The sequence below is a fragment of the Blastococcus sp. SYSU D00813 genome, from assembly GCF_054050735.1.
In genome coordinates this window covers 1-111,450 of the sequence record NZ_JBJGZX010000004.1, presented here as the reverse complement: position 1 = coordinate 111,450, position 111,450 = coordinate 1, and the positions used below count along the sequence as shown (strand labels likewise).

Genomic DNA, 111,450 nt, shown 5'->3' with positions numbered 1-111,450 from the left:
ACGTCGGTCCCGCGCAGGCGCAGCCGGGCGGCCAGGTCCTCCAGCGCCGAGGCCAGTCCGGCCCGCTCCAGGTTCGGCGGGTGGATCTCCACCAGCAGCGACCGCAGCGACCGCGCGGAGCCGCGCAGCGCGGCCGCCGCCTCCGCCAGGACGCCGGCGACGTCGGCCGGCGAGCACCGGCCCGAGGTCGCGCGCACCTGGTCGGCCGCGCCGGCCACCAGCAGCGCGGCCGCCGAGACGTCCTGCACGATCCCGTCGTGCAGGCTGCCGGCGATGCGCCGCCGCTCCTCGCCGGACGCGTCCAGCGCCCGCGCCTGCAGCGCCTCCCGCTCGCGCTGCTCGGCGCGCAGCCGGGCCACCATCCGCCGGACGAGCGGGACCTGGACGGCCAGCAGGGCCAGCAGCACCGTCAGCGTGATGGGGGCGAACCGCAGCCAGATGTCGGACTGCCGGGCCGTCGCGGCCGAGTAGGTGGCGTGCGTCTCCAGGAGCAGCGCCTGCCCGCCGGGGGTGTGGATGCGCCGGTAGATCTCCAGGGTCTCGCCGGCCGACCGGTCGAACCGGTTCTCGGGGCGGCTGAAGTCGGTGCGCTCGGCGCGGGTGACGCCGTCCTGCAGCGTCCGGCGGTGGTCCGAGCTCAGCTCGAACTCCCCGCCGATCAGGCCCGGGTCGTCGGAGTACACGATCCGGTCGTCCGGCGCCCAGATCTTGACGTGCCGGACGTCGGCCGAGGCCAGCCGGTCGACGTCGATCGCCTCGTCGAGCGCGGCGACGGCCGCCGGGTCGTCGTCGAGCAGCCCCTCCTGGAGGTTCGGCACCACCAGCAGCGTCGCCAGCAGGTCCGTCGCGCGACGGGCGTCGGCGATGGCCTCGGCGGTGGCCGCCTGCCGGCCCGCCCACACCGCGCCCGCGACGAGGAGGGCCACGGCGAGCAGGTTCGCGAGCACGAACCGGCCGACCACGTGCCGCGCCGTGGGGTCCCCGGACCCTCCGCGGGCAGTCGTCCGCCCCTCGACGAGGCTCGTCCAGCCCGGGTCGGCAGCGTCCGACGGCGGCCGCACCAGCCGGGCCCCCGGAGCCGATCCCATGCCGCCTCCACCTGCGCCCCGCGTCCCCGTCGCCACCCCGTCCCGGTCCTCGCGGCCGGGGGGTGGGTCAGGTGGTTGTGCCACCTGGCCGCCCCGCGCGCAAGAGGCCGACGCACGGCGACGCCGCAGGAGGGGCGGTCACCGGTAGCGGACCGGGCTCTCGTCGACGTGCGGTGACGGGGGGCCGCCGGGTCCCGCGGCCGGTGCCGGGTGCCCGTTCTGCCCCAGCTCGGCCGCCGCCGCGGCGCTCCAGGCGGTGCCGCCGGCGGCGACGGCCCGGACCCGGTCGGGCAGTTCCTCGGGGTTCTCCTCCTTGAGGAGGTACCCGGCGGCACCCAGGGCCCGCGCCTCGCGGACCGTCGCCGGCGTGAGGGCGCCGGTGAGGATGACGACCCGCGTCTGCGGGCGGGCGGCCAGCAGGACGTTCGTCGCCTCGAGACCGTCCATGACCGGCATCTTCACGTCCATCAGGACGACGTCCGGCTCGGTGCGCTCGGCGGCCTCCAGCACCTCGCACCCGTCGGTGCACTCCGCGACGACCTCGATGTCGGACGACATCGAGAACAGGTCCACGAGCGCCATGCGGATCAGCTTGTGGTCGTCGGCGATGAGGACCCTGATCGCCATCGGTGCTCCCTCCTCCCGGTCGGCCGTGCCGGCCCCGCACCCGCTGCCCTGTCCACGATGACCGCTGCGGCGGCGCACGGCGGCCCGGGGACGGGGGGATCCGCCCTCCCCAATAGACGGGATGGCCCGCGGGTCGCGCAATCGGACGACAGTCGTACGCCCCTCGCCCGTCCGGCGGGCTGCCCGTCCGGCGGGCTCAGCGCGGCACCCGCAGCCGGACCGTCGTCCCTTGACCGGGGGCCGTGGAGAGCTCGAGCGTGGCCCCGGCCGCCTCGGCCACGTCGCCGAGCACGCGCAGGCCGAAGGAGCCGTTGCCGTCGGCCGACGCCGTCCCCAGGTCGAAGCCGTCCCCGTCGTCGCTGATCTCCATCGTGATGTGCCCGTCCCGCTGGCTCACCGCCACGACCGCGTTCCCCGCGCCGGCGTGCTTCACGACGTTCTGCAGCGACTCCTGCGCCACGCGGAACAGCAGTCCGGCCGTCTCGGGCGGCGGGTCCAGACCCGGCGGCAGCTCCACCCGTGTCCGCACGCCGCGCGACTCGACGCGGGCGGCGAGGTCCTGGAGCGCGGCCGCCAGGCCGGCGTCGGCCAGGTGGGGCGGGTAGATCTCGATCATGAGGGTCCGCAGCGACGTGACCGACGACCGGACGGCGCCCGTGGCGGCGCCGAGGTCGGCGAGGAGCTCCTCGTCGTCGGGCCGGCGGTCGGTCCCCGCGGCGATCCGGTCCAGTGCCCGCGACATGATCAGCGGCGCGGCGGAGAGGTCCTGCACCACGCCGTCGTGCAGGTCGCCGGCGATCCGCCGGCGTTCGCGCGCCGAGGCCTCCACCGCCCGGGCCGAGGACCGCAGCCGCTCGGTGTCCCCGGCCCGCACCGCCCGGATCATCCGGTGCGCCAGCGGCACCTGGAGCGCGAGCAGGACCAGCAGCGCCGCCGCCGTGATCGGGGCGAAGTGCAGCAGGATGTCGCGCTGGCGCTCGGTGACCTCGTCGTAGCGGAAGTACGCCTCGAGGAGCAGCCGCTCACCCGACTGCGCGGCGACGGTCCGGTAGACCTCCAGCAGCTGCCCGTCGGCGCGCTCGAACTCGTTCTCGTCGTCACCGAGGTCGGTGAACTCGGCGCTCATGTGCCCGTCGCGCATCGTCTCGACCTGGTACTCCCCGGCCGGGAAGGAGCGGCCCACCAGCCGCTCCTCGTCGGAGTAGACGATCTCCTCGTCGGCGTTCCAGATCTTCACGCGGACGACGGCGGCGTCGCGCAGCTCGCCCTCGACCACCGCGTCCAGCCGGTCGATGGCCCGCTGGTCCCCGGCGAGGAAGGCGTCGTCCAGAGCGGGCTGCACCAGCAGCGTCGCGATGAGGTCGGTGGTGGTGCGGGCGTCGGCCAGCGCCTGGTTGCGGGCGGCCACGTGGCTGGCCCACACGCTGCCGGCGAGCAGGAGGACGCAGGCGACGACGTTCGCCACGGCGAACCGGGTGAGCACGCGCCGGACGGTGGGCAGGGACCTCCGCGGCGAGTCCGTCCCCGGCCCGACGAGGCGGGTCCAGGCCGTCGACCCTCCCGCCGACGGCTGATCCGGCCCTGCGCTCCGTTGCGCGGTCACGGTGTCCCTCCCGGAACGTCGCTGCCGCGGCCGATCGGCCCCGGTCGTCGATCCGGCTCCAGGCACTCGTGCGGATCACCAGCATCGTCGGTGAGCCCGCGTGATCGCGGGAATCCCCGAAGCAGGGGGTGTGAGCAGGCAAGACGCGACAGGCGGTGCCACGGGGCAGCGGCGCGCGGGGGTGGAGCCGACGAGGGGACTCGAACCCCTAACCGCCCGATTACAAGTCGGGTGCGCTACCAGTTGCGCCACGCCGGCGGAACGCGGGGACGGGTCCCCGGGCACGAGGATAGGGACGGCGCCCGCGCCGCCGGCGGGCGCGGGGTCGGCGGTCAGGCGGCGTCGGTGCCCGCGGTGCCCGCGCGCAGGTAGCGCGCGGGGTCGGTGGCCGACAGCGGCCCCGCGGCCAGCCAGCGGGCGAAGCCGGCCGGGTCGCGCCGCTCCAGCTCGTCGAGGACCGCCTCGCGCCGGCGGACGATCGCCTGGCGGGCGCGCGGGTCCAGCCGCGACGACAGCGCCGCCGACGTCATCGTCCACTCGCGCCCGAGAGCATCGAGCGGCAGCTCGCTCAGCGGGGCGGCGGTCGCGGGACCACCGGCCACGTTGCCGGTGACGACGGCCGGCCGGGCGATCGGCGTGGTGGCCGTGGGCGGAGCCGGGCGGGCGGCCGCCGGGGGGACCGCCGGCCGGGTCACCGGCGGCGCGGCCGGGACCTGCCTGCCCGGGCGGGTGCGCGCCATCCAGACCGCGAGGCCGACCACGCCGCCCACCGCGCCGACCAGCGTGGTGACCAGGGCGCCGGCGATCGCCGCGACCCCCGAGAGCACGAGCAGCCCCAGCACGGTCCAGCCCGCGGTCTGCCAGGTGGCGTCCAGGGTGGTGCGCAGGTCGTCGTCCGAGGCCTCGCGGGCGATGCCGGCGGCCAGCGCCCCGGCCACGACGGCGCCCAGCCCGACGGCCAGCAGGCCGGCCGGGCGCAGGGAGAGGCCGCCGACCAGGGCGAGCCCGCCGACGACGACGAGCCCCACGCAGGCGAGGCAGCGGACGAGCAGACCGCGAGACGACACGGGAACGGCCTCCGGGACGGACGAACAGGTGGGTGCAGCGGTACCACCGGGGTCCGCACGCGGCGGCCCACTACCCACGTGTCGCCGGGTCGCACACCGCGCGGACGGCGTGTCGTCCCGCGGTGTGTCGTCCCAGGGACCTCACAGCCCCCGTCCAGCGCGGCCCGAGGCAGCGCGCCGACCGTGGTCCCCGGAGCAGCGGACGGCTGCGCCGGAGGAGGAGATCCAGATGGACGAGCAGGACCCCCGGGACGCGACCGGGCACGGCGGGCAGCACCCCCTCGGCGGCCGGGCGCCGCAGGGGCAGGTCCCCCCGGCGTGGAGCCCTCCGGCTCCCCCGCCCCCGCCGACGCCGACCTGGTACGGCGCGGCCCACCCGGGCGGGCCGGTCCCGGCCCAGCCGGTGCACCCCACCGCGCCCCCGCCCGCCCCGCTCCGGGCGGCGCCCGCGCGCCGGGCCGGCCGGCTGCGGCTGGGCGTGGCGATGCTCGCCGCCGGGGCCCTCGTCGGCGGCGGTGCCGGGGCCGGCGTGGTCGCGCTGGCCGAGGACGGGAACGGCGGCGGGAGCACGCCCGTCGCCGCGCAGGCGGTCACGATCACCGACCCGGAGAACGCCACCGCCGTCACGGCGGCCGCGGCCAAGGCCACACCGAGCGTCGTCACCGTGTACGTGAGCAGCGGGTCGTCCAGCGGCAGCGGGTCGGGCGTCGTCCTGACCTCGGACGGCTACGTCGTCACCAACAACCACGTGGTGACCCTCGACAGCAGCACCGACACCGCGACCGTCCAGGTCCGCACGTCCGACGGCACGCTGTACGACGCCACCGTCGTCGGCACCGACCCGACCTCGGACCTGGCCGTGCTGAGGCTGGACGGCGCGAGCGACCTGACCCCGGCCGAGTTCGCCGACTCCGACGAGGTGCAGGTCGGCGACCTCGCCGTCGCCATCGGCGCGCCGCTGGGGCTGTCGGACACGGTGACCGACGGGATCGTCAGCGCGACCGACCGCGCCGTGGCCACCGGCTCCACGCAGGACGACGCCACCGTCATCGACGCGCTGCAGACCGACGCCGCGATCAACCCCGGCAACTCCGGCGGCGCGCTGGTCGACGCGGCCGGCCAGGTGATCGGCATCAACACCGCGATCGCGACGGTGGCCTCCGGGGCGCCGGGGCAGTCGGGCCAGAGCGGCAACATCGGCGTCGGGTTCGCGATCCCGAGCAACACCGCGCAGCGGATCGCGGAGGAGATCATCGCCGACGGCACCGCCGACACCACCTACCTCGGGGTCAGCGCACGGACCGACGGCAGCGAGGAGGTCGGCACCGGCGCCCAGGTGGTCTCGGTGCAGCCCGGCTCCCCCGCCGCCGCGGCGGGCCTGGCCGCCGGCGACGTGGTCACCGCCGTCGGGGACCGCCCGATCACCACCTCGACCGAGCTGACCGCGGCCGTCCGCGGCCACGCGCCCGGCGAGCAGGTGACGCTGACCGTGGAGCGCGACGGGCAGACCACCACGGTCGACGTGACGCTGGGCACCGCCACCGGCTGAGGACGGACCCCCTCGCCCCCCGCCGCTCGCGGGCTCGCGGCGGGACCCGGCGAGGGGGCCATAGGCTCGATCCGTGCCGGCACCCCGCCCGTCCGCGCCCCTCGCGGGCTCACTCGACGACCCGCAGCGGGCGCGGGACCTGGCCCGGATGAAGCGCCTGGCCACCGGGCTGTTCCTGGCCGCCGCCGTCGTCTTCCTGGCCTGCGTGCTCATCGGGGAGGACGGCGGCGCCTGGGTCGGCTACGTGCGGGCCACCGCCGAGGCCTCGATGGTGGGGGCGCTGGCCGACTGGTTCGCCGTCACCGCCCTGTTCCGGCACCCGCTGCGGCTGCCGATCCCGCACACGGCGATCATCCCGCGCAAGAAGGACCAGATCGGCGCGAGCCTGGGCACCTTCGTGCAGGAGAACTTCCTGACCCGGGCGGTGGTCGAGGAGAAGCTGGCCACCGTCGACGTCCCGGGCCGGCTGGGCGCCTTCCTCGCCGCCCCCGGGCGGGCCGAGCGGCTCTCCGGGGACGCCGCCGCGGCGCTGTCCGGCGTGACCGACCTGCTCCGCGACGAGGACGTGCAGCCCGCCGTCGCGGCGCTGGTCGACCGCAAGCTGCACGAGACGCCGGCCTCCCCGGTGCTGGCCCGGGTGCTGGAGCTGGTGGTCGACGGCGACCGGCACCAGGAGGTGCTCTCGGCGGCGCTGCGGTACATGGCCCGCTTCCTGGAGGAGAACCGCGTCGTCTTCCGCGCCCAGCTCGGGGACGCCTCGCCGGCGTGGGTGCCCGACTGGGTCGACGACCGGGTGTTCAACCGGGCCTTCACCGGGGTGCAGCAGTTCCTGGAGGAGGTCGGCGACGACCGGCACCACGAGCTGCGCCGGGTCTACGACGCCCGGCTGCGGGCCTACGTCCAGGCGCTGCGCACCGACCCGGCCACCCAGGCACGGGTCGAGGAGTTCAAGAAGGACCTGCTGGAGCACCCGGCCATCCGCACCTGGTCGGGGTCGCTGTGGACCAACGCCAAGAACTCGTTCCTCGCGGCCGCGGCCGACCCGGACTCCGAGCTGCGGGCCCGGGTCACCGCGCTGATCCGGGACGCCGCCCGCCTGCTGCAGACCGACCCGACCGCGCGCGAGCTGGTGCAGCGGCAGAGCCGGCGGGCGGCCGGCTACCTGGTCGAGCGCTTCTCCGGCGACCTGGCCGACGTCGTGGGCAGCACGGTCGCCCGCTGGGACACCGAGGAGACCAGCCGGCGCATCGAGCTCCAGGTGGGCCGGGACCTGCAGTTCATCCGGATCAACGGCACCGTCGTCGGCGGCCTGGCCGGGCTGGTCATCTACACCCTCGCCCAGCTCATCGGCTGAGCCGGAGCCCCGGGGCGCGCAGCGACGGCACGGGGACTCGTCCGACGTGCCGGCACCTGCCACGCTGTGGTCGTGACCGAGTCCAGATACCGCCTCCCCGAGGACGAGTTCCACGCCGGTGCCCGGGTGCCGGTGGAGGAACAGGTCGAGGTGCAGTCGGAGCCGGTGCCGCCACCCGCCGAGTGGCGCGGCGACGCGATGCCGTGGGCCGACGGCGGCTCCGGGGACGCCGACGGCGACTGACCGCGCCCTGGCTGGGCCGCGTCAGCGCCGGGCGGCGCCCGCCGCGTACAGCGCGATGCCGGCGGCGACGCTGACGTTGAGCGACTCGGTGTCGCGGGCGATCGGGATGCGGACGACGACGTCGCAGCGCTCGCGCACCAGCCGGGACAGCCCGGTGCCCTCGGCACCGACCACGAGCGCCACCGGGTCGGCGAAGCCGTCGAAGTCGTGCAGGTCGACGTCGCCGTCGCCGGCCAGGCCCACGGTCTGCAGCCCGGCGTCCTGGTAGGAGGCCAGCGCCCGGGCGAGGTTGACCGCGCGGGCCACGGGCAGCCGCGCGGCGGCGCCGGCGCTGGTGCGCCAGGCGGAGGCCGTCATCCCGACCGAGCGCCGCTGCGGCACGACGACCCCGTGCGCGTCGAACGCCGCGGCCGACCGGACGACGGCGCCGAGGTTGCGCGGGTCGGTGACGCCGTCCATCGCCACGACCAGCGGCGGCCGGCCGGAGTCGCGGGCGAGGTCGAGCAGGTCGTCGGGGTGGGCGTACTCGTAGGGCGGCACCTGCAGGCCGATCCCCTGGTGGAGCGCGCCGCCGGACATCCGGTCGAACTCGGCCTTGCCGACCTCGAGCAGCGGCAGCCCGCGGTCGGCGGCCAGCGTCAGCGCCTCGGTGATCCGCTCGTCGGTGCGCCCGGCGTCGGTGACCACGTACAGCGCCGTCGCGGGGATCTCCGCGCGCAGGGCCTCCACGACCGGGTTGCGGCCCAGCAGCAGCTCCGGCGTCTCCTCTGCCCGCTGGCGGCTGCGGTCGCGCTCGGCCCGGCGGCGGGCGTCGGCCTGCGCCTTGCGCTGCGCCGGGTGGCCCTTGCGCATCTCGGCCGGCGGGGTGGCCCCGCGGCCGGCCAGCGAGCGGCGGTTCTTGCCGCCGGTGCCGGCGGTCGCGGTCTTCTTGCCGGCGCCGCTGCTGCGGCCGCGGCGCTGACTGTTGCCGGCCATCAGCGGCTCAGCTCCCATCGGGGTCCGGCCGGGGTGTCCTCGACCTGCACACCGAGGGCGGTGAGCTGGTCGCGCACCGCGTCGGCGGTGGCGAAGTCCTTGCGGGCGCGGGCGGCCTGCCGCTGCTCGAGCGCCAGCCGCACGAGGCCGTCGGTGACCTCGGCCAGCCGGTCGTCGGCGCCGCCGGCCGCCGCCCAGTGCGGGTCGAGCGGGTCCAGCCCGAGGACGGCGAGCATCCCGCGCACGGCGGCCAGCGCCCCGGCCGCCGCCTCGTCGTCCCCCCGGTCCAGGGCGCCGTTGCCGTCGCGGACGGTGTCGTGCACGACCCCCATCGCGGCCGAGGTGCGCAGGTCGTCGTCCATGGCGGCGTCGAAGGCCGCCGGGCGCCCGGCCGGCCCGACGTCCCCCACGCGCTCGACGGCCCGCCGCACGAAGGACTCGACCCGCCGGTAGGCGACGCCGGCCTCCTGCAGGGCGGCGTCGGTGAACTCGATGGTCGACCGGTAGTGCGGGGTCACCAGGTAGTAGCGCAGCTCGACCGGCCGCACCCGCGTGACGACCTCGTCGACCAGGGCGGTGTTGCCCATCGACTTGCTCATCTTCTCGCCGCCGAGGGTCACCCAGCCGTTGTGCACCCAGTAGCGGGCGAAGCCGTCACCGGCGGCGCGGGACTGCGCCTGCTCGTTCTCGTGGTGCGGGAAGCGCAGGTCCAGCCCGCCGCCGTGGATGTCGAACTCGGCGCCGAGGTAGCGCCCGGCCATCGCCGAGCACTCCAGGTGCCAGCCGGGCCGGCCGCGGCCCCAGGGGGTCGGCCAGGACGCCGTCTCCGGCTCCCCCGGCTTCGAGCCCTTCCACAGCGCGAAGTCGCGCGGGTCGCGCTTGCGGTCGTCGGTGTCGGTGTCGGCCGCCGGCTGCAGGTCGTCGACGCGCTGTCCGGTCAGGGCGCCGTAGTCGGCGAAGGAGCGGACGTCGAAGTAGACGTCGCCGTCGACCGCGTAGGCGTGCCCGCGCTCGATCAGCCGCTCCATGAGCTCGACCATCTCCGGCACGTGGCCGGTCGCCCGCGGCTCGTAGGTGGGCGGCAGCACGCCGAGGACGTCGTAGGCGCGGGTGCAGGCCAGCTCGTTCTCGTAGGCCCAGGCCCACCACGGCACGCCGTGGGCCTCGGCCTTGGCGAGGATCTTGTCGTCGATGTCGGTGACGTTCCGGACCAGCGTCACGCGGTGCCCGGTGGCGGTCAGCCAGCGGCGCAGGACGTCGAAGTTCAGCGCGGCGCGGACGTGCCCGACGTGGGGCGGCCCCTGCACGGTGAGCCCGCAGACGTACATCGAGACCTCACCCGCGCGCAGGGGCTCGAAGTCTCGGACCGCGCGGGCGGCGGTGTCGTGCAGGCGCAGGCTCACCGCGCGGATTCTACGGAGCCCGGCGCGCCGGTCACCCGCACCACCAGCGCCGTGGCCACCGCCGCCCGGCCCTCGCCGCGCCCGACCAGCCCCAGCCCGTCGGTCGTGGTCGCCGTGACGCTCACCGGGGCGCCCAGCGCCGCCGACAGCACGGCCTGCGCCTCGGCCCGGCGCGAGCCGAGCTTCGGGGTGGGGGCGATCAGCTGCACCGACGCGTTGCCCACCGCCCAGCCGGCCGCCGCCAGCACCTCGCGCACGTGCTCCAGCACGGCCGCGCCGCGCGCACCGGCCCAGCGGGGGTCGTCGGTGCCCAGCAGGCCGCCGATGTCGCCGAGTCCTGCCGCGGCGAGGACCGCGTCGGTCAGCGCGTGGGCCACGACGTCGCCGTCGGAGTGCCCGGCGCAGCCGTCGGCGCCCGGCCACGGCAGCCCGGCCAGCCAGCACTCGCGTCCCGGCTCGACCGGGTGCACGTCGACGCCCGTGCCCACCCGCGGCAGCTCGGGGAGGCTCACCGGCCGACCTGCAGCTCGGCGAGCGCGAGGTCGTGGGCCACGGTCACCTTGGCCGCCCGCTCGTCCCCGGCGACGGTGCCCACGGGGACGCCGGCCGCCCGGACCACGGCGGCGTCGTCGGTGAGCTCGGCGCCCTCGGGCAGCGCCGCGTAGGCGGCGGCGAGCGCGGCGCGGTCGAACCCCTGCGGGGTCTGCACCCGGCGCAGCGCGGCGCGGTCGGGAGCCGCGGTGACGGTGCCCTCGGCGTCCACCACGACCGTGGTGTCGACGACCGGGAGCACCGGGACGACGGCCGGGGCCCCGGCGGCCAGCGCCGCGAGCACCCGGGCGACGACGTCGGGCGGGGTCAGGGGGCGGGCCGCGTCGTGCACGAGGACGGCGTCGGCACCCGGGTCGGCCGCGCCCAGGGCCGCCCGCACCGACGCGGTGCGGGTGGCGCCGCCGTCGACCAGCCGGGTCACGGCGGGCAGGACACCCGCGAAGGCCGCGCGCTCCGCGGCGGGGACGGCGACGACGACCTCGTCCACGCCGCCGTCGAGCAGGGTCGCGACCGCCCAGGCCACGAGCGGCCGGCCGCCGAGCGGGACCAGCGCCTTCGGGCGGTCGGCCCCCAGACGCAGACCACTCCCGGCCGCTGCGACGATGCCGACAGCGTGCACGGGAGTGGTCCGGGAGTACTACGGGCTGAGCGCGGGGCTGGCGCTCAGCTGGCGAGGACCTCGTCGAGGAGCACCTCGGCCTTGTCCTCGTTGGTGCCCTCGGCCAGGGCCAGCTCGCTGACGAGGATCTGGCGGGCCTTGGACAGCATGCGCTTCTCGCCCGCGGACAGGCCGCGGTCCTTGTCGCGCCGCCACAGGTCGCGCACGACCTCGGCGACCTTGTTCACGTCGCCGGAGGCCAGCTTCTCGAGGTTGGCCTTGTACCGGCGGGACCAGTTGGTCGGCTCCTCGGTGTGCGGCGCGCGCAGCACCTCGAAGACGCGGTTCAGCCCGTCCTGGCCGACGACGTCACGGACGCCGACGATCTCTGCGTTGTCGGCCGGGACGCGCACGGTCAGGTCACCCTGGGCGACCTTGAGCACGAGGTAGGCCTTCTCTTCGCCCTTGATGACGCGAGTCTCGATCGCCTCGATCAGAGCGGCACCGTGGTGCGGGTAGACGACGGTCTCGCCGACAGTGAAGCCCATGTGGATGTGACCCCTTTCGCTGTCCACAGCCTACCACGGCAGACTGCCCCCGGGGACGGCTCGCGATCGGCAAAGCCGCAGGTCAGGAGCCACATGGAGTACCCGGGAGGGGTTGACAGAGGCATGGTCGGTGTGCCTGCGGGGCCTGCCCGGAGGGTCCCGTCGGCCCGGGCGCTGGTGCTCGCGACGCACCCCGGCCCGGCCGTCGCGGTGACGACCGTGGCCACCCTGCTGGCCGTCGCCGCGGGGGTGCCGGCGGGGCGGGTGGTGCTGGTGTGCCTCGCCGTCCTCGCAGGTCAGGCGTCCATCGGGTGGAGCAACGACTGGCTCGACGCCGACCGCGACCGGGCCGTCGCACGGGCCGACAAGCCGGTCGTGCAGGGCGCCGTGGACCCCGCTCTGCTGCGCTCGGCGGCGCTGGCGAGCGTCGTCCTGGCCGTCGTCCTGTCGCTGCTGCTGGGCGTCGCGCCCGGCCTGCTGCTGCTGGCGCTCGTGGCGAGCGGGTGGGCCTACAACGCCGGCCTGAAGCGCACGGCGGCCTCCGCCGTGCCCTACGTGACCGGCTTCGGGCTGCTGCCGGCCGGCGTCGTCGCCGCGGCACCGGGCACGCCGGCGGCGCCCTGGTGGCTGGTCGCCGCGGGCGGCGCGCTCGGGGCCGCGGCCCATCTCGCCAACGTCGCCCCCGACATCGAGGAGGACCTCGCCACCGGCGTGCGGGGACTGCCGCACCGGATCGGCGCGGCCGCCTCGGCGGTGACCGGCGCGGTGCTGCTGTTCGGCGCCTCGCTGGTGCTCGTGCTCGCCCCCGAGGGGCCGCCGACGGCGGCCGGGTGGGCCGCGCTGGCCCTCGCCGTGCCCGCCGTCGCCGTGGCGGCGCTGTCCGGGACGGCACGCTTCCGCCGGCTCGCCTTCCCGGCGGTGATGCTGCTGACGGTGCTGGACGTCGTCCTGCTGCTGCTGGGCGGCGCCGCGCTCACCTGACCGGGCGGTCGGCGGCGAGGACCAGCGCGCCGCTGGGGCAGGCCCGGACCGCCTCCTCCACGGCGGCCCGGTCGTCCTCCGCCGGCCGGCGCACCTGCAGCACGCCGTCGTCGTCGAGCTCGAAGACGTCCGGTGCGACCACCTCGCACACCCCGCTGGCCAGGCACCGGTCCCGGTCGACCAGGACGCGTCTCACCTCGCTCCCCTCAGCGTGGCCGGCAGCCGCTTGAGCCCGTTGACGAAGGACGACTGCAGCCGGGCCGGCGGGCCGGTGACCTCGAGGTCGGGCAGGTGGTCGAAGATCGCCCGGAACGCCACCCGGATCTCCCGGCGGGCCAGGTGCGCGCCGAGGCAGAAGTGCGGGCCCTTCGAGCCGAAGCCGACGTGCGGGTTGGGGTCGCGGGACAGGTCGAAGCGGTGCGGCTCGGCGAAGACGGCGGGGTCGCGGTTGGCCGCGGCGTAGAAGAGCAGGAACTTGGTACCCGCCGGGAAGCGCTCGCCGGAGAGCTCGACCTCCTGGGTGGCGGTCCGGCGCATCCAGGTGATCGGGCTGGTCCACCGCACGATCTCCTCGACCGCGGTCCGGTCCAGCCCCGGGTCGGCGGCCCACCGGTCCCGCTGCGCGGGGTGATCGGACAACGCCAGCACGCCCTGGGAGATGGCGTTGCGGGTGGTCTCGTTGCCGGCGACCAGCAGCAGGATGAAGAAGCTGGCGATCTCCTGGTCGGTCAGCCGCTCGCCGTCGACCTCGGCGTTGACCAGAGCGGTCGTGAGGTCGTCGGCCGGCCGGCTGCGGCGCTCGACGGCCATCCGGGTCATCAGCCCGGCCAGCAGCTCCCCTGCGGTGAGGAACGCGGCGACGGCGTGCTCCTCGCTCTCGATGAGCTCGGGGTCGCCACCGGAGAGGATCACGTTCGACTGCTGGAGCACCATCGCCCGGTCGCCGTCCGGCACGCCCATCAGGTCGCAGATGACCCGCAGCGGGATGGGGGCGGCCAGGTCGGCGACGACGTCGATCCTGCCGTCGCCGGCCTCGGCGGTGCGGCGGGCCCGGGTCACGACGTCCTCGGCCACCGCCTGCACCGAGCCGACCAGGCCCTCCAGGATCCGCGGGGTGAAGGCCTTGGCCACGATCCGCCGGATCTTGGCGTGCCTCGGGTCGTCCATGCTGATCAGCGAGCCGTAGAACTCGTTGAGGTCCGGCGGCATGTCCTGGATCGACACGGCGCCCGCGCCGGAGGAGAACAGGTCGGGGCGGCAGCTGATCGCCTCGACGTCGGCGTAGCGGGTCACCGCGTGGTAGCCCGGCCCGACCGGCAGGTAGGGGATCACCGGCTCGGCGAAGAAGGCGAAGGGCGCCTCGGCGCGCAGCAGGTCCAGGACCGCGTGCTTCTCCTCCGGCGGCCGGGCCCAGAACTCCCGGTCGGAGAGGTCGATGGCCTCGAGCCCGGGCGGGGGGCCGGGCGGGACGACGGTGCTGGACAACGGGCCTCCCGGGGTCGGTGCGCGGGCCGCTCCACCGTGGCGCGCGTCACACCGGCGGTCAAGCCACTCGGCACCGGCGGGTCCGGCGCGGGGCCGGGCGGGGTGCCCGGCCCCGCCCCGGCTCAGCGGCGGCCGCCGCCGTTCCCGTTCCCGCCGTTGCCGTTCCCGCCGTTGCCGCCGGCGTTGCCGTTCCCGCCGGCGTTGCCGTTGCCGTTGCCGTTCCCGTGGCCGGCGTTGGCGCCGCTGCCGGTGCTGCCGGCCGTGGTGCCGCTGTCGGCGGTCGGCGCGGGGGCCGGCGCCGGGGCCGGCGCGTCGTCGGTGCCGTCCTCGACCGGCCCGTCGACCGGCACGGCGGGGGGCTGCTCGGCCGAGTCGTCGTCGGCCGGCAGCGAACCGAGGGCGAGCGACCGGCAGTAGCTCTCCACGGGCCCGTTCGGCTTGCCCACGCGGGCGAAGCAGCTCACGACCTCGCCGCGGACGAGGCCCGCGTGGCTGCCGGCGCTCACCCACTCGCCGAAGGAGTGCCACTCGCCGGCCTCGGGGCCCGTCGCCCACTCGCTCGGCTCGACCGGCGCGTCACCGCCCTCCCCGTCGGTGGCGTCCCCCGCGGTCGCGTCCCCGGCGCCGGCGTCGTCGCCGGTGCCCGTGCCGCCGTCGGTGGAGGTGCCGTCGGTGGAGCTGCCGTCGGTGGAGGTCCCGTCGGTCGAGCCGTCCGTGCTGCCGCCGGTCGAGCCGTCCGTGCCGCCGTCGCCGGCCACGGCGTCGCTGTCGCCGGTCGTGACGACGGCGGTGTCCTCCCCCGTCCCGGGCAGGACGTCGGTGGCGGTGGCGACGCCGGTCAGGGCCACGGCGACGGCGCCGCCCGCGACGGCCGCCTTCGCGACGGTGCCGGCGGCGGCGAACTTGACGGCGAGCGTGCTGAGGATCATGCGGGGTCTCTTCCGTGAGCTGCGTGCGGGTCGACCGACCGTCGTCCGGGACGGATCGGTGAGCAGACCGGTCGCCAGCAGCTCGGCCAGGGCCGCGTTCGGCCGCCCGGGGGCGGTGGCCTCGGCCCGCACCGCGTCGGTGAACGCGGTCAGGGCGGCGGCACCCGCGGGTCCGGGACGGCCGGCGAGGGCGGCCTCGAAGGCCTCCTCGGCGGCTCGGGCGTCGGCTGGCGTGGTCATCTCGCTCCCGTCATCGCCGGACGGACCCGCAGGGGTGCGCGGACGGCCCCCGGGTCACCCGTCGGGGTGGGGCCGGCCGGCGCCAGCTCCTCCCGCAGCCGGCGCAGTCCGCGCCGCTGCAGCGCCTTGACCGACCCCACGGACCGGCCCATGACCTCGGCGACCTGCTCCACGGTGAGGTCGGCGAGCACCCGCAGGAGCAGCACCGACCGCTGGTCGGCCGGCAGCCCGGCGCACAGCTCGTGCACCCGCTCGGTCCCCAGCCGCAGCAGCGCGTCGTCCTCCACGTCGCCGCCCGCGGCGTCGGGCACGAGCTCGTCCCCGCCCTCGGCCAGCTGCGGCCGGCGGCCGCGCCGCCGCCAGTCGTCGGCCAGCCGGCGGTGGGCGATGGTGAACACCCACGACCGCAGGCCCTGCTCGTCGCCCTCGAAGCCGTCCAGCCCGCGGAAGACGGCGAGGAAGGTCTCGCTCGCCAGGTCGTCGGGCTCCAGCGCGCCGTGCAGCCGCAGGTAGCCGGTCACCGCGGGGGCCAGGTCGCGGTAGAGCACCTCGAAGGCCCACGCCGCGCCCGTCCGGGCCGCGGCGAGCACGTCGTCGAAGGCCGGGCCCACGCCGGTCTGCCTCGCCATCGCACCTCCCGCCGTCCTCCCCGTGGCGGGGATGGCATCGGCAGGTGCGGCGCGGGACTGGACCGCTGTCGCCCGGTCGGGCGGTCGGCGTCAGAGCGGGCGGGTGCCCCGGTCGTGCTCCTGCTCGACGACGAGCGGCAGGTCCTTCAGCCGGTCCAGCCCCTGCAGCGGACGGCGCATCCGCTGGTTGCCGGCCAGCCGCCCGCGGTTGCGCTCGAGGAAGGCCCAGTAGCCGGCGGTGTAGGGGCAGGCGTCCTCGCCGAGCCGCTTGCGCGGGTCGTAGCGGCAGCCGCCGCAGTAGTCGCTCATCCGGTCGATGTAGGCCCCGCCCGCGGCGTAGGGCTTGGTCGCGAGCACCCCGCCGTCGGCGTGCTGGCTCATCCCGACGACGTTGCTGACCATCACCCAGTCGTAGCCGTCGACGAAGGACCGGTGGAACCAGTCGGTCATCTCCAGCGGGTCGATGCCGCGCTGGAGCGCGTAGTTGCCCAGCACCATCAGCCGCGGGATGTGGTGGACCCAGCCGTCCCGGCGCAGGTCGGTGAGGACGTCGGACATGCAGGCCGCCTCCACGGCGTCGCCGTCGAGCTCGGCGAGCCAGTCCGGCACCCGCTCGGTGGCCGCCAGCGCGTTGCTGTGGCGGTAGTCGCGGCCCAGGTACCAGTAGAGGTGCCAGACGTAGTCCCGCCAGCCCATGACCTGCCGGACGAAGCCCTCGACGCTGTTGAGCGGCAGCGGGTCGCCCACCGCGGCGCGGTCGCGGGCGGTGCGCTCGGCGGCGGTGACGACCTCCAGCGGGTCGAGCAGGCCGAGGTTGAGCGCCGGCGACAGCAGCGAGTGGGCCAGCCACCGGTCACCGGCCAGCATCGCGTCCTCGTGCGGGCCGAAGGCGCCCAGCCGGTTCTCGAGGAAGTCGTCGAGCCGGTACAGCGCCTCCGCCCGGGTGACCGGGAACAGCCGCGGGCCGTCGTCCCCCACGAACGAGACCAGCCCCTCGGCCTCCCACCGGTCGAGGTCGGCCCGGACCTCGGCGTCGATCTCGTCCTCCTCCGGCCACCACGGCTCCGGGACGCCGACCCGGCCGTCGGCCGGCGGGGGCTCGCGGTTCTCGGCGTCGAGGTTCCACCGCCCGCCCACCGGCTCGGCGCCGTTCATCAGGACGTCGTGCCGGCGGCGCGAGTCCCGGTAGAAGTCCTCCATCAGCAGCCGGCCGCGCCGTCCGCCCGCCCCGCCGCCCCCGCGACCCCGGCCGCCGGCCCACGCGGCGAACTCCGCCTGGGTCGCGACGAAGCCACGGGCGGCGAGCACCTGCAGGCCGGGACGGCGCAGCACGTAGTCGCGGCTGCTCCAGGTGGTGGGCGCGCACACCGACAGCGGCTCGCCGACCCGGTCGAGCGCCTCGGCGTAGGTGGTGACCCGGTGCAGCTCGGCCTGCTCGCCCAGCTCGGCCGCGCGGTGCCGCAGCGCCGACAGCACCAGGTGCGCCTTCTGCCGGTGGAAGCGGCGCCGGGCGAACACCGCCCGGGACTCGATCAGCAGCACCGGCTGGTCGGGCGCGTCGAGGAAGTGCGGGCCCAGTTGGTCGGCGAAGCACCACCGGCGTGTGGCGGGCGCGCGCACGGGGAAGTCAGCGAGCGCAGGGTCCACGTCGTCCCGGAGACCCACGGCCTCACCTCCCGGCGGTCATCGTGGGTCGACCGTTAGGCTCGGCGCGACTCGAGCCACCGAACTCGCGGTGGCCGGCACGTGTTCGCTGGAGGTCGTCGGCTGTGAACCGCGCACTGCGCGCCGCCACCATGGGGGTGCTCCTGCTGACCCCCGTCGCACTGACCGCCTGCAGCGCCGGACAGGTCAACCAGACCGCCTCGCAGGACCGCGACAAGGTCGGCCCGTCCGCCCAGATCGGCGACCTGGAGCTGCGTCAGGTCCAGCTCGCGAACCCCTGCGAGGCCGGTGACGAGGAGGCGACGGCCTACGAGTCGGGGGACGACCCCGAGCTCGTGCTGTCGATCGTCAACGGCAGCCGCGAGGAGGACACCCTCACCGGCGTCTCGGGCGACGTCTTCGACGGCGTCTACGTCGACGAGCTGCCGGGCGAGACCTCGCCCACCCCCACCGCGGCGCCCACGACGTCGGCCGCCCCGTCCGCCTCCGCCGAGCCGGAGGCGGGCACGACGGAGACGCCGGGTACCACCGACACCCCCACCACGACCGAGACCCCGAGCGGCTCGGAGGCCCCGGAGACCGGCGCGGCCCCGACCTCGGCGGCCCCCACCACCTCCGCGGCCCCCTCGGCGAGCACCAGCGTCGACATCCCGCTGCCGGCCGGCGCGGTGACCACCATCGGCCTGCGGCAGTACGACGCCGAGCAGCCCTGCGAGCCCGAGGTCGACGCGGACACCACCCGCCTCTTCCTCGCCGACCTCGACGTCGACGCCCCGCTGACCGCCAGCCAGACGGTCACCGTCACGCTGACGTTCCAGAACGCCGGCGAGGTGACGGTCCAGGCGCTGGTCGCCGGCCCGGGCGGCGAGCTGCCCCGTGGCGAGGCCTTCGACTTCCACGAGGAAGAGGGCGCCGACGGCGGCGACGAGCAGGACACCGAGGCCGAGTAGCGGCGCTCCCCGGGATCGTCGTACCCCGCGGCTAGCGTCGGGGCGTGCCTCCCGCCGCCAAGACAGCCCGTCCCGCCCACCGCTGCACCGAGTGCGGCTTCGCCTCGGCGAAGTGGGTCGGGCGCTGCCCCGAGTGCCAGGCCTGGGGGACGCTGCAGGAGGTCGGCGCCGTCCCCTCCGGGGGCCTGCGCGCCGTCCTCGCGGGGGCGGTGACGGCGCCGGCGCGGCCGATCGCCCAGGTCGAGCTGACCGGCGCCCGCGCGGTGCCGACCGGCATCGCCGAGTTCGACCGCGTGCTGGGCGGCGGGCTGGTCCCCGGCGCCGTGCTGCTGGTGGCGGGCGAGCCCGGCGTCGGCAAGTCCACGCTCCTGCTGGAGGTCGCCCACCGCGTCGCCGCCGCCAACGGCCCGGCGCTCGTCGTCTCCGGCGAGGAGTCGGCCGGGCAGGTGCGGCTGCGCGCCGAGCGGATCGGCGCCCTGCACGACCGGCTCTACCTGGCGGCCGAGACCGAGCTGTCGGCGGTGCTGGCGCACGTCGAGCAGGTCCAGCCCACGCTGCTGGTCCTCGACAGCGTGCAGACCGTGCGCTCCCCCGCCGTCGACGGCACCGACGGCGGTTCCACCCAGGTCCGCGCCGTCGCCAGCGCGCTGACCGCGGTGGCCAAGAGCCGCGGCATGACCACCATCCTCGTCGGCCACGTGACCAAGGACGGCGCGATCGCCGGGCCGCGCACGCTCGAGCACCTGGTCGACGTCGTCGTCTCCTTCGACGGCGAGCGGCACTCCACCCTGCGGCTGGTCCGCGCCACCAAGAACCGGTTCGGCCCCGCCGACGAGATCGGCTGCTTCGAGATCGGCGACGCCGGCGTGGTCGGGGTGCCGGACCCCTCACACCTGTTCGTCTCCCGCCGGGCCGCGCCGGTCCCCGGCAGTTGCGTCACGGTGACCATGGAGGGCAGCCGGCCGCTGCTGGCCGAGGTGCAGGCGCTGGTCGCGCCGAGCGCCGGTGGGTCGCCGCGGCGGGCGGTGAGCGGTCTGGACCCCCAGCGGGTGGCGATGGTGAACGCCGTCCTGGAGCGCCGGGGCGGGGTGCGGCTGGCCCAGGCGGACGTCTTCGCCGCCTCGGTCGGCGGCGTCAAGATCGCCGAGCCCGCCGCCGACCTGGCCCTCGCGCTGGCGATCGCGTCGGCGACGGCGGACACCCCGCTGCCGGCCGGGCTGGTGGCGGTGGGCGAGGTGGGGCTCTCCGGGGAGATCCGCCGCGTGGGCGGCACCGGCCGGCGGCTGGCCGAGGCGGCCCGCCAGGGCTACCGGGTGGCGCTCGTGCCCGAGGACGCGGGGCCGGCACCCAAGGGCATGCGGCTGATCGAGGTGCCCGACCTCGGGACGGCGCTCACCCGGCTGGGCTGATCACCCTGCGAGCCACACCAGTACCGTTGCCTCCCACGTAGACTCAGGCCCCGCCCCACGTCGACCGTCAGGAGCGCTCGTGCCCCCCGCTGTGGACTCCGAGGTCGCCCTGCGCGAGCTCCTCGGCCGCATCGCTCCCGGGACGGCGCTGCGCGACGGCCTGGAGCGGATCCTGGCCGGTCGCACCGGCGCGCTGATCGTGCTCGGGTACGACCGGGTGGTCGAGTCCATCTGCACCGGCGGGTTCGCGCTCGACGTCGCGCTCTCGGCCACCCGCCTGCGCGAGCTGGCCAAGATGGACGGCGCGGTGATCGTCTCCTACGACGGTCTGCGGATCGTCCGGGCCGGCGTCCACCTCATGCCCGACCCGACCGTGCCCACGGAGGAGTCCGGCACCCGGCACCGCACCGCGGAGCGGGTGGCGATCCAGACCGGCTTCCCGGTGATCTCGGTCAGCCAGTCGATGCACATCATCAGCGTCTACGTGGCCGGCCGCCGGTACACCCTCGAGCACCCGACGACGATCCTCGCCCGCGCCAACCAGGCCCTGGCCGCCCTCGAGCGGTACAAGCTGCGCCTCGACGAGGTCGCCAGCACGCTGTCGGCGCTGGAGATCGAGGACCTGGTCACGATCCGCGACGCGATGAGCGTGAGCCAGCGGCTGGAGATGGTCCGCCGCATCGCCGACGAGATCGAGGGCTTCGTCGTCGAGCTGGGCACCGACGGGCGCCTGCTGGCCCTCCAGCTCGACGAGATGCTGGCCGGGGTCGAGGAGGACCGCGGGCTGCTGGTGCGCGACTACCTGCCCGCCACGGGTCGCCGGGCGCGCAGCACCGAGCAGGTGCTCACCGACCTGCGGGCCCTGTCGGCCACCGAGCTGCTCGACCTCTCCGCGGTGGCGCGCTGCTACGGCCTGCCCACCTCTGCCGACGCGCTCGACTCCCCGGTCAGCCCGCGCGGCTACCGCCTGCTGGCCCGGGTGCCGCGCCTGCCGGCGGGCATCATCGACCGGCTGGTCGACCACTTCGGCGGGCTGCAGAAGCTGCTGGCCGCCACCATCGAGGACCTGCTGGCCGTCGAGGGCGTCGGCGAGGCCCGCGCCCGCGGCATCCGCGAGGGCCTGTCCCGGCTGGCCGAGACCTCGATCCTCGACCGCTACAGCTGAGCGCCGCCCGGCGCGCTCAGGTGAGCGTCAGCGGCGTGTCGGGGCTCGGCTTCGTCTCCAGCCGGCCGCGCAGCACGTACTGACCCGGCGGCACCGTCGTCCGGCCGACCGTGCAGCTCGGCTCGCTGGACAGCCCGCTCCAGACCAGCGGGAAGGCCACCTGCTCGCCGGGCGCCAGCGTCCGGACGTCGTCGCTGGCCTCGGGCTGGCAGTCGTTGCTGCCCCACAGGCGCGCGCCCGCGGTGTCGAGCAGGACGATCTCCTGGAGCTCCTTGTCCAGCACCCGCACGCACGGCACCGGCGACACGTTGGTGACCACGAGCTCGAGCGTCGGGCCGCTGCCGGCCGGAGCGCTGCCGGGGCCGCGCACGTCGACGGCGATCATGTCGTCGGTGCACGGGCTTCCGGGCTCCGGGCCGGCAGGCGGTGCCGGGGCGACGGTCGGGCCGGCCGGGACGGTGGGGGTCTGCACGCTCGCCAGGGAGGGGACCACCCGCTCGAGGGCCGGCGTGCCCGCCGCCGTCGTCGGGGCCGCCGAGGTGCCGGCGGCCTGCGTCTCCCCGCCCGCGGCGTCGTCGCCACCGCCGCCGAGCAGCGACATCCCGAGCCACGTGCCGCCGCCGAGGACGGCGAGCACCAGGCCGAGCACCAGGGCCCGGCGCCGCCAGTAGACGGCGGCGGGGAGGGGGCCGACCGGGTGCAGCACGGCGAGAACCGTAGTGCGGCGACGGCCGCGGGACGGGTCCGGCGCGCCGGGTCCGGCGGACGGCACACTGGACCCCCGTGGACAGCCCCGCACCGCCGCCGCTCGCGCCCCCCGGGAGCACGGGCCCGGCTCTCGGCGAGGTGCTCGTCGACTGGTTCGCCGGCGCCGCGCGCGACCTGCCCTGGCGCCGGCCGGACACCGATCCGTGGGCCGTCCTGATCAGCGAGGTGATGCTGCAGCAGACCCCGGTGGCCCGGGTCGAGCCGGTCTGGCGCGAGTGGATGGCCCGCTGGCCCGCTCCCGCGGACCTCGCCGCCGCCTCCCCCGCCGAGGTCATCCGCGCCTGGGGCAAGCTCGGCTACCCGCGGCGCGCGCTGCGGCTGCGCGAGACCGCCGTCGCCCTGACCGAGCGCCACGGGGGCACGGTGCCGGCCGACGTCGCCGCGCTGGAGGCCCTGCCGGGGGTCGGCACCTACACGGCGCGGGCGGTGGCCTGCTTCGGGCACGGGCGACCGCAGCCGGTCGTGGACACCAACGTGCGGCGGGTCGTGGCGCGGCTGGTGCACGGCCGGGCCGAGGCCCTGCCCGCGCGGGTCTCCGACCTGGCCGACGTCGCCGCGCTCGCCCCCGCCGACCCCGCCCGCGCGGTCCGGTTCTCGGTGGCGGCGATGGAGCTCGGGGCGCTGGTGTGCGTGGCGCGCACCCCGCGCTGCGAGGCGTGCCCGGTGCGGCTGGCCTGCGCGTGGCGGCTCGCCGGCAGCCCGCCGGCCGAGGGACCGCCGCGGCGGGTGCAGCGCTTCGCCGGCACCGACCGCCAGGTGCGCGGCCGGCTGCTCGACGTGCTGCGCGCCGCCCACGGCCCGGTGCCGGCGCCCGAGCTCGACGCGGCCTGGGACGACGCCGTCCAGCGCAGCCGGTGCCTGGACTCGCTGCTCGCCGACGGGCTGGTCGAGCAGACCCCCGACGGCCGCTTCACCCTCCCCACCTGAGCGACGAGGGGCGGGGACGACGGAGGGCCGCCCCCGCGTGTGCGGGGACGGCCCTGTCGTCGTGCTGGAGGCGCCTACTCGGCCGCGGTGGCCGCCGGGCCCTCCTCCTCGCCGTCAGCGCCCGAGAGGGCCACCGGCGGGGTGTCGGGCAGGTCGATCGGCTTGGCCTCGCCGCGGAAGGTGAACTTCTGCGCCGGGCCCTCGGCGTCGTCGACGTCCACCACGATGATCTGACCCGCGGTCAGCTCGCCGTAGAGGATCTTCTCCGACAGCGCGTCCTCGATCTCGCGCTGGATGGTCCGGCGCAGCGGCCGGGCACCCAGCACCGGGTCGAAGCCCCGGGCGGCCAGCAGCTTCTTCGCCGCCGGGGTGATCTCCAGCGACATGTCCTTGTTCGCCAGCTGGCCCTCGACGCGGGCGACCATGAGGTCGACGATCTCGATGATCTCGTTCTCGGTCAGCTGGTGGAACACGACGATGTCGTCGATGCGGTTGAGGAACTCCGGCCGGAAGTGCTGCTTGAGCTCCTCGTTGACCTTGAGCTTCATCCGGTCGTAGTTGCTCTGGTCGTCGTTCCCGGCCTGGAAGCCGAGACCGACCGCCTTGGAGATGTCCCGCGTCCCGAGGTTGGTGGTGAGGATCAGGATCGTGTTCTTGAAGTCCACGATCCGGCCCTGACCGTCGGTGAGCCGGCCGTCCTCCAGCACCTGCAGGAGCGTGTTGAACACGTCCGCGTGCGCCTTCTCGATCTCGTCGAAGAGGACCACCGAGAACGGCTTGCGCCGCACCTTCTCGGTCAGCTGGCCGCCCTCGTCGTAACCGACGTAGCCGGGAGGGGCACCGACGAGGCGGGAGACCGTGAAGCGGTCGTGGAACTCGCCCATGTCGATCTGGATGAGGGCGTCGTCCTCACCGAACAGGAAGTTGGCCAGCGCCTTGGCCAGCTCGGTCTTACCGACACCCGAGGGGCCGGCGAAGATGAACGAGCCACCGGGGCGACGCGGGTCCTTGAGGCCCGCGCGGGTGCGCCGGATCGCCTGGCTGACGCTCTTGATGGCCTCTTCCTGGCCGATGATCCGCTTGTGGAGCTCGTCCTCCATGCGCAGCAGCCGGGAGGTCTCCTCCTCGGTCAGCTTGAACACCGGGATGCCGGTCCAGTTGGCGAGGACCTCGGCGATCTGCTCGTCGTCGACCTCGGCGACGACGTCCATGTCGCCGGCCTTCCACTGCTTCTCGCGCTCGGCCTTCTCGGCGAGGAGGTTCTTCTCCTTGTCGCGCAGCGACGCCGCCTTCTCGAAGTCCTGGGCGTCGATCGCCGACTCCTTCTCGCGGCGGATGGCCGCGATCCGGTCGTCGAACTCGCGCAGGTCCGGCGGGGCGGTCATCCGCTTGATCCGCATCCGGGCGCCGGCCTCGTCGATCAGGTCGATCGCCTTGTCGGGCAGGAAGCGGTCGGAGATGTACCGGTCGGCCAGCGTCGCGGCGGCGACGAGGGCGCCGTCGGTGATGCTGATCCGGTGGTGCGCCTCGTAGCGGTCGCGCAGCCCCTTGAGGATCTCGATGGTGTGCTGCAGCGTCGGCTCGCCCACCTGGATGGGCTGGAAGCGGCGCTCGAGCGCGGCGTCCTTCTCCAGGTGCTTGCGGTACTCGTCGAGCGTGGTGGCGCCGATGGTCTGCAGCTCACCACGGGCCAGCATCGGCTTGAGGATGCTGGCGGCGTCGATCGCGCCCTCCGCGGCACCGGCCCCGACGAGGGTGTGGATCTCGTCGATGAACAGGATGATGTCGCCGCGGGTGCGGATCTCCTTGAGGACCTTCTTCAGCCGCTCCTCGAAGTCACCGCGGTAGCGGGAACCGGCGACGAGCGCGCCGAGGTCCAGCGTGTAGAGCTGCTTGTCCTTGAGCGTCTCGGGGACCTCGCCCTTGACGATCGCCTGGGCCAGGCCCTCGACGACGGCGGTCTTGCCGACGCCGGGCTCGCCGATGAGGACGGGGTTGTTCTTCGTGCGGCGCGACAGCACCTGCATGACCCGCTCGATCTCCTTGGCGCGCCCGATGACCGGGTCGAGCTTGGAGTCGCGGGCGGCCTGGGTGAGGTTCCGGCCGAACTGGTCGAGGACCAGCGAGGTCGACGGCGTGCCCTCGGCGGGCCCGCCGGCCGCGGCCGGCTCCTTGCCCTGGTAGCCGGAGAGCAGCTGGATGACCTGCTGGCGGACGCGGTTGAGGTCGGCGCCCAGCTTCACGAGGACCTGGGCGGCGACGCCTTCGCCCTCGCGGATCAGGCCGAGCAGGATGTGCTCGGTGCCGATGTAGTTGTGGCCGAGCTGCAGCGCCTCGCGCAGGGACAGCTCGAGCACCTTCTTGGCCCGCGGGGTGAAGGGGATGTGGCCGGAGGGGGCCTGCTGGCCCTGGCCGATGATCTCCTCCACCTGCTGGCGGACACCCTCCAGCGAGATGCCGAGGGACTCGAGAGCCTTGGCGGCGACGCCCTCACCCTCGTGGATCAGGCCCAGGAGGATGTGCTCGGTGCCGATGTAGTTGTGGTTGAGCATCCGGGCCTCTTCCTGGGCCAGGACGACCACGCGGCGGGCTCGGTCGGTGAACCGTTCGAACATCTGCTGCTTCTCCTTCGACCGGCTGGTCCGGCACTGCCCTCCCCGTCTGTGGGGAGGAGCACCCGACGTCCGTCGGCGCGCGGGGGCACCGGTCTTTCCACTGTAGTCGCGGACTCCGACTCCCCGTCGGCACACGGCCGGGGTTGGGGAGGAGGAGCTGCCCGGTCCAACTGATGCTGGCGGGGCGGTGTTCCACTCCCGTTACGCCGTGAGCGGACGGCGGCGCCGCCCCCCGTCGGCCCGCCGGCCTCCACCCCGGCCGGGTGCCGCGTCCGCTGCGGCTGAGGGGCGCCGGAACGGATCGACCCGCGGGTGGGGACGCTGCGCGCCCCCGCCACGCGGGTCGAGGTCCGACTACGTCGGGGTGCTGCGGAGCTGCCTCAGTGCGCGGCCTCGTAGGCGTCGACGACGCTGGCCGGGATGCGGCCGCGGTCGCTGACGGCGTGGCCGTTCTTCCGCGCCCAGTCACGGATGGCGCCCGCCTGCTCGCGGTCCATCCGGCCACCGCCCCCGGTGGCCCGCGAGCGGCCCGCGCCGGACGCCCGGCCGCCGCCGCGGCTCACCTTGCGCGCCGCCTGCACGTAGCGCGAGAACGCGTCACGCATCTCCGCGGCGTTCTTCTCCGACAGGTCGATCTCGTACGTGGTGCCGTCCAGGGCGAACGAGATCGTCTCGTCGGCGGGGACGTCGTCGTTCTCGAGATCGTCGGTCTTGATGACCTGGACCTTCTGCGCCATTTACCGTTTCCTAGCCTCTCTATTCCCAGCCCCGTGACCGGATGGGTGCGTCACCGACGGCGACGACACCATCACACCACAACTCCCGACCATTCGGTGCCGATTTCGGGATATTTCGGCGGAATGGGTGAGAGCGCTGAGACGTCGGGTTCTCGGAAATGGCTCAGGAAGACAGCGGGCGCACCAGTGGGAAGAGGATGGTCTCCCGGATCCCCAATCCGGTGAGCGTCATCATCAGCCGGTCCATGCCCATGCCGACGCCGCCGGTCGGCGGCATCCCGTACTCCAGCGCCTCGAGGAAGTCCTCGTCCAGGACCATGGCCTCGGGGTCGCCGGCGGCAGCCAGCAGCGCCTGCTGGGTGAAGCGCTCGCGCTGGACGACGGGGTCGACGAGCTCGGAGTAGCCGGTGCCCCGCTCGATGCCGCCGATGTAGAGGTCCCACTTCTCGGCCAGGCCGGGGTCCGAGCGGTGCGCCCGGGTCAGCGGCGAGGTGTCGACCGGGTAGTCCTTGACGAACGTCGGGGCCTGCAGGTCGTGCTGCACCAGCGCCTCGAACAGCTCCTCGACGACCTTGCCCGGCAGCCAGTTCGGGTCGACCCCGACGTCGTGCCGCTCGGCCAGCGCGCGCAGGTGCTCCACCGGCGTCTCCGGGGTGACCTCCTCGCCCACGGCCGCGGACACGACGTCGTAGAGGCGCACCTGCGCCCACTCGCCGGAGAGGTCGATCTCCGTGCCGTCGTGGTGGCGCGCGACGTGGTCGCCGAACAGCGCCGCGCAGCACTCCTGGACCAGCTCGCGGGTGACGGTGGCCACGTCGTCGTAATCGGTGTAGGCCGCGTAGAACTCCAGCATCGCGAACTCCGGCGAGTGCGAGCTGTCGGCGCCCTCGTTGCGGAAGTTGCGGTTGATCTCGAACACGCGGTCCAGCCCGCCGACGATGCAGCGCTTGAGGAACAACTCCGGCGCGATGCGCAGGTACAGATCGAGGTCGAACGCGTTCATGTGCGTGCGGAAGGGCCGCGCCGCGGCGCCGCCGTGCACGGTCTGCAGCATCGGCGTCTCGACCTCGAGGAAACCGCGGGAGGTGAGGCCGGCGCGCAGCGTCGCGTTCACCGTGGCGCGCTGGCGGACCGTCCGGCGGGCCTCGTCGCGCACGATGAGGTCGACGTAGCGCCGGCGGACCCGCAGCTCCTCGCTCATCGGCTTGTGCGCCACGGGCAGCGGCCGCAGCGCCTTCGCCGTCAGCCGCCAGGAGTCGGCGAACACCGAGAGCTCGCCACGGCGCGACGTCCCCACCTCACCGGTGACCAGCACGTGGTCGCCGAGGTCGACGTCGGCCTTCCAGGCGGAGAGGGCCTCCTCGCCGACCCGGTCGCGGGAGAGCATCACCTGCAGCTCGGCGTCGCCCTCGCGCAGCGTCGCGAAGCACAGCTTGCCGGTGTTGCGGGAGAAGATCACCCGGCCGGCGACGCTGACGGTCTCCCCGGTCATGGTGTCCGGAGGCAGGTCCGGGTGGTCGGCGCGGACCGCGGACAGGGTCGTGGTCCGCCGGGCGTCGACGGGGTAGGGGTCGACGCCGCCGTCGCGCAGCCGGTCGAGCTTGGCCCGCCGGACCCGCATCTGCTCCGGGAGCTCGTCGTCGGACGGACCAGGCGGTTCCTCGCTCACGGAGGGTCAGCCTACGGGGAGGCCGGACGGCGCCCGGGCGGGGAACGGTGCGCCGACTGCTGCCGCTCGAAGGCCAGCCGCAGCCCGTGGACTGTCAGGTCGGGTTCGCGCTCGGAGACCGTCCGGCAGCTGTCGACGACCAGCGGCGCCAGCCCGCCCGTCGCCACGACGACCGGCGGCCGGCCGAACTGCTCGACCAGCTCGGCGGAGATGCGCCCCACCAGGCCGTCGACGAGCCCGGCGAACCCGAGCACGATGCCCGACTGCAGCGCCGCGACCGTGTTCTTGCCGATCGCCTGGGGCGGCACGGTCAGCTCGACCGAGCGCAGCTGCGCCGCCCGGCTGGCCAGCGCGTCCAGGCTCACCTCGAGCCCGGGGGCCAGCGCGCCGCCGAGGAACTGCCCGCCGGGGCCGACGGCGTCGACGTTGGTCGAGGTGCCGAAGTCGACGACGACGACGGGGCGCCCGCGGCCGTCGGCGTCCCGGCCGTACAGCTCGTGCGCGGCCAGCGCCGTCACCACCCGGTCGGCCCCGACCTCGCGCGGGTTGTCCACGTGCAGCGGGACGCCGGTGCGCACCCCGGGGCCGATGAGCACGACCGGCACCTCGAGGGAGTCCAGCAGCTGCCGCAGCGCCGGCAGCAGTGCCGGGACCGCGGAGCACGCCGCCACCCCGGTGACCTCCGTGTCGCGCAGCAGGCCGCGCCAGAGCATCCGGATCTCGTCGGCGGTCGCGTGCGCCTGCGTGGTGACCCGCCAGCCGCGGACGCACCGGTCGCCGTCGAAGACGGCGAGCACGGTGTGGCTGTTGCCGACGTCCACGGTGAGCAGCAACGCTCAGCCCTCCCGCAGGTCCAGGGCCAGGTCGAGGATCGGCGAGGAGTGCGTCAGCGCCCCCACCGACAGGTAGTCCACGCCGGTCTCGGCGACCTCGCGCGCGACGGCGAGGGTGAGCCCGCCGGTGGCCTCGAGCTCGGCCCGGTCGCCGACGGCGGCGACGACCTCGCGCAGCTGCGCCGGCGTCATGTTGTCCAGCAGGAGGAACTGCGCCCCCGCCTCGACCGCCTCCACCGCCTGTGCGGGGGTGTCGGCCTCCACCTGCACGGGCACGCGCGGGGCCCGCTCGCGGACGGCCGCCACGGCCGCGGCCACCGAACCCGCCGCGGCGACGTGGTTGTCCTTGACCATGGCGACGTCGTACAGGCCCATGCGCTTGTTCGACCCACCGCCGCAGCGGACCGCGTACTTCTCCAGCGGCCGCAGGCCCGGCGTCGTCTTGCGCGTGTCGAGCACCGTGGCGCCGGTGCCCTCGACCGCGTCGGCCCACGCCCGGGTGGCCGTGGCGATGCCGCTGGCCCGGCTGGCGATGTTGAGCGCGCTGCGCTCGGCGGCCAGCAGCGCGCGCACCGGCCCGCGGACGGTCAGCAGCACGTCGCCGCGGGACACCCGGTCGCCGTCGGCGGCGCCGGCGGTGAGCGTGGCGCCGGGCGCCAGGCGGGTGAACACCCGCGCGGCGATCGGCAGCCCGGCGACGACGCCGTCGGCGCGGGCGACCAGGTCGGCGGTGCCCAGCTGAGCCGGGGGCACGGTGGCGGCGCTGGTCACGTCGTAGGAGACGGCGAGGTCGGGCGCGCCGGGCAGCACCGCGCCGCCGGTGAGGTCCTCGGCGAGGGTGCGCTCGACCAGGGCGTCGACCCAGGCCTCCTCCAGCCCGGTGCCCGCCAGCGAGCGGGGGTCGCCCGGGGTCACCACGGGACCACCACCGGCGTCCCCACCGGACGGCGGGTCAGCTGCAGCTCGCCGGCGCTGTCCAGCCGCACGTCGAGGTGCACCCGCCAGGCGTCGGAGGCCTCCGGGTGGTCCTCGCGCCAGTGGCAGCCGCGGGTCTCCTCCCGGGCCGCCGCGGCCACGGTGAGCGCGCCGGCGACGGTGAGCAGGTCGGTGGCCTCCCAGCTCGGCACGCCGGGCGCGGCACCTGCCCCGTCGGACAGCGCAGCGGCCAGCCCGCCCAGGGTGGCCAGCGCGCCGGCCAGGCCCTCGCCGCTGCGCAGCGCCGCGACGGAGGCCGACATCGTGCCGGTGACGCGCTGCCGGCCCGCCGGGTCGAGCAGCCCGGACAGCGCGGGGGCGCCGGCCAGCGGGGCGGCGGGCAGCGGCAGCGAGCGGGCCAGCTCGGCGCCGATCCGCGCGGCGAAGACCAGCCCCTCGAGCAGTGAGTTGGAGGCCAGCCGGTTGGCGCCGTGGACGCCGGTGCACGCCACCTCGCCGCAGGCGTACAGGCCCGGCACCGTCGTCCGCCCCGCCAGGTCGGTGACCAGGCCCCCGGACGCGTAGTGCGCCGCCGGGGTGACCGGCACGAGGTCGGTGACGGGGTCGATGCCGGCCTGCCGGCAGCGGGCCACGATGGTCGGGAAGCGCTCGGGCAGGGAGGGGATCGACCGGGCGTCGAGCCAGACGTGGGGCACGCCGTCGCGCAGCTGCACCCGGGTGATCGCCTTGGCGACGACGTCCCGCGGCGCGAGCTCGGCGAGCGGGTGCACGCCCACCATGAAGCGCTCCCCCGCGCCGTCGCGCAGCACCGCGCCCTCGCCCCGCAGCGCCTCGCTGACCAGCGGCTGCTGGCCGCGGACGTCCGGGCCGAGGTACAGCGACGTCGGGTGGAACTGGACGAACTCCAGGTCGGTGGCCACCGCGCCGGCGCGCAGGCCCAGGGCCACCCCGTCACCGGTGGAGACCGGCGGGTTCGTGGTGGCGGCGTAGACCTGCCCCATCCCGCCGGTGGCCAGCACGACGGCCCGGGCGCGGACGGCGCCCACTCCGTCGGCGCTGCCCTCGCCGAGCACGTGCAGCGTGACGCCCGCGGCGCGGCCCTGGGCGTCGCGCAGCAGGTCGAGCACCATCGCGTGCTCGACCAGCGTGACGCCGGGGTCGGCCCGCACCGCCTCGTGCAGCGCACGCTGCACCTCCCACCCGGTGGCGTCGCCGCCGGCGTGCACGATGCGGTCGGCCGAGTGCCCGCCCTCGCGGGTGAGCAGCAGCCGGCCGGAGGGGTCGCGGTCGAACGCGGCGCCCCAGCCGATCAGCTGGGCCAGCCGCTCGGGCCCCTCGGTGACCAGGACCCGGACGGCGTCCGGCTCGCACAGCCCCCCGCCGGCCACCTCGGTGTCGGCGGCGTGGGCCTCGGCGCTGTCCGCGGGGTCCAGGACGGCGGCGATCCCGCCCTGGGCCCACCGGGTCGACCCGTCGTCCACCCGGACCTTGGTGACGACGGCGACCGACAGGCCGGCCGCGCGCGCGTGCAGCGCGACGCAGAGCCCGGCGATGCCGGAGCCGACGACGCAGACGTCGGCGGTCAGCTCCCAGCCCGGGTCGGGCGCGGCCAGCCGCAGGGGCAGCCCGACGAGGGTGCCGCTCGCGGGGGCCAGGCTCACCTGACCGGGACGCCCAGGTCGCTGCGCTTCTGGTCGGTCGCGCCGGGCACCGGGGCCGACGGGTCGCCGCCGAGGTCGACGATGCGGTTGGCCGCGTCGACGTGCACGACCTTGGGGATGTAGCTCTTGGCCTCGGTCTCGTCCATCAGGCCGTAGCTGATCATGATCACCATGTCGCCGGGGTGCACGAGGTGCGCGGCGGCGCCGTTGATGCCGATGACGCCGCTGCCGCGCTCGCCCGGGATCACGTAGGTCTCCAGCCGGGCGCCGTTGGTGATGTCGACGATGGCGACCTGCTCGCCCGGGATGAGGTCCGCGGCGTCGAGGAGGTCCTCGTCGATGGTCACCGAGCCGACGTAGTGCAGGTCGGCCTGGGTCACCGTCGCCCGGTGGATCTTGGACTTGAGCATCGTGCGCATCATCGGGGGCCTCCGAGGGTGACCGGGACGTTGTCGAGCAGTCGGGTGCTGCCGGCGCGGGCGGCCAGCAGCAGGCGGGCGGGGCCGGCGGCGGGTGCCGGGCCGAGGTCGGGGTCGGTGAGCTCGAGGTAGTCGGGCACGAGCCCGGGCGCGGTGGTGAGCACCTCGCGGGCGGCGGCGAGCACGGCGTCGGCGCCGCGCGGCCCGGCCTCCGCCCCGGCGCGCAGCGCCCGGTGCACCGTGGCCGCCGTGCCCCGCTGTCCCGGGGTCAGGTAGCGGTTGCGCGAGGACAGTGCCAGCCCGTCGTCCTCCCGGACGGTCGGCACGCCGACGACCTCGACGCCCAGCGCCAGCTCCCGCGCCATGGCGCGGATCAGGGTGAGCTGCTGGTAGTCCTTCTCGCCGAACAGGGCCACGTCGGGCCGCACCAGGCCGAACAGCTTGGCGACGACGGTCAGGACGCCGGCGAAGTGGCCGGGCCGCACCGCGCCCTCGAGCACGGACCCGACCGGGCCGGGCTGGACGGTGACGCCCAGCGAGCCGGGCGGGTAGACGTCGTCGACCTGCGGGTGGAAGACGACGTCGGCGCCCTCCTCGGCCAGCGCGGCGAGGTCGGCGTCCCAGGTGCGCGGGTAGCGGTCGAAGTCCTCACCGGGCCCGAACTGCGTCGGGTTGACGAACACCGAGACGACGACGCTGCCGGCGCGCTCGCGGGCGGCGCGGACCAGCGTGCGGTGCCCCTCGTGCACGGCGCCCATGGTCGGCACCAGGGCGACCGGTCCGGGCAGCGCCGCGCGCAGGCGGGTGAGGTCCCCCGCCGTCTCCGCGACGGCGGGGCCGGGGCCGGCGGTCACCGGGAGCCGGCCGGGTCCGCGGCCTCGTACAGCAGGTCCAGCAGCGGGGCGCCCTCGTGCCGCTTGAGCCGGCCCGCGGCCAGGGCGCGCTCGGTCGTGCGCTGGGCCATCGCGACGTAGGCGGCCACCGACTCCGGCGCCCGGTCGGTGAGCGTCGCCAGGTGGTCGGCCACGGTGCCGACGTCGCCCCGGCTGACCGGCCCGGTCAGCCCGCGGTCGCCGCGGCGCAGCCCGTTGTCCAGCGCGGCCGTCAGCAGCGGGGCCAGGACGCGGGCGGGCTCGGCGACGCCGGCGGTGCGCAGCAGGTCGGCGGCCTCGGCGACCAGCGTGACCAGGTGGTTGGCGCCGGTCACGAGGGCGGCGTGGTACAGCCGCCGGTCGTCCTCGGCCACGAAGAACGGCTCGCCGCCCATCTCCAGGACCAGCGTCTCGGCGACGGCGCGGTACTCGGGCGCGCTGGTGACGCCGAACGGGGCGCCGGCCAGCCGGTCGGCGTCCTCGGGCGCGCCGGTGAAGGTCATGGCCGGGTGCAGCGCCAGCGGCAGCACGCCGGCGCGGGCGGCGGGCTCGAGGACGGCGAGCCCGTGGGCGCCGGAGGTGTGGAAGGTCAGCTGGCCGGCGCGCCAGCCGCCGGTCCCGGCCAGGCCGGAGACCAGCCCGGCGAGGGTGTCGTCGGGGACGGCGAGGACCACGAGGTCGGCCGCGGCGACGACCTCGTCGGTCGGCAGCAGCGGGACGCCGGGCAGCAGGCGGGCGGCGCGCTCGGCGGAGGCGGCGGAGAGGCCGGCGGCGGCGACCACGTCGTGGCCGGCGGCGGAGAGGGCGGCGCCCAGGACGGCGCCGACTCGGCCGGCGCCGACGACGCCCACGCGGAGGCGGGCGGGTGCGTCGGCGGCCGCGGGCAGACCCGCGGCGCGGGGGGTCCTGCGGGCAGCAGGCATGGAGCACTCCTCGTTCCAGTCCCGGGGCGGGTACCGGACGTCGGTCGGTCTCCCCCGTTGGAGACCGGCGGGGTGGTGCGGTGGTGCGGTCGTGCCGGCGGCGCGCTCCCCGCTGCGACCAGCTGTGTCACGCGGGTGTCGTGCCGATGGCGAGTGTGTGACCGGTCGGGGCGCTCTGCAACGCCGGGGGGCTGTGGGGTCGGTCACGGGGACCGGCGGGCGGGGTCGCCGGCGTCGCGCCTACCGTGACGCCCCACCGACGGAGCGAGGCAGGGAGCACATGGGCGAGTTCGACGGACGCACCGCACTGGTCACCGGCGGGAGCCGGGGCATCGGGCTGGCGATCGCGCAGAGCCTGGTCCGCCGCGGCGCGCGCGTGGTGGTCACCGCGCGCCGGCCGGAGGCGCTGACCGAGGCGGTCGCCGCGCTCGGCGGCCCGGACGTGGCCGTGGGGGTCGCGGGCAACGCCGGCGACGCCACGCACCGCGCCGAGGCCGTGCGCACCGCCGTCGACACCTTCGGCAGCCTGGACCTGCTGGTCGGCAACGTCGGGATCAACCCGGTGTTCGGGCCGGCGGTCGACCTCGACCTCGACGCCTTCCGCAAGATCCTCGACACCAACGTCGTGTCGACGCTGGGCCTGGTGCAGGAGGCCTGGCGGGCGTGGATGGCCGAGCACGGCGGCTCGATCCTGGTCGTCGCGTCGGTCGGCGGGCTCAAGGCCTCCCCCGGCATCGCCGGCTACGGCGTCAGCAAGGCCGCGCTCGTCAACCTGGTCACCCAGCTGTCGGTCGAGCTCGCCCCCCGCGTGCGGGTGAACGCGGTCGCGCCCGCGGTGGTGAAGACCCGCTTCGCCGGCGCGCTGTACGAGGGCCGCGAGGAGGAGGCGGCCGGCGCCTACCCGCTCGGCCGTCTCGGTGAGCCCGAGGACGTCGGCGAGGCCGCGGCCTACCTGCTCGGCGACGGCGCGGGCTGGGTCACCGGCCAGACCCTCGTGCTCGACGGCGGCGCGCTCGCCCGCGGCCCGGCCTAGGAGCCCTCCGGCCCCGTCGCAGGGGCCCGCCGCGAGCGTGCGAGCGGTGGGGGCGACGGGGTCCTTCCCCTAGTGGCGGCCGAGCACCCGCGCGAGGACGTCGTCGTCCTCGTCGTCGTCGCGGTAGCGGTGCCGCCGCCGTCCGCCCGCGCGGGCGCCGCTGCCGCTCTCGGCGAGGATCTGCGCCAGCCGGGCCTCGCCCGGCGTCGGGACGCCCGGCGCCTGCACCGTCAGCGGAGCCGGGACGGGGGCGGGCGGCTCGGGGGCCGGCTCGGGCGGCGGGGGCGCCGGCGGCCGCGGCCACGCGTCGAGCCGCGGCGCCGGCTCGGCGGGGGCCGAGCGGTCCCGCGTCGGGGACAGGGGCCGCTCCACCGTCAGCTGCTCGGCGGTGCCCGGGTCGTCGGTGTGCCGGCGGCGGCGCGGGGCCTCGGCCGCGACGGGCAGCGCCGGGTCGGTCCGGGGCTCGGCCGCCTGCTGGGCCCGGATCCCCTGCAGGGCGTCGTACCCGCGGGTCACCGGGGCAGCAGGAGCGGCCGGCGGCGCGGCCGGGGCCCAGCGCTCCGGCGCCGGGGTCTCGAGGCGGACGGCGGGCCAGCCGCCGGTGAGCTCCCGCGCAGGCTCGTCGGACCAGCTCACGGCCTCGATGGAGCGGGTGCCCGGCCCCTCGACGGGACCGGCCGGGCCGCGGGAGGACTGGGTCCGCATGACGACCCGCTCGAGGAACATCTCGCTGGACAGCTGCTCGGTCAGCTCGGTGCGCAGCCGGCCGAGCTCCGCGCGCAGCTCGCCCAGCTGACCGAGGTCGGTCCGGACGGAGGAGAGCCGGGCCACCTCCTCGCGCAGCCCGCCGGGTCCGGAGACGTCGTCGCGCAGCGCGCCCAGCGCCGCCACGTCCTGCCGCAGCGCGGCGAGCGCGGCCACGTCCTGCCGCAGCGCCCCCAGCGCGGCGACCTCCTGCCGCACGCCGGCGAGGGCGGCCACGTCCTGGCGCAGTCCCGCGAGGGCGGCGACCTCTGCCCGCAGGCCCGTCAGCGCGGCGACGTCCTGGCGGATCGCGCCCAGCGCCGCGACGTCCTGGCGGATCGCGCCCAGCGCGGCCACCTCGCGCCGCAGCGCCGCGAGCTCGGCCCGCATCGCGTCGTCGGCCTCGCGGCGCAGCCGGCTCTCGGTCTCCCGCTCCCGCCGGCCGGCGGTCTCGGGCTCGGTCGCGGGGCGCGGCTCGGCCGCGGGACGGCGGCGCCCGGCGGCCAGCATCGCGAGGACGAACGCCCAGGCGCCGCCGACGACGGCCAGCCGCAGCAGGCGGGGGTCGTCGGTGAGGAAGACGACGACGGTCGCGGCCACGGCGAGCACCGCGCCGACGGCCAGTCCGGCGGTCCGCCAGCGGGGTGCGGTGGCGGAGTCGTCTCGCTCGTCCGGTCCCCCGCGCATGGACTCCAGCGTAACGGCGCGACGGCCTGCACTCACGCTCCGAACAACACCCGTGACACAGACGTCACGGGCCCCGGCGGGGATCCCGCCGGGGCCCGTGGAGCCGGCCCCTCGACAGGGCCGGGAACGCTACTGCGCGAGCGCGCCGTCGGAGCTGAAGACCAGCCCGATCGAGACCTCGCCCTGCTGGATCGCGGTCTTGCTCAGCGGACCGCCGGCGTCGAGCGGCACGAAGGAGGCGAACTCGAGGCCGTAGGTGTCCTCCAGGCCGAGCTGGCAGAACGGCCGGGTCGGGCACTCCTCCGGCCCGCCCAGGACGAGCGAGCCGTCGCCGCAGGCGTCGGCGAGCTCCGACAGCGTGCTGACGCCGAGCTGGTCGGCGAACTCCTGCGTCACGGCGAACGCGTTCTGGTCGACCGCCTCGGACGGCTCGCCGAAGACCAGGCCGGCCTGGTCGGCCAGCGGCCGGGCGGCGCTGGCGGTCTCCTGCGCGTCGTTGGTGGCCACCGGGGTGGCGTCGGGGCCGTTGAACTCGGCGTTGAGCGCCTCGGTGACGGTGGCCAGGTACTCGGGGAAGACCTGGATCTCGGTGCCGGACCGGAGCGCGGGCAGGTAGAGCTCGCGGTTGCCGACCGTGCGCACCTCGGTGTCGAAGCCGGCGGCCTCCAGCGTGCGGGCGTAGATCGTCGCCAGGATCTCCGACTCGCTGAAGTCGGTCGCGCCGATGACGATGCTGCCGCTGCCCTGCTCCAGGCCCTCGGTCACGCCGTTGGCCTCGACCCACTCGTCGGCGACCTCGTCGACGGTGCGGCGCTCGAGGTCGACCCCGGCGTTCATCTCGATGAGCTCCTCGGTCGTGAGCGCCGCGGAGACGGCGTCCAGGGCCGGGATCAGAGCCGGCTGCGCGGAGGCGGTCGCCGCGTTGACCGCGGGCACGACGTTGTCGGCCAGCTGCAGCTGCTGGTCGTCCTCGAGCACGACCAGCTGGTCGCCGGGGACGGGGGCGCACGCGTCGCCGCTGGCCGCGCTGCCGCTCGACTCGCCGCCGCCCCCGGTGCCCGAGGAGCCGGAGTCGCCGCAGGCCGCGGTGCCCAGCACCGCCGCGAGAGCCAGGGGGATGAGGACCCGGGTGCGCCTCGTCATAGCCGCCCGCCTTCTGTGTCCCGTGCGGCCACCGGGGCCGCCACGCGTGTCTGGCGGGAGGTCTCCCGCACCGCCATGCAACCCCGCGCCGGGCGGCGGTTCCAACCGCCCGACGGATGTGTTGTGCCCTTGTTATCGAGTGTCCGGGCTCACAGCGGCATGCCGCTGGCGGTCGGCTCCGGCGTCCCCGGGCGGACGACGTCGCGCCGCACGTGCCGGAACGGGAGCCGGCGCTGCCCCGGCGTCAGCGCCCAGGACAGGACGACGAGGACCAGCTCGGTGAGCAGCGCGAGGGCCGCGACGAGGATCGCCCCGGCGATCATCACGCCGTAGTCGCGCTGGCCGAAGCCGAGGTTGATGATCCGGCCGAGGCCGCCGCCGCCGACCAGCGCGGCCAGCGTGGCCGTGGCCACCACCTGCACCGCCGCCGTCCGGATGCCGGTGAGCACCAGCGGGGCGGCGAGCGGCGCCTCGACCCGTCTGAGCACCTGCCCGCGCGACATGCCCATGGCCTGGGCGGCCTCGCGGACGTCGGCGTCCACCCCGCGGAAGCCGACGAAGGTGTTGGTCAGGATCGGCGGGATCGCGAAGACGGCCAGCGCGATCGCCGTCGAGCGGTTGCCGAAGCCGATCGGGGTGACGGCGAAGACCGTCAGCAGGGCCAGCGTGGGGATCGCCCGGCTGACGTTGGACAGGACGACGACCGCCCCGGAACCGCGGCGGGCACGGCCGAGCACGGTGCCGAGCGGCAGGGCCACCGCCATGGCGCCGGCCACCGCCGCCCCGGAGACCCACAGGTGCTCCCCGAGCAGGTCGAGGATGCCGTCGCGCCGCGTCCAGTTGAACGGGTCGTTGAGGTAGACGAACGCGCGGTCGAGGTCGCTCACGCCGCCTCCTCGCCGGCGCTCGTCGGCAGCGTCCGCGGCGCTGCTCCGCCTCCCCGTGGCCTCGCCAGCCCGCTCACGTGCGTGCCGCCCGGGCCCACGGGGTCAGCAGGCGTTCCAGGCCGGCGAGCAGCAGGTCCGCCACCAGGGCCAGGAGCACGCAGCCCACCGCCCCGGTGACGATCTCCGCGCGGTACTGGTTGTGCGCGAGCCCGCCGGTGATGAGCTGGCCGAGCCCGCCGTGACCGACCAGGACGCCGACGGTGGTGAGGGCGACGGTCGACACGGTCGCCACCCGCAGGCCGGCCATGAAGGTCGGGAGGGCCAGCGGCAGGTCCACGCGCACGAACAGCTGCGCCGGGCTCAGCCCCATCCCCCGGGCGGCCTCGCGGACGTCGTCGGGCACGTTCTGCAGCCCGGCGAGGAAGCTGCGCACCAGGATCACCAGGGAGTAGGCGGTCAGCCCCACGAGGACCGTGGTCGCCGACAGCCCGGTGAGGGGCAGGACCAGCGCGAACAGGGCCAGCGACGGGATCGTGTAGACGATCGTCGAGAAGGCGAGCACGGGGCCGGCCAGCCACCGGCTGCGGCGGGCCAGCAGCGCCAGGGGGAGCGCGATCAGCGCCCCGAGCACCACGGCCGCGACGGTCAGCCAGACGTGCTCGCGCAGGTGGCCCATGATGGTGTCCCAGTTGCGCGAGACGAACGACGGGTCGAACCACGGGTTCGGCGCCTCGTCCACCGCGAGCGAGAGGTCGCTCGACGCGCCCAGCAGAGGGCGCACCGACAGGAGGGCCACCCCGTGGACGCTACTGCCGCACCCGCCCGCCCCGCTGCCCCCGCCTCGGTCGAGCCCGGGGACGGCTCCCCCGACCCGGCTCCCGAGATCCGGCTGGAGGGCGTCAGCAAGGTCTACGCCGACGGCACCGTCGGGGTCGCCGAGCTCGACCTCACCCTGGCCGCCGGGGAGCTCACGGTGCTCGTCGGGCCCTCGGGCTGCGGCAAGACGACGACCATGAAGATGATCAACCGGATCATCGAGCCGACCACCGGCCGGATCGTGCTCGGCGGCGAGGACGTGACCCGCGTCGACCCCGACCGGCTGCGCCGGCGGATCGGGTACGTCATCCAGAACGTCGGGCTCTTCCCGCACCAGACGGTGCGCGCGAACGTCGCCACGGTCCCGCGGCTGCTCGGCTGGGACCGCCGCCGCACCCGCGCCCGCGTCGACGAGCTGCTGGCCACGGTCGGGCTGGACCCGGCGGTGCACGGCGACCGCTACCCCGCCCAGCTCTCCGGCGGGCAGCGCCAGCGGGCCGGGGTCGCCCGGGCGCTGGCCGCCGACCCGGGCGTCCTGCTGATGGACGAGCCGTTCTCCGCGGTCGACCCGGTCGTCCGCGAGCGGCTGCAGGACGAGTTCCTCCGGCTGCAGGCGGCGGTGCGCAAGACGATCGTGTTCGTCACCCACGACATCGAGGAGGCCGTGCGGCTCGGCGACCGCATCGCGGTCATGAGCTCCGGCGGGCACGTCGAGCAGTTCGCCCCGCCCGCGGAGCTGCTCGGCCGGCCCGCCAACGACTACGTGGCCGACTTCGTCGGCGCCGACCGCGGGCTCAAGCGGCTGGCGGTCACGCCCGTCGACCCCGCCGACCTGGCCCGGCCGCCGGTGGTGCGGCCGGAGACGCCGCTGGCGGAGGCGGCCGCGGCGCTGGGCGGCGCACCGGGGGCGGTCGTCGTGGACGCCGGCGGCCGGCCGCGGGGATGGCTGCCGGCCGGCCGCGCCGGCGGGGCGGGCACGGCAGGGGCGGCGATGCAGCCGGCCGCCGAGCCGGTCCCGGTGACGGCCACGCTCAAGACCGGCCTGTCGGTGCTGCTGCGCTCGGACGCCGACGCGGTGCCGGTCGTCGACGGCGACGGGGGCTACGTCGGCGTCCTCACCGCCGGCACGGTGCACACGACGCTCCGCCGGTCGGTGACCGCCGGCTAGGCGCGCACGGAGCCCGGGTCGTCGTCCTCCGACGGCGGCACGCGGCACACGTGCTCCAGCCACAGCGCGGCCCCGGTGAGCGCCGCCGAGGCGAGGACGCCGATCACACCGGTCACCGTGTCGTCGCCGGCGGCGTCCAGCCGGTCCAGGGCGGGGACGACGTGCAGCAGCACCCCGGCCCACACGCCGACGAAGACCGCGCCCACGTACGCGCTGGCCTGGGCGAGGACGGCGACCCGCGCCACCAGCATCGGCTCCAGCGGCCGGACGCCGCCAGGCGCCGGGGCGGCGCCGGCGGCGGCCGAGGGCCGGCCCCCGCGGGCGGTGCGGCGGGCGTCGCGCAGGGCGCCGAGCCGGGAGCCCAGCGCGCGGGCGGCCATCGCCTCGGCGACGGCGAGCAGGGCCAGCGGCACCGGCAGCCACCAGCGCAGCGGCGGCAGGTCCCCGTAGGCCGACCGCACCACCAGCCAGGTGGCCACGGCCAGCCCGACGGCGGCGACGACGAGGTCGCGTCGGCTGACCGGCGTCACGGCCGGTCCCCCCAGCGCACCACGGCGTCGACGTCCTCCCGCGGCAGCGCGGCGAGCAGGCCGGTCACCGGCCCGTGGCCGGGCAGCACGGCGTCGGGGTCGACCTCCGCCCACGGCACCAGCACGAACGCCCGCTCGTGCGCGCGCGGGTGCGGCAGGGTGAGCACCGGGTCGTCGGAGACCACCGGCGTGCCGTCGTCGGCGACCACGGCGACGACGTCGACGTCCAGGGTGCGGGCGCCCCAGCGCACCTCCCGGGTGCGGCCGGCGGCCTGCTCGAGCTCGTGGGCCCGGGCCAGCCAGCCGACGGCGTCCCGCGGCCCCTCGACCAGCGCGACCGCGTTCAGGTACGGCGGCTGCTCCACCGGGCCCCACGGCGGGGTCTCGTAGAGCGCGGAGGCGGCGAGCAGCCCGTCGGCGGCGAGGCCGTCGAGCGCCTCGCGCAGGGTCGCGGCGCGGTCCCCGAGGTTGGCGCCCAGCGACAGCACCGCACGGGTCCGGAGAGGCGGCGTCGTCATTCGTCCTTCGGCCCGGTCGCGGGACCCACGGCGAGCTCGCGAGCCGTGGGGAGGACCGGGTCCTTCGTCCGCCGGATGGCCACCGTCACGTCGTCGAAGGGGACGCCCAGCTCCGCGTCGGGCTTGTGCACGGTGATCTCGACGGCGTCGACCAGCGGGTCGGCCAGGCAGGCGTCGGCCATCCGCTGGGCGAGGGTCTCGAGCAGGTCGACCGGCTCGCCGGTGAGGATGCCGTGCAGGCCCTGGGCCAGCTCGGCGTAGTTCACCGTGCGGTCGAGGTCGTCGCCGGCCGCGGCCGCCCGGGTGTCGAGCTCGAGGACGACGTCGACGGAGAAGGTCTGCCCCTTCTCCCGCTCCCAGTCGTAGACGCCGTGGTTGGCGTGGGCGGTGATGCCGCGGACGGTGATGCGGTCAGGCACGTCGGCTCTCCTGTCGGGCGCGCTGGACGGCGGCGACGGTGCGCACCGCGTCCACCGAGGCCGCGGCGTCGTGCACGCGCACGCCCCAGGCCCCGGCCTCGGCGGCGAGCACGGTGGTGGCCAGGGTCGCGGCGTCGCGCTGCTCGGCGGGGCGCACGGTCCCGTCTGCGGCGGCCAGCTCGCGGCCCAGGAAGGTCTTGCGGGAGGCGCCGACCAGCACCGGCAGGCCGAGGGCCACGACCCGGTCCAGCCCGGCGAGCACCCGCCAGTTGTGCTCGGCCCGCTTGGCGAAGCCCAGTCCCGGGTCGAGCACCAGCTGCGCGGGGTCCACGCCGGCGGCCACGACGTCCTCGACGCGGGCGGTCAGCTCGGCGCAGACCTCGGTGACGACGTCGCCGTAGCGCGCGGCGGCGTACATCTCGCGGCTGTGGCCGCGCCAGTGCATGAGCACCCAGGGGACGCCGGCCTCGGCGACGAGCTCGGCCATGTTCTTGTCGGCCAGCCCGCCGCTGACGTCGTTCACCAGCGTGGCGCCCGCCCCGATGGCGGCCTCGGCGACCTCCGCGCGGGTGGTGTCGACGCTCACCCGGACCCCGGCGGCCGCCAGCTCGCGGACGACGGGGACCACCCGCCGGCACTCCTCGTCGGCGTCCACCCGGTCGGCGCCGGGGCGGGTGGACTCCCCGCCGACGTCGACGTAGTCGGCACCGGCCGCGTGCATGGCCAGGCCGTGCGCGATCGCGGTCGGTGCGTCGGCGAAGCAGCCGCCGTCGGAGAACGAGTCGGGGGTGACGTTCAGGACGCCCATGACCACGCAGCGCCCGGGCTGCGGGAGCCGGATGCGCTCGTTCACTTCCCCAGCACGAGGCTCATCGCCTCGGCGCGGGTCGCGGCGCTGTCGCGGAACATCCCGCGCACCGCCGAGGTGACCGTGGACGAGCCGGGCTTGCGGATGCCCCGCATGCCCATGCACAGGTGCTCGGCCTCGATCACGACGATGACGCCGCGCGGCTTGAGGACGTCGTTCAGCGCGTCGGCGATCTGCCGGGTCATCCGCTCCTGCACCTGCGGCCGGCGGGCGTAGACGTCGACCAGCCGCGCGAGCTTGGACAGCCCGGTCACCCGGCCGTCCTCGTTCGGGATGTACCCGACGTGTGCCACGCCGTGGAAGGGGACCAGGTGGTGCTCGCAGGTCGAGTACATCGGGATGTCCTTGACCAGGACCAGCTCGTCGTGGTCCTCGTCGAACACCGTGGCGAGCACCTCGGCCGGGTCCTGCCACAGCCCGGCGAAGGTCTCCGCGTAGGCGCGGGCCACCCGGCCGGGGGTGTTCTGCAGGCCCGGCCGGTCAGGGTCCTCCCCCACCGCGACGAGCAGCTCGCGGACCGCGGCCTCGGCCCGCGCGTGGTCGACTCTCCCGGGGACGGGGCGTACCTCGTCCTCGGGCTCCTCGGGGATCTCGCTCATGGCTGCTCCTCGGCGGCGGTCGGTGGCTGCGACCTGGGGGTCAGGGCCCGATCACCGTTGCACGGGCGCACCGACGTCGCCCACCGGGCTGGACCCGCCGGAGACGTGGCCGTTGCCGTTCGCCCCGTTGCCGCCCGCCATCGCCGCCCGCTCGGCGGGGGTGAGGACCGGCGGCTGGTCGGACGGCGTCCGCTTGCCGAAGCCGTTGTAGGGCGCCAGCGAGGGCCGCTTGTGGACCGGCGCGCAGATGCGGGCCATGTCCTCCTTGGAGAGGGTCTCCTTCTCGATCAGCTCGAGGACGAGCTGGTCGAGCACGGCCCGGTGCTCCACGAGGATCTCCCACGCCTCGTCGTGCGCGGCCTCGATGAGCGCGCGCACCTCGGCGTCGATGTCGGCGGCGACGGCCTCGGAGTAGTCCGGCCGCGAGCCCATGTCCCGACCGAGGAACGGCTCGGAGTCGGTGCTGCCGTACTTCACCGCACCGAGCTTGGCGCTCATGCCGTACTGGGTGACCATCGCCCGCGCCATCGAGGTGGCCTTCTCGATGTCGTTGCCGGCGCCGGTGGTCGGCTCGTGGAAGACCAGCTCCTCGGCCGCGCGCCCGCCGAGGGCGTAGGCGAGGGTGTCGATCATCTCCGACCGGGTCTGGGTGTACTTGTCCTCGGTCGGCAGCACGAGCGTGTGCCCCAGCGAGCGGCCGCGCGGCAGGATCGTCACCTTGTGCACCGGGTCCAGGTTGGGCAGTGCGTGCGCCACCAGGGCGTGGCCGCCCTCGTGGTAGGCGGTGACCTTCTTCTCCTTCTCGCTCATCGCCCGCGTCTTGCGCTCGGGGCCGGCGATGACCCGGTCGATCGCCTCCTCCAGCACCGCGTCGGTGATGACGGTGCCGTTGTGCCGGGCGGTGAGCAGCGCGCCCTCGTTGAGCACGTTGGACAGGTCGGCGCCGGTGAAGCCCGGCGTCCGGCGGGCCAGCGTCTCCAGGTCGACGTCGGGGGCGAGCGGCTTGCCCTTGGCGTGGACGGCGAGGATCGCCTTGCGGCCCTCGAGGTCGGGCCGGTCGACGGCGATCTGGCGGTCGAAGCGGCCCGGGCGCAGCAGCGCCGGGTCGAGGATGTCCGGCCGGTTGGTGGCGGCGATCATGATCACACCGCCCTTGACGTCGAAGCCGTCCATCTCGACGAGCATCTGGTTGAGCGTCTGCTCGCGCTCGTCGTGCCCGCCGCCCATGCCGGCGCCGCGGTGGCGGCCGACCGCGTCGATCTCGTCGACGAAGATGATCGCCGGCGCGTTCTGCTTGGCCTGCTCGAACAGGTCGCGCACGCGGCTGGCGCCGACGCCGACGAACATCTCGACGAAGTCCGAGCCGGAGATCGAGAAGAACGGCACGCCCGCCTCGCCGGCGACGGCGCGGGCGAGCAGGGTCTTGCCGGTGCCGGGCGGGCCGAACAGCAGCACGCCCTTGGGGATCTTGGCGCCGACGGCCTGGAACTTCACGGGGTTGGCGAGGAAGTCCTTGATCTCCTGGAGCTCCTCGATGGCCTCGTCGGCGCCGGCGACGTCGGCGAACGTCGTCTTCGGGGTGTCCTTGGTGATCTGCTTGGCCTTGGACTTGCCGAAGGCCATGACGCCGCGGCCGCCGCCCTGCATGGAGTTGAACAGCCAGAACAGCAGGAGCAGGAGGATCACGAACGGCAGGAAGCTGATGAGGACGCTGACGAAGACGTTCTCCTGCGTGACGTTCGTGTCGAACTCGACGCCGTCACCGCTCTGGCCGCCCTCGCCGTCCTGCCCGGACACGAGGTCGAAGACGTCGTCGGAGGCACCCACCGGGAAGGACGCGGTGATGCGGTCACTGCCCTCGACCGGGTTCGTCAGCTCGAGGTCGAGCGTCTGTTCCTTGTCGTTGATCGTGACCTTCTCGACGTTGCCGTCCTCGATCTGCTGGAGGGCGGTGGCCGTGGACACGTCCTGGTACTCGTCGCCGCCGCTGAACAGGGTGGAGAAGCCCACCGCCAGCAGGATGACGAGGACGACCCAGAACCACACGGAGCGGAAGATCTTCTTGCGTTCCATACACCGATGCCGGGCGGCCCTGACGGGCCTGACCCGTCGACCCTCCTGATCGTCCGGGGGACGCGTCCCGCGCCCCGGGTGGGCACCCGCGCGCCGGTGCAGCGTCGTTGCGATCGAAGGTACACCGGGGCCCCTGTACGGGACCTGTGCGAAGACTGCGGTCCACCCGTGTGGACGACGCCGTCTCGGTCACGCCGTGGTGACGGGTCGAGCGGCGCCGGGGACGGCACGGAGCAGGGGTGGCCCGGCCGCGGGGCCCCGACGGTCCCCGGCCGGGACACGGGCAGCGGCTCAGCCCGGGGCGGGACGGCACCTGGCCGCGGTGTCGGCCGGAGGCCGACGGATCACGTCGAGTACACCTCGGGCTTCAGCGTCGCGATGTAGGGCAGGTCCCGGTAGCGCTCGGCGTAGTCCAGCCCGTAGCCGATGACGAACTCGTTGGGGATGTCGAAGCCGATGTACTTCACCGGCACCTCGACCTTGACCGCGTCGGGCTTGCGCAGCAGCGCGCACACCTCGAGCGAGGCGGGCCCGCGGCCGCCGAGGTTCTTCAGCAGCCAGGACAGCGTCAGCCCCGAGTCGATGATGTCCTCGAGCACCAGCACGTGCTTGTCGCTGATGTCGCGGTCGAGGTCCTTGAGGATGCGGACGACGCCCGAGGAGCTGGTGGCGCTGCCGTAGGAGGAGACGGCCATGAACTCCATCTGGGTGGGCAGCTGCAGGGCCCGCGCGAAGTCGCTCATGAACAGGACGGCGCCCTTGAGGACGCCGACCAGGAGCACCTCCCTGCCGGCGTAGTCGCGGGCGACCTCCTCGGCCAGCTCGGTGATCTTGGCCTGGATCTGCTCCTCGCTGAGCAGGACGTGGTCGATGTCCGGGCCGTACCCGTGGTCGGGACCGAGTCCCCCGGAGGTGCTGGCGGGGTCCGTCACGGGTGGGGCTCCTCGAGGGGTGCGGGGCCGCGGTCGGAGCCGCGGCCCGAGGGCGGCTGCAGGACCAGCCTGCCAGACGTCCGGACGACGCCCGCGCCACCGGGTAGGTCCACCCGGCCCTGGCCGCGCCAGGCGGTGACCAGCGTCTCCACCGCGCGCAGGTGCACCGCCTGCAGGTCCGGGACGCCGCCCGCGCGCAGCCAGCCGCGGAGCACCCGCCGGCGGACGGCGGCCGGCAGCGGCGCCAGGGGACGGGCGGGCAGGCCGCCGTCCCCGGCCTCGGCGGCCAGGCGGGCGAGCTCGGCGGCCGCGAGCCCGTCGAGGGCGTCGAGGTCCTCGCGGAGCAGGCCGGCGGTGCGGGCCAGCGCGGGGGCCACCCCGCCGCCGAGGACCTCCTCCAGCAGCGGGAGCACCTCGGCGCGCAGCCGCACCCGCGTGTAGGCCGGGTCGCTGTTCCAGGGGTCGTCCCACACCGGCAGGCCCTGGTCGGCGCAGGCCTGCCGGGCCGTGGCGCGCCGGACGCCGAGCAGCGGCCGCCACCAGAGCACGCCGTCGTCCTCCCGCTCGGCCACCATGCCCGCGACCGAGCGCGGGCCCGAGCCGCGGCCGAGGCCGAGCAGCACGGTCTCGGCCTGGTCGTCGAGGGTGTGGCCGAGCGCGACGCGGGCGCCGTGCTCCCGGGCCGCGGCGGTCAGGGCCGCGTACCGGGCCTCCCGGGCGGCGCCCTCGGGCCCGCCGGCGCCGCCGACGTCGACGGCGAGGACGAGCACCGGGTCCAGGCCGAGGTCGCGCAGCAGCGCCGCCGTCCGCTCCGCCCGCTGCGCCGAACCGGGCTGCAGTCCGTGGTCGACGGTCACCCCGCCGACGCGGACGCCGGCGTCGCGGGCCTCGAAGGCGAGCGCCGCGGCCAGCGCCACCGAGTCCGCTCCCCCGCTGCAGGCGGCCAGGACCGGCGCCACCGAGCGGCGCAGTCCCGCCCGGACGGCGTGCCGCAGGACCGCGACGGCGCGGGGCGGGCCGCTCACCCGGCGGTCAGGCGGGGATGGCCGGGCGGCCGATGACGCGGTCGACCCAGCGCGCCGGGTCGGTGAGCTCCTCGATCCGCGGCAGCGCGTCGGGACCGCTCCACACCCGGTTGAAGCCCTCCATGCCGACGAGGTCGACGACCCCGCCGACGAAGAACCGGCCGTCGGCGTACTGCTTCATCTTCTGCTCGAGCCCGAGCAGCCGGCGCAGCACGCGGTCGACGGGGCCGCGGCCCTTGCGCCGCTGGGCGAACCGCTTGCGCAGCGTGCGCACCGAGGGGACGACGTCCGGGCCGACGCCGTCCATCACGTACTCGGCGTGCCCCTCGACCAGGCTCATGACCGCGGTGACCCGGTCGAGGACGGCGCGCTGCCGCGGGTCGCCGACCAGCGCCATGAGGCCCTGCGGCTCGTCACCGTCGTCGCCGCCGCGGACGGCGTCCCCGAGGCTGCGGACGACGTCGCGGAGCCGGTCGCGCAGCACGTCGGTGTCCAGGTCGGTCGCCTCGACGAACTCCGTGATGAGCGACTCCAGGTGGCCCTGCAGCCAGGGCACCCCGGTGAACTGCAGCTGGTGGGTGACCTCGTGCAGGCAGACCCACAACCGGAAGTCGCCGGGGTCCACGCCCAGCCGGCGCTCGGCGTCGACGATGTTGGGGGCGACCAGCAGCAGCCGGCCGCCGGTGCCGAAGACCTCGTACTGCCCGAGCACCCGGGAGGACAGGAAGGACAGCAGCGCCCCCGCCTGCACGCCGGTGGCGCGGGAGCCGATCGCGGTGGCGATCGGGCCGGGCCTGGTGCCCTGCTTCTCCGCGAGCTGGTCGACCAGCGGGTCCAGCAGCGCCGACATCCCCGCGGTGTTCGCGTCGACCCAGCCGGGCCGGTCGACGACGGCGACCTCGGGCACGGGGCCGCCGGGCGCCGGCCGCAGTCCGGTGAGGCCCTCGACGTGGCCGATGGCGGTGGCGGCGGCCTCGTGCAGCTCGCGGACGACGGCGGCGGCCTCCTCCCGCGTCGTCTGCGGGCCCGGGCTGACCAGCCGGCGGGCGGTGCGTCCGGCGAGGTCCCAGTCGACCAGGGAGGCGGCGCGGCTCATCGGCTCACCGTACGCGCGCGCCGGCTCGCGGCGCCGTCCGCCGGAGCCCGGGACCGGGGCTCAGGAACAGCCGCAGGCGGCCAGCGCGGAGGCGGCCGCGTCGAGCGCGTCCTCGGCCGCCTCCGGGGCCCCGGAGACCCCGTCGGCCATCAGCGCGTAGGCCAGCAGCCGGCCGTCGGCGGTGACCACGGTCCCCGCCAGCGCGTGCACGCCCAGCAGCGTGCCGGTCTTGCCCCGGACCGAGCCCGGTGCGGTGGCGGGGTCGGTGTCGCCGCGGTCGACGAGGGTGCCGTCCCAGCCGGCCACCGCCAGCCCGGAGACGACCGCCGAGGTGCCCGGGACCGAGCCGTCGGCGGCGGCGGTGAGCACGCGGGTGAGCAGGGTCGCGGGCACCCGGTCGGAGGCCGACAGGCCGCTGCCGTCGGCGAGGGTCACGCCGGTGAGGTCGAAGCCCGCCTCCTCGAGGGCCGCGGGGACCGCCTCGGCGACGCCGTCGAAGGTCGCGGGCAGGTCGCGGGCCAGCGCCACGTGCCGGCCCAGCGCCTCGGCGAGGACGTTGTCCGACAGCGCCAGCATCTGCTCCACCAGCCGGGCGACCGGCGCCGACTCGACGGTGCCGAGCACCGTGGCGTTCGCGGGGGCCTCGCCGAGCCGCACGGCGGCTCCGGGGGCGCCCAGCGCCGCGGCCAGCGCCCGGCCGGCGTCCGTGCCCGGGGCGCCGCTGCGCGCGGTGGCGCCGGCGGTGAGGCGGGCGCCGTCGACGGCGGTGGCGGTGACCGGCGCCGCGTAGCTCGACGGCGCGTCGCCCGGGCCCCACCCCGGCGCGGTGAGCGGACCGGTGAACAGGCCGTTGTCCACGACGACGCTGGTGACCGGCGCCCCGGCCAGCGCCGCCTGGACCTGGCCGGCCAGGTCGGCCACCGTCGCCGCGCCCGGGTAGGTCAGCGAGGGCGAGGTGGTCGACAGGGTCGGGTCGCCGCCCCCGATGAGCACGACCTCGCCCGGCGCGGCGCCGGCGACCACGGTGGTGGTCAGCGTGTCGTCGGGGTCGAGGGTGGTCAGGGCCGCCACGGCGGTCAGCAGCTTGGCGGTGGAGGCGGGGACGGCCGGGCGGTCGCCGTCCCGGTCCAGGAGCACCTCCCCGGTGGCGACGTCGACGACGTGCGCCGCCGGCGCGGTGCCGAGGGCCGGCGAGGTCACCAGCGGGGTGAGCACGGCCTCGAGGGCGGCCGGGTCGGGCGCCGGGGCGTCGGCGGACAGCTCCGCCAGCACGGGCGACGGCTCGCCGACCTCGGGCAGCTGCGCGCCGGCGACCGTCGTCCCGCCGGCGGCGTCGGCGGCGCCGTCGTCCCCGCCCAGCGCCCGGACCACCAGGACGGCCACCACGGCCAGGACGGCGACCACGGCGAGACCCGCCAGGACCAGCCGGCGACGGAAGCGCGAGTACTTCGGCGTGACGGTCGTCGACCCGCTCGACGCGATGGTGCCCACCCCCTGGGACGACCTCCGGCGCGGGTGCCGGGAGCCGTGGGCCACACTACGAGACGTGCAGTTCGACGTGACGGTAGAGATCCCCAAGGGCCAGCGGAACAAGTACGAGCTGGACCACGCCACCGGCCGCATCCGCTTGGACCGGATGCTGTTCACCTCCACCCGCTATCCGGCGGACTACGGCTACATCGAGAACACCCTCGGCCAGGACGGCGACCCGCTCGACGCGCTGGTCCTGCTGGAGGAGCCGACCTTCCCCGGGTGCCTCATCACCTGCCGGGCGATCGGCATGTTCCGGATGACCGACGAGGCGGGTGGGGACGACAAGGTCCTCACCGTCCCGGCGACCGACCCGCGGATGTCGCACCTCAAGGACATCACCGACGTGTCGGAGTTCGACCGGCTGGAGATCCAGCACTTCTTCGAGACCTACAAGGACCTGGAGCCGGGCAAGTCGGTCGAGGGCGCCGAGTGGGTCGGGCGCGCCGAGGCCGAGGCCGAGATCGAGGCCTCGCTGCAGCGGGCCCGTGAGGCCGAGCCGCACCACTGACTCCCCCTGGCCCTCTCTCCGAGCGGCCGCCGAGCGCACGACGGACAGCCGACGGCGGTGCACCCCTGGCGGGTGCACCGCCGTCGCTGTCGGTGGCCCCGGCCGGCGGCGCCCCGGCTCAGCAGTTGGCCTGGCCCCACTCGTCGACCGCGGTGCCCGCGTCCACCAGCTCCGCCTGCAGGTCCAGGAACTCGTCGGCCAGGTCCGTGCCGGAGGAGGGGTCGCCGGGGTCGACCTGCTCGACGAGGGCGAGGAGGTCCTGCCAGGCGGTGACCAGGCGCCCCCACTCGTCGGCGACGTCGTCCGGCGGCTGCACCTCCTGCATGCGGGCGACGGCGTCCTCCAGCGCCGCGATCGCGGTCGCCGGGTCGGTCTGCACGTCCTCGAAGTCGTCGGTGATGTCGGCGAGCAGGTCGGGCACCTCGGTGCAGAAGACCTCCTGGCGCTCCTCGTCCGAGAGCGCGGGCGGCGTCCCCTCACCGACCGGCGAGGCGGTGCCGGTGACCTCCGACGTGCAGCCGCCGACCAGGGCCGCAGCCGTCGCCAGGAGGGTCAGGGTGCCCGCGCGTCGTCCCACTCCCCGACCGTAACCGCGCCACCGGGACCCCGCCGGGCGCTCCGGTGGCAGGTCAGGACACCTCGACGGGACCGCTGGTCATGCGGTCCAGCACCATGCCGTCGGGGTCGATCAGGACGTACGTGACCGTGAAGGTCCCCGCCTCCAGGGGGACCTCGCTGGTGATCACGGCCTGGTCCCGGTCCGCCTCGGGCTGCACCACGGTCACCGGGAACGGATCGCTCTGCACTCCCGTGGTCGCCTCGGTGATGACGGCCTCGATGGTCACGTCCTGGCCCCGGTAGCCCTCCAGCTGGAAGTTGACCGAGAAGGAACAGCACGGGTTGGCGGTGCTCAGCTCGACGGCCGAGATGTCGCCACCCAGCGGGGGCGGGTCCTCGGGGTTCAGCGGCCCGCCCTCACGGGTGAGGAAGAAGACGGCCAGCGGCCCGATGACCGCGGAGGCCACGATGCCGGCGAGCCACTTGCCCCGGGTCTCGCCCGACCCGCCGTCCGGGGAGCCCCCCGGGCCGGCCGGCACCGGGACCCAGGCCTGGTGTCCCGGCGGCGGGCCGTACGCCCCGTGTCCCCACGGGGGTGCGACGGGGGCCGGCGGTCCCCAGACCTGCGGCCCCGGCGCCGGGGCCACGCCGTACCGGGCGGGGCCGCCCGGCACCGGAGGGTGTCCGTCGGACCCGGCGGGCCAGGCCTGCGGGCTACCGGGGGGACTGGTCATGGGGACTCCTCGTCCGGCGGTGGTCGGGGGCGCGCTGACGCGACGTGCGTGGGCCGCAGGCGCGCCGGGGGCTCACCGGGGGCGCCGCCTCGGGGGTCGGAGGACGACGGAGGCGCACGCTAGCGGGCCCACCGCCACTGCCCCTGGTGGCGCGTGGGAGGCGTCGCTGCGCCTGTGGCCGGCGGCGCGGGAGTGGCTCGCCGGGCGGGAGGGACGGCCACGACGCGGCGACGCCGCGCCGGCCCACGACCCCTCGGCCGTGCGCCGACGCGGCGTCGGCGGCCTCCCCGCGGGAGGCCCGTGCTCAGGCGGTCCGGGCCTGCTGGCGCAGGTCGTAGAGCTTCCGCCACTCGTGCTTGCTGCGGATGGTGGTGTCGACGTCGGGGCTCAGCGCGCGCAGGGCGCCGACCGTGGCGTCCTCCTTGGCTATGTGCTTGAACGGGTCGAGGCCGAAGAACCGGGTGGTGTTCTCCCACAGGATCTTGTGCATCTCGTCGTCCGGGACGCCGGAGCCCTTCATCTCCGCGTTGACGAACTCCGGGGCGTTGGGCCAGATCGAGTCCGAGTGCGGGTAGTCGCACTCCCAGGCGATGATGTCGACGCCGATGTCGTGGCGGACCTTGAGCGCGGTCGGGTCGGTGACGTAGCAGGCCAGCGAGTGCTCGCGGAAGATCTCGCTGGGCAGCTTGCCGCCGAAGTCGTGACCCAGCCAGCGCTGGTTGGTGTAGTGCCGGTCGCAGCGGTCCAGGTAGAACGGGATCCAGCCGATGCCGGCCTCCGACCAGGCGATCTTCAGGTCGGGGTACTTCCGCATGGCCCCGCCCCACAGCAGGTCCTGCGCGGCGAAGGTCGACACCTGGGTGGCCAGGATGATCATGTTGTCGATCGGCGCGTCGGGGGCCATGCGGATGGCGCCGAAGCCCTGGCCGATGTGCAGGCACATGACGACCTCGAGCTCGGAGACCGTCTGGAAGAACGGGCCCCAGTACTCCAGGTCGTGGTAGCTGGGCAGGCCCTGGATGTGCGGGAGCTCGGGCATCGTGACGGCCTTGACGCCCTTGGCCGCGACCCGCTTCACCTCGTTGACCAGCTCGACCGGGTCCCAGACGGGGAGGATCGCGCAGGGGATCATCCGGCCGGGGTAGGCCGTGCACCACTCGTCGATGTGCCAGTCGTTGTAGGCCTTGAGGAAGATCAGGGCCAGGTCCTTGTCCTTGGCCTCCTGGAAGTACCGGGCGCTGAACCCGGCGAAGGAGGGGAAGCACATCGAGGCGAGGATCCCGTTGCGGTTCATGTCCTTGATCCGCTCGTGGATGTCATAGGCGCCCGGGCGCATCTCGGCGAACGTGGCGGGGTTGAGCCCCCACTCCTCGTTCGGCCAGCCGACGACGGCGTTGAGGCCGACGGTGCCCATCGAGTTGCCCTGGAACCACCACTTCTCGTAGCCGTTCTCGTCCGCGATGGACTTGGGCGCCTCGTCCTTCCACTTGTCCGGGGTGTGGTTCTTGAACATGTCGGGCGGCTCGACGACGTGGTCGTCGATGCTGATCATGATCATGTCCTCGACGTTCATGCCCGTTCCTCTCTCATCTGCTACATCGTTGGCGTGCTGGGGTGTGCCTGACGTCCGGTGCGGCCCGGCGAGGTCGTCACCAGGAGCTGACCTCCGGGACGACCTTCGAGCCGATGAGCTCGAGCGGGGCCTCGGTGCCGAGGTCGGGCACCCACCCGTAGACGGTCGTGAAGCCGAGCTCGTGCAGCCGGCGCAGGTCCTCGAGGACGCCGTCGACGCCCTTCGGGCCCTCGACGTCGAAGGTCCACAGCGCCGTCTTCTCGATCTCGTCGGGGTCGCGGCCGACCTCCTCGCACCGCTCCCGCAGCCGGGTGATCTTCTGACCGGCGTCCTCGCCGCCCCAGACGTTCATGGCGTCGGCGTACTTGGCGACCAGCTTCAGGGTGCGCAGCTCGCCGCCGCCGCCGATGAGCAGCCGCGGGCGGGGCTGCTGGACCGCCGCCGGCACGTTGAGCGTCTGGCCGAGCTGGTAGTGCTCGGTGACGATCGGGTCGTCGCTGCCGCTCCACATCTGCAGGCAGATGCGGACGGTCTCCTCGAGCCGGTGGTAGCGGCCGTCGTGGTGGTCGTAGGGCAGGCCGAGGCCGGTGGCCTCCTGCTCGTTCCAGCCGGTGCCGATGCCCAGCCAGGCGCGCCCGCCGGAGAGGACGTCGAGGGTGGTGACCATCTTCGCGAGCAGGCCGGGGGCCCGGTAGGTCGCGGCGGTCACCAGGGTCTGCAGCTCGATGCGCGAGGTCTGACCGGCCAGGAAGGCCAGGGTCGTGTAGGCCTCCAGCATCGGCTCGTCCTCCTCGCCGATGAGGCTGATCTGCCACAGGTGGTCGGTGGTGCTCAGCCGGGCGAAGCCGGCGTCCTCCGCCGCCCGGGCGATGCGGGCGAGCGCCGGTCCCATCTGCGCGGGCTCGCCGAGGTGCGAGTAGTCGTTCAGGTGGAGACCGAGTCTCATGCAGCGCTCCTCGGCACCCGACGGAGCTCGCGGATGCTTCGACGTGTTGACATCGGTCACATCTTCACCCGCGGATGCGGCCTTGGCAATCGTACGGCTTGCGATACGCGAGTGTGAGCCAGGTCATCCCCGCGCGGCAAGGATGGCCCGTGGTCCGACGGGGTGTCCACCAGCGGCTGGACCAGCACCGGAGCCACACCCGGCCCGGAGACGACGCGACCCCGCCCGGAGGGGACGGGGTCGTCGGAGGAGGAGAGCCGCCTGTCGGAATCGAACCGACGACCTTCTCATTACGAGTGAGATGCTCTACCGACTGAGCTAAGGCGGCGGACGTGCGCGACCAGCCTACGACACCGCCCCGGCGGGACCGTGCACCGGTCAGTCGCGCTCGACGGGGAGTCGCAGCGCGACGGTGAGCGCCTCCACGGCGAACTGCGGCTTCACGTTCTGCTCCAGCGCGGTGCGGCAGGCCAGGACGGCGTCGATCCGGCGCAACGCCCCCTCCGCGCCGATCCGGGCGGCGAGCTCCTCGGCGTCGGCCCGCCGGTCGGGGTGCGCCAGGGGCGGCGGCTCTCCCCCGTCCCCGCGGACCGCGGCGAGGACCAGCGCGTCCCGGTAGAGCGCCGCCAGGTCGACCAGCGCCCGGTCGAGCGAGTCGCGGCCCAGCCGGGTGGCACGCGACTTCTGCCGCTTCTCCAGCTCCTTGATCTGCCCGGCGCCGCGGCTGGCCGCGGCGACCCCGGGGCCGCGGGCGCCGACCCCGAGGCTGTTCTTGAGCGCCTCGGTCTCCGCGCCGTCGAGCGCTGCGGTCGCCTGGTCGGACTCCTCCTTCGCCGCGGCGACCAGGTCGTCGGCGGCGTTGAGGCAGGCCGCCAGGGAGACCAGCGACAGCGGCACGTCGAGCACCGCCTTGCGGGCCAGCCGCGCGCCCTCGTCCCGGGCCAGCCGGCGGGCGCGGCCGACGTGCCCGCCCGACGCCGCGGCGGCCCACGCGGCCATGGCCGGGTCCACGCCGTCCCGGGCGACCAGCACGTCGGCGATCGCCTCCACCCGCGGTGTCCGCAGGCCGACCACGCGGCAGCGGGACCGGATGGTCACCATGATGTCGTCCGGGTGCAGGCTGGGCGTGCAGAGCATGACGACGGTGCGCGGGGGCGGCTCCTCGAGCATCTTGAGGACGGCGTTGGCCGCGTGCTCGGTCATCCGGTCGGCGTCCTCGACCACGATGACCTGCCAGCGCCCCTGCGACGGTGCCCGCCCGGCGAGCCGGACCAGCTCGCGGGCCTCCTTGGCGCCGATCGACAGCCCGTCGGGGACGATCACCGAGACGTCGGCGTGCGTGCCGGCCAGCACCGTGCGGCAGGCGTGGCAGGTGCCGTCACCGCCGGCGGGGCACTGCAGCGCGGCGGCGAAGGCGCGGGCGGCCACCGACCGGCCCGACCCGGGCGGACCGGTGAACAGCCAGGCGTGGGTCATGGCCGCCGGGTCCTCGATCGCGCCGCGCAGGACCGCGATGACGTCGTCCTGCCCGACCAGGCCCGCCCAGACGCCCTCGGCCGTGGACGCGGTCACGGGGTCGCCGCCGGGACGAGCAGCGCGGCGACGCGGTCGCGGATCCGGGCGGCGATCTCCTCGGGCGAGCCGGTGGCGTCGAGCACGAGGTAGCGGTGCGGCTCGGCGGCGGCGAGCTCCAGGAAGGTCTGCCGCACCCGCTCGTGGAAGTCCAGGGACTCGGCCTCGATGCGGTCGGCGGCGGCGCGGCCGCGGGCGCGGGCCAGCCCGGTGGCCGGCGGCAGGTCGAGCAGCACCGTCAGGTCGGGGACCAGGGCCTGGGTCGCCCACCGGGAGATCCGGGCGACCTCCTCGAGCGGGATGGCCCGGCCGGCGCCCTGGTAGGCCAGCGAGCTGTCGACGAAGCGGTCGGTGACCACCACCTCCCCGGCCTCGAGCGCCGGCAGCAGCACCTCGGCGGTGTGCTGGGCGCGGTCGGCGGCGTACAGCAGCGCCTCCGCGCGGGGGCTGAGCGCCAGGTCGGCGCGGTCGAGGACCAGCTGCCGCACCACCGCGCCGGCCGGGGTGTCACCGGGCTCGAACGTCGCCCGCACGCGGTGGCCGGCGGCGGTGAGCTCCTCGGTGAGCAGCCGCACCTGGGTGGACTTGCCCGCCCCCTCCCCGCCCTCGAAGGCGAGGAAGGTGCCGGGGCGGCCGGTGCTGGGGATGACGCTCTCCCGGGGGTCGTGCGGGCGGGCCGCGGCCGGGCGGGCCGGTCGCGCGGGCGCCACGGTACCGGCCGGGGGTGACGCTCCCGGTGCGCTCGTAGGGTCGGCACCGTGGCAGTCCCCGATGCCGGCCGCCCCCCGGCCCCGGCGCCCTGGGACCCGGCGCACTACCTGCGCTTCGGTGACGAGCGGGCGCGCCCGTTCTCCGACCTGCTGGCCCGCGTGGGCGCGGCCGACCCGCGGGTCGTGGTCGACCTCGGGTGCGGCGAGGGGGCGCTCACCGCGTCGCTCGCGCGGCGCTGGCCCGGCGCGCGGGTCACCGGGGTGGACTCCTCCCCCGAGATGCTGGCGGCCGCCGCCCGGCACGCCGTCCCCGGCCGGGTGGGCTTCGAGCTCGGCGACGTGCGGGACTGGGCGCCCGCGGGGCCGGTCGACGTCCTGGTCACCAACGCCGTCCTGCACTGGGTCCCCGGGCACGGGCGGCTGCTGTCCCGCTGGGCCGGGCACCTGACCGCCGGCGGGGAGCTGGCGCTCCAGGTCCCCGGCAACTCCGGCGCCCCGACGCACCGGCTGCTGGCGGAGCTGTGCACCTCGCCGCGGTGGCGCGAGCGGCTGGCCGCCGCCGCTCCCCCGGCGGAGCCGGTGCTCGACCCGGCCGGCTACCTGGGCGTCCTGGAGGCCGCCGGCCTGCGCGCCGAGGCGTGGGAGACCACCTACCTGCACGTGCTCACCGGGGAGGACCCGGTGCTCGAGTGGGTGCGCAGCACCGTGCTGCGGCCGGTCCTGGCCCTCCTCGACGACGCCGAGGGCGCGGAGCTGACCGCCGCCTACGCCGCCGGGCTGCGCGCGGCCTACCCGCCGCGGCCGGACGGGACGACGGTGCTGCCGTTCCGCCGGGTGTTCGCCGTCGGACGGCGGGTCAGCTGAGCTCGAGCCGGTAGGCGTCGGTCCGGTACGGCAGCTGCAGGACGGCGCGACCGCGCGTGTCGGGGTGGCCGGCGAGCAGGTCGCGCAGGCCGCCGAGGAACGCCTCGCGCGCCGCGGTGTCCATCGTGGCGACGTAGCTGCGCGTGCCGATCCCCCCGACCACCTGCTCCGGGGTGACCTGCTGCCGCACCGACGACTCCGCGTGGGCCACCCGCGCCGGCAGCGCGCGGGCGAACGCGTCGACGACGCTCTGGTCGGCCTCGTGCCCGCGCGCCTCGGCGGCCAGTGCCTCCCCGAGCGCCCGTACCCACGGGACCCGCTCGTCGCGGGTGTTCCACACGAAGCCGACGACGCCCCCGGCGCGCAGCACCCGGCGCAGCTCGGGGGCGGCCTCCCCGGGCCGGAACCAGTGCGCGGCCTGGCCGGCGACGACCGCGTCGACGGAGGCGTCGGGCAGCGGGATCCGCTCGGCGTCCCCGACCGCGGCGTCGACCTGGGGCAGGCGGGACCGCAGCTGGGCGAGCATCTCCTCCGCGGGGTCGACGGCCACCACCTCGTGCCCGGCGGCCAGCAGGACCTCGGTGAGCAGGCCGGTGCCCGCGCCGAGGTCGAGCACGCGCCGCGGCCGGGCGCCGAGGAGGAAGGCGACCGCGTCCGCCGGGTAGCCCGGCCGGAGCGCGGCGTAGTCGGCCGCGACCGACCCGAACGACGTCCGGCGCGCCTGCCAGGCGGCCGGGTCGAGGGAGTCGGTCACGGCCGGCTCAGGCGAGCGGGACCGCGTCGGCCGGGCTCGCCTTCTTCTTGGCGGGCGCCTTCTTCGCGGTGGTGCCGGTGGCCTTCTTGGCGGCGGTCTTCTTCGCGGTCGTCTTCTTGGTCGCCTTTTTCTTCGTCGCGGCCGGGCGGGCGCGGCGGTCGGCGAGCAGCTCGGCGGCGCGCTCGAGGGTGATCGACTCGACGTCGTCGCCCTTGCGGAGGCTGGCGTTGGTCTCGCCGTCGGTCACGTAGGGGCCGAAGCGCCCCTCGCGCACCGTCACCGCGCCCTGGGTGACCGGGTCGGGGCCCAGCTCCTTGAGCGGCGCCGCGGCGGCCCGGCGGCCGCGCTGCTTGGGCTGGGCGAAGATCGCCAGCGCCTCCTCGAGGGTGACGCTGAACAGCCGGTCCTCGCTCTCCAGGGACCGGGAGTCGCTGCCCTTCTTCAGGTAGGGCCCGTAGCGCCCGTTGAGCGCCTGGATCTCCTCGCCGTCGGGGGCGGCGCCGACCGTGCGCGGCAGGGTGAGCAGCTGCAGCGCCTGCTCGAGGGTGACGGTCTCCGGGGACATCGACGAGAACAGGCTCGCCGTCCGCGGCTGCTCCTTGCTGCCCTCGGGGACGACCGTGGTCACGTACGGGCCGTACCGGCCGGCCTTGACGACGACGGGGTGCCCGGACTCCGGGTCGGTGCCGAGCTCGCGGTCGCCGGAGGGCGCCGCCAGCAGCTCGGCGACCTTCTCGCTGGTGAGCTCGTCCGGCGCGAGGTCCTCCGGGATGCTGACGCGGGCGCCGTCCTCACCGGCCTGCAGGTAGGGGCCGTAGCGGCCCACCCGGACGACGACCGGCTCGCCGTTCGGCCCCGTCGCCCGCAGCGGGATGGAGTTGACCCCGCGGGCGTCGATCTCCTCCAGCCGCTGGCCGATCACCTGCTTGAGCCCGCCGGCCTGCGCGATGGCGCCGGCGTGGCCGCCCTCGCCGCCGAAGTAGAACTCCGTCAGCCAGGTGACCCGCTGCAGGTTGCCGCCGGCGATCTCGTCGAGCTCCTCCTCCAGCGAGGCGGTGAAGTCGTAGTCGACGAGCTGGGCGAAGTGCTGCTCGAGCAGGTTCACCACGGCGAAGGCGACGAAGGACGGCACCAGGGCGGCGCCCTTCTTCCAGACGTACCCGCGGTCCTGGATGGTCTGCATGATCGACGCGTAGGTCGACGGGCGGCCGATGCCCAGCTCCTCCAGCCGCGCCACCAGGCTCGGCTCGGTGTACCGGGACGGCGGGGTCGTCGTGTGGCCCTTGGGCTCCAGCGCGCGGGTGTCGAGCCGCTGGCCGCGCTCGACGCGCGGGAGCCGACGCTCGGCGTCGTCGCTGCCGTGGTCGTCGTCGCCGGCGCCGCTGCCCTCGTCGCGGGACTCGACGTAGGCGCGCAGGAAGCCGGGGAAGGTGATCGTCCGGCCGCTGGCGGTGAACTCGACGGCCTCGTCGGTGGCGCTGCGGCCGGCCAGCCGGATGCTCACGGTCTGGCCCACGGCGTCGGCCATCTGCGAGGCGACGGTGCGCTGCCAGATCAGCTCGTAGAGGCGGAACTCGTCACGGGCGAGCTGGCCCGCCAGCTGGCCCGGGGTGCGGAAGCTGTCACCGGCGGGGCGGATGGCCTCGTGCGCCTCCTGGGCGCCCTTGGCCTTCTTCGCGTAGCGCCGGGCCTCGGCCGGGACGTACGCGTCGCCGTAGAGCTCGCGGGCCTGGGTGCGCGCGGCGTTGATCGCCTCGTTCGACAGGTTCGTCGAGTCGGTGCGCATGTAGGTGATGTGGCCGTTCTCGTACAGCCGCTGCGCCACCCGCATGACCTGCGCCGAGGACCAGCCGAGCTTGCGGCCGGCCTCCATCTGCAGGGTCGAGGTGGTGAACGGTGCGTACGGCCGCCGCCGGTAGGGCTTCTCGTCGACCCGGCTGACGGTGACCTGGCGGCCCTCGAGCCGGGCGGCCAGGCCGCGGGCGCCGGCCTCGTCGAGGTGCACGACCTCGCCGGTCACCCGGCCGGTCGCGGGGTCGAAGTCGCGGCCGGTGGCCACCCGGCTGTCGTCGACGCTGACCAGCTTGGCGCGCAGGGTGGTCGGCTCGCCGTCGTCGGCGCCGGCGGCCTTGCCGGGGACGGCGAAGGTGCCCTCCAGCGACCAGTAGTCGGCGGCGTGGAAGCCCATCCGCTCCCGCTCGCGCTCGACGACGATGCGGGTGGCGACCGACTGCACGCGGCCGGCCGACAGCTTGGGCAGCACCTTCTTCCACAGCACGGGGCTGACCTCGTAGCCGTAGAGCCGGTCGAGGATGCGGCGGGTCTCCTGCGCGTCGACCAGCGCGGTGTCGAGCTCGCGCGGGTTGGCGACGGCGCGGGCGATCGCCTCCGGGGTGATCTCGTGGAAGACCATCCGACGCACCGGGACGCGGGGCTTGAGGGTGTCGACCAGGTGCCAGGCGATCGCCTCGCCCTCGCGGTCCTCATCGGTGGCGAGGTAGACCTCGCTGGCGTCCTTGACCAGCTGCTTGAGCCGGCTGACCTGCTGCTTGCGGTCCGGGCTGACGACGTACAGCGGCTCGAAGGCGTTGTCGACGTCCACCCCGAGGCGCGCCCACGACGCGCCCTTGTGCTCGGCCGGGACGTCGGCGGCGTTGCGCGGCAGGTCGCGGATGTGGCCGACGCTGGCCTCCACGACGTAGCCGCCGCCCAGGTAGCCGGCGATCTTGTTCGCTTTGGTCGGCGACTCCACGATGACCAGAGGCCGTCCGCCGCCCGCGGCGGTCCGGCGACGGGCAGGCGTACGGGTCCCGCCGGCCGTCTCGGTCGCGGTCTCGCTGCCGGTCTTCGCGGTCTTCGTGGGGGGCACGGTGCTCCTGTCGGTGCTGCTTCGGCTGTGGGCGCCGGCGTGGGGCGCCGGGGGACGCCGTCGTGCGCGTCCGCCCTCGGCGACCGCCACGGTAGGCCACGACCCCGGTGCGGCACCGGGTGGCGACCGTGCGTGGGCGTGCCGACACCCGCTCCAATGGACGAGGCCGGTGCGGTGTTCCCGGTCTCACCCGTCGTGGGTGCCGGCCACCACCTCGCCGATCGCGGCGAGGGTCGGGCGGTCGGTGTCGTAGTAGTCGCCGTGGGTCATGTCCGCCTCGGTGGGCAGGCTCACCGCGTCCAGCCCCGTGTCCGGGTCCCACGTCTGGCCGCCGTGGACCTCGAGCCAGGTGACCGGGTCCAGCCCACCCGACGCCTCGTAGACCTCGTCCACCTCGAACCCGGCGCGGTCGTTGTGCACGCCGGGGCTGCCGGAGAGGACGACCGCGTCCGCAGCCAGGTCACCCGGGGCGTCGGCGGCGTGGTCGGTCAGGACCGTGCCGTAGCTGTGCGCGACGACGGTGACACGCGGACGGTCGCCCGCCCGCGCCGCCGCGATCCCGTCCAGGGACCGGTCCAAACCGGCGGCGCCGGCGACCGCCGCGCCCGGGAGGGCCCCGACGAACAGGTCCACCGGGGGCCGGTAGCCGAAGTAGGCCACGGTGGCCACGGCCAGTCCCGGCGCCGCGGCCACGGCGGCGGCACCGACGGCGGCCGCGTCGTGCGCCACGTCGTCCAGCTCCCCGACCGGGTCGTTGCCGACCCCGGGGACGACGACCGCGACGGACCCGGCGGTGTCGAGGTCCCCGAGGGCCAGCTGGACCAGCTCCTGCTCCGGCGAGAACTGGAGGAGCTGCACCGTCCGCCCGGCCGCCTCCTGCGCCCGGATCTCGTTCGAGACCGCCAGCGCGACGGCGGAGCCCGGTTCCCCCGGCACCACCCGGTCCAGCACCAGCCGGTTCGCCTGGTCCCGCGCCCAGGCGGGGACACCGTCCAGCATGCCGACCAGCGCCGGCTCGGCCTCGATCCAGCCGCGCCGCTCCTCCTCCGAGAGCGCCGCCCACCAGCCGGCCACCTCGACCGGCACCACGGGCGGTGGCTGGACACCGGGCTCGTGGGCGAGACCCACCCGCGCCGTCAGCTGCAGGAAGTCCGGCGGGACGACGCCGCCGACCACCCCCACGCGGGCGAGGACCGCGAGCGCCTCCTGGGTCGCCAGCGCGGCCGCGTCCGCCGACCGCAGGGCCTCCTCGGCCAGGTCGGTGGCCCGGCCGGCGGCACGGGCCTGGTCGGCGACGGCCTCCAGCTGCCGGGCCTGGGCGACCGCGGGGTCGCCCCACGGGTCCAGCGGCACCTGCGGAAGCGGTCCCGGCCGCCCCCGGTCGTCCAGGTCGACGGGCACCGCCGCGGCCGCGGCCAGCGCCTCCGCGGCCAGTTCGGCGGCGGTCGAGACACCGGCGACGGCCCGGTCGGCGTCGGCGAGCGACCCGGTCAGCGCCTCGGTCACCTCGGTCACCACCGTGGAGACGCGCACGAGGCTCGCGGCCGCGGCCTGGCCCGCCGGCCCGGACCAGCACTCCGTCGTCCCCAGCGTGCGGCCGACGGACTCCATCCGCGCCCGCCAGGACACCAGCCGGTGCCCCACGTCGCCCAGGGTGGTCACCGCGTTGCCCAGCGCCCGGGCGTCCCAGCCGGCGACCGATGACAGCCCGGAGGTCACGGGACCCGGACCCCGGCTGCCGCGTACAGGTTCCGGTCGCTGAGCTCGGCCTCGAGCACCCGGTAGGAGCGCACGGCCTCCCGCAGGCTCCCGCCCACCGCGCCGGCGCCCCGGCCGAGCAGGGCGACCAGCTCCGACCACGCGACACCCAGCTGCCCGGCGGCCGCCGCCAGCTCCCCGTCGACCGCCGTGCCGAGGGTGTACGTCGCCGACCGGCACAGGTCGGCCTCGGCCGCCAGCTCGGCGCCGAGCAGGACGAGCTCGTCGGCCAACTGCTCGAGGGTGGAGAACTGGACGGCGATGCTGTCGGACACGAGGCGACCTCCCGGCGGTGGAGCCGGCCTCCCTCGGACCGGCGCCGCGGCACGTTAGGGAGGTGCACCCCCTGAGGGCCGCCGGCCGTCCACACCGGCCGGTCCCGTCCACAGGTCCCCCGCCCCGGGCCCGCGGCGGCCCCCACCGCCGCAGGCTCCGGGGCGTGGTCTCACGGAACGGTCGTGGTCAGCTCGCCGGTCGACTCGTCACCGGTCGAGGCCGGCCCCGCGCCACCCACGACCACCGAGCGGCGCTTGGAGACGACGACGGCGGCCACGATCACCGCCACCGCGGCCAGCGCGATGAGGGCACGGACCACGTCGTTCTGGTCCTCGCCCAGGGAGAGGCTGACCACGGCGGGAGCGATGAGCAGCGCCACCAGGTTCATCACCTTGATCAGCGGGTTGATGGCCGGGCCGGCGGTGTCCTTGAACGGGTCGCCGACGGTGTCGCCGATGACCGTGGCGGCATGCGCCTCGCTGCCCTTCCCGCCGTGCGCGCCGTCCTCCACCATCTTCTTGGCGTTGTCCCAGGCACCGCCCGAGTTCGCCAGGAACACCGCCATCAGGGTGCCGGCCGCGATGGCGCCCACCAGGTAGGCCGCCAGCGGGCCGATGCCCAGGCCGAAGCCGACGGCGACCGGGGCCAGGACCGCGAGCAGACCGGGGGTGGCCAGCTCGCGCAGCGAGTCCTTGGTGCAGATGTCGACGACGCGGCTGTAGTCGGGCCGCTCGCTGAAGTCCATGATCCCGGGGCGGGTCCGGAACTGCTCCCGCACCTCGAACACGACCCGTCCGGCGGCCCGGGAGACCGCGCTGATGGCCAGGCCGCTGAAGAGGAACACGACCGACGCCCCGACCAGGGCGCCCATGATGTTGTTCGGGTTCACCAGGCTGAAGGCGTTGCCCAGCGTGGCGCCGGCGTCCTCGAGGGCCACCCCGACCTGGGCGTTGTAGGAGCCGAACAGCGCCGTGGCGGCGAGGACGGCGGTGGCGATGGCGATGCCCTTGGTGATGGCCTTCGTGGTGTTGCCGACGGCGTCGAGGTCGGTGAGCACGCGGGCCCCCTCCTCGTCGATGTCGCCGGACATCTCGGCGATGCCCTGGGCGTTGTCGCTGACCGGGCCGAAGGTGTCCATCGCGACGATCACGCCGGCCGTGGTGAGCAGGCCGCAGCCGGCGAGCGCGACGGCGTAGAGCGCCGCGGCCCCGCCGATGAGGAAGGTGACGTACACGGCGCCGCCGATGAGCAGCGCGGCGTACACCGCGCTCTCCAGACCCAGCGAGATGCCCGACAGGATCACGGTGGCCGGGCCGGTGAGCGAGCTGCGGCCGACGTCCCTGACCGGCTTGCGCGAGGTCTCGGTGAAGTAGCCGGTGAGCTGCTGGATCGCGGCGGCCAGCACGATGCCGACCAGGACCGAGAGGAACCCGAGCACCTGCGGGCTGACCGGGGTGTCACCGAGGTCGGCCACGCTGGGCAGCACCGTGAACGACGCCGCCGCGACCAGGACGAGCGAGACGACGGCGGAGGTGAAGAAGCCGCGGTTGATGGGCGCCAGGCCGCTGGAGTCGTTGCGCCCGGGGTTGCTCGCGAAGACTCCGACGACCGAGGCGATGACACCGATCCCGGCCACCACCAGCGGGAAGACCATCCCGTCGGCGCCGAGGAAGACCTGGCCGAGGATCAGCGCGGCCACCAGCGTGACGGCGTAGGACTCGAAGAGGTCGGCGGCCATGCCCGCGCAGTCACCGACGTTGTCGCCCACGTTGTCGGCGATCGTGGCGGCGTTGCGGGGGTCGTCCTCGGGGATGCCGGCCTCGACCTTGCCGACGAGGTCGGCGCCGACGTCGGCCGCCTTGGTGAAGATGCCGCCGCCGACCCGCATGAACATCGCCAGCAGGGCGCCGCCGAAGCCGAAGCCCTCGAGCACCACCGGCGCCGTCTCGTCGAAGAAGAGCAGCGCCAGCGAGGCGCCGAACAGGCCCAGCCCGATGGTGATCATCCCGACGACACCGCCGGTGCGGTACGCGATGCGGAAGGCCGGCACGTACCCGCCTCCGCGCGCGGCGGCGGCCACGCGGACGTTGCCCCGCGTCGCCAGCGTCATCCCGATGAAGCCGACGGCCGCCGAGAACAGCGCGCCGACGAGGAAGAAGACCGCCCGTCCCGCCCGGGTGCCCCAGCCGCCCTCGGCGACGGGCAGCACGAGGAGCAGGACGAACACGATCACGGCGAAGACGCCGAGCGTGCGGAACTGTCTGCGCAGGTAGGCCGCCGCGCCTTCCTGCACCGCCCGCGCGATGTCACGCATGGTCGTCGTCCCCTGGTCGGCGGCCATGACGGCCCGGACCAGGTACGCGGCGAAGGCGAGGGCGGCCAGGGAGATGGCGAGGACGACGAGCACCAGCGCGACGTCCCCGCCGGACAGAGCGGTCTCCGGCATGTGGTTCCTCCCAGCGGTCAGCGACTGCCGGGACACACGCGCCCCGGACGGCGGAGGTCTCGTCCGCACGGCGGTCCTCGCCGGGTCGGACGCCGCGTGAGTGTAAGCGAGATCACACCCGGTAGCGGTAGTCCCCGGACGAGACCGTCTCGTGGAGCGGGGCGCCGGAACGTGGGGACGGCGGCCCACCGCGGGTTGCCGGCAGGTGTGACAGTGGAGGGGTGACGGCGCTCCACCCCGTCCGGTCGGCTCCCCCTCCCGGCCCGGACACCGGTCCCGAGGGGCGCGCCGCCACCGAGGTGCTGCCCGGTGCCGACCTGCTCGACGACCTCCTGGCGGGCACGCCGGAGGAGGAGCTCCCGGTCACCCACGTGCACCGGCTGCCCGTCCGCCAGGGCCGGACCCTCCCCTGGCCGGGGTGGGTCGACCCGGACCTGCGCCGCCGGCTGGAGGAGCAGGGTGTGCGCGCTCCCTACCGGCACCAGGTCGAGGCCGCGCAACTGGCCCACGACGGGACGTCGGTGGTGGTGGCCACCGGCACCGCGTCGGGCAAGTCGCTGGCCTACCAGCTGCCCGCGCTGAGCCGGCTGGCCGAGGACGACCGCGCGTGCGTCCTGTACCTGGCGCCGACCAAGGCGCTGGCGCGCGACCAGCTCGCGTCCGTGGCGGCGCTCGCCGGTCCCTCGGTGCGTCCGGCGGCCTACGACGGCGACACGCCCACCGAGGAGCGGGACTGGGTGCGCCGGCACTCGCGGTGGATCGTGACGAACCCGGACATGCTGCACCGGGGCGTGCTGCCCGCCCACCAGAAGTGGTCCTCGACGCTGCGCCGGGTGGCCTACGTGGTCGTGGACGAGTGCCACGCCTACCGCGGGGTCTTCGGTTCGCACGTCGGGCACGTGCTGCGCCGGTTGCGCCGGATCTGCCGGCGGTACGGCGCCGAGCCGGTGTTCGTCCTGGCCTCGGCGACGGTCGCGGACCCCGCCGGGGCGGCCGGCCGGCTCGTCGGCGCCCCGGTCGTGGCGGTGACCGAGGACGGCTCGCCCCGGCCCGGCGCCACGTTCGCGCTGTGGGAGCCGCCGCTGACCGAGCGGCTCGGCGAGCACGGCGCCCCGCTGCGCCGGTCGGCGGCGCACGACGCCGCGTCGCTGCTCGCCGACCTGGTCGAGCGGCAGGCGCGCACCCTGGCGTTCGTGCGGTCGCGGCGCAGTGCCGAGTCGGTGGCCGACCAGGCGCGGCGGGTCCTCGTCGAGCGCGGCCGCGCCGACCTGGCCGCCCGGGTGGACTCCTACCGCGGCGGCTACCTGCCCGAGGAGCGCCGGGAGCTGGAGCGCGCCCTCTCCGCCGGCGAACTGCTCGGGGTGGCCACGACCAACGCCCTCGAGCTGGGCATCGACATCGCCGGGCTGGACGCCGTGGTGCTGGCCGGCTACCCCGGGACGCTGGCCTCGCTGTGGCAGCAGGCCGGCCGGGCGGGCCGGGCGCAGCGGGAGTCGCTGGTGGTCTTCGTGGCCCGCGACGACCCGCTGGACCACTACCTGGCCCACCACCCGCGGGCGGTGTTCGGCCGGCCGGTGGAGGCCACGGTCACCGACCCCACCAACCCCTACGTCCTCGGCCCCCAGCTGTGCTGCGCGGCCGCCGAGCTGCCGCTGGTCCCCGCCGACCTGCCGGAGTTCGGCGGCGCGGCCGCCGAGGCGCGGCTCGACGAGCTGGTCGCCGACGGGCTGCTGCGCCGGCGACCGGCCGGCTGGTACTGGGCCGGGCGCGGACGGCCGGACGTCGACATCCGCGGGGACGGCTCCGCGCCCGTGTCGATCATCGAGGGCGCCACGGGCCGCCTGCTGGGCACGGTGGACGGCGGCGCCGCGCACTCCACGGTGCACACCGGCGCGCTGTACGTGCACCGGGGCGAGACCTTCGTGGTCGACGAGTTCGACCTCGAGGACGCCGTCGCCGTCGTCCACGCCGACGCCCCGGAGTGGACGACCGTGGCCCGCGACGTCACCGACCTCTCCGTCGTGGACGTCGACCGGTCGCGCCGGCTGCGCTCGGTCACCGCGCACACCGGCGTGGTGGACGTCGTGAACCAGGTGGTGGCCTACCAGCGGCGGCGGCAGGGCACCGGGGAGGTCCTGGCGGAGTTCCCGCTGGACCTGCCCGCCCGCCAGCTGCGCACCCGGGCCGTGTGGCTGACCCTCGACGAGACCGCCGTCGCCCGCGCCGAGGTGGACGACGCGACGCTGCCCGGCGCCCTGCACGCGGCCGAGCACGCGGCCATCGGGATCCTCCCGCTGCTGGCCACCTGCGACCGCTGGGACCTGGGCGGGCTCTCCACGGCGCTGCACCCGGACACCGGGACGGCGACGGTCTTCGTCTACGACGGGCACCCGGGTGGGGCGGGCTTCGCCGAGCGCGGGTACGCGGCGATCCGCCGGTGGTTGCAGGCCACCCGCGCGACCATCGCCAGCTGCGAGTGCGAGAGCGGCTGTCCCTCCTGCGTGCAGTCGCCCAAGTGCGGCAACGGCAACGACCCGCTCGACAAGGCCGGCGCCGTGCGCGTGCTCGACGTCGTGCTGGACGAACTGGCCGCGGCCGACGAGCGGCTCGACCTCGCCGGCACCCGGACGGGTCAGGACGACGCCGGGACCGGCGGCGGGGACCTCGACGGCGGGGACCTCCACGGCGGGGACCTCGACGGCGGGGACCTCGGCGGGGACTTCCACGGCGGGGACCCCGACGACCGGCACTTCGGCGACCGGGAGCCGGAGGGCGCCGCCGCGGCCGCGGACGTCCCCGAGGACGACCTCGTCTTCTGACCGCGCGACGTGGCCGGCGGGCCCGGACGCGACCGGCACCACCGGGCCCGCGCGGGCACGCGCCGAGGCGGACCGCGTGCCCAGCGGTCCCAGGCGCACGGGGACCTCGACCGTCACCGCCACCACGGCGCCCTCGACGGAGCAGCTGACGAGCGATGCGCCGTTCGCCTGCGCCACCTCGGCGGCCGCCGCACACGGGTCGGGCGCACCGCTGACCGCCCGGCCGGCGCCGGCCAGCGCGGCGAGGTCGGCCGCGGCGGTGGCGCGGTGGCGGGCCGTGACCGCCGCCCCGACGAGCACGGCCGCCAACCCGATCGCGGCCAGCACCCCGCTGAGCGCGACGACCCAGACCGTGGCCGAGCCGCGCTCGCCGCGCAGCGCCGCCGACCGGCGCCTCACGGGACACCGGCCGGCAGCACGCCCGGCTCCAGGTCGGCGACCGCGGTGGCGCTGACCTGCACGTGCAGCGGCACCGGGCCCAGCGCCGGGACGTCGGCGGTGACGGTCACGCGAACCCGGGTGCCCTCGACCTCCACGGTGGTCGTGGCGCCGGCCGGGGCGGCCCGCGCGGTGAGGGCCCGGACCGCGGCCGCGTCCTCGCCGCGGGCGGCGGCCCGGGCTCCCTCGCGGGCGGCGTCCACGCAGCGCAGGTGGGCTCCCACGACCGTGACGGCGGCGATCGCGCCGGCCAGGACGAGCAGCAGCACGGGCAGGACGACGGCCGTCTCCGCCGTGACCGTGCCGGCCTCCCCGCGCAGCGCCGGGCGCCGCGCCCTGCCGGCCCGCACGGTCAGCCCAACGTGGCCAGCGCCGAGGCCACCAGATCGGTGAGCGCCGTGACGATCGACCCGCCCGTCACCACCTTGTAGAGCACCGCGGCGAAGGCGCAGGCGGCGATCGTCCCGACGGCGTACTCCGCGGTGCTCATCCCCGCCTCCGGCTCCGCCACCAGCCGGGCCCAGCGGCGGGCGAGCCGGCCCTCCGCCGGCGACGGGCCGGCCGCCGCGCCCTCTGCCGCCCCGGCGGGGGGCTCGGGCTGTCGGAGCTGTGCGGTCATGGGGTCCTCCTCCGTCGCGGGCCCGCTGTCCGGACCCCGGTCCCCCGACCCTTGCGGCGGCTCCTGCCGGGATCCACCGAGCGGCCGGGTCTGTGGAGAGGCCGCGGTCCTGTGGACCGGCGCTGGTCGCGGTCACGGCAGGACGTCGGCGGCGATGCCGAGCACCACGGGCGCCACACCGAGGCAGACGAAGGCCGGCAGGAAGCAGGCGCCCAGCGGGGCGAGCACCCAGACCCCGGCGGTGCGCACCCGCGCCTCCGTCCCCGCCCGGAGCGCGGCACGGCGGTCGGCCGCCAGGCCCTGCAGCGCCGGGACCACGGTGGAGCCCGACTCCCCCGCCCGCACCAGGACCCGGCCCAGGGGGTCCAGCGGCGCGGGCACCCCGGTCCACGCCGCCCGCGCCGCCGAGCCCAGGCGGTAGCGGCCGGCGACCGTGGCGAGCTCGCCGCCGAGCGGGCCGGTCAGGGCGCCGGCGACGGCGGCGAGCGCGCCGCCTACGGGCAGCCCGGCGGACAGGCACACGGCCAGCAGGTCGCAGGCCACGGGGAGCTCGTCCTCCAGCGCCGCGCGGGGCGGCCGGGCGCCCTCGCCGGACGAGCGGCGCAGCACGCGCTCCAGGCCCGCGGCGACCGCGGCGCCGGCGACGACCCCGGGTGGACCGCCCAGGAGCAGCGCCGCCCCGACCCCCGCCGCTGCGGCCAGCAGCCACCGCCGCCGAGGATCCGCCGACGAGGCCGGGGACGACGGCACGGCCGGCGCCCGCGCGGCGGCGAGGGCCCGGGCCCGCGCGCGGGCGGGCCGCCCGGGCGGCGACCACAGCAGCAGTGCCGCGGCCACCAGCAGCAGGACGACCGGTCCGTGCCCTGCTCCGCTCACCGGGCGGCCCGGCGCACCAGGCGACCGGTCCACACCAGCCCGGCCGCCTCGAGAACCACGCCGAGGACCAGCAGGACCTGGCCCGTCGCGGTCGTGGTGAGCACCGCCCACGGGTCGGCGCCCACCCCGCTGCCCATGAGGAGCGCGAGCACGGGCAGCCCGGCCAGCAGCGCGGCGCTCGCCCGGGGCCCGGCCAGCGCCGAACGCAGCTCGAGGCGGTGCCGGTGGCGCGCCCGCAGGTCGTCCTCCACCGCACCGGCCACCGCCGCGAGCGAGCACCCGGTGCGGACGCTGAGTCGGACGGCCGCGGCCAGCCGGGCCGCGGACGCCTCCCACACGCCGTCGTCCGGACCCGGCGGGGGGACCGAGCCGGGGGCCCGGACCGCCCGGAGGAGCACGTCGGCGCCGACCGGGTCGCCGCACGCCGCGCCGGCCGCCGCGGCGGCCTCGTCGAGCGGACGGCCGCTGCGCAGCTCCGCGGCCAGCGCACCCAGCCCCTCGGTGAGCGCGGCGACGCGCTCCTCCTCCCGGCGCGTGCGGCGGCCGCGCTCCCGCGCGAGCACGGCGGCGGCCGCGCCTGCGGCCGCCAGCGCCGCGACGAGGACCGTGGACAGCGCCAGCCCGGCCGTCGCCGCGGCCGCGGCGACGGCCAGTGGCGCCGGCGCCCGCCCCCACCGCGCCGGCCCGCGGTCCGGGCGCCGCAGCCGCCCGCGGCCGGCCCGGACCGGCCACAGCAGCAGCGCGGCGGCCAGCAGCAGGGGCACCCCGGCACCGGCCGCGGCCCCGGTCACCGCCCGCCTCCGGCCAGCAGCTCGTCGAGCCGGCCGCGGCCGGGGCAAGGCCCGCCGTCGGCCCGCCACGCCGGTTCCACGACGACGAGGTCGCCGGCCCGCCGGACCACGCCGAGCTCCTCCACCCGGCGGACCCCGGCCGTGCGCCGCAGGTGCACCACCACCGCCAGGGCCGCGGCCGCCTGGCTGTGCACCGCCGCCCGGTCCAGGCCGGCCCCCGCACCCAGCGCCTCCAGGCGGGCGGGCACCTCGGCGGACCGGTTGGCGTGCAGCGTGCCGCAGCCGCCGTCGTGGCCGGTGTTCAGCGCGGCCAGCAGGTCGGACACCTCCGGCCCGCGGACCTCGCCGACGACCAGCCGGTCCGGTCGCATCCGCAGGGCCTGGCGGACGAGGTCGCGCAGCCCCACCGCGCCGACCCCCTCCACGTTCGGCGGGCGGGTCACCAGCCCGACCACGTGCGGGTGCGCGGGCGTCAGCTCCGGGGCGTCCTCGCAGACGACGATCCGCTCGGTGGGGTGCACCAGCCCCAGCAGCGCCGACAGCAGGGTGGTCTTGCCCGAGCCGGTGCCACCGGTGACCAGGAACGCCAGCCGGGCGGCGACCACGGCCCGCAGCAGGTCCGCCGACCCGCCCGGGAGCGTGCCGCGGGCGGCGAGCTCGGCCAGCCCGAGCGAGCAGCGGCGCAGCACCCGCAGCGACAGGCAGGTGCCCCGCGCCGACACCGGGGCGAGGACGGCGTGCAGGCGCGTGCCGTCGGGCAGCCCGGCGTCCACCCACGGCGCGGCGTCGTCCAGCCGCCGGCCGGCCGCGGCGGCGAGCCGGACCGCGAGCCGGCGCACCGCGTCGTCGTCGGCGAACCGGACGTCGGCACGCTCGAGCCCCGCGCCGCGGTCGACCCACACCTCGTCGGGGCCGTTGACCAGCACGTCGCTGACCCCGGGCGCGCGCAGCAGCTCCTCGAGCGGACCGGCCCCGGAGAGCTCGTCGACCGCGGCCCGCACCGCGGAGAGGACCGCCGCGTCCCCGGCCAGGCTCCCGGCCTCCTCCCGCACCAGCGCCGCGACCGCCGGGCGGCTGGGCGCCGCCGCCTCGGTGGCGAGCCGGGCGCGGACCCGCTCCACCAGCGGAGCGCCGGTCACGAGCCCGCCTCCGCCGGCACCGGCAGCGCCCCGAGCACCGCCCGGGCGGCCGCCCCCCAGGGCGTCCGCGGCCCCGTCGGTGGAGGCTCACCCCGCTCGCCGCGGGCCACGGCCCGGCGGTCGTGCGGCAACTCGGCGAGCAGCTCCAGGCGCAGGATGCCGGCCACCTCCGCGGGGTCGAGGCCCTCCGCGACCGAGCGCACGACGAGGCGCGCACCGGCCCACGGGGAGGCCCGACCGCCGGGGCGGTGGCCCAGCAGGGCCTGCGCGGCGGAGGTCGCGCGGACGCGGGCCGGCACCACGAGGACCGCCAGGTCGGCGTCGGCCAGCACCGCCTCGGCGAACGCCGGGACCGGTCCGCGCGGGAGGTCGACGACCACCGGCCAGCCGCCCGAGCGGCCGGCGTCGACCACGGCGGCCACCGCCTCCGGCGACGGCGGGGCGGCCGCGGACCGGGAGGCCGCCAGGACGCCGACCCCGCCCACCGCGGGCAGCGCAGCCATGACCGCCTCGCCGGAGACCCGGCCGCGCAGACCGTCGAGGTCGGGCCAGCGCAGGCCGTCGGAGCCCTCCGCGCCGACCAGCAGGTCGAGGCCGCCGCCCCACGCGTCCGCGTCGACGAGCAGCGCGCCGCGCCCGGACGCCGCGGCGGTCAGGGCCACGGCGGCGGCCAGCGTGCTGGCCCCGGCACCGCCGCAGGCGCCGCCGACGACGACCAGCGGGCCGCGCTCGACCGGCCGCCGTAGCGCCGCGCCGGCCCGCTGCAGCACCCACGCCTCGTCGGCCGGCAGCACCGCCACCCGCTCGGCGCCCAGTTCGACCGCGGCGGCCCAGCCGGCCGGCGGCAGCTCGGCCCGCGTGACCACCACGACGCCCGGCCGCCGCGGCAGGGCGCGCACCGCGCCGCTGGCCAGCAGGTCGCCGCCGAGCAGGACCAGCGGCGCCTCCCGGTGCGCGCGGCGCAGCGCCGGGCCGGCCGTGGCGACCTCCGGCTCGGCGCCGGCCGCGGCGAGCAGGCGGAGCGCGTCGTCGAGCAGGTCGTCGTCGGCGCTGACGAGTAGGGGGCGGGCGGGGGCCGGAGCGGACACCCGGCCAGCTCACGACGGCGCCACCCCGGGACGCGAGGGGTCCGTGGGACCTGTGGACGACCCGAACGGGTGTGGACGGCGGGATGACCCCGGTCACACCCCGGGGCTGCGCTTACAGTCGTGAACCGTGACCCGCGCAGCGGCGTTCTTCGACCTGGACAAGACGATCATCGCCAAGTCCAGCACCCTGGCCTTCGGGCGGCCGTTCTTCGAGGGCGGGCTCATCAACCGCCGGACCGTGCTGAAGGGCGCCTACGCGCAGTTCGTCTTCTCCCTCGCCGGCGCCGACGCCGACCAGATGGAGCGGATGCGCTCGCAGATCACCCGGATGGCCACCGGGTGGGACGTGGCGACGGTGCACGAGATCGTCAGCGAGACGCTGCACGAGATCGTCGACCCGCTGGTCTACGCCGAGGCCGCCGACCTCATCGAGGAGCACCGGGCCGCGGGCCGGGAGATCGTGATCGTCTCCAGCAGCGGCGCGGAGATGGTGCAGCCCATCGGCCAGATGCTGGGCGCCGACCGGGTCGTCGCCACCCAGATGGTGACCGAGGAGGGCCGGTACACCGGCGAGATCGCGTTCTACGCCTACGGCGAGAACAAGGCGGCGGCGATGCGCGAGGTCGCCGCGGAGGGCGGCTACGACCTGGCCGACTGCTACGCCTACAGCGACTCGGTCACCGACCTGCCGATGCTCGAGGCCGTCGGCCACCCGACCGCGGTCAACCCCGACCGGGGCCTGCGGCGGGCGGCGGCCGAGCGGGGCTGGCCGGTCCGGGAGTTCAGCCGGCCGGTGTCGATGCGCAGCCGCTTCGCCGTGCCCGCGGCGCCGGTGGTGACCGGCGCCGCGATGGGCGTCGGCGCGGCCGTGGTGGGGCTGGCCTGGTACGCCCGCCGGCGGGCGCTGCGCGACGTCGCCGCCCCGCCGCTGACGCCGGCCCCGGTGACCGGCCGGCGCCGCCGCCGCGGCGCCTGACCTCCCGCGCGCCCGCTCCGGCGGGGCGCCGCCACTCCCCCGGCCGGCTCGGCCATCCTGCGGGTCGTGCTGACCGCCCCGCTGGCCTGGACGGCGGTGTTCGCCGCCGCGGTGGGCGCCGCGCTGTTCGGGCAGACCGCGCGCGTCGCGCCCCGGGCCCGCGGCCGGCGTACGTCGGTGCGCACGCGGGTCGGGATGGCGGTGTCGATGTCCGGCCCCTGGCTGACGCTGCTCTCGGGAGCCGCCGCCGGCGCCGCGACCGGGGCGTGGGTGCCCGCGGCGGCGGCCACCCTGGCCGGCCTGGTCGCCGTGGCCGCGGCCGGCCTGGTGCTCGCTCCCCGCTGAGCGGGCGGTCAGCCGCGCAGGATGGCCTCGGCGACCGCCAGACCCTCCACGGCGCCGTGTCCGGTGGCCCGGCAGCAGTGCACCAGCCACGCGGCCAGACCCTCGGGGTCGCCCGACGCGTAGCCGGCGAGGGCGGCGTCGTAGGCCTCCCGGCCGAGCTCGGCGAAGCCGACCTCGGGCACGGAGACGGCCTTGGGGTCCAGTCCCCGGACGATGCCGGTGAGCCGCCCCGCGGCCCGTGCGACGACGCCGTCGGCCGTGCCGAAGGGCGCCAGCGCGGCCAGCTCGCCGTGCACGAGGCCGGCCACGACGACGGCGGGCACGGTGCTCGTCCCCGTCACCACGGAGAACAGCCCGGACAGGCGGGGGCCTGCGTGCGGCCGCGGCCGGCCCAGGTCGGCGCGGTCGGCCAGGTCGGCCGCGGCGAGCACGTGCAGTCGCGCCAGCACCTGCCCGGGCGCCCGCGACCACGTGTCGACGAGGGAGCCCAGCGCCACCGAGGCCCGCAGCGCCCCCTGCACCACCGGGTCGTCGACCCGGCCGGCCCGGACGTCGGCCAGCGGCACGTCCACGCCCTCCAGGGCGGCCGACGCCCGGGCGCCGCGCAGCGCGGACTCGGCGCTGACCTCCGCCGACCGGTTGCGCATGAGGCGGTGCCGCAGCAGCCGGTCGATCGCCGTCCGCGCCTCCTCCGCCGCGTCGCGGACCCCGGGGAGCTCGAGCAGCGGGGCCAGCGGGTCGGGTGCGGTGGAGCGGGGGGCGGCGGCGCCGGGGCGGACGGGGATGGTCACGCCGACGACGGTACGAGGGGCGCGCAGCAGCCGGGGTACCCGATCCGGTGACGTCGGGTACCCCGGGCGCTCGTCTACGCTCCCCAGGCCATGTCCCGACCGCTCACCCTGCTCCTGGTCCGCCACGGGCAGAGCGAGTGGAACGCGGCCGGGTTGCTGCAGGGCCAGACCGCCGACGTCCCGCTGACCGAGCTCGGCCACACCCAGGCGGCCGCGGCGGCCGCCGAGCTGGCCGCCCTGCGCCCCGGCGTCCTGGTCTCCAGCGACCTGCGCCGCGCGGTGCAGACCGCCGAGCACTGCGCCCGGGCCACCGGCCTGCCGGTGAGCACGACCCCGGCGCTGCGCGAGCAGGGCTACGGCGTGCTGGAGGGGCGGCCGTCCCGGGAGCTGTGGGACGTCGTCGACTGGACCGACCCGCACTGGTCCGCCGAGGGCGGGGAGAGCCTGGCCGAGCTGCACGGGCGGGTCGCCGCCTACCTGGAGCTGCTGTGCGCGGACCGCCCGGCCGAGGTCGTCGCGCTGGTCACGCACGGGGACACCATCCGCGCCGCGCAGGCGGTCGCCGGCGGTCTGGGCCCGGACGCGATGCCCGCGGTCACCCCGCACAACGGCACGGTCACCCGCCTGGAGATCTGCCGGTGAGCGGGGCGCGACGGTGAGCGGGGCGCGACGGTGAGCAAGGTGCTCGTGCTCGGGGGCTCGCGGTCGGGGAAGTCCGCGCACGCGGAGTCGCTCGTCGCCGGCCGGCCCGACGTCGTCTACCTGGCCGCCTCGGCCCCGGTGCCGGGGGACGCCGAGTGGGCGGCGCGGGTGGCCGCGCACCGCGCGCGGCGGCCGGCGTCCTGGACCACGCTGGAGACCACCGCCCCCAGCGAGCTGCTGCGGCGCGGCACCGTGCTGGTCGACAGCGTCACCACGTGGGTCGCCGCGCTCATGGACGAGACGGGGGTCTGGGACGACGCACCGGAGTCGGCGGGGCGGCTGGCCGGACGCTGCGACGCGCTGGTCGAGGCCTGGGCGATGACGCCGGCGCACGTGGTGGCCGTCAGCGACGAGGTGGGGCTGGGCGTCGTGCCGGAGACGCGGGCCGGCCGGCTGTTCCGCGACACCCTCGGCGAGGTCAACCAGCGGCTGGCGGGCACCGCCGACGAGGTGTGGTTCGTGGTGGCCGGGCTGCCGCAGCGGTTGCGGTGAGGTGGACGGGGCCGCTGGAGTCGGCGGCGCTGCTGACGGTGCTGCGCGTGCCCGCCGCGGCCACGGCGTCGGCCCGCGGCGTGCTGCCGTGGGCGCCGCTGGTCGGGCTGGTGCTCGGCGGGCTCGCCGCGGGCACGGGCGTGGCCGGCGCGCACCTGGTCTCGCCGCTGACCGGTGCGGTGCTCGCGGTCGCGCTGCTGGCGGCGTTGACCCGGGGCCTGCACCTGGACGGGCTGGCCGACACGGCCGACGGGCTGGGTCCGCTGCGGGGGCGCGAGCGCGCGCTGGAGGTGATGAAGCAGGGCGACGTCGGCCCCTTCGGCGTGCTCACCCTCGTGCTGACGCTGTTGCTGCAGGTGTCGACGGCCGCCGTGCTGCTGTCGACCGGCGGCGGCTGGGTCGCGGTCTGGACGGCGGTCGTGGTCGCCCGGCTGGCGATGACCCGCACCGGGCTGCCGGGGGTCCCGACGGCCGCGGGCTCCTCGCTCGGGCGGGCGGTGGCCGGCACGGTGTCGCGGCCCTGGCTGGCCGGGTGGCTGGTGGTCGTCGCGGTGCTGGCCGGTGGCGCGGCCTGGCTGGTCAGCGGCCCGGAGGCGGCGTGGCGGCTACCGGCGGCCGCGGCCGCGGGCCTGCTGGCGGCCGAACTGCTGCGGGCCCGCGCGAGCGCGCGGCTCGGCGGGGTGAACGGGGACGTGATGGGGGCGATGGGCGAGGCGGCGGCGACCGTCGTGCTGCTGGTCGCCGCCGCCCTCGCCCCGGCCTGAGCCGGGGGTCCGGCCGGGTCAGAAGCGGCGGCCCGTCAGGGAGCCGAGCAGCCGGCCGAGTCCACCGCCGGCGGCCGGCGCCGCCGGGGTGCGGCGGCCCATGCCACGGCTCGTGCCACCACTCATGCCACGGCCCATGCCACGGCCCATCGAGGTCCGTCCCGCCGGCGCGGCCGTGCGGCGCATGCCGCGGCCGGAGGCGGCACCGCGGGCGGCGCCGCGCGCGGTGGACTCAGCAGTGCCCAGGATGCGGTTGAGGATGCTCATGACGCATGGGTGCCCCCGTCACGGCGAGCTACCCGTCGCCGGGACCCGTCCCGGCGTGCCGTCACGCTGCGTCACCGCACCTCAGGCCGGCGCCCCCTGCTGCGCCGGGGTCTCCCCGCCCTCCAGGTCGCCCTCGGTGTCGAGGTAGGCCTGCCGCAGCTCGTCCAGCAGCGCCGGGTCGGGCTGCGCCCACATCCCGCGGTCGACCGCCTCCAGCAGCCGCTCGGCGATGCCGTGCAGCGCCCACGGGTTCGACCGCTCGAAGAACTCCCGCTGCTCCGGGTCGAGCACGTAGGTCTGGGTGAGCTTCTCGTACATCCAGTCGTCGACGACGCCGGTCGTGGCGTCGTAGCCGAACAGGTAGTCGACGGTCGCGGCCAGCTCGAACGCGCCCTTGTAGCCGTGCCGGCGCATGGCCGCCAGCCACTTGGGGTTGACCACACGGGCGCGGAACACCCGCGCGGTCTCCTCCCCGAGCGACCGGGTGCGCACCGACTCCGGCCGGGTCGAGTCGCCGATGTAGGCCCGCGGCGCCCGGCCGGTCAGCGCGCGCACCGTGGCGACCATGCCGCCGTGGTACTGGAAGTAGTCGTCGGAGTCGGCGATGTCGTGCTCGCGGGTGTCGACGTTCTTCGCCGCCACCGCGATCCGCCGGTAGGCCGCCTCCATGTCCGGCCGCGCCTGCACGCCGTCCAGCCCGCGGCCGTAGGCGTAGCCGCCCCACACCGCGTAGACCTCGGCGAGGTCGGCGTCCCCACGCCAGTCGCGGCTGTCGATGAGCGGGAGCAGCCCGGCCCCGTAGGCGCCGGGCTTGGAGCCGAAGACCCGGGTGGTGGCCCGCCGGCGGTCGCCGTGGACGGCGAGGTCGGCGTCGACGTGCGCGCGGACGTGGTTGTGCTCGGGCGACTCGCCGAGTCCCGCCACCAGCGTCACCGCGTCGTCCAACATGGTGACGACGTGCGGGAAGGCGTCGCGGAAGAAGCCGCTGATCCGCACCGTCACGTCGATCCGCGGCCGGCCCAGCTCCTCGAGCGGGATCGGCTCCAGGCCGGTCACCCGGCGGGAGGCGTCGTCCCACACCGGGCGGACGCCGAGCAGCGCGAGCACCTCGGCCACGTCGTCCCCGGAGGTGCGCATCGCCGACGTCCCCCAGACCGACAGCCCCACCGAGCGCGGGTACCCGCCGGTGTCGGCCAGGTAGCGGGCGACCAGCGACTCGGCCATCGCCTGGCCGGTCTCCCACGCCAGCCGCGAGGGCACCGCGCGCGGGTCGACGGAGTAGAAGTTCCGACCGGTCGGCAGCACGTTGACCAGCCCGCGCAGCGGCGAGCCGGACGGGCCGGCCGGCACGTAGCCGCCGTCGAGGGCGTGCAGCGTGGCGTCGAGCTCGTCGGTGGTGCGGGCCAGCCGCGGCACGACCTCGTCGACGGCGAACCGCAGCACCGCGGCCACGTCGGCGTCGTCCCGGCCCAGCACCTCGCGCACGACGGAGGGCACGGCGTCGGCGGTCCAGCCGGCCGACTCCATGCCCGACACCAGCCCGAGGGCCAGTTCCTCGACCGCGTCGGTGGCCCGCAGCCCCGCCGTGCCGTCCTCGGTCAGCCCGAGCGCCTCGCGCAGCCCCGGCAGCGCCACCGACCCGCCCCAGATCTGCCGGGCCCGCAGCATGGCGAGCACCAGCCCGACCCGGTCGTCGCCCTCCGGCGGCGAGCCGAGCACGTGCAGGCCGTCGCGGATCTGCGAGTCCTTGATCTCGCAGAGCCACCCATCGACGTGCAGTATCATCTCGTCGAAGTGCTCGTCGGCCGGGCGCTCGTTCAGCCCCAGGTCGGAGTCGAGCTTGGCCGCCTGCAGCAGCGTCCAGATCTGCGCGCGGACGGCGGGCAGCTTCGCCGGGTCCATCGCCGCGACGTTGGCGTGCTCGTCGAGCAGCTGCTCCAGCCGGGCGATGTCGCCGTAGGTGTCGGCGCGGGCCATCGGCGGCACCATGTGGTCGACCAGCGTGGCGTGCGCGCGGCGCTTGGCCTGCGAGCCCTCGCCCGGGTCGTTGACCAGGAACGGGTAGACCAGCGGCAGGTCGCCGATCGCGGCGTCGGGCGCGCACGAGGCCGACAGCCCCACGGTCTTGCCCGGCAGCCACTCCATGTTGCCGTGCTTGCCGACGTGCACCAGCGCGTGCGCGCCGAACACCGACCGCAGCCACCAGTAGGCGGCCAGGTAGTGGTGCGAGGGCGGCAGGTCGGGGTCGTGGTAGATCGCGATGGGGTTCTCGCCGAAGCCGCGCGGCGGCTGCACCATGACGACGACGTTGCCGGCCCGGAGCGCCGCGAAGACGATGTCGTCCCCGTCCACGAACAGCGAGCCCGGCGGCTGCCCCCAGTGCTCGACCATCGCCTCGCGCAGGTCGTCGGGCAGCGTCTCGAAGAAGGCGCGGTACTCGGCCGCGGCGATCCGCACCGGCTGGCCGGACAGCTGCTCCGACGTCAGCCAGTCGGCGTCCTGCCCGCCGGCGGCGATCAGCGCGTGCACGAGCGCGTCGCCGTCGAGGTCGGCCACGCCCGGCAGGGCACCGGGGCCGGAGAACGGGCCGATGTCGTAGCCGGCGCCGGCCATCGCGGCCAGGAGCCGCACCACCGACGCCGGGGTGTCCAGGCCCACCGCGTTGCCGATCCGGGAGTGCTTGGTCGGGTAGGCCGACAGCATCACGACGATGCGCCGCTCGGCGGGCGGGGTGTGCCGCAGCCGGGCGTGGGCCACGGCGGTGCCGGCCACCCGCGCGGCGCGCTCGGGGTCGGCGACGTAGGTGGTCAGGCCGTCCTCGTCGGTCTCCTTGAACGAGAACGGCACGCTGATCAGCCGGCCGTCGAACTCCGGGATGGCCACCTGGTTGCCGACGTCGAGCGGGGAGAGCCCGTCGTCGTCGGCCAGCCAGTCGGCGCGGGAGCGGGTCAGGCACAGCCCCTGGACCACCGGGACGTCCAGCGACGCCAGCTGCCCGACGTCCCAGGCGCCGTCGTCCCCGCCGGCCTGCGCGGTCGCCGGCCGGGCACCGCCCGCGGCGAGCACGGTGACGACCATCGCGTCGACGCCGCGCAGCGTCTCCAGCAGACCCTCGTCGACCGAGCGGAGGCTGGAGGTGAACACCGGCAGCGGCGAGCCGCCGGCGGCCTCGATCGCCGAGCAGAGCTCCTCGACGAAGGCGGTGTTCCCGGCCAGGTGGTGCGCCCGGTAGTAGAGGACGGCGACCCGCGGGCCGCCGGCGGCGGACCGGCGCTCCAGCAGGCCCCAGTCGGGCGCGACCGACACCGGCTCGAAGCCCTCGCCGGTGAGCAGCACCGTGTCGGAGAGGAAGCGGTGCAGCTGCACGAGGTTGTCCGGCCCGCCCTGCGCGAGGTAGCCGTGCGCCTCGGTGGCCACGCCCATCGGCACGGTCGACAGCTCCATCAGCTCCGCGTCGGGCAGCTGCTCCCCGCCGAGGACGACGACCGGCGCCGGCCCGGCCAGCAGCGGCGCCAGCATCTCCTCGTACTGGCGGCGCACGCCGAGGATGCGGACGACGACGAGCTCGGCGCCGTCCACCAGCGCAGCGATCCCCTCCCCGCCGAGCCGGACCGGGTTGCCCAGCCGCCACGGCGCGCCGCTGGCGCGGGCCGAGAGCAGGTCGGTGTCACTGGTGGAGAGCAGGACGAACACGCGCGCTTCCTCACTCGGGGTCCGCGCCCCGGGTCGTCGGTCACGGCAGGACCGGGTGTCTGGCTGCGCCCCGGACGGGGCTCACAGTGGCGGGACCGCGCCGGGTTCGCACCGGCTTCCCCTGGTGATGCCGTGGTGCGGCGACGGTACCCGGCCGGCCGGCCGCTCCGGCCCGGCGGACACCGGCGGCCAGTCGACGACGCGGTCGGCGACGACCTCGAGCAGCGGCCGGTCGTGGGCGATCGCCAGGACGCCGGTCCCCGCGGCCCGGCAGTGCTCGAGCAGCAGCCGCCAGATCCGCGCCTGGGTGACGGCGTCGAGGCTGGCGGTGACCTCGTCGGCGACCAGGTAGCGCGGCCGGGCGAGCAGCGCGCGGGCCAGGTTGACCCGCTGGAGCTCGCCGCCGCTGATCTCGTGCGGACGGCGGTCCAGCCAGGCGGGCGCGACCAGCCGGGGGTCCAGGCCGGCGATCTCGGCCGGACCGGCGCCGGTGGAGGCGAGCACCGCGCGCACCGTCCACCGCGGGTCCACGGCGCGTTCGGGGTGCTGCAGCACCAGCTGCACCGGCCGCGGCGCCCGCCGGGGCCGCGCGGCGCCGTCGTCGACGGTCACCCGCCCCCGGTCGGCGGGCAGGAAGCCGGCGAGCACCCGGCCCAGCGTGCTCTTGCCGCAGCCGCTGGGCCCGCACAGGCCCACGACCTCGCCGGGGCGCACGGCCAGGCCGACCCCGGCGAGGACCCACGGCGACCGCGGCCCGTACCGCACCCAGACGTCCTCGGCGCTCAGCACGGCTCCTCCGCCGGCAGCCGGAGGCCGTTGACGGGCAGGGCCCGCCACAGCGCGCGGGTGTGCGGGTGCGTCAGGCCGGCGCCGTCGTCGGCGAACGCGGCGGGGACGACGGTGTCGACGGTGCGGCCGCCGTCGCAGACGACCACCCGGTCGGCGACCTCGAGCACCGCGAGCAGCTCGTGGGTGACCAGCACGACCGCACGCCCCTCGTCGGCCGTCGCCCGGAACCCGGCCAGTGCCGCGCGCACGCCGTCGGCGGCGAGGCCGGCGGTCGGCTCGTCGGCCACGACCAGCCGGGGCCGGCCCATCGTGGTCATCGCCAGCAGCACCCGCCGGGCCATCCCGCCGGACAGCTCGTGGGGGTACCGCCGGAGCACCTCCGGGCCGAGGCCGCGCCGGGCCAGCGCCTCGGCCGCGGCCCGCCGGGGGTCGGGCAGACCGGCGAGCCGGGCGGACCGGCGCACCTGGGCACCGACGCGGGCGAGCGGGTCCAGCGCGCTGACCGACTGGGGCAGCAGTGCGGTCTCGCGCCCGGCCAGCCGCCGGCGGCCGGCGGCGTCGAGCGGCACGCCGTCGTAGCGCACCGTGCCGCGCTCGACCGCGTTCGGCGGCAGCAGGCCCAGGACGGCGTGCGCCAGCAGCGACTTGCCGGCGCCGCTGGCGCCGACCAGCGCCACCACCTCGCCGGGGGCGGCGGTGAGGTCCATCCCGCGCAGCGCCGGCACGACCCGGCGGCGCAGGCCGCGCTCGTACTGGACGACGTCGACCTGCAGGCCGCGCACCTCCAGCAGGTCCCCGGTCACAGGTGCGCGCTCCGCGGGTCGAGCAGGGTGCGGGCGTTCTCCCCGATCGTGTCGACCAGCTCGACCACGACCAGCAGGCAGACACCGGGGAGCACCGCCAGCCACCAGGACCCGGCCGCCAGGTGGCGCATCGACTCGGCCAGCAGCACGCCGATGGAGGGCTGGCCCGGGTCCACGCCGAGCCCGAGGAACGACAGTGCGGCCTCGTGCAGGATCGCGTGCGGGAAGAGCAGCACGGTGCCGACGAGGAAGTGCCCGGTGAGGTGGCCGGCCAGGTGGTGGCGGGCGATCCAGAGCCGGCCGCGTCCGAGGGAGCGCGACACCGCGACGGCGTCGGAGGTCACCACCTCCCGCGCCCGCCCGCGCAGCACCCGGGTCAGCGTGGGCCAGTGGGTCAGCGCGACGGCGGCGACCACCGCGCCCGTCCCGCCGCCGAGGGCGAAGGCCAGCAGGATGAGCAGCACCAGGTGCGGCAGGGCGAGGAAGAGGTCGACCAGCCAGCCGACCACCCGGTCGGCGAGGCGGCCGCCCACGCTCGCCAGCGAGGCCAGGACGAGGGCGATCGCCGCCGAGACCAGTGCCGCGGCGGTGCCGACCAGCAGGCTCAGCCGCAGGCCGGCGAGCGTGCGGGCCAGCACGTCCCGGCCCAGCCGGTCGGTGCCGAACCAGTGCTCCGCCGACGGCGGCAGGTTGCGGGCGGCCAGGTCGGTCCGCTGCGCGGCCTCGGCAGCGACGCCACCGGCCACGACCACGGCCCCGACGACCAGCAGCGAGAGCCCGACGTAGGCCAGCGTCCGGCGGCGGCGGTCGCCGAGCAGGCCGGCCGGCGCGAGCGCGGCGGCGCTCACCGGGCACCCCGCCCGGCCGCCACGCGCGGGTCGACCCGGGCGTGGACCGCGTCGCCGAGCTGGTTGCCGACGAACACGAACACCGTGGTGAACAGGGCGATGCCCAGCAGCAGCGGCACGTCCTGGCCCAGCGCCGCCGCGGTCGTCGCCGCGCCGAGGCCCGGATAGGAGAAGACCTGCTCGGCGAGCACCGAGCCGCCGAACAGCTCACCGAGCGAGGCGAACTGCAGCAGCACCGCCGGGGCGGCGGCGTGCCGCAGCACCCGGTGGACGACGATGCCGGCGGTCGACTCGCCCTGCGACCGGGCGAAGACGACGGAGTTGCTCCCCAGCGCCTCCACGACCGCGTGCCGCGTGTGCAGGACGACGGGCGCGATGCCGACGACCGACAGCGTCACCGCCGGGAGCACCAGGTGGTGCAGCCGGTCCAGCAACGTCACGTCCTCGGCCAGCACGCCCACCGGGACGGCGCAGCAGACCGGCGTCCAGTTCAGGGAGACCGAGAAGACGTACAGCAGCAGCAACCCGACCCAGAAGGTCGGCGCCGAGGCCAGGGTGTAGGCCCACCAGCAGATCGCCCGGTCGGCGAACCGGCCGCGGCGCACGCCGGCGAGCACGCCGAGCCCGAACCCGATCAGCCCGGACAGCAGCCAGGCGACCGTCATGAGCGCCAGGCTGGCGAGGAACCGCTCCCCGATCACCTCGGTCACCGGCTGGTGGAAGGTCAGCGAGCGGCCGAGGTCGCCCTGCGCCACGTTGCCCAGCCAGGCGGCGAAGCGCTCCAGCGGCGGCTCGTCCAGGCCCCACCGCTCGGCGATCTGCGTCCGCTGCTCGGGGCCGATCGCGGCGACGTCCCCGCCGACGTAGGCGTCCACGGGGTCGACCGGGGAGTTCGCCATCAGGGCGAACGTCGCCGTCGCCACGGCGGCCAGCAGGAGGACGAGCCGGGCCAGCCGGCCTCCGGCGACGCGGACGACGGGCGGCAGGCGGCTCAGCAGCTCCACTGCCAGCCCGTGATGCCGGCGGTGATCGGCCAGCCGTGCCCGTGCGGCTCGATCTGCGGGGTGCCCACGTCGAGGCACTCGTCGACGAGGTAGGTGTGGTCGAGGTTCACCAGCCACGCCCACGCCGCGTCGCCCGACGGCCCGAAGCCGCCGCCCTGCCCGTCGGACTGCGCGGCGCGCCACTCCCGGTTCGCCGTCTCCTCGTCGGTGGCGGCCATCGCGGCGTCGAGGTGGGCGTCGACGCCGGCGTCGGCGTAGAAGCCGGGGTTCCAGTACTCCACGCCGGCCTGGGCCGAGGAGTGGAGGTTGAACATCTCCGTGGGGTCGTGGCTGCCCCAGCCGAACAGGACGGCGTCGGCGTGCATCCGCTCCTCGATGACCTCCCAGCTCTCGCCGCGGGCGGTCACGTCGATCCCGGCCGGGGCGAGCATGTCGACGACCGACAGGGCCAGCCCCTGGCGCAGCGAGTCGTCGGCCGGGTAGAGCAGGTCGAACGCGGCCGGGACGCCGTCCTTCTCGCGCACGCCGTCGCCGTCGTCGTCGACCCAGCCGGCCGCCTCCAGCAGCTCTCCCGCGCCGGCCGGGTCGGCGTCCTCGACCGCCGCGGCCGGCTCGTGCCACGGCAGTCCGTCGACCGGCCCGGTGGCCGGGGTGCCGTGGCCCTCGAGCACGCCGTCGACCAGCGCCTGCCGGTCGACGGCCAGGTTGACCGCCCGGCGCACGGCGAGGTCGGAGGTCACGTCGTCGCCCAGCGGCTGGCCGTCGTCGGTGGTCGCGCCCGTGTCGGGCACGTACGGGAAGACGATCCCGCGGTTGTCGACCGAGGGGACCGACACCAGCCGCATCCCGGGTGCCTGCGTCCCGGCGAGCTGGGCGGGGACCGCGGCCATGTGCACCTGCCCCGAGGAGGCGGCGGCCACCGAGGCGTCCTCCCCGGTGAACTGGAAGACGATCCGCTCGAACGCCGGGCGCGGGCCGTGGAAGTCGTCGTTGCGCTCGACGATCAGCTGCTGTCCCGGGTCCCACTGCAGCAGCCGGAACGGACCCGAGCCGATCGGGTCGCGCGCGTAGCCGGGGCCGTGGGCGTGCGCCGGGACGATGCCGAGCGAGACCAGCCGGTTGACGAAGGTGCTCTGCGGCCGGACCAGCCGCAGCTCGACGGTGTCCTCGTCGACGACGACGGCCTCGTCGAGCGCCGTCACGTCGGTGAGGCCGCCGCTCTCGCTCGCGGTGGTGAACGTGTACGCGACGTCCTCGGGTGTCACCGGCTGCCCGTCGGTGAAGACGGCGTCGGTGCGCAGGTCGACGGTCCAGACCAGGCCGTCGTCGCTGACCGACCAGGCGGTGGCCAGGTCGGGGACGACGTCGAGGTCGGCGTCCCGGGCCAGCAGGGTCGACTGGAACAGCGGGGAGCCGTAGCGGCCCCAGCCGAGGGTGGGGTCGAAGCCGTCGTCCGGCTCGCCGCCGATGGCCAGGCGCAGCTCGGTCGGCGCCTGGCCGCTCCCGGCGCCGGCCGGGTCGGCGGCCCCGCACGCCCCCAGCACCAGCACCGCGCCGGCCCCCGCCGCTCCCGCCCGCAGCCGCCCCGCGCACCGCCGCGCCATCCCCGCTCCCTCCGTCGACCTGCACGAACCCTATTGCAACTGCTTTGCAGGAAGGTGGCAGAGGGAGGACCGCGGCTCCCTCCTCCGGGGGACGGGCCGCCGCCCCACCTGGATCGCGGCGCCCGACCTGCCGATGCGGAGGACATGTCAGCGCTCGATCCGTGGGTCCCGTGACGGCCCCGGCCGCCGTGGACCGCTACCGGCTCGACCCACCCACCACGGCCGACTTCCGTGCCGCCGTGGCCCGGGCGGGCGTCGACGAGCCCACCTGGGAGCAGCTGTGCGCTCAGGCGCGGGTCCCCGCCGGGGGACCGCACACGGTCCACCAGCTCGACCTCCTCGCCGAGGTCGTCAAGACCCGGCCCGGCGCGCTCGGCGTCATCGGCCGCTCCCTGTCGGTCCGGGTCACCACGTACCACACGCTCAGCAGCCTGAACGGAGTCCGCCGATGACCGCCCTCGCGACCTCGACGGCCGACGACCCGGTCCTCGACCCCGAGCGCCTGGCCGAGATCGCCGACCTGGACGTCTTCCGCGCCGAGGCCGGCGCACGGCTGGACGAGTACGCCAGGCGGGCCGCCGAGCGGCTCGGCGCCCCCATCGGCCTGGTGACGATCGTGCTGGACGGCGCGCAGGTGCTGGCCGGCCGGTACGGGCTGACCGGGTGGCTCGCCACGGCCCCCGGCACTCCCGTGGAGTGGTCCCTGTGCGCCACGACGGTCCGCACCCGGCAGCAGTACGTCGTCCCCGACGCCGCCGCCGACGTGGAGCAGCGGGACAACCCGCTGGTGACCGAGGACGGGATCGCCGCCTACGCGGGCGCGCCGCTGATCACCTCCCGGGGCCACGTCGTCGGGGCCCACTGCGTCATCGGGACCACGCCGAGGGAGTTCTCCGCCGCCGAGCTCGAGCAGCTGACGCAGATGGCCGACGAGGTCGTCGCCGAGCTCGAGTCGTGGCGGTGCTCGATCCGGCGGCCCGTCGCGGACTGACCGGACTGACCGGACTCGGTCGGGCGGGTCAGCGCAGCAGCAGCCGGTCGACGGCGTCGGCGAACCACTCCGCGTAGCGCTGGGCCGACCACCCCCGCTCCCGGAGCAGCCGGTCGGTCGTCTCCAGGCCGAACACCGCCCACCAGACGTCGGCTGCCGCGTCGACGTCGAGGCCCTCGCGCAGCCACGGGGCGAACATCTCCGCCATCGCCCGCATGTCGGCGTACCGGCGGGCCTCGTACTCCGCCCACACGTCGCGCAGTTCGGGATCGGCGGCCGCGGCGGCCTCGAAGACCCGCATCATCGGCACGACGGCCGGCCCCCGGTCGGCCGCGATCGCCCGGAGTGCGGCCAGCTTCTCCGCCCTGCCCGGCGCCTCGGCCAGCCGCACGAACAGCTCCCGTGCCAGCAGCGGCGACTCCTCGTCGTCCCCCACGACGGCCCGGTCGACGCAGGCCAGCAGCAGCGCCGCCTTGCCGCCCTGGGCGAAGACGGTCGGCACCGAGACCCCGGCCTCGGCCGCGACGTCCTTCATCGTCGTCGCCGCGTAGCCGCGGGCCAGGAAGCAGCGGCCGGCGGCGTCGAGCACCGCCGCGCGGGTCCGCGCGGCCTGCTCCGCCCGCAGCGCCGAGCGGTAGACCCTCTTGCCCTCCGTCACATTTCCACCTTACCGTGCCTCTGTTCGTTTTATTCCCACTCTGGTCAAAACGGAGGACACCATGACCGCACCTGCCACGACCGTGCCCCAGCTGCTGCTCGAGGGGCAGGCCGCCGCACCGGAGGGACCGATCGACCTGGCCGCGATGTACCTCATGCACCGCGGCTACCGGCGTGACACCGCCCTCTTCGCCGCGGTCGTCCCCACGGTCGACCCGGGCGACCGGGCGCGGTGGGGGCTGCTCGCGCGCCGCTTCGCGCTGTTCGCCGGGATCCTGCACAAGCACCACGCCGGCGAGGACCGCGGCATGTGGCCCCTGCTGGCCGAGCGCGGCGCCGACCGCACGGTGCTCGAGGCGCTCGAGGCGGACCACGCCGGCATCGACCCGCTGCTCACCGCGGTGCGGGCCGACCTCGAGGCACTGGCCGCCGGCACCGGCGGCGCCGCGGCGCGCGACCGCCTGGCCGGGACCACCGCCCGGCTGCGCGACGACCTCGGTGCGCACCTGGGCCGCGAGGAGCGCGAGGGCATGGCCCTGGTGCAGCGGTACCTCACGCCCGGGGACTGGGACCGGCTCGACCGCGAGGTCTTCGCCGCCGACTACACGCCGCGCGAGGTCCCGGCGACGCTGGGCTGGGTGGCCGACGGGCTGACCGACGAGCAGCTGCGCCGGCTGCCGGGCGCCAACCCGGTGTTCCTCGCCATGGCCCGCTTCATGGGCCGCCGGGCCGCCCGCCGCGACGCCCGGGTGTTCGCCCGGTGACCCGCGACGAGCTCCTCACCCACGTCACCCGGCACGTGGGCCGGCTGCACACCCGGGTGCTGCGCCGCACCCGCGGCCGGGTCGGCGCCCGGTGGCTCGGCGGCGACGTCGTCCTCCTCTCCCACCGGGGGCGCACCTCGGGACGCACGTACACGACCCCGCTGCTGTACGTGCGGGACGGCGACGACCTGGTGGTGGCGGCCTCCAACGGCGGCATCGACGCCGAGCCGCAGTGGTGGCTGAACCTGCGAGCGGACCCGCGGGGCACGGTGGAGGTGGGCGGACGGCGCACCGAGGTGGTGGCGACCGCGGTGGCCGAGGCCGACCGGCAGCGGCTGTGGCACGCGCTGATGGCCGACGGCCGCCCGGACTACGACGCCTACCAGGCCCGGGTCTCCCGGCGGATCGCGCTCGTGCGGCTGTCCCCGGTGGCCGGCGGCACGGGCGGGTGACCGGCACCGGGGAGCACCTCGCCGGCCCGCGCTCCCCCGACCGGTACCGGGCGGGGTCCAGGCCCAGCGACGCCGACCCGGCCGGCCGGGCCGGCGGGGTGCGGCCCCGGGTGCGGGGAAGCGGCTGCGAGTCGGCGCGGCGCCCGGCACCTGCTCGAGCTCAGGCCGTGAGCGCGGGCTCGGCGAACTGGGTGCGGTACAGCTCGGCGTAACGGCCGCCGGCGGCCAGGAGCTCGGCGTGCCGGCCGCGCTCCACGATGCGCCCGTCCTCGAGCACGAGGATGCAGTCGGCGCCGCGGACCGTGGACAGCCGGTGGGCGATCACGATCGCCGTCCGCCCCTCGAGGGCCTCGTCCAGCGCCGCCTGCACGGCCGCCTCCGAGGTGGAGTCCAGGTGCGCGGTCGCCTCGTCGAGCAGCACCACCCGCGGCCGGGCCAGCAGCAGCCGGGCGATCGTCAGCCGCTGCCGCTCACCGCCCGACAGCCGGTAGCCGCGCTCCCCCACCACGGTGTCGAGGCCGTCGGGCAGCGCGGCGACCAGGTCGGCCAGCCGCGCCCGGTCCAGGGCGGCCCACAGGTCCTCCTCCGTCGCCTCCGGCGCGGCCAGCAGCAGGTTCGACCGCAGCGACTCGTGGAACAGGTGCCCGTCCTGGGTGACCAGCCCCAGCGTCCGGCGGATCGCGGCGAACGAGAGGTCGCGGACGTCGACGCCGCCGAGCCGGACCGCACCCGAGTCGACGTCGTACAGGCGCGGGAGCAGCGAGGCGATCGTGGACTTGCCCGCACCCGAGGAGCCGACGATCGCCACCACCTGACCGGGCCGCACGGTGAACGACACGTCGTGCAGGACGTCGACGCCGCCGCGGGTGTCCAGCTGCGCGACGTCCTCGAGCGAGGCGAGCGAGACCCGGTCGGCGCTCGGGTAGCCGAAGGTGACGGAGTCGAACTCGACCGACACCGGGCCCTCGGGGACGTCCCGGGCGCCCGGGCGCTCCCGCACCAGCGGCTCGAGGTCGAGCACCTCGAAGACCCGCTCGAAGCTCACCATCGCCGAGGAGAGGTCGACCCGGGCGCTGGCCAGCGCGGTGAGCGGGGCGTACAGCCGGGTGAGCAGCAGCGCGAGCGCGACGACCGAGCCGGGGTCGAGCGAGCCCTGCAGCGCGTACCAGCCGCCGAGGCCGTAGACCAGCGCCAGGGCCAGCGCCGAGACCAGCATCAGGGCGCTGACGAAGGCCCACTGCACCATCGCCGTCCGGACGCCGATGTCGCGCACCCGCCGGGCGCGGGAGGCGAACTCCGCGGACTCCCGGTCGGGCCGGCCGAACAGCTTGATCAAGGTGGCGCCGGGCGCGGAGAACCGCTCGGTGGTCTGGTCGGTCATCGCCGCGTTGTGGTCGGCGGCCGCGCGGCCCAGGCCGGCCAGCCGGGCGCCGATCCGGCGCGCGGGCAGCAGGAACGCGGGCAGGAGCAGCAGGGACAGCACGGTCACTTGCCACGACAGCGTGAGCATGACCGCGCCGGTGAGCAGCAGGGTGACGGTGTTGCTGACGACGCCGGCGAGGGTGTCGCTGAACGCCCGCTGCGCGCCGATGACGTCGTTGTTCAGCCGGGAGACCAGCGCGCCGGTGCGGGTGCGGGTGAAGAAGGCGACCGGCATCCGCTGCACGTGGTCGAAGACGGCGGTGCGCAGGTCGAGGATCAGCCCCTCGCCGAGGCTCGCCGACAGCCACCGGCCCAGCAGCGACAGACCGGTCCCCGCCACGGCGATCACGGCGATGAGCACCGCCAGCCCGACCACGACCGAGGCGTCGCGGCCGTCGACGATCGCGTCGACGACGCGGCCGGCGAGCAGCGGGGTGGCCACGGTCAGCACCGCCTCGACGACGCCGACGGCGACGAAGGCGGTGATCCGGCGCCGGTGCGGCCGGGCGAAGGCGAGCACCCGCCGGACGGTCGCCCGCGAGAACGGACGCCGTTCGGTGCGGCCGTGCATCGCGTTGGACAGCGCCGACCACGCCGTCATCTCCATGCTCATGTCACGGACCGTAGGAACTCCGGTGCACTGGAGGTCAACGACCGTTCTTGCCCACCTCGCGCCGCTGCCGCCGGACGCGGGGGTCCGGCGGCAGCGGCGGTCGGGTCAGCGGGCGGCGCCCAGGGCGTCGGCCAGCCGGTGGTGGGAGACGGCCTCGTCGTGCCGGCTCTGCCGCTCCAGCGTGCGGGCCAGGGCGCGGCGCGCCCAGCTGTTGGCCGGCGCGAGCTGCACCAGCCGGCCCAGGGTCTCCTCGGCGCGGGTCAGCTGGGCGGAGGCGAAGTAGCTGCGGGCGAGGAGCTCGAGCGCGGCCTCGTTGGCCGGCTCGGCCTCGACCACCGGGACCAGGATCCGGGCGGCCTCGGTCGGCTGCCCCAGGGAGAGGAACAGGTCGGCGCGGAGGTACTCGGAGTGCAGGTCGAGCTCGAACGGCTGGGTCATGCCCGGGCAACACGCCCGGATGTCGAACCATTTCGTGGCGCACGTCCTGTTCGGCGCATCCGGGGTGCGCAGCGGCGCGGAAGCACAGGTGCCGTCCCGAACCCCGAGGAGACCGCCATGACCCTGCACCTCTCCCGCCCGCACCGGACCCGGACCTCCGGCGCCACCGCCCTCACGCCGGGGCAACGCGTCCCCGTCGTCCACCGGGTCGGCGCCCTGGCCGTGGCCGCGGTCATCGCCGTCTTCGGGCTGCTGGGCTTCGTCGGCGGCCTGCCGTTCTTCTCCACCGACGGCGGGGACGTGCTGGGGCTGAGCTCCAACGGCCTGCTGTCGACCATCTCGGTCGTCACCGCCGCGGTGCTGGTCTTCTCCGCGTTCCGCAGCCCGCGCACCGCGTCGACGGTCATGATCGTCGTCGGCTCGTTGTTCGTGCTGTCGGCGCTGGCCAACCTGGCGGTGCTGCGCACCGACTGGAACGTGCTGGCGTTCAAGTGGCCCAACGTCATCTTCTCCGTCGTCGCCGGCCTGACCCTCCTGCTGCTCGGCGCCTACGGCCGGGTCAGCGGCAACCTGCCGGCCGACAGCCCGTACGCCCGGGAGACCGACGGGCCGGAGCCGGTGGACGACTCGCCGTCGACGCCGCAGGAGTACGCGGCCGAGAAGGCGATGCGCGACGCCGAGGTCGCCGTCGTCCAGCACGTGGCGACCCCCGACCAGCAGCGCCGGGTGGCGGCGATGGCCGAGGTCCGCGGCCGCGCCGAGCGGCGCCGGGTCTGGATGTCGTTCGACCGCTGACGGCGGCAGGATCGGCCGGGTGACCCCCGCGCCGATCCCGCTCTCGCACTGGCCCACCCCGCTCGACCCCGCCCCACGGCTGGCCACCGCGCTCGGCCTGCGGCCGGAGGACCTGTGGGTCAAGCGCGACGACCTCACCGACCTCGGCGGCGGCAACAAGGTGCGCAAGCTCGAGCACCTCGTCGCCGAGGCGGTGGCCTCGGGCGCGACCGTGCTGGTCACCAGCGGCGGAGCGCAGAGCAACCACGCGCGGATGACCGCGGCCGCCGCCGCCCGGGTCGGCCTCCGTGCCGTGCTGGTGCTCTCCGGCGTCCCGGCCGCCGAGCGCCCCGGCAACCTGGCCCTGGAGGCCCTGGTCGGCGCGCAGGTCGTGCCGGTCGGCGCCGTCGACCAGGCCACGCTGGCCGCCCGCGCCGCCGAGGTGGCCGACCGGCTGCGGGCCGACGGCGAGGTGCCGGCGCTGCTGCCGCTGGGCGGGTCGTCGGCGACCGGGGCCCAGGGGTACCTCGCCTGCGCCGCGGAGCTGACGCGGCAGGCGCCGGACGCCGCGCACGTCGTCGTCGCGGTCGGGTCCGGCGGCACCATGGCCGGTCTCGTCGCGGGACTGGGGCACGGCGCCGAGCGGGTGCTCGGCGTCGACGTCGGGGCCGTGCCCGACCCGGTCGAGCGGGTCGCCGGCCTGGTGGCCGAGCTGGGCGCCCCCGCGGCGCCCCTGCGGCTGCGGCGCGACCAGGTGGGTGCCGGCTACGGCGCGCTCACCCCGGCGGCGGCCGGCGCCCTGCGCACCGCCGCCCGCACCGAGGGCCTGCTGCTGGACCCGGTCTACACCGGCAAGGCGCTCGCCGGCCTCGCCGCCGCGGTCGCCGACGGGGACGTCCGGCCCGGGGAGCAGACCGTCTTCGTGCACACCGGCGGGCTGCCCGGCCTGTTCGGTCACCCGGTGGCCGCCGAGCTGGCCACCGAGCTCCTCGGCAGGCCGACGTAGCCTCGCTGCCGTCATGAGCACCCCGATCCGCGACCGCGCCGACGCCTGCCCGGGCGCGCTGCAGACCCACGCCGCCGCCGACGGCGCGCTGGCCCGGGTCCGGGTGCCGGGCGGGCTGCTGACCCCGGCGCAGCTGCGGGCGCTCGCCGCCGCGGCGCGCGACCTGGGCGACGGCGCCCTCGAGCTGACCAGCCGGGGCAACCTCCAGCTGCGCGGCCTCGCCGACGGCGCCGAGGCCGAGCTGGGCGACCGGCTGGCCTCGGCCGGGCTGCTCCCCAGCCCGACGCACGAGCGGGTCCGCAACGTACTGGCCAGCACGCTGTCGGGCCGCACGGCCGGCGGCGCCCTCGACGTCACCGGCTGGGTCGCCGCCCTGGACGCCGGGCTGTGCGCCGACCCCGCCCTGGCCGACCTGCCCGGCCGCTACCTGGCCACGCTCGACGACGGCCGCGGTGACGTCGCCGGGCTCGGCGGGGACGTCGGCCTCGTCGCCGTCGACACCGGCACGGTGGCGCTCACCCTGGCCGGCGCCGACAGCGGGCTGCGCTGCGCACCCTGCGACGCCGTGGCCCTGGTCCTGGCCGCGACGCGCGCCTTTCTCGCCGAGCGCACCGCGCAGTCGAGCACGGCCTGGCGCCTCGCCGAGCTCGACGACGGCCCCGCCCGCGTCGCCGGACGAGTCGCGGCGTCGGCGGAGGGCGTTTCGCGCGCGAAAGGCCCGAGCACCGGTGCCGGCGTGGTCGCGCAGACCGACGGGCGTGTCGCCCTCGTCGCGGTCGTGCCGCTGGGCAGGCTCACCGCCCAGCAGGCCGACCTCCTCGCCGACCTCGCGCCGGCCGGGCTGCAGGTGACGCCGGGGCGGGCGGTCGCCGTGCCCGACCTGACCGACGCGGCCGCGGCGACTGCGGAACTCACCGCCGCCGGGCTCGTGCTCGACCCGGACAGCCCGTGGCTGCGGGTCACCGCCTGCGCCGGGCGCCCCGGCTGCGCGAAGTCGCTGGCCGACGTGCGGGCCGACGCCGCGCACGCCGTAGCCACCGGCACGCTCCCGGCGGGAGGGGTCCGGCAGCACTGGGCCGGGTGCGGACGCCGGTGCGGGCGGCCCCGCGGCGAGGTGGTCGACGTCGTCGCGACCGGCGCCGGTTACGCGATCGGCTGAGGCCCCGCCCGCGACGTCCTGCCTAGTCCTCCTCGGGGTCCGGGTGGCGGGCGCCGGCGGGCACCTCGGCGCCGTCCTCCACCCGCACGCCGCGGCCGAGCAGGGTGACGTCGCCGTCCCCGCCGACCGAGGCGTCCCGGCCGATGTCGACGGCGTCGTCGACCACGGTGCGGGTCACCGTGGCACCCGCCCGCACCCGGACGCCGGGCAGCAGCACCGAGTCCACGACCGTCGCGCCGGCCTCGACGACCACGCCCGGCGACAGCACCGACCCGCGCACGTCCCCCGAGACCCGCGTGCCGCCCGAGAGCAGGCTGTTCTCGATCCGCCCGTCGTCGAGCACCCGTGCCGCGCTGTGCCGCCCGCCGCGCGTGTGCACCGGCCAGGAGCGCTCGTCGAGGTCGATCGGCGGCTCCTCGGTCAGGAAGTCCTGGTGCGCCTCCCAGTAGGAGGTCACCGTGCCGACGTCGCGCCAGTAGCCGTCGAAGCGGTACGCCCGGGCGGCGCCGTCCCGGGTCTGGGCGGGCAGCAGGTGCGAGCCGAGGTCCTCCAGCCCGTCCTCGCCGACCTCGCCGGCGAGCGCCTCCAGCCGGTCGAGGGTCTCCCGCGGGCTGAACACGAACACCTCGTTGGTCGCGGTCGTCGTCGCCGGCTCGTCGGGCTTGTAGGCGTAGTCCTCGACCCGGTCGCCCTCCCCCACGCGGACGATGCCGTAGCGGGCGGCGTCGTCGGCCGCGACCTCGGTGGTGACCATCGTGACCTCGGCGCCGGACCCCAGGTGCGCGTCGACGACCTCGCGGTAGTCCAGCTTGTAGACGGCGTCGGAGCTGACGACGACCAGCGCGTCGGGGTCGAAGCCGCGGACCAGCTCGGACTGCCGCCACAGCCCGTCGGCGGTGCCCTCGGTGAAGCCGCCGCGCTCGTTGCCCTGGAACGGCGGCAGCACCATCAGCCCGCCGGTGGTGCGGTCGAGGTCCCACGGCCGGCCGTTGGCCAGGTGCTCCGACAGCGACTGCGGCTGGTACTGCACCGAGACCCACACGTCGGCGATGCCGGAGTGCTGGCAGTTCGACAGCGGGAAGTCCACCAGCCGGTAGACCCCGGCGAAGGGGACGGCGGGCTTGGCCCGGGTCTCGGTGAGCAGTTCCAGCCGGTTGCCCTTGCCGCCGGCGAGGACGAGGACGAGGACCCTGGGGAGCGCCATGCGCCCGCCCCTACCCGCAGCGGGCGGGCTCCCGAACCCGACGCGCCCGGACCCGTCCCCCGGCCGCGACGTAGCCTCCTCGCCGATGTACGCCTACGAGAAGGACGGCGCCGAGATCTACCGGCAGTCGTTCGCCACGATCCGCGCCGAGGCCGACCTGGCCGGTCTCCCCGAGGACGTCTCCCGGGTCGTCGTGCGGATGATCCACGCCTGCGGCCAGGTCGACCTGGTGCCCGACGTCGCCTTCTCCCCCGCCGTGGTCTCCCGCGCCCGCGCCGCGCTGGACGCCGGCGCCCCGGTGCTGTGCGACGCGAAGATGGTGGCCTCGGGCATCACCCGCCGCCGGCTGCCGGCCGGCAACGACGTGGTCTGCACGCTGGACGACCCGCGCACCCCGGGTCTCGCCGCCGAGCTCGGCACCACCCGCAGCGCGGCGGCCCTGGAGCTGTGGCGCGACCGGCTCGCCGGCGCCGTCGTCGCGATCGGCAACGCCCCGACGGCGCTGTTCCACCTGCTGGAGATGGTCGAGGCGGGGGCGCCGCGACCGGCCGCCGTCCTCGGCATCCCGGTCGGCTTCATCGGGGCGGCGGAGTCCAAGGAGGCTCTGGCCGCCACCGACCTGGACCACCTCGTGGTGCGCGGACGCCGGGGCGGCAGCGCGATCACCGCGGCGGCCGTGAACGCGATCGCGAGCGACGCCGAATGACCGGCCGCCTCTACGGGGTCGGGCTCGGGCCCGGGGACCCCGAGCTGGTCACCGTCAAGGCCGCCCGGCTGATCGGCGCGGCCGACGTCGTCGCCTTCCACGCCGCGCAGCACGGCCGCTCGGTGGCCCGGGCCCTGGCCGCGCCCTACCTGCGGGAGGGCCAGGTCGAGGAGCTGCTGGTCTACCCGGTCACCACCGAGACCACCGACCACCCCGGCGGCTACCAGGGCGCGATCGACGAGTTCTACGAGGCCGCCGCCGCGCGGCTGGCCGCCCACCTGGACGCCGGCCGCGACGTCGTCGTCCTGGCCGAGGGGGACCCGTTCTTCTACGGGTCGTACATGCACATGCACAAGCGCCTGGCCTCCCGGTACCCGACCGAGGTCGTCCCCGGCGTGACCAGCGTCAGCGGGGCCGCCGCGGTGGTGGGCCGGCCGCTGGTCGAGCGCGACGAGGTGCTCACCGTGCTGCCCGGCACGCTGCCCACCGAGGAGCTCGCCGAGTGGCTGGCGACCACCGACTCGGCCGCGGTGATGAAGCTCGGCCGCACGTTCCCCCAGGTGCGCGACGCCTTCGAGGCCGCCGGCGTGCTCGACCGCGCGCTCTACGTGGAGCGGGCCACGACCGGGCGGCAGCGCACGATGCCGCTGGCCGAGGTCGACCCGGCGACGGTCCCCTACTTCTCCCTCGCGCTGCTGCCCAGCCCGCTGACCGAGCCCACGCCGGGTCCCGAGCAGCACGACGAGGACCGCCCGCGCACCGGCGAGGTGGTCGTGGTCGGGCTGGGGCCCGGTCAGCGCTCGTGGACGACGCCCGAGGCCGCCGCGGCGCTGGCCGCCGCCGACGACCTGGTCGGCTACGGCCCCTACCTGGACCGGGTCGAGGTCAACCCCCGCCAGACCCGCCACCCCAGCGACAACCGGGTCGAGGCCGAGCGGGCCGCGCACGCGCTGGAGCTGGCCCGCGCCGGCCGGCGGGTCGCGGTCGTCTCCAGCGGCGACCCCGGCGTCTTCGCGATGGCCGCGGCCGTGCTCGAGGTGGCCGACCGGCCGGAGTACGCGGGGATCGCCGTCCGGGTGCTGCCGGGGCTGACCGCCGCGCAGGCCGTCGCCTCCCGGGTGGGCGCGCCCCTGGGCCACGACTTCGCGGTGATCAGCCTGTCCGACGTCCTCAAGCCCTGGGACGTCGTCCTCGACCGGCTGCGGCACGCGGCCGAGGCCGACCTCGTCCTGGCGCTGTACAACCCCCGCTCCAAGGCACGGCCGCACCAGCTCGGCGAGGCGCAGAAGACGCTGCTGGAGGTCCGCGACGCCGCGACCGTCGTGGTCGTGGGCCGCGACGTGGGCGGGCCGGCCGAGGAGGTGCGGGTGACGACGCTGGGCGACCTGGACCCGGAGACGGTCGACATGCGCTGCCTGGTGCTCGTCGGCTCCTCCCGCACCCGGGTCGGCCCTGGGGGCGCCGTCTACACCCCGCGCACCTACCCGTCCTGAACCCCTCGCTCGCGCCCCCGGACGCAGCCGGGACCGGCGGGGTCGTGCCTCGGCGGGCACCATGGAGGCGTGCCGGAGGGTGACAGCGTCTGGAAGGCCGCCCGGAGGATGCGCGGTCACCTCGTCGGCCGCACCGTCGTGCGCAGCGACTTCCGCGTCCCGCGACTCGCGACGGCCGACCTCGCGGGGCGCAGCATCACCGCGTTCGACTCCTACGGCAAGCACATGCTCACCCGCTTCAGCGGCGGGCTGACGCTCCACACCCACTTCGAGATGGACGGCGCCTGGCAGGTCGTCGGCCCGGGCAAGCGGCTGCCGCGCACCTTCGACGACGAGATCCGGCTCGTCCTCGAGACCGACGGCCCGACCGCGTACGCGCTGCGCATGCCGGTGCTCGAGCTCGTCGAGACCGCTCGCGAGGACGAGGTCATCGGCCACCTCGGGCCGGACCTGCTGGGACCCTCGTGGGACGAGGACGTCGCCGTCGACCGCCTCCTGCGCGATCCAGCGCGGCCGCTCGTCGAGGCGCTGCTGGACCAGAGGAACCTCGCCGGCATCGGCAACCTCTGGGCCGTCGAGACCTGCTTCCTGCGCGGCCACTCGCCCTGGACGCCGGTGCGCGACGTCGACCTCCGCGCCACGGTCCGCCTGGCCCGCCGGATGATGCAGCACTCGCTCGACCACCCCGGCCAGGTCACCACCGGCAACACCCGTCGAGGCGAGACCCACTGGGTGTACGGCAGGGCCGAACGCCCGTGCCGCCGGTGCGGCACGCCGGTCGCCTTCCGCGACGCGGTCACCGGCGAGCCCTGGTCCCGCGAGACCTGGTGGTGCCCGCACTGTCAGCCCGGGCCCTTCCCGTCGCTCGCCGAACGACCGACGCGACCGGGATTCCGGCGCGGCGTCAACGAGGAGTCCTTCGGCTCGCGCGGCCGGCGGCTGCGTGGCGAGCCCGGGTACGCGCGCGGTGCCCGCGGATGACCCGTCCGGGACGTCGTCGTCAGGCGGTTCCGGCGGGCTCCTGCAGGAAGGCAGCCGAGTCGTAGGAGGTGCGCACACCGGTGAGCAGGCCCTCGTCGGTCGCGTCGTCGCCGGTGAGATCGACCAGCTGCTGGGCGGCGCCCTCGGCGTCGAGGTGACCGACCGCTACGACGCGGTGCGGGGCTCGTCGCTGCGTGCGCCGAGCTGGTCGGTCGCGGCCGTCACGCGACGTGACCCCTTGACCGACGCGAAGGCGGCCTCGAAGCCCACGGTCGCGTCCGGGTCGAGTCGCGGGTCCGTCGTCAGGCCCTTGTCGCCGCCGCTGAGGATGAACCAGAAGTCGGTCTGCACGCGGTGCGGTGTCACGTCGAGCACGGCGAACCCGTGACCGATGCCGTCCAGGTAGCGCACCCAGGGGTTGAGGGCCTGCCCCGCGGCGATGGCGTCGGTCGCGGCCTGCACCGACCCGAGGACCTCCTTGAACCCGTCGCTGGTCACCGAGGGGCAGACGAACTCGACGCCCACGCTGTTGCCGTCGGCTGGGCAGGCGGCGGGGTCCAGGGGCAGGTCGTTGGCCCACGAGGAGTGGATGTCGCCGGTCAGCACGACCGGGTCGGTGTCGCCGCTGGCCGCCATGGCGTCCAGCAGGGCGCGCTGGTCGGCCTGGTAGCCGTCCCACTGGTCGGTGCTGAACACCGTGCCCGGCGCGAACGGCGACTCGACCCGGGCGAGCATCGGCATGCCGATGCCGATGTCGGCCGCCGGCGGCCGGAGCCAGACCTCCGGAGGGGGACGTCCGGCGACCTCTCCGGGACACGCCCGGGGCGGGAATGCGCGGGAGGTCGTTGCCCTTGCGAAGGGTCGTGCCCTCCCCGACGCTCTCCCGCACCCCGGCGTTCTGGACGGCGGCGTGCCTGCTGCTGCTCTCGCTGGCCGCCTCGGGCGTGCCGACGCCGCTGTACCGCGTCTACTCGGAGCGCTTCGGGTTCGGCCCCGGCACCCTGACCGTCGTCTTCGGCATCTACGCCTTCGCGCTGCTGGTCGCCCTGCTGGTGGTGGGCGGGCTGTCCGACCACGTCGGACGGCGGCCGGTGCTCGCCGGCGGGTTGCTGCTGATGGCGAGCGCGATGGTGCTGTTCCTCGTCGCCGACAGCGTGGGCTGGCTGCTGGCCGCCCGCGTGGTGCAGGGCCTGTCGATGGGTGCGCTCACCGGGACGCTCGGCGCCGTGCTGCTCGACACGCAACGACCCGACCACCCGCTGGGGAACCTGGTCAACAGCGCCTCGCCCGGGCTGGGGCTCTCGGCCGGCGCGGTGGGCGCGGCGGTGGTCGTGGAGTACGTCGCGGAGCCGACCCGCTGGGTGTTCGCCGTCCTCGTCGTCGCGCTGGTGCTGGGCGCCGCGACCGTCTCGCTGCTGCCCGAGACCTCGCCGCGCGCGCCGGGCGCGCTGGCGTCGCTGCGCCCGTCGGTGCGGGTGCCGCGCCCGCAGCGGCCCGGGTTCCTCCTGGCGCTGCCGGTGATCGTGGCGGCCTGGGCGCTGGGCGGGCTCTACCTCTCCCTGGGCCCGTCGCTGACGGCCACCGTGTTCGGCGTCGAGGACCACCTGGTCGGCAGCCTGCTCGTGTTAGCCCAGCAGGGCTCGGCCGCCCTGGGCGCGGTGCTCGGCCGCGACGTCGGCCGGGAGCGCGCCATGGCCGGCGGTGCGCTGCTGTTCGCCTCCGGCGTCGTGGTCACGATCGTCGCGCTGCTGACCGGGTCGCTCGCCGTCATGTTCGCCTCGGCGGTCGTCTCCGGCCTGGGCTTCGGTCTGTCGTTCCTCGGCGCGATCGCGACCGTCACCGCCGGGGTGGCGCCGGCCGAGCGGGCGGGGCTGCTGTCGGCGGTGTTCGTCGTCGGCTACCTCAGCTTCAGCGTCCCGGCGATCGTCGCGGGCACCGTCTCCTCGTCGGTCGGCCTGCAGACCGTGGCCGAGGTCTACGCCGTCGTCCTGGTCGTCCTCGCGCTGGTCGCGGTCGCCGGCGTCGCGCTGCGCCGGCGCACGGAGCGACGGGCGGCGGCGCAGGACCCGGTGCCCGAGCCCGCGCAGCCGCTCGCCGCCTGAGCCTCAGCTGCCCGGGTAGGGCGTGGCCCTGAGCGCCCGCGCCAGGTGCGCGGCGTTCTCCGCCAGCGTCCTCGTGGTCGAGGCGACGGCCTCGGGGGTCTCCTCCAGGTCGAGGTAGTCCCGGCCGCCCATGGCCTCGTCGTTCCAGTAGGTGCCGCCCTGGGCGGGGATCGTGAAGCCGATGTCGTTGAGGCCCTGCATGAGGTCGGCGGTGATCTTGTGCGCGCCGTCCTCGTTGCCGACGACGGCGGTCACGGCGACCTTGCCGGTGACGAGCGGGCGGCCGGAGTCGTCGGTCTCCGACAGCTCGCCGTCCAGCCGCTCCAGCACCCGCTGCGCGACGCTGCTCATGTGCCCGACCCAGGTCGGCGTCGAGACGACGAGGATGTCGGCGGCCATCATCCGCTCGCGGATCGCCGGCCAGGCGTCGCCCTCCCCCATGTCGACCTCGACGCCGGGCTTCACGTCGTGGTCGACGACGCGGACGACGTCGCCGGTGACCCCGTGCCCGGCGAGGGCGTCGAGCACCTGGCGAGCCATCTTCTCGCTGCTCGAGGGCTTCGGCGACGGCGACAGGGTGCAGACGAGGGCGAGGGCGGACAGGGGTGACGCGGTCTCGGTCATGACCGGCTCGTGCCCCGGTCGGTTGCGCGCTACACGTCGGCGAGCAGCGCCCTGACCTCGGCGGGCGTGGCCGCGACCGCGGCGGCGCCGGCCCGGCCGAGCTCGCCGGGCGCCGGCCCCCAGCCCGCGCCGATGCACGGCAGCCCGTGCGCCGCGGCGCCCAGCACGTCGTGCTCCCGGTCGCCCACGAGCACCGGCGCGCGGCCGCCCGGGTGGGCGGCCAGCGCCGCCGCGACCACCTGCTCCTTGTGCCGGACGGCGCCGTCGAGGGTCGCCCCGTGCACCGAGGCGAAGGCGCCCAGCAGGCCGGTGTGCTCCAGCACCCGGACGGCGAAGGGCTCCGGCTTGCTCGTGGCGACGGCGAGGACGGCCCCCTCGCCGCGCAGCGCCGCGAGCAGCTCCGGGACGCCGTCGTACACGGCGACGTCCAGCAGCGCCCCGGCGGCGTAGTGCGCGCGGTAGGCGGCGACCGCCCGCGGGACGTCGTCCGGGGCGACGCCGAGGACCAGCGCGAACCCGTCCTGCAGCGGCGGGCCGACCATGCCCCGCAGCTGCGCCTCCGTCGGCTCGGGCAGCCCCAGGGCGGCCGCCGCCACCCGCACCGAGGCCCAGATGCCCGGCGTCGAGTCGACCAGGGTGCCGTCGAGGTCGAACAGCACCAGCCGCCCGGTCAGGGCCGGTGCACCGAGTCGAGGAAGCCCTGCACCCGCTGGCGCAGCTCCGCCGACCGCTGCGCGACCACCTCGTCGGGGTCGCGGTCGGCCAGCCACGGCGGGATCTCGGTGCGGGCCCGCTGCGCACACTGCAGGTCGGCGCAGATGTAGGTGCCCACCGTGTTCCCCTTGCGGCCGGCCTCGCCGACCCGCCGCGCGGTGAACAGCGAGACGGCGTCGCCGGTCTGCGCGGTCTGGCACAGCAGGCACATGGCCGCCGTCCGGCTCGACATCCTGGTGTCCGCGGCGCGCAGGGCGACGCCGACCGGCCGGCCCTCGCGGGGGACGACGAGGTAGCCGCGCAGCGGGGCCTTCGGGTCGCGCCAGCCCAGCAGCTCGAGCTCCTCCCACGGCAGCGTCTCGAAGTCGCGGGGAAGGGTGGCGGCGTTGGCCTCGCCCTTGGAGCAGTTGACGAACGACCGGCGTACCTGCTGCTCGGTCAGGGGTTCCACGGGTGCTGCGCTCCTGTCGGTGGTGCTCGATGTGCCGCCGGTCAGTCTCCCCCCGCGCGCGAGCCCTTTTCCGCGACCCAGGCCAGCGCGTCGGCGACCGTCGCGGCCACCGGCACGCCGGCCGGCAGCGGCGGGCGGGCGACCAGCACCACCGGGATCCCCAGCTCCCGGGCGGCGGTCAGCTTGGCCGCGGTCATCGACCCGCCGCTGTCCTTGGTGACGACGACGTCGACCGCGTGCCGCCGCATCAACGCCGTCTCCTCCTCGACGGTGAAGGGCCCGCGGGCGAGGACGACGGTGGTCCGGGGCGGCAGCGGTGCCTCCGGCGGGTCGACCGAGCGCACCAGCACCGCGCCGGTCAGGCCGGCGAAGGCGGCGAGCCCCTGCCGGCCGGTGCTGAGGAACACCGACGCCGCGTCGCGGACCGCCTCGGCCGCCTCCTCGAGCGAGGCCACCCGGCGCCAGTCGTCGCCGGGGCCGGCCGACCACCCGGGCCGCTGCAGCCGCAGCAGCGGGGTGCCGGTCGCGGCGGCGGCCGCGGCGGCGTTGGCGGTCATCCCGGCGGCGAAGGGGTGGGTGGCGTCGACGACGACGTCCACGTCGGCCAGGGCCTGCGCCAGGCCCTCCACGCCGCCGAAGCCGCCGACCCGCACCCGCCCGGGCGGCAGCACCGGGTCGGCCACCCGGCCGGCCAGGGAGCTGAGCACGTCGGCGCCGGCCTCGACCAGCGCGCTGGCCAGCCGGCGGGCCTCGCCGGTGCCGCCGAGGACCAGCACCCGGAGGGTCATGCCGGCTGCCCGTGCATGCTGGTGCCGTGAGCAGGGAGGGCGGCGGGCTGCGGCACGGCTGGACGACCGGCGCCTGCGCGACCGCGGCGGCCACCGCGGCCTACACCGCGCTGCTCACCGGCGAGTTCCCCGACCCGGTGACCATCGACCTGCCGAACGACCGGCACCCCTCGTTCGCGCTGGCCCGCGAGGCGCTCGTGCCCGGCGCGGAGGCGACCGCCGGCATCGTCAAGGACGCCGGCGACGACCCCGACGTCACCCACGGCGCGCTGGTCTCCTCGCGGGTGCTGCCCGGCGCCCCGGGCACGGGGGTGGTCTTCCGCGCCGGCGAGGGCGTCGGCACGGTGACCAAGCCCGGGCTGCCGCTGGCGGTCGGCGAGCCGGCGATCAACCCGATGCCCCGCCGCTTCATCGCCGAGCACGTCGCGGCGGTCGCGGCGCGGCACGGCGGCACCGGGGACGTCGTCGTCGAGGTGTCGGTCGAGGGCGGCGAGGAGCTGGCCCGGCGCACCTGGAACCCGCGGCTGGGCATCCTCGGCGGGCTGTCGATCCTCGGCACGACCGGCGTCGTCGTCCCCTACTCGTGCTCGTCGTGGATCGACTCGATCCGCCGCGGCATCGACGTCGCCCGCGCGGCCGGGCGCACCCACGTGGCCGGCTGCACCGGGTCGACCAGCGAGCGCGTCGCGCAGCAGCTGCACGGGCTGCCCGAGGACGCGCTGCTGGACATGGGCGACTTCGCCGGAGCGGTGCTCAAGTACCTGCGCCGGCACCCGGTGCCGCGGCTGACCGTGGCCGGCGGCATCGGCAAGCTCGCCAAGCTCGCCGAGGGGCACCTCGACCTGCACTCGGCCCGCTCGCAGGTGTCGTTCGAGGCGCTCGCGGCGCTGGTCCGCGAGGCCGGGGGCGCGCCGGAGCTGGTCGAGGGCGTGCGCGGGGCGAACACGGCGCTGGACGCGCTGCAGCAGTGCCAGGCCGCGGGGCTGCCGCTCGGCGACCTGGTCGCGGCCGGCGCCCGGGAGACCGCGCTCGGCGTGCTGCGCGGCGCTCCGGTCGAGGTCGACGTCGTCGTCATCGACCGCGCCGGCACGGTCGTCGGCCGCGCCTGAGCGGAGTCGCTCGAGTGCGGAAACCGTCACTCAGCGACTCCGATGCACCGAGTAGAGGTGGCTGTCGGGGAACTGCTCGGCGGCGAGAGCGGGGCCGACGACGACGACCGCCGTCCGTCTGATCCCGGCCTCGGCCACCTGCCCGGCGATGTCGGCCAGCGTGCCGCGCAGCACCACCTCGTCGTCCCGGCTGGCGTGGGCGACGACGGCGGCCGGGCAGTCACCGCCGTAGTGCTCCGCGAGCTCGGGCGCGAGCTCGTCCAGCCGCTGCACGGCCAGGTGCAGCACCAGCGTGGCGCCGGTCGCCGCGTAGGCGGCGAGCGTCTCGCCCGGCGGCATGGGCGTGGACCGGGCCGAGGTCCGGGTGAGGACGACGGTCTGCGCGACCCCCGGCACCGTCAGCTCCCGCTTGAGCGCGGCGGCGGCCGCGGCGAACGACGGGACCCCCGGCACCACCTCGTAGGGCACCCCCGCCGCGTCGAGCCGGCGCATCTGCTCGGCCATCGCGCTGTACACCGACGGGTCGCCGGAGTGCAGCCGGGCGACGTCGAGCCCGGCCTCGTGCGCCGCCACCAGCTCGGCGGTGATGGCGTCGAGGTCCAGGTCGGCGGTGTCGACCAGCCGGGCGCCGGCCGGCGCGGTGGCCAGCAGCTCCCGCGGCACGAGGGCGCCCGCGTAGAGGCACACCGGGGCCGAGGCGATGAGCCGGGCCGCGCGCAGGGTGACCAGGTCGGCGGCCCCGGGCCCCGCCCCGATGAAGAAGACCGTCACCTGGGGGCCTTTCGCGCGCGAAGTGCTCCAGGCAGGGCCGCGCTCACCGGGTGACCGACCAGATGGTCACCGGCATCGCCGCGCGCCAGCCGGTGAAGGAGCCGACCGGCTCGGCGCGCTGCACCGCGACCCGCACCAGCTCGCCCCCGACGCGCGAGTGCCAGGACGCCAGCACCGCCTCGCTCTCCACCGTGACCGCGTTGGCCACCAGCCGGCCGCCGGGCGGCAGCGCGTCCCAGCAGGTCTCGAGCACCAGCGGCGTGGTCAGCCCGCCGCCGATGAAGACGGCGTCAGGGGACCCCAGCCGGGCGAGCACCTCGGGCGCCGAGCCGCGGACCACCCGCAGGTAGGGCACGCCGAGGCGGGCGGCGTTGCGGGCGATCCGCGCCGCCCGCTCCTCGTCGGCCTCGACGGCGACCGCGCGGCAGGTCGGGTGCGCGCGCATCCACTCGATGCCGATGGAGCCGGAGCCCGCGCCGACGTCCCACAGCAGCTGGCCCGGGACGGCGGCCAGCCGCGACAGCGTGATCGCCCGGACCTCGGACTTGGTGAGCTGCCCGTCGGACTCGTACGCGCCGTCGGGCAGGCCCGGGGTGGTGGGCAGCGGCATCGTCCCGCGCTCGGCCCGGCACTCCACCGCGGTGACCACCAGCGCCGGCGCCGGCTGCGACCAGGTGGCCGCCGTCCCGGAGCGCACCGATTCGTCCGGGCCGCCCAGCCCGGCCAGCACGGTGACCGTGCTCAGCCCGTACCCGCGGTCGGACAGGAGCCGCGCCACGTGCGCCGGCGTCTCGCCGTCGGAGCCGAGCACGAGCAGCCGGGCGCCGGGCTGCACGTGCGGGTGCAGCAGCTCGATCGGCCGCCCGACGAGGCTGACCACGCAGGTGTCCTCGACCGCCCAACCCATCCGGGCGCACGCCAGCGACACCGACGACGGCGCCGGCAGTACCCGCACCCGCGCCGCGCCCAGCAGCCGGGTGAGCGTGGTGCCGATCCCCGACAGCATCGGGTCGCCGCTGGCCAGGACGACGACGGCCCGGCCGGCGTGCTGCTCGACCAGTCCGGGCAGCGCCTCGGTCAGCGGCGAGGGCCACGGCACGCGCTCGGCCGGCACGGAGTCGGGCACCAGCGCCAGCTGCCGCGCGCTGCCCATCAGCACCTCGGCCCGCTCGACCTCGGCCCGGGAGGTGGGCGCGAGCCCGTCCCAGCCGTCGGCGCCGATGCCGACGACGACGACCGGCGTCTCGCCGACCTGCGTGTCCGTCACGACCCGGTCCCCTCGCGCGACTCGGCCAGCAGCTTCTCGCGCAGCTCCTGCGGCAGCCGGTCGACGTACACGGTGCCGTCGAGGTGGTCGACCTCGTGCTGCAGGCAGCGGGCGGCCATCCCGGTCGCCTCGATGGTCACCGGGACGCCGGCGGCGTCCACCCCGTCGACCCGCGCCCGGAACGCCCGGGGCAGCTCGGCGTAGGGGCCCGGGACCGACAGGCAGCCCTCCTCGGTGACCTCGTCGGCCGGCTCGTCGCCGACCGGCTCGACGATCGTCAGCACCGGGTTCACCACGTAACCGACGACGTCGTTGCCCTCGGCGTCGGGGCAGTCGATGACGAAGACCCGGGCGTCGACGCCGATTTGGTTGGCCGCCAGGCCGACGCCGTCGGCGGCCTCCATGCTGGCGAACATGTCGAGCACCAGGCGGCGCAGGTCGCGGCCGAACTCGGTCACCGGCGCGCACGGCCGGTGCAGCACCGGGTTGCTGCCGTAGGTGACGATCGGCCGGGCGACGCCGTCGTAACGGCCGGGCAGGCGCATGCGGCGATCCTAGGGACGGCGGTTGGCACGATGGTCGCCGTGCCGAGCAGCCGACTCCCCCACCGGGACCTGGCGACGGCGGCCGGCCTGGCGCTGGGCGCGGTCGCCGACGTGCTGCTGGCCGACCCCCGGCGCGGGCACCCGGTGGCCGGGTTCGGCACCGTCGCGGCGGCGCTGGAGCGGCGTGCGTGGCAGGACTCCCGCGCGGCCGGCGCCGCGTACGCGGCGGTCCTCGTCGGCGGGGCGGGCGCGCTCGGCGCCGGCCTGGACCGGCTCACCCGCGGCCGCCCGGCCGCCCGCACGCTCACCACGGCGGCGGTCACCTGGGCGGTGCTCGGCGGGACGTCGCTGGGCCACGCCGCCCGGGACATGTACGTCGCGCTGGGCAGCGGGGACCTCGCGGCCGCCCGCGAGCGGCTGCCGGCGCTGGCCGGCCGCGACCCCTCGGCCCTGGACGCCGGCGAGCTCGCCCGGGCGACCGTCGAGTCGGTCGCCGAGAACACCTCCGACGCGGCGGTGGCGCCGCTGTTCTGGGGCGCGGTCGCAGGGCTGCCGGGGCTGACCGCCTACCGGGCGGTGAACACCCTGGACGCGATGGTCGGCCACCGGTCGCCCCGGTACGCGCGCTTCGGGTGGGCGTCGGCGCGCGCCGACGACGTCGCCAACTGGGTGCCTGCGCGGCTGACCGCCGCGCTGACGGTGGTCGCCGCCCCCGGGACGGGCGGGTCGGCGGCCGGCGCGCTGCGAGCGTGGCTGCGCGACGGCGCGGCCCACCCCAGCCCGAACTCCGGGCGCTGCGAGGCCGCTCTGGCCGGGGCGCTGGGGCTGCGGCTGGGCGGCCGGAACGTCTACGGCAGCCGGGTCGAGGACCGGCCGCACCTGGGGGGCGGCCGGGCACCGCTGCCGGCCGACGTCCCGCGCGCGGTGCGGTTGTCGCGGGCGGTGTGGACGGCCGCCGCCGGGCTCGCGGTGCTGGCACGGCTCCGGCGGTGAGCCGCCGAACCCGCCGAACCCGGTCCGCGCCCGCCTCCCTCGCCTACCCGTCGAGCGAGGACGGTTCGGGAGTGCGGCTGGTCCGTTGAGCTGGTTTCTCGAGCGGCGGTGCCCTCTCGCCTTGAGCGGCCCACTCAGGGCCAGGCGGGCCGACGTCAATGCTTCAGCCACGGCGGAGTCCAGGTCGCCGACGTGGACGTCAGGTGCCAATGCCTCCGACACAGAGGGCAGAGATACGCGCCTGTTGGTGCCTTCCGGCCGCGCTCAAGACTTCGTCTCTGGATCGCCTCAAGTGCCCAGAGGGCAGCACCACGCGACGAGTAGCGCTTCTTTTGGCATTCCGACATCGCGGTGGATCTCTCGATCCGGGGTGCTCGACCGGCTCACATCCGGCCCGGCACCGCGGCGCCAGCCTGACAGCGGGCGGCCATGTCACTCCCAACGGAGCGCTCGAGCGGAGCCTAGACCGGCGGGCCGCAGCGGCGTCCCCGAGGCCCGTCTCAGAGGCACGTCGTCCTCCAACCTGAGAGGCATGCGTGAGGGCACGTCAAGAGGCTCCGGACATCTGTGGACAGGCCGCTGACCTCGGGGTTCATCCTGCGTCGCCGCCCTCGAGCCGCTAGGATCGAACACACATTCGAAGCGGTCAGGAGGGGTCGTGGGCGAGCTGCGGTCGGCACTGGACACCCTGGCCGGCCTCGACCTGGACGACCTGCCCGACGGGGCGCTGCTCGACCACGCCCGGGAGCTGTCGGCGGCAGCCCACCGGCTGGAGGCCGAGCTGATCCGGGTGGTGCGCCGGGTGGACGTGCGCGGCGCGGTCGAGCACGACGGGGCCAAAAGCACCCAGTCGTGGCTGCGCGGCGTGCTGCGGCTGTCCGGGTCGCGGGCCTCGCGGCTGGTCGGCCACGGGCGGGTGCTGGACCTGCTGCCGGAGGTGGCCGCGGCGTTCGCCGCCGGGGAGCTCGGCGGCGACCAGGTGGAGGTGATCGCCCAGATCGCCAAGCCGGTCAATCTCGACGCGGCTGAGCGGCAGGGCATCGACCTGGCCGCGGTCGAGGCCGCGCTGATGGTGGTGGCCACCCACGGCACGCACGCCGACCTGCAGTCCGCGGTCGGGAACTACCTGGCCAAACTCGATCCCGACGGACCCGAACCCGACCCGACGGTGGAGCGGTCGGTGTGGCTGGTGCCCCAGCCCGACGGCGGCTGGACCCTCGGCGGCACCCTCGACCCGGTGGGCGGGCAGAAGCTCGCCACCGCCCTGGAATCGATCCAGGCCGCGTCCCGCTGCGCCGGGGACACCCGTACCCGCGCCCAGCGCACCGGCGACGCCCTCGTCCAGCTCGCCGACAACGCCCTGGCCTCGGGTGAGCTGCCGGTGCTGCGCACCGTCAAGCCCCACGTCATCGTCACCCTGCCGCTGAGCGACCTGCTCGACCCCGGCACCGGGCCGGCCGCCGCCGGCACCGGCCTGGGCGCCACGATCTCCGCCGCCGCCGCCCGCTGGCTCGCCTGCGACGCCGGCGTCACCCGCATCGTGCTCGACCCCGACGGCCTGCCCCTGGACGTCGGCCGCACCCAACGCACCGTCCCCGCCCACATCCGCAGAGCCGTGGAACTGCGTGACCAGCACTGCGTGTTCGCCGGCTGCGAAGCACCGGCCTGGTACTGCGACGTCCACCACCGGCTGCACTGGGCCCTGGGTGGGCAGACCTCCCTGGACAACTCCGCCCTGCTGTGCGAACGCCACCACACCAAGGTCCACCACGGCTTCCGCGTCGAACACGACGACACCGCACCACCCGGCCAACGCTGGCGCACCTACCGCCCCGACGGCACCCAGATCCTCATCCACCCACCACTGCGGACCTGACCTGCACAGGCCTGCCCACCCCGCGACCGGCCCGGCCGCGGGGTGGGAGGCCTGCCCGCGCCGAGCGCACGGGTCACACGTTGGTGTCGCGGTCCTCGGGCTTCTTCGAGGTCTCGATCTCGGTCTCGGTGACGGGGACGCCGGCCTCCTCGTCCATCCCGCCGCGCTCGACCTGGTCCTGACCGTTCCCGGGCTCGCTCAAGGGGTGCTCCTCTGCCTCGTCGGACGTACCGGGGCCCCCTACCCCCGCGCGGTGGCCGAACCACCTGCGCGGACGACCGGTCAGAGCGCGGGCACCGACGGCGTCAGCTGCCAGGCGGCCGGCACCTCGGCGGACGCGCCGCCGTGCACGGGCGCGAGGTCGAGCACCAGCCGGGTGGGCTGGAAGGCCTCGGCGTAGCCGATGCGAGCCTGGGCGCCCCAGTGCCGGGCCGAGGCCACGACCGCGTCGGGCTCGACCATCGCCGACATCTCCACCTGGGTGGCGTGCGCGCCCAGCGCGGCCACCTTGCCGGAGAGGTGGGCGGTCACGTCGACGTAGACGGTCGGCGTGAACGACAGCGTCGAGGGGCTCTGGTAGTGCAGCACCCGGGGCAGCCGCCGGGCGGCGCCGAGGGTGGCCGCGGCGACGGCGCGGTGGTCCTGGTGGCTGTCGTCGGGGGCGTGCACGTAGACCAGGTCGGCGCGGGTCGCCCGCAGCACCCGCTCGATGAGGCGGACGGTCGCCGAGTCCGGCACGACCTCGCAGTCGCGCAGGCCGCCCCAGACCAGCCGGGCGCCGATCATCCCCGCCGCCCGCTCCTGCTCCGCGCGGCGGCCGGCACCCCGGGCGCCGTCGCCGGGGCCGTTCTCGCCGCCGGTCACCACCAGCATCGTCACCGCGTCGCCGGCCGCGACGTGCGCCAGCAGCGCACCGCCACAACCGAGCTCGATGTCGTCGGGGTGCGCGCCGATGGCGAGGACGCTCAGCCCCGCACTCCCCGTACCCGCGCCGTCCATGGCCAGGTGTCCTCCAGTTCCTGCCGGCGGGGTGCTCCCGCCCGTCAGGGGTGCATCGGCAGCCGGATGGATTGCCTGCAACGCAACCGCCCGGCCCTCCCCCCGAGGGGTGAGGGCCGGGCGGCGGGGCGGGCGCTGAGGGTCGTCAGCCGGCGAGGCGCGGGCTGGGGACGATGCGGTGCGCGGCGGGCACGTCGCCGGCTCGCCGCCGGGGCTGCGGTCGCATGTCGAGGACCATCCGGGTCGGCGCGAACGCCTCCGCGTAGCCGATGCGGGCCTGGGCGCCCCAGTGCCGGGCCGAGGCCACGACGGCATCGGGCTCGACCATCGGCGAGTGCTCGACCTGCGAGGCGTGCGCGCCGAGCGCGGCGAGCTTGCCCGTGAGGTGCGCGGTCACGTCGACGTAGACGGTCGGCGTGAACGACAGCGTCGAGGGGCTCTGGTAGTGCAGCACCCGCGACAGCCGCCGGGCCGCCCCCTGGGTCGCCGAGGCGACGGCGCGGTGGTCCTGGTGGCTGTCGTCGGGTGCGTGCACGTAGACGACGTCGGCGGCGGGGGGGGGGGGGGGGGGCGGGGGGCCGCCGCCCCCCCCCCGCCGCCCCCCGCCCGGCGGGGCCCGGGGCCGTCCACCCCCCGCCCCCCGC

At 76.2% G+C, this 111,450-nt stretch carries 110 protein-coding genes, 2 tRNA genes, 1 pseudogene and 1 riboswitch (1 of these 114 only partly in view); of the genes and pseudogenes, 32 read left to right on the top strand and 81 right to left on the bottom strand.

Features of this window, described 5'->3' with window-relative positions; genetic code table 11:
- From ACI8AX_RS04250 to ACI8AX_RS04230, 5 genes are all read right to left on the bottom strand, one after another.
- On the bottom strand, positions 1-1,088 hold the 5' portion of the coding sequence (locus tag ACI8AX_RS04250) for a sensor histidine kinase (RefSeq protein ID WP_456548550.1). It extends 331 nt beyond the left edge of the window; the window shows 1,088 of its 1,419 coding nt (coding positions 1-1,088); it begins with the start codon at positions 1,086-1,088; the stop codon falls past the left edge of the window.
- Positions 1,089-1,226: 138 nt separating this feature from the next.
- Positions 1,227-1,715 (bottom strand): response regulator, encoded by a 489-nt coding sequence (locus tag ACI8AX_RS04245; protein WP_456548549.1) that lies wholly within the window; start codon positions 1,713-1,715, stop codon positions 1,227-1,229.
- A gap of 196 nt (positions 1,716-1,911) precedes the next feature.
- Complete coding sequence (locus tag ACI8AX_RS04240; protein ID WP_456548548.1) at positions 1,912-3,198, bottom strand: sensor histidine kinase; 1,287 nt, start codon at positions 3,196-3,198, stop codon at positions 1,912-1,914.
- Between the two features lie 302 nt (positions 3,199-3,500).
- Positions 3,501-3,576, bottom strand: a tRNA-Thr gene (locus tag ACI8AX_RS04235).
- 74 nt (positions 3,577-3,650) lie between these two features.
- Positions 3,651-4,385: a hypothetical protein gene (locus tag ACI8AX_RS04230; protein ID WP_456548547.1), complete on the bottom strand. Its 735-nt coding sequence runs from the start codon at positions 4,383-4,385 to the stop codon at positions 3,651-3,653.
- A gap of 229 nt (positions 4,386-4,614) precedes the next feature.
- Here ACI8AX_RS04230 and ACI8AX_RS04225 point away from each other — a divergent pair, with 229 nt between their 5' ends.
- From ACI8AX_RS04225 to ACI8AX_RS04215, 3 genes are all read left to right on the top strand, one after another.
- A complete protein-coding gene (locus ACI8AX_RS04225; protein ID WP_456548546.1) occupies positions 4,615-5,934 on the top strand; it encodes a S1C family serine protease in 1,320 nt (439 codons plus the stop codon).
- 73 nt (positions 5,935-6,007) lie between these two features.
- Positions 6,008-7,288, top strand: a complete 1,281-nt coding sequence (locus tag ACI8AX_RS04220) for a DUF445 domain-containing protein (RefSeq protein WP_456548545.1) — start codon at positions 6,008-6,010, stop codon at positions 7,286-7,288.
- Between the two features lie 72 nt (positions 7,289-7,360).
- On the top strand, positions 7,361-7,531 hold the full coding sequence (locus tag ACI8AX_RS04215) for a hypothetical protein (protein WP_456548544.1): 171 nt from the start codon (positions 7,361-7,363) through the stop codon (positions 7,529-7,531).
- Between the two features lie 21 nt (positions 7,532-7,552).
- Here the strand turns inward: ACI8AX_RS04215 and rlmB are convergent, their stop codons facing one another.
- The 5 genes from rlmB to ACI8AX_RS04190 are packed head-to-tail and all read right to left on the bottom strand — an operon-like array spanning position 7,553 to position 11,607.
- Positions 7,553-8,524, bottom strand: a complete 972-nt coding sequence (rlmB, locus tag ACI8AX_RS04210) for a 23S rRNA (guanosine(2251)-2'-O)-methyltransferase RlmB (protein WP_456548543.1) — start codon at positions 8,522-8,524, stop codon at positions 7,553-7,555.
- Positions 8,506-9,909 carry a cysteine--tRNA ligase gene (cysS, locus tag ACI8AX_RS04205; protein ID WP_456548542.1) on the bottom strand — a complete coding sequence of 468 codons (1,404 nt, stop codon included), beginning with the start codon at positions 9,907-9,909 and terminating at the stop codon, positions 8,506-8,508. Before cysS ends, rlmB begins: the two co-directional genes overlap by 19 nt.
- Complete coding sequence (ispF, locus tag ACI8AX_RS04200; protein ID WP_456548541.1) at positions 9,906-10,421, bottom strand: 2-C-methyl-D-erythritol 2,4-cyclodiphosphate synthase; 516 nt, start codon at positions 10,419-10,421, stop codon at positions 9,906-9,908. Before ispF ends, cysS begins: the two co-directional genes overlap by 4 nt.
- On the bottom strand, positions 10,418-11,080 hold the full coding sequence (gene ispD / locus ACI8AX_RS04195; RefSeq protein ID WP_456548540.1) for a 2-C-methyl-D-erythritol 4-phosphate cytidylyltransferase: 663 nt from the start codon (positions 11,078-11,080) through the stop codon (positions 10,418-10,420). Before ispD ends, ispF begins: the two co-directional genes overlap by 4 nt.
- A gap of 44 nt (positions 11,081-11,124) precedes the next feature.
- Complete coding sequence (locus ACI8AX_RS04190; RefSeq protein WP_073418385.1) at positions 11,125-11,607, bottom strand: CarD family transcriptional regulator; 483 nt, start codon at positions 11,605-11,607, stop codon at positions 11,125-11,127.
- Positions 11,608-11,826: 219 nt separating this feature from the next.
- Here ACI8AX_RS04190 and ACI8AX_RS04185 point away from each other — a divergent pair, with 219 nt between their 5' ends.
- Positions 11,827-12,588, top strand: coding sequence for a UbiA family prenyltransferase (locus tag ACI8AX_RS04185; protein ID WP_456548539.1), 762 nt, complete (start codon positions 11,827-11,829; stop codon positions 12,586-12,588).
- Here ACI8AX_RS04185 and ACI8AX_RS04180 read toward each other — a convergent pair.
- From ACI8AX_RS04180 to ACI8AX_RS04160, 5 genes are all read right to left on the bottom strand, one after another.
- On the bottom strand, positions 12,581-12,784 hold the full coding sequence (locus ACI8AX_RS04180; RefSeq protein WP_456548538.1) for a ferredoxin: 204 nt from the start codon (positions 12,782-12,784) through the stop codon (positions 12,581-12,583). The genes ACI8AX_RS04185 and ACI8AX_RS04180 overlap by 8 nt on opposite strands.
- Entirely contained in the window at positions 12,781-14,073 is a 1,293-nt protein-coding gene (locus tag ACI8AX_RS04175; RefSeq protein ID WP_456548537.1) for a cytochrome P450, read from the bottom strand. The genes ACI8AX_RS04180 and ACI8AX_RS04175 overlap by 4 nt, the downstream gene beginning before the upstream one ends.
- A gap of 122 nt (positions 14,074-14,195) precedes the next feature.
- The gene (locus ACI8AX_RS04170) at positions 14,196-15,242 is read right to left on the bottom strand and encodes a hypothetical protein (protein WP_456548536.1); all 1,047 of its coding nucleotides are present in this window, start codon (positions 15,240-15,242) and stop codon (positions 14,196-14,198) included.
- Positions 15,239-15,871 carry an RNA polymerase sigma factor gene (locus ACI8AX_RS04165; protein WP_456548535.1) on the bottom strand — a complete coding sequence of 211 codons (633 nt, stop codon included), beginning with the start codon at positions 15,869-15,871 and terminating at the stop codon, positions 15,239-15,241. The genes ACI8AX_RS04170 and ACI8AX_RS04165 overlap by 4 nt, the downstream gene beginning before the upstream one ends.
- Before the next feature lie 90 nt (positions 15,872-15,961).
- On the bottom strand, positions 15,962-17,536 hold the full coding sequence (locus tag ACI8AX_RS04160; RefSeq protein ID WP_456548534.1) for a cryptochrome/photolyase family protein: 1,575 nt from the start codon (positions 17,534-17,536) through the stop codon (positions 15,962-15,964).
- A 104-nt stretch (positions 17,537-17,640) separates the two neighbouring features.
- Here ACI8AX_RS04160 and ACI8AX_RS04155 point away from each other — a divergent pair, with 104 nt between their 5' ends.
- The 3 genes from ACI8AX_RS04155 (at position 17,641) to disA (ending at position 21,060) form a co-directional block, all read left to right on the top strand.
- Complete coding sequence (locus ACI8AX_RS04155) at positions 17,641-18,486, top strand: hypothetical protein (RefSeq protein WP_456548533.1); 846 nt, start codon at positions 17,641-17,643, stop codon at positions 18,484-18,486.
- Positions 18,487-18,530: 44 nt separating this feature from the next.
- Positions 18,531-19,895, top strand: coding sequence for a DNA repair protein RadA (gene radA, locus ACI8AX_RS04150; protein WP_456548532.1), 1,365 nt, complete (start codon positions 18,531-18,533; stop codon positions 19,893-19,895).
- A 79-nt stretch (positions 19,896-19,974) separates the two neighbouring features.
- Positions 19,975-21,060: a DNA integrity scanning diadenylate cyclase DisA gene (gene disA / locus ACI8AX_RS04145; protein ID WP_456548531.1), complete on the top strand. Its 1,086-nt coding sequence runs from the start codon at positions 19,975-19,977 to the stop codon at positions 21,058-21,060.
- A gap of 16 nt (positions 21,061-21,076) precedes the next feature.
- Here the strand turns inward: disA and ACI8AX_RS04140 are convergent, their stop codons facing one another.
- The gene (locus ACI8AX_RS04140) at positions 21,077-21,766 is read right to left on the bottom strand and encodes a MucR family transcriptional regulator (protein WP_456548530.1); all 690 of its coding nucleotides are present in this window, start codon (positions 21,764-21,766) and stop codon (positions 21,077-21,079) included.
- A gap of 77 nt (positions 21,767-21,843) precedes the next feature.
- Between ACI8AX_RS04140 and ACI8AX_RS04135 the strand changes: the two genes are divergently transcribed.
- Entirely contained in the window at positions 21,844-22,755 is a 912-nt protein-coding gene (locus ACI8AX_RS04135; protein ID WP_456548529.1) for an A/G-specific adenine glycosylase, read from the top strand.
- 74 nt (positions 22,756-22,829) lie between these two features.
- Here ACI8AX_RS04135 and ACI8AX_RS04130 read toward each other — a convergent pair whose 3' ends face one another.
- The 9 genes from ACI8AX_RS04130 to ACI8AX_RS04090 all read right to left on the bottom strand — a co-directional run bounded on the left by ACI8AX_RS04130 (position 22,830) and on the right by ACI8AX_RS04090 (position 33,420).
- Positions 22,830-25,370, bottom strand: coding sequence for an ATP-dependent Clp protease ATP-binding subunit (locus ACI8AX_RS04130; RefSeq protein ID WP_456548528.1), 2,541 nt, complete (start codon positions 25,368-25,370; stop codon positions 22,830-22,832).
- Between the two features lie 380 nt (positions 25,371-25,750).
- Positions 25,751-26,107 (bottom strand): histone-like nucleoid-structuring protein Lsr2, encoded by a 357-nt coding sequence (locus ACI8AX_RS04125; RefSeq protein ID WP_456548527.1) that lies wholly within the window; start codon positions 26,105-26,107, stop codon positions 25,751-25,753.
- A gap of 163 nt (positions 26,108-26,270) precedes the next feature.
- Entirely contained in the window at positions 26,271-27,776 is a 1,506-nt protein-coding gene (gene lysS, locus ACI8AX_RS04120; RefSeq protein WP_456548526.1) for a lysine--tRNA ligase, read from the bottom strand.
- Positions 27,777-27,787: 11 nt separating this feature from the next.
- The gene (locus tag ACI8AX_RS04115) at positions 27,788-28,609 is read right to left on the bottom strand and encodes a type III pantothenate kinase (RefSeq protein WP_456548525.1); all 822 of its coding nucleotides are present in this window, start codon (positions 28,607-28,609) and stop codon (positions 27,788-27,790) included.
- A gap of 3 nt (positions 28,610-28,612) precedes the next feature.
- A complete protein-coding gene (gene nadC, locus ACI8AX_RS04110) occupies positions 28,613-29,527 on the bottom strand; it encodes a carboxylating nicotinate-nucleotide diphosphorylase (RefSeq protein WP_456548524.1) in 915 nt (304 codons plus the stop codon).
- The gene (locus ACI8AX_RS04105; protein WP_456548523.1) at positions 29,521-31,206 is read right to left on the bottom strand and encodes an L-aspartate oxidase; all 1,686 of its coding nucleotides are present in this window, start codon (positions 31,204-31,206) and stop codon (positions 29,521-29,523) included. Before ACI8AX_RS04105 ends, nadC begins: the two co-directional genes overlap by 7 nt.
- Positions 31,203-31,616, bottom strand: coding sequence for an aspartate 1-decarboxylase (panD, locus tag ACI8AX_RS04100; protein WP_456548522.1), 414 nt, complete (start codon positions 31,614-31,616; stop codon positions 31,203-31,205). The genes ACI8AX_RS04105 and panD overlap by 4 nt, the downstream gene beginning before the upstream one ends.
- 8 nt (positions 31,617-31,624) lie before the next feature.
- Entirely contained in the window at positions 31,625-32,479 is an 855-nt protein-coding gene (panC, locus tag ACI8AX_RS04095; protein WP_456548521.1) for a pantoate--beta-alanine ligase, read from the bottom strand.
- Entirely contained in the window at positions 32,476-33,420 is a 945-nt protein-coding gene (locus ACI8AX_RS04090; protein ID WP_456548520.1) for a Rossmann-like and DUF2520 domain-containing protein, read from the bottom strand. Before ACI8AX_RS04090 ends, panC begins: the two co-directional genes overlap by 4 nt.
- 280 nt (positions 33,421-33,700) lie before the next feature.
- On the opposite strand from ACI8AX_RS04090, the gene ACI8AX_RS04085 reads away from it, so the two are divergent.
- Complete coding sequence (locus ACI8AX_RS04085) at positions 33,701-34,453, top strand: SDR family oxidoreductase (protein WP_456548519.1); 753 nt, start codon at positions 33,701-33,703, stop codon at positions 34,451-34,453.
- Between the two features lie 69 nt (positions 34,454-34,522).
- On the opposite strand, the gene ACI8AX_RS04080 is transcribed toward ACI8AX_RS04085, so the two are convergent.
- The 4 genes from ACI8AX_RS04080 to ACI8AX_RS04065 form a co-directional block, all read right to left on the bottom strand.
- Positions 34,523-35,884, bottom strand: a complete 1,362-nt coding sequence (locus ACI8AX_RS04080; RefSeq protein WP_456548518.1) for a hypothetical protein — start codon at positions 35,882-35,884, stop codon at positions 34,523-34,525.
- A 129-nt stretch (positions 35,885-36,013) separates the two neighbouring features.
- Entirely contained in the window at positions 36,014-37,027 is a 1,014-nt protein-coding gene (locus tag ACI8AX_RS04075; protein WP_456548517.1) for a glycine betaine ABC transporter substrate-binding protein, read from the bottom strand.
- Positions 37,028-37,176: 149 nt separating this feature from the next.
- Entirely contained in the window at positions 37,177-37,914 is a 738-nt protein-coding gene (locus ACI8AX_RS04070; protein WP_456548516.1) for an ABC transporter permease, read from the bottom strand.
- 73 nt (positions 37,915-37,987) lie between these two features.
- Complete coding sequence (locus tag ACI8AX_RS04065) at positions 37,988-38,710, bottom strand: ABC transporter permease (protein WP_456548515.1); 723 nt, start codon at positions 38,708-38,710, stop codon at positions 37,988-37,990.
- A 3-nt stretch (positions 38,711-38,713) separates the two neighbouring features.
- Between ACI8AX_RS04065 and ACI8AX_RS04060 the strand changes: the two genes are divergently transcribed.
- The gene (locus ACI8AX_RS04060; protein ID WP_456548514.1) at positions 38,714-39,898 is read left to right on the top strand and encodes an ATP-binding cassette domain-containing protein; all 1,185 of its coding nucleotides are present in this window, start codon (positions 38,714-38,716) and stop codon (positions 39,896-39,898) included.
- Here ACI8AX_RS04060 and ACI8AX_RS04055 read toward each other — a convergent pair.
- The 10 genes from ACI8AX_RS04055 to dacB all read right to left on the bottom strand — a co-directional run bounded on the left by ACI8AX_RS04055 (position 39,895) and on the right by dacB (position 49,449).
- Entirely contained in the window at positions 39,895-40,428 is a 534-nt protein-coding gene (locus ACI8AX_RS04055) for a DUF3180 domain-containing protein (RefSeq protein ID WP_456548513.1), read from the bottom strand. The genes ACI8AX_RS04060 and ACI8AX_RS04055 overlap by 4 nt on opposite strands.
- Positions 40,425-40,946 carry a 2-amino-4-hydroxy-6-hydroxymethyldihydropteridine diphosphokinase gene (folK, locus tag ACI8AX_RS04050; RefSeq protein WP_456548512.1) on the bottom strand — a complete coding sequence of 174 codons (522 nt, stop codon included), beginning with the start codon at positions 40,944-40,946 and terminating at the stop codon, positions 40,425-40,427. Before folK ends, ACI8AX_RS04055 begins: the two co-directional genes overlap by 4 nt.
- Entirely contained in the window at positions 40,943-41,365 is a 423-nt protein-coding gene (folB, locus tag ACI8AX_RS04045) for a dihydroneopterin aldolase (protein WP_456548511.1), read from the bottom strand. Before folB ends, folK begins: the two co-directional genes overlap by 4 nt.
- Positions 41,358-42,218, bottom strand: a complete 861-nt coding sequence (gene folP, locus ACI8AX_RS04040; protein ID WP_456548510.1) for a dihydropteroate synthase — start codon at positions 42,216-42,218, stop codon at positions 41,358-41,360. Before folP ends, folB begins: the two co-directional genes overlap by 8 nt.
- The gene (gene folE, locus ACI8AX_RS04035) at positions 42,215-42,832 is read right to left on the bottom strand and encodes a GTP cyclohydrolase I FolE (protein ID WP_456548509.1); all 618 of its coding nucleotides are present in this window, start codon (positions 42,830-42,832) and stop codon (positions 42,215-42,217) included. The genes folP and folE overlap by 4 nt, the downstream gene beginning before the upstream one ends.
- A gap of 51 nt (positions 42,833-42,883) precedes the next feature.
- Positions 42,884-44,905, bottom strand: coding sequence for an ATP-dependent zinc metalloprotease FtsH (gene ftsH / locus ACI8AX_RS04030; protein WP_456548508.1), 2,022 nt, complete (start codon positions 44,903-44,905; stop codon positions 42,884-42,886).
- A 344-nt stretch (positions 44,906-45,249) separates the two neighbouring features.
- Positions 45,250-45,837 (bottom strand): hypoxanthine phosphoribosyltransferase, encoded by a 588-nt coding sequence (gene hpt, locus ACI8AX_RS04025; protein ID WP_456548507.1) that lies wholly within the window; start codon positions 45,835-45,837, stop codon positions 45,250-45,252.
- Positions 45,834-46,862: a tRNA lysidine(34) synthetase TilS gene (gene tilS / locus ACI8AX_RS04020; RefSeq protein ID WP_456548506.1), complete on the bottom strand. Its 1,029-nt coding sequence runs from the start codon at positions 46,860-46,862 to the stop codon at positions 45,834-45,836. Before tilS ends, hpt begins: the two co-directional genes overlap by 4 nt.
- Positions 46,863-46,869: 7 nt before the next feature.
- Complete coding sequence (locus ACI8AX_RS04015) at positions 46,870-47,958, bottom strand: zinc-dependent metalloprotease (RefSeq protein WP_456548505.1); 1,089 nt, start codon at positions 47,956-47,958, stop codon at positions 46,870-46,872.
- Positions 47,959-48,018: 60 nt separating this feature from the next.
- The gene (gene dacB, locus ACI8AX_RS04010; RefSeq protein ID WP_456548504.1) at positions 48,019-49,449 is read right to left on the bottom strand and encodes a D-alanyl-D-alanine carboxypeptidase/D-alanyl-D-alanine endopeptidase; all 1,431 of its coding nucleotides are present in this window, start codon (positions 49,447-49,449) and stop codon (positions 48,019-48,021) included.
- A 55-nt stretch (positions 49,450-49,504) separates the two neighbouring features.
- Here dacB and ACI8AX_RS04005 point away from each other — a divergent pair, with 55 nt between their 5' ends.
- Complete coding sequence (locus tag ACI8AX_RS04005) at positions 49,505-49,999, top strand: inorganic diphosphatase (RefSeq protein ID WP_409331065.1); 495 nt, start codon at positions 49,505-49,507, stop codon at positions 49,997-49,999.
- Positions 50,000-50,117: 118 nt separating this feature from the next.
- Here ACI8AX_RS04005 and ACI8AX_RS04000 read toward each other — a convergent pair whose 3' ends face one another.
- The 7 genes from ACI8AX_RS04000 to tmk all read right to left on the bottom strand — a co-directional run bounded on the left by ACI8AX_RS04000 (position 50,118) and on the right by tmk (position 56,092).
- Complete coding sequence (locus ACI8AX_RS04000) at positions 50,118-50,576, bottom strand: hypothetical protein (RefSeq protein ID WP_456548503.1); 459 nt, start codon at positions 50,574-50,576, stop codon at positions 50,118-50,120.
- A gap of 52 nt (positions 50,577-50,628) precedes the next feature.
- The gene (locus ACI8AX_RS03995; RefSeq protein ID WP_456548502.1) at positions 50,629-51,096 is read right to left on the bottom strand and encodes a hypothetical protein; all 468 of its coding nucleotides are present in this window, start codon (positions 51,094-51,096) and stop codon (positions 50,629-50,631) included.
- 499 nt (positions 51,097-51,595) lie between these two features.
- Positions 51,596-52,864: an amidohydrolase family protein gene (locus ACI8AX_RS03990; RefSeq protein WP_456548501.1), complete on the bottom strand. Its 1,269-nt coding sequence runs from the start codon at positions 52,862-52,864 to the stop codon at positions 51,596-51,598.
- A 76-nt stretch (positions 52,865-52,940) separates the two neighbouring features.
- Positions 52,941-53,810: an LLM class F420-dependent oxidoreductase gene (locus tag ACI8AX_RS03985; RefSeq protein WP_456548500.1), complete on the bottom strand. Its 870-nt coding sequence runs from the start codon at positions 53,808-53,810 to the stop codon at positions 52,941-52,943.
- Between the two features lie 255 nt (positions 53,811-54,065).
- Positions 54,066-54,138: transfer RNA gene (locus ACI8AX_RS03980), tRNA-Thr, on the bottom strand.
- Between the two features lie 50 nt (positions 54,139-54,188).
- Positions 54,189-55,382: a DNA polymerase III subunit delta' gene (locus ACI8AX_RS03975; RefSeq protein ID WP_456548499.1), complete on the bottom strand. Its 1,194-nt coding sequence runs from the start codon at positions 55,380-55,382 to the stop codon at positions 54,189-54,191.
- Positions 55,379-56,092: a dTMP kinase gene (tmk, locus tag ACI8AX_RS03970; RefSeq protein WP_456548498.1), complete on the bottom strand. Its 714-nt coding sequence runs from the start codon at positions 56,090-56,092 to the stop codon at positions 55,379-55,381. Before tmk ends, ACI8AX_RS03975 begins: the two co-directional genes overlap by 4 nt.
- A gap of 48 nt (positions 56,093-56,140) precedes the next feature.
- Here tmk and ACI8AX_RS03965 point away from each other — a divergent pair, with 48 nt between their 5' ends.
- Positions 56,141-56,956, top strand: a complete 816-nt coding sequence (locus ACI8AX_RS03965; protein ID WP_456548497.1) for a trans-aconitate 2-methyltransferase — start codon at positions 56,141-56,143, stop codon at positions 56,954-56,956.
- On the opposite strand, the gene ACI8AX_RS03960 is transcribed toward ACI8AX_RS03965, so the two are convergent.
- From ACI8AX_RS03960 to ACI8AX_RS03940, 5 genes are all read right to left on the bottom strand, one after another.
- Positions 56,949-57,710, bottom strand: a complete 762-nt coding sequence (locus ACI8AX_RS03960; RefSeq protein WP_456548496.1) for a class I SAM-dependent methyltransferase — start codon at positions 57,708-57,710, stop codon at positions 56,949-56,951. The genes ACI8AX_RS03965 and ACI8AX_RS03960 overlap by 8 nt on opposite strands.
- Positions 57,711-57,717: 7 nt before the next feature.
- Complete coding sequence (gene topA, locus ACI8AX_RS03955) at positions 57,718-60,579, bottom strand: type I DNA topoisomerase (protein WP_456548495.1); 2,862 nt, start codon at positions 60,577-60,579, stop codon at positions 57,718-57,720.
- 186 nt (positions 60,580-60,765) lie between these two features.
- A complete protein-coding gene (locus tag ACI8AX_RS03950) occupies positions 60,766-62,298 on the bottom strand; it encodes an alpha/beta hydrolase (RefSeq protein ID WP_456548494.1) in 1,533 nt (510 codons plus the stop codon).
- Entirely contained in the window at positions 62,295-62,612 is a 318-nt protein-coding gene (locus ACI8AX_RS03945) for a hypothetical protein (RefSeq protein WP_456548493.1), read from the bottom strand. Before ACI8AX_RS03945 ends, ACI8AX_RS03950 begins: the two co-directional genes overlap by 4 nt.
- A gap of 170 nt (positions 62,613-62,782) precedes the next feature.
- Entirely contained in the window at positions 62,783-65,059 is a 2,277-nt protein-coding gene (locus ACI8AX_RS03940) for a sodium-translocating pyrophosphatase (protein WP_456548492.1), read from the bottom strand.
- Between the two features lie 221 nt (positions 65,060-65,280).
- Here ACI8AX_RS03940 and ACI8AX_RS03935 point away from each other — a divergent pair, with 221 nt between their 5' ends.
- Entirely contained in the window at positions 65,281-67,878 is a 2,598-nt protein-coding gene (locus tag ACI8AX_RS03935) for a DEAD/DEAH box helicase (protein ID WP_456548491.1), read from the top strand.
- 54 nt (positions 67,879-67,932) lie between these two features.
- Here the strand turns inward: ACI8AX_RS03935 and ACI8AX_RS03930 are convergent.
- The 7 genes and pseudogenes from ACI8AX_RS03930 to ssd all read right to left on the bottom strand — a co-directional run.
- Positions 67,933-68,277: pseudogene (locus ACI8AX_RS03930) on the bottom strand (Rv3654c family TadE-like protein); the annotation flags it as partial.
- Positions 68,274-68,666, bottom strand: coding sequence for a TadE family type IV pilus minor pilin (locus ACI8AX_RS03925; RefSeq protein ID WP_456548490.1), 393 nt, complete (start codon positions 68,664-68,666; stop codon positions 68,274-68,276). The gene ACI8AX_RS03925 and the pseudogene ACI8AX_RS03930, both read right to left, overlap by 4 nt.
- A gap of 2 nt (positions 68,667-68,668) precedes the next feature.
- Positions 68,669-68,935, bottom strand: coding sequence for a DUF4244 domain-containing protein (locus ACI8AX_RS03920; protein ID WP_456548489.1), 267 nt, complete (start codon positions 68,933-68,935; stop codon positions 68,669-68,671).
- Between the two features lie 132 nt (positions 68,936-69,067).
- Positions 69,068-69,811 carry a type II secretion system F family protein gene (locus tag ACI8AX_RS03915; RefSeq protein ID WP_456548488.1) on the bottom strand — a complete coding sequence of 248 codons (744 nt, stop codon included), beginning with the start codon at positions 69,809-69,811 and terminating at the stop codon, positions 69,068-69,070.
- Positions 69,808-70,602, bottom strand: a complete 795-nt coding sequence (locus ACI8AX_RS03910; protein WP_456548487.1) for a type II secretion system F family protein — start codon at positions 70,600-70,602, stop codon at positions 69,808-69,810. Before ACI8AX_RS03910 ends, ACI8AX_RS03915 begins: the two co-directional genes overlap by 4 nt.
- Complete coding sequence (locus ACI8AX_RS03905) at positions 70,599-71,741, bottom strand: TadA family conjugal transfer-associated ATPase (protein ID WP_456548486.1); 1,143 nt, start codon at positions 71,739-71,741, stop codon at positions 70,599-70,601. Before ACI8AX_RS03905 ends, ACI8AX_RS03910 begins: the two co-directional genes overlap by 4 nt.
- Entirely contained in the window at positions 71,738-72,829 is a 1,092-nt protein-coding gene (gene ssd, locus ACI8AX_RS03900) for a septum site-determining protein Ssd (RefSeq protein ID WP_456548485.1), read from the bottom strand. Before ssd ends, ACI8AX_RS03905 begins: the two co-directional genes overlap by 4 nt.
- Before the next feature lie 127 nt (positions 72,830-72,956).
- On the opposite strand from ssd, the gene ACI8AX_RS03895 reads away from it, so the two are divergent.
- Both ACI8AX_RS03895 and ACI8AX_RS03890 read left to right on the top strand, forming a co-directional pair.
- On the top strand, positions 72,957-73,805 hold the full coding sequence (locus tag ACI8AX_RS03895; RefSeq protein ID WP_456548484.1) for an HAD family hydrolase: 849 nt from the start codon (positions 72,957-72,959) through the stop codon (positions 73,803-73,805).
- A 66-nt stretch (positions 73,806-73,871) separates the two neighbouring features.
- Positions 73,872-74,150, top strand: a complete 279-nt coding sequence (locus tag ACI8AX_RS03890) for a hypothetical protein (RefSeq protein WP_456548483.1) — start codon at positions 73,872-73,874, stop codon at positions 74,148-74,150.
- 8 nt (positions 74,151-74,158) lie between these two features.
- Here the strand turns inward: ACI8AX_RS03890 and ACI8AX_RS03885 are convergent, their stop codons facing one another.
- Complete coding sequence (locus ACI8AX_RS03885) at positions 74,159-74,941, bottom strand: oxidoreductase (RefSeq protein WP_456548482.1); 783 nt, start codon at positions 74,939-74,941, stop codon at positions 74,159-74,161.
- 90 nt (positions 74,942-75,031) lie between these two features.
- Here ACI8AX_RS03885 and ACI8AX_RS03880 point away from each other — a divergent pair, with 90 nt between their 5' ends.
- From ACI8AX_RS03880 to ACI8AX_RS03870, 3 genes are read left to right on the top strand one after another with little or no spacing between them, the layout of a single operon-like run.
- A complete protein-coding gene (locus ACI8AX_RS03880; RefSeq protein ID WP_456548481.1) occupies positions 75,032-75,583 on the top strand; it encodes a histidine phosphatase family protein in 552 nt (183 codons plus the stop codon).
- A 30-nt stretch (positions 75,584-75,613) separates the two neighbouring features.
- A complete protein-coding gene (gene cobU / locus ACI8AX_RS03875) occupies positions 75,614-76,135 on the top strand; it encodes a bifunctional adenosylcobinamide kinase/adenosylcobinamide-phosphate guanylyltransferase (RefSeq protein WP_456548480.1) in 522 nt (173 codons plus the stop codon).
- On the top strand, positions 76,132-76,899 hold the full coding sequence (locus ACI8AX_RS03870; protein WP_456548479.1) for an adenosylcobinamide-GDP ribazoletransferase: 768 nt from the start codon (positions 76,132-76,134) through the stop codon (positions 76,897-76,899). Before cobU ends, ACI8AX_RS03870 begins: the two co-directional genes overlap by 4 nt.
- 18 nt (positions 76,900-76,917) lie before the next feature.
- On the opposite strand, the gene ACI8AX_RS03865 is transcribed toward ACI8AX_RS03870, so the two are convergent.
- From ACI8AX_RS03865 to ACI8AX_RS03835, 7 genes are all read right to left on the bottom strand, one after another.
- The gene (locus tag ACI8AX_RS03865) at positions 76,918-77,166 is read right to left on the bottom strand and encodes a hypothetical protein (RefSeq protein WP_456548478.1); all 249 of its coding nucleotides are present in this window, start codon (positions 77,164-77,166) and stop codon (positions 76,918-76,920) included.
- Positions 77,167-77,247: 81 nt separating this feature from the next.
- Entirely contained in the window at positions 77,248-80,859 is a 3,612-nt protein-coding gene (gene cobN, locus ACI8AX_RS03860; protein WP_456548477.1) for a cobaltochelatase subunit CobN, read from the bottom strand.
- A 53-nt stretch (positions 80,860-80,912) separates the two neighbouring features.
- Positions 80,913-80,981: riboswitch (cobalamin riboswitch) on the bottom strand.
- Positions 80,941-81,624, bottom strand: a complete 684-nt coding sequence (locus tag ACI8AX_RS03855) for an ABC transporter ATP-binding protein (protein ID WP_456548635.1) — start codon at positions 81,622-81,624, stop codon at positions 80,941-80,943. It overlaps the preceding riboswitch by 41 nt.
- 17 nt (positions 81,625-81,641) lie before the next feature.
- Positions 81,642-82,451 carry an ATP-binding cassette domain-containing protein gene (locus tag ACI8AX_RS03850; protein WP_456548476.1) on the bottom strand — a complete coding sequence of 270 codons (810 nt, stop codon included), beginning with the start codon at positions 82,449-82,451 and terminating at the stop codon, positions 81,642-81,644.
- Complete coding sequence (locus ACI8AX_RS03845; protein WP_456548475.1) at positions 82,448-83,299, bottom strand: ABC transporter permease; 852 nt, start codon at positions 83,297-83,299, stop codon at positions 82,448-82,450. Before ACI8AX_RS03845 ends, ACI8AX_RS03850 begins: the two co-directional genes overlap by 4 nt.
- Positions 83,296-84,303, bottom strand: a complete 1,008-nt coding sequence (locus ACI8AX_RS03840) for an ABC transporter permease (protein WP_456548474.1) — start codon at positions 84,301-84,303, stop codon at positions 83,296-83,298. The genes ACI8AX_RS03845 and ACI8AX_RS03840 overlap by 4 nt, the downstream gene beginning before the upstream one ends.
- Positions 84,291-85,907, bottom strand: coding sequence for an ABC transporter substrate-binding protein (locus tag ACI8AX_RS03835; RefSeq protein WP_456548473.1), 1,617 nt, complete (start codon positions 85,905-85,907; stop codon positions 84,291-84,293). Before ACI8AX_RS03835 ends, ACI8AX_RS03840 begins: the two co-directional genes overlap by 13 nt.
- 161 nt (positions 85,908-86,068) lie before the next feature.
- On the opposite strand from ACI8AX_RS03835, the gene ACI8AX_RS03830 reads away from it, so the two are divergent.
- Both ACI8AX_RS03830 and ACI8AX_RS03825 read left to right on the top strand, forming a co-directional pair.
- Positions 86,069-86,359, top strand: coding sequence for a hypothetical protein (locus ACI8AX_RS03830; RefSeq protein ID WP_456548472.1), 291 nt, complete (start codon positions 86,069-86,071; stop codon positions 86,357-86,359).
- Entirely contained in the window at positions 86,356-86,898 is a 543-nt protein-coding gene (locus ACI8AX_RS03825) for a GAF domain-containing protein (protein ID WP_456548471.1), read from the top strand. The genes ACI8AX_RS03830 and ACI8AX_RS03825 overlap by 4 nt, the downstream gene beginning before the upstream one ends.
- Before the next feature lie 28 nt (positions 86,899-86,926).
- On the opposite strand, the gene ACI8AX_RS03820 is transcribed toward ACI8AX_RS03825, so the two are convergent.
- Positions 86,927-87,556, bottom strand: a complete 630-nt coding sequence (locus ACI8AX_RS03820) for a TetR/AcrR family transcriptional regulator (RefSeq protein ID WP_456548470.1) — start codon at positions 87,554-87,556, stop codon at positions 86,927-86,929.
- Positions 87,557-87,617: 61 nt separating this feature from the next.
- On the opposite strand from ACI8AX_RS03820, the gene ACI8AX_RS03815 reads away from it, so the two are divergent.
- Entirely contained in the window at positions 87,618-88,319 is a 702-nt protein-coding gene (locus ACI8AX_RS03815; RefSeq protein ID WP_456548469.1) for a hemerythrin domain-containing protein, read from the top strand.
- Positions 88,316-88,771, top strand: a complete 456-nt coding sequence (locus ACI8AX_RS03810; protein ID WP_456548468.1) for a nitroreductase/quinone reductase family protein — start codon at positions 88,316-88,318, stop codon at positions 88,769-88,771. Before ACI8AX_RS03815 ends, ACI8AX_RS03810 begins: the two co-directional genes overlap by 4 nt.
- A gap of 160 nt (positions 88,772-88,931) precedes the next feature.
- Here ACI8AX_RS03810 and ACI8AX_RS03805 read toward each other — a convergent pair whose 3' ends face one another.
- Complete coding sequence (locus ACI8AX_RS03805) at positions 88,932-90,806, bottom strand: ABC transporter ATP-binding protein (RefSeq protein WP_456548467.1); 1,875 nt, start codon at positions 90,804-90,806, stop codon at positions 88,932-88,934.
- Positions 90,807-90,911: 105 nt separating this feature from the next.
- Positions 90,912-91,244, bottom strand: a complete 333-nt coding sequence (locus ACI8AX_RS03800; protein ID WP_456548466.1) for a tetratricopeptide repeat protein — start codon at positions 91,242-91,244, stop codon at positions 90,912-90,914.
- Between the two features lie 117 nt (positions 91,245-91,361).
- Here ACI8AX_RS03800 and ACI8AX_RS03795 point away from each other — a divergent pair, with 117 nt between their 5' ends.
- From ACI8AX_RS03795 to ACI8AX_RS03785, 3 genes are read left to right on the top strand one after another with little or no spacing between them, the layout of a single operon-like run.
- A complete protein-coding gene (locus ACI8AX_RS03795; protein WP_456548465.1) occupies positions 91,362-92,039 on the top strand; it encodes a DUF4383 domain-containing protein in 678 nt (225 codons plus the stop codon).
- A 19-nt stretch (positions 92,040-92,058) separates the two neighbouring features.
- Complete coding sequence (locus ACI8AX_RS03790; protein ID WP_456548464.1) at positions 92,059-93,024, top strand: pyridoxal-phosphate dependent enzyme; 966 nt, start codon at positions 92,059-92,061, stop codon at positions 93,022-93,024.
- Between the two features lie 13 nt (positions 93,025-93,037).
- Positions 93,038-94,183, top strand: a complete 1,146-nt coding sequence (locus ACI8AX_RS03785; RefSeq protein WP_456548463.1) for a precorrin-3B synthase — start codon at positions 93,038-93,040, stop codon at positions 94,181-94,183.
- A 22-nt stretch (positions 94,184-94,205) separates the two neighbouring features.
- On the opposite strand, the gene ACI8AX_RS03780 is transcribed toward ACI8AX_RS03785, so the two are convergent.
- Positions 94,206-95,387, bottom strand: coding sequence for a glucose-1-phosphate adenylyltransferase family protein (locus tag ACI8AX_RS03780; RefSeq protein WP_456548462.1), 1,182 nt, complete (start codon positions 95,385-95,387; stop codon positions 94,206-94,208).
- Between the two features lie 85 nt (positions 95,388-95,472).
- Between ACI8AX_RS03780 and ACI8AX_RS03775 the strand changes: the two genes are divergently transcribed.
- The 3 genes from ACI8AX_RS03775 to ACI8AX_RS03765 all read left to right on the top strand — a co-directional run bounded on the left by ACI8AX_RS03775 (position 95,473) and on the right by ACI8AX_RS03765 (position 98,567).
- A complete protein-coding gene (locus ACI8AX_RS03775) occupies positions 95,473-96,093 on the top strand; it encodes a precorrin-8X methylmutase (protein ID WP_456548461.1) in 621 nt (206 codons plus the stop codon).
- Positions 96,090-97,586, top strand: a complete 1,497-nt coding sequence (locus tag ACI8AX_RS03770) for a precorrin-2 C(20)-methyltransferase (protein WP_456548460.1) — start codon at positions 96,090-96,092, stop codon at positions 97,584-97,586. Before ACI8AX_RS03775 ends, ACI8AX_RS03770 begins: the two co-directional genes overlap by 4 nt.
- Before the next feature lie 69 nt (positions 97,587-97,655).
- Positions 97,656-98,567, top strand: coding sequence for a DNA-formamidopyrimidine glycosylase family protein (locus tag ACI8AX_RS03765; RefSeq protein WP_456548459.1), 912 nt, complete (start codon positions 97,656-97,658; stop codon positions 98,565-98,567).
- Between the two features lie 165 nt (positions 98,568-98,732).
- On the opposite strand, the gene ACI8AX_RS03760 is transcribed toward ACI8AX_RS03765, so the two are convergent.
- Entirely contained in the window at positions 98,733-99,308 is a 576-nt protein-coding gene (locus ACI8AX_RS03760) for an alkaline phosphatase D family protein (RefSeq protein WP_456548458.1), read from the bottom strand.
- A gap of 122 nt (positions 99,309-99,430) precedes the next feature.
- Here ACI8AX_RS03760 and ACI8AX_RS03755 point away from each other — a divergent pair, with 122 nt between their 5' ends.
- Positions 99,431-100,669, top strand: a complete 1,239-nt coding sequence (locus tag ACI8AX_RS03755; RefSeq protein WP_456548457.1) for an MFS transporter — start codon at positions 99,431-99,433, stop codon at positions 100,667-100,669.
- Between the two features lie 3 nt (positions 100,670-100,672).
- Here ACI8AX_RS03755 and ACI8AX_RS03750 read toward each other — a convergent pair whose 3' ends face one another.
- From ACI8AX_RS03750 to ACI8AX_RS03735, 4 genes are read right to left on the bottom strand one after another with little or no spacing between them, the layout of a single operon-like run.
- The gene (locus ACI8AX_RS03750) at positions 100,673-101,293 is read right to left on the bottom strand and encodes a flavodoxin family protein (RefSeq protein WP_456548456.1); all 621 of its coding nucleotides are present in this window, start codon (positions 101,291-101,293) and stop codon (positions 100,673-100,675) included.
- A gap of 29 nt (positions 101,294-101,322) precedes the next feature.
- Entirely contained in the window at positions 101,323-101,952 is a 630-nt protein-coding gene (locus ACI8AX_RS03745; RefSeq protein ID WP_456548455.1) for an HAD hydrolase-like protein, read from the bottom strand.
- Positions 101,953-101,963: 11 nt separating this feature from the next.
- Positions 101,964-102,458 (bottom strand): FBP domain-containing protein, encoded by a 495-nt coding sequence (locus ACI8AX_RS03740; RefSeq protein ID WP_456548454.1) that lies wholly within the window; start codon positions 102,456-102,458, stop codon positions 101,964-101,966.
- Between the two features lie 41 nt (positions 102,459-102,499).
- Complete coding sequence (locus ACI8AX_RS03735) at positions 102,500-103,246, bottom strand: cobalt-precorrin-6A reductase (protein ID WP_456548453.1); 747 nt, start codon at positions 103,244-103,246, stop codon at positions 102,500-102,502.
- A gap of 26 nt (positions 103,247-103,272) precedes the next feature.
- Here ACI8AX_RS03735 and ACI8AX_RS03730 point away from each other — a divergent pair, with 26 nt between their 5' ends.
- Complete coding sequence (locus ACI8AX_RS03730; protein ID WP_456548452.1) at positions 103,273-104,355, top strand: cobalt-precorrin-5B (C(1))-methyltransferase; 1,083 nt, start codon at positions 103,273-103,275, stop codon at positions 104,353-104,355.
- A gap of 30 nt (positions 104,356-104,385) precedes the next feature.
- Here ACI8AX_RS03730 and cobM read toward each other — a convergent pair whose 3' ends face one another.
- From cobM to def, 3 genes are read right to left on the bottom strand one after another with little or no spacing between them, the layout of a single operon-like run.
- Positions 104,386-105,126 carry a precorrin-4 C(11)-methyltransferase gene (gene cobM / locus ACI8AX_RS03725; RefSeq protein ID WP_456548451.1) on the bottom strand — a complete coding sequence of 247 codons (741 nt, stop codon included), beginning with the start codon at positions 105,124-105,126 and terminating at the stop codon, positions 104,386-104,388.
- Positions 105,127-105,169: 43 nt separating this feature from the next.
- Positions 105,170-106,393, bottom strand: coding sequence for a precorrin-6y C5,15-methyltransferase (decarboxylating) subunit CbiE (gene cbiE, locus ACI8AX_RS03720; protein ID WP_456548450.1), 1,224 nt, complete (start codon positions 106,391-106,393; stop codon positions 105,170-105,172).
- Positions 106,390-106,938, bottom strand: a complete 549-nt coding sequence (gene def / locus ACI8AX_RS03715; RefSeq protein WP_456548449.1) for a peptide deformylase — start codon at positions 106,936-106,938, stop codon at positions 106,390-106,392. The genes cbiE and def overlap by 4 nt, the downstream gene beginning before the upstream one ends.
- Before the next feature lie 39 nt (positions 106,939-106,977).
- On the opposite strand from def, the gene ACI8AX_RS03710 reads away from it, so the two are divergent.
- Entirely contained in the window at positions 106,978-107,931 is a 954-nt protein-coding gene (locus ACI8AX_RS03710; protein ID WP_456548448.1) for a cobalamin biosynthesis protein, read from the top strand.
- 658 nt (positions 107,932-108,589) lie between these two features.
- Positions 108,590-109,807 carry a DUF222 domain-containing protein gene (locus tag ACI8AX_RS03705; RefSeq protein WP_456548447.1) on the top strand — a complete coding sequence of 406 codons (1,218 nt, stop codon included), beginning with the start codon at positions 108,590-108,592 and terminating at the stop codon, positions 109,805-109,807.
- Positions 109,808-109,880: 73 nt separating this feature from the next.
- Here the strand turns inward: ACI8AX_RS03705 and ACI8AX_RS03700 are convergent, their stop codons facing one another.
- From ACI8AX_RS03700 to ACI8AX_RS03690, 3 genes are all read right to left on the bottom strand, one after another.
- Positions 109,881-110,009, bottom strand: a complete 129-nt coding sequence (locus ACI8AX_RS03700; protein WP_456548446.1) for a hypothetical protein — start codon at positions 110,007-110,009, stop codon at positions 109,881-109,883.
- An 80-nt stretch (positions 110,010-110,089) separates the two neighbouring features.
- On the bottom strand, positions 110,090-110,806 hold the full coding sequence (locus ACI8AX_RS03695; RefSeq protein WP_456548445.1) for a PIG-L deacetylase family protein: 717 nt from the start codon (positions 110,804-110,806) through the stop codon (positions 110,090-110,092).
- A gap of 145 nt (positions 110,807-110,951) precedes the next feature.
- Entirely contained in the window at positions 110,952-111,341 is a 390-nt protein-coding gene (locus ACI8AX_RS03690) for a PIG-L deacetylase family protein (protein ID WP_456548444.1), read from the bottom strand.
- Positions 111,342-111,450 lie beyond the last annotated feature (109 nt).

Excerpts from the sequence above, each read along its gene's own strand:
- ACI8AX_RS04080 (WP_456548518.1), bottom strand. The coding sequence starts at position 35,884 with ATGCGCGGGGGACCGGACGAGCGAGACGACTCCGCCACCGCACCCCGC.
- ACI8AX_RS04165 (WP_456548535.1), bottom strand. The coding sequence starts at position 15,871 with ATGGCGAGGCAGACCGGCGTGGGCCCGGCCTTCGACGACGTGCTCGCC.
- ACI8AX_RS03825 (WP_456548471.1), top strand. The coding sequence starts at position 86,356 with ATGACCGCCCTCGCGACCTCGACGGCCGACGACCCGGTCCTCGACCCC.
- rlmB (WP_456548543.1), bottom strand. The coding sequence starts at position 8,524 with ATGGGAGCTGAGCCGCTGATGGCCGGCAACAGTCAGCGCCGCGGCCGC.
- ACI8AX_RS03785 (WP_456548463.1), top strand. The coding sequence starts at position 93,038 with ATGAGCACCCCGATCCGCGACCGCGCCGACGCCTGCCCGGGCGCGCTG.
- ACI8AX_RS03805 (WP_456548467.1), bottom strand. The coding sequence starts at position 90,806 with ATGAGCATGGAGATGACGGCGTGGTCGGCGCTGTCCAACGCGATGCAC.
- ACI8AX_RS03835 (WP_456548473.1), bottom strand. The coding sequence starts at position 85,907 with ATGGCGCGGCGGTGCGCGGGGCGGCTGCGGGCGGGAGCGGCGGGGGCC.
- ACI8AX_RS03775 (WP_456548461.1), top strand. The coding sequence starts at position 95,473 with ATGTACGCCTACGAGAAGGACGGCGCCGAGATCTACCGGCAGTCGTTC.
- ACI8AX_RS04125 (WP_456548527.1), bottom strand. The coding sequence starts at position 26,107 with ATGGCGCAGAAGGTCCAGGTCATCAAGACCGACGATCTCGAGAACGAC.
- folK (WP_456548512.1), bottom strand. The coding sequence starts at position 40,946 with ATGACGACGCCGCCTCTCCGGACCCGTGCGGTGCTGTCGCTGGGCGCC.
- ACI8AX_RS04245 (WP_456548549.1), bottom strand. The coding sequence starts at position 1,715 with ATGGCGATCAGGGTCCTCATCGCCGACGACCACAAGCTGATCCGCATG.
- ACI8AX_RS03815 (WP_456548469.1), top strand. The coding sequence starts at position 87,618 with ATGACCGCACCTGCCACGACCGTGCCCCAGCTGCTGCTCGAGGGGCAG.
- ACI8AX_RS04075 (WP_456548517.1), bottom strand. The coding sequence starts at position 37,027 with ATGACGAGGCGCACCCGGGTCCTCATCCCCCTGGCTCTCGCGGCGGTG.
- ACI8AX_RS04170 (WP_456548536.1), bottom strand. The coding sequence starts at position 15,242 with ATGACCACGCCAGCCGACGCCCGAGCCGCCGAGGAGGCCTTCGAGGCC.
- ACI8AX_RS03990 (WP_456548501.1), bottom strand. The coding sequence starts at position 52,864 with ATGAACGTCGAGGACATGATCATGATCAGCATCGACGACCACGTCGTC.
- ACI8AX_RS04190 (WP_073418385.1), bottom strand. The coding sequence starts at position 11,607 with ATGGGCTTCACTGTCGGCGAGACCGTCGTCTACCCGCACCACGGTGCC.
- ACI8AX_RS03695 (WP_456548445.1), bottom strand. The coding sequence starts at position 110,806 with ATGGACGGCGCGGGTACGGGGAGTGCGGGGCTGAGCGTCCTCGCCATC.
- ACI8AX_RS03865 (WP_456548478.1), bottom strand. The coding sequence starts at position 77,166 with ATGAGCATCCTCAACCGCATCCTGGGCACTGCTGAGTCCACCGCGCGC.
- ACI8AX_RS03800 (WP_456548466.1), bottom strand. The coding sequence starts at position 91,244 with ATGACCCAGCCGTTCGAGCTCGACCTGCACTCCGAGTACCTCCGCGCC.
- panD (WP_456548522.1), bottom strand. The coding sequence starts at position 31,616 with ATGCTCAAGTCCAAGATCCACCGGGCGACGGTGACCCAGGCCGACCTG.
- def (WP_456548449.1), bottom strand. The coding sequence starts at position 106,938 with ATGCGCCTGCCCGGCCGTTACGACGGCGTCGCCCGGCCGATCGTCACC.
- ACI8AX_RS04085 (WP_456548519.1), top strand. The coding sequence starts at position 33,701 with ATGGGCGAGTTCGACGGACGCACCGCACTGGTCACCGGCGGGAGCCGG.
- folE (WP_456548509.1), bottom strand. The coding sequence starts at position 42,832 with ATGAGCGAGATCCCCGAGGAGCCCGAGGACGAGGTACGCCCCGTCCCC.
- ACI8AX_RS04225 (WP_456548546.1), top strand. The coding sequence starts at position 4,615 with ATGGACGAGCAGGACCCCCGGGACGCGACCGGGCACGGCGGGCAGCAC.
- ACI8AX_RS03760 (WP_456548458.1), bottom strand. The coding sequence starts at position 99,308 with ATGCCGATGCTCGCCCGGGTCGAGTCGCCGTTCGCGCCGGGCACGGTG.
- ACI8AX_RS03735 (WP_456548453.1), bottom strand. The coding sequence starts at position 103,246 with ATGACCCTCCGGGTGCTGGTCCTCGGCGGCACCGGCGAGGCCCGCCGG.
- ACI8AX_RS03920 (WP_456548489.1), bottom strand. The coding sequence starts at position 68,935 with ATGACCGCACAGCTCCGACAGCCCGAGCCCCCCGCCGGGGCGGCAGAG.
- ACI8AX_RS03795 (WP_456548465.1), top strand. The coding sequence starts at position 91,362 with ATGACCCTGCACCTCTCCCGCCCGCACCGGACCCGGACCTCCGGCGCC.
- ACI8AX_RS04015 (WP_456548505.1), bottom strand. The coding sequence starts at position 47,958 with ATGAGCCGCGCCGCCTCCCTGGTCGACTGGGACCTCGCCGGACGCACC.
- ACI8AX_RS03750 (WP_456548456.1), bottom strand. The coding sequence starts at position 101,293 with ATGACCGAGACCGCGTCACCCCTGTCCGCCCTCGCCCTCGTCTGCACC.
- ACI8AX_RS04090 (WP_456548520.1), bottom strand. The coding sequence starts at position 33,420 with ATGCCTGCTGCCCGCAGGACCCCCCGCGCCGCGGGTCTGCCCGCGGCC.
- ACI8AX_RS04130 (WP_456548528.1), bottom strand. The coding sequence starts at position 25,370 with ATGTTCGAACGGTTCACCGACCGAGCCCGCCGCGTGGTCGTCCTGGCC.
- ACI8AX_RS03880 (WP_456548481.1), top strand. The coding sequence starts at position 75,032 with ATGTCCCGACCGCTCACCCTGCTCCTGGTCCGCCACGGGCAGAGCGAG.
- ACI8AX_RS03985 (WP_456548500.1), bottom strand. The coding sequence starts at position 53,810 with ATGAGACTCGGTCTCCACCTGAACGACTACTCGCACCTCGGCGAGCCC.
- ftsH (WP_456548508.1), bottom strand. The coding sequence starts at position 44,905 with ATGGAACGCAAGAAGATCTTCCGCTCCGTGTGGTTCTGGGTCGTCCTC.
- ACI8AX_RS03780 (WP_456548462.1), bottom strand. The coding sequence starts at position 95,387 with ATGGCGCTCCCCAGGGTCCTCGTCCTCGTCCTCGCCGGCGGCAAGGGC.
- ACI8AX_RS03940 (WP_456548492.1), bottom strand. The coding sequence starts at position 65,059 with ATGCCGGAGACCGCTCTGTCCGGCGGGGACGTCGCGCTGGTGCTCGTC.
- ACI8AX_RS03770 (WP_456548460.1), top strand. The coding sequence starts at position 96,090 with ATGACCGGCCGCCTCTACGGGGTCGGGCTCGGGCCCGGGGACCCCGAG.